The sequence below is a fragment of the Microbacterium shimangi genome (assembly GCF_043556445.1).
GTDB lineage: Bacteria > Actinomycetota > Actinomycetes > Actinomycetales > Microbacteriaceae > Microbacterium.
Genome location: NZ_JBIGII010000002.1, coordinates 1 through 113,883 on the forward strand (window position 1 = coordinate 1; position 113,883 = coordinate 113,883).

A 113,883-nucleotide genomic window follows, 5' to 3' on the forward strand; every position below is an offset into this window, starting at 1 on the left:
CCGAAACTTTTTGGTGCAAAAACCCCCCCCCCCCCCCCCCCCCCCCCCCCCCCCCACACACCCCGCGTACGCCCTACGCCGCCGAGGTCCTGCCCCATGAACTCCCTCCTGACGAAAGCGACCACCGCTGTGGTGGCCGCGCTTTTCTCCCTTTCGCCGCTCGCAGTTTCGTCGGTGGCGTCGGCCCAGACGACGCCGACGCCTCCCACCCCTGCACCCGCAGACTCGCCGACCGCCACATCTTCGGTGACCTGGTCGGTGCGGCCGGGCACCGCCTGCGGCCCCGATGGCCGCTCCTGGGTCGAGTGGGAGGGCGATCCGGGCTCCGATCGCGTCGAGTACCTCGTGGTCGACAATCATGGCGACGAGCCGGTCGACTTCCGACTTTCGGCGGCCGACGGCTACTTCACCGAGACGGGGCGGTTCAACATGCTCCCCTCCGATCGACCCTCCACCGACGCCGGCACCTGGATCGCCCTCCCCGAGACGGTGTCGGTCGCTGCGAAGTCCTCGGAGATCGTGCCCTTTCAGATCACGGTGCCCGCGGACGCGACCCCGGGCGATCACCCCGCGGGCGTGGCCGCCAGCATCCACACTCCCGGGACGGACACCGTCGGTGTGGAGTCCCGAGTCGGCTTCCGCGTGATGACGCGGGTGACCGGCGAGCTGCGCACCGAGGCGTCGGCGTCTGTCACAGGAACTTTCACCGGGTCGGTCAATCCGTTCGAGCCCGGATTCATCGACATCGCCTACTCGATCACGAACACCGGCAACACGCGGCTGCGAGCCGCTCCGCTCGCCGTCGTCTCGGGCCCGTTCGGCCTCGCCGCGAGCGAACGGGCGGGCGAGGAGATCGCCGACATCGCGCCAGGCGAAACGCGTGCCGGCACTCTTCGCGTCGCCTCGGTATGGCCGCTCGCCTGGTACGACGTCCGCGTCGAAGCGACCCCGGTCGCGGTCAGCGACGACGTCGCGGTCGCGGAGGCCGTGCCGGTGGCGGCCTCGGCGACCCTGATCGCCCTCCCGTGGTCGCAGCTGGCCTTTCTCGCCATCGCCGCCCTGTTGGTGGCCTGGTACCTGCGTCAGCGCCGCCGAGACCGCCGCAAGACCGCCGAACTGATCGCCGCGGCCCGCGCAGAAGGGCGCCTCACCGCACCCGCCGAGCCTCCGCACGCGGCGGACGCCGCAGCGCCGGACGCCGCGCTCGCGGCCGCCTCCTCGCGCCGAGCAGCTCGCTCCGCGGCCCGGGTCATCGCCGCACTCCTGATCGGCGGGGCGCTCTTCGCGGGCGGCGTCACCGCCTCGACCGACGCGTCCGCCGCCTCCCCCACCGAGGATCCCGGGGTCGAAGTGAACGTCGAGATCTCGCCGCTACCGGTACCCGAGCCCTCGACCACTCCCTCCGCGACGCCGACAGCAACTCCCCCCACCGTTCCCCTCCCCGCCACCGGAGCGGGCATCGACCCGGCGCTTCCCGTCGTGGCGGGCGCGCTCCTGGCCGTCGGCGTGCTCGCCGTCGTCCACCGTCGCCGGAATGCCCCGCTCGCGGGAGACTGACTGCCCCCCGCGCGGGGGCACACACCGTGCGTTACCGTCGAACGTGTCCTCCCCTCTTGCGCTTCGCCTCGCACGTACCCCATCCACGGCCGATCCCGGGCTCATCGGGCTTCTCGGCTTCGCCATCGCGACCCTCACCGCCCAGCTCGCGCACCTCGGTGTGCAGAACGAGAGTTCGGTGTTCTGGGTCGGCGCGATCTTCGGCGGGGTCGTGCAGATCATCGCGGGCATGCTGTCGTTCGCGATCGGCGACGACTTCCACTTCCTGGTGTACAACGCATTCGGCTGGTACTGGCTCTGCATGCCCGGCTTCCTCCTCGGCGGAGAACTGGGCTTCTTCGAAGTCGCCGGCCCCGCACGGGGCGTGTTCACTCTCATGTTCGCCGTACTCGCGGTGCTGTTCGCGTTTCCCGGTGCGACCCACAACTCCGTACTGCCGATCACGCTGCTCTGCGTCTCCGGTGGCCTGTTGCTTCAGTCCGTCACGGCGTTCGGTGGCGCCGAGGCGCTCGGCGCCGCCGGGTCGATCCTGTTGATCGCCGCATCCGGCCTTGCGACCTACATGCTGGCCGAGAAGTTCATCCGCCGCACGATGGGCCGCACGACCGTTCCGCTGGGCCGCCCGTGGTTGCGCGGCTCGACCGACCCCGAGTCCTGACCCGCGCGGCGCGGGCCGCGCCGAAGGTCGGAGATAACGCGGAGGTAGGACGTTTCCGGCGGATCCGTCCTACGTCCGCGCCATGTCCTACGCCCGCGACGCCGGCGGTGGGCCGGAGCTCAGGAACGCAGGCGGGCGACCGCTTCGGAGGCCGGGACGACCTCGCGGTCACCGGTACGGCGATCCCATAGCTCGACCTCGCCGTCGGCTGCACCGCGGCCGACGATGACGATGCGCGGCACTCCCACGAGCTCGGCGTCGCCGAACTTGACGCCCGGCGAGACCTTCGGGCGGTCGTCGTAGAGAACGTCGAAGCCGGCGGACTCGAGATCATCCGAGAGCGACGCAGCCAGCTCGAAAGCGGCAGCATCCCGTCCGGTCGCCACGACGTGCACGTCGAACGGCGCGACCGATGCGGGCCAGATGAGGCCCTTCTCGTCGTTGTTGAGCTCGGCGATGATCGCGAGAATGCGGGTGACGCCGATGCCGTACGAGCCCATCGTGACCGTCACGAGCTTGCCGTTCTCGTCGAGCACCTTGAGCCCCAGCGCCTCGGCGTACTTGCGACCGAGTTGGAACACGTGCCCGATCTCCATGCCGCGCGCGAGGGTCACCGGTCCCGAGCCGTCGGGGGCGGCGTCGCCTTCGCGGACGGTCGCGACCTCGATGAAGCCGTCGGAGGTGAAGTCACGCCCGGCCACGAGCGAGTGCACGTGCTTCTGGTCGATGTTCGCCCCGGTGATCCAGGCCGTGCCGTCGACGACGCGCGGATCGAGGAAGTACCGAATGCTGGTCGCCGACTCCTCGCCGAGGATCGGGCCGGTCTCGGACCAGGGTCCGATGTAGCCCTTGACCAGGAGTGGATTGCGCTCGAAGTCGTCGGTCGTGGCGGGTTCGACCGCGGCGGGGGCGAAAGCCACCTCGACGCGCTTGTCGTCGACGTCGCGGTCGCCCGGGAGCCCGACGACGACGACCTCGCGGGTGCCGTCGAGATGGGTGAGGGCGAGCACCACGTTCTTCAGCGTGTGCGCGGCGGTGTAGTCGCCCTCGAGCACGGCGTTCGCGTGGTCGACGAGCGTCTGGATCGTCGGGGTGTTCGGCGAATCGAAGATGACCGGCTCGGGGAGCCCGTCGAAGGGGATCGGCTCGGGCACGACGGTCGTGAACGCCTCGACGTTGGCGGCGTACCCTCCCTCCGAACGCACGAAGGTGTCTTCACCGATCGGGGTCGGGTGCAGGAACTCCTCCGACTTCGAGCCGCCCATCGCGCCCGCGTCGGCGGCGACGATGACGTACTCGAGTCCGAGCCGCTCGAAGATGCGCTCGTACGCGTCACGCTGCGCCTGGTACGACGCATCCAGTCCCGCGTCGGTCGCATCGAACGAGTAGGCGTCCTTCATCGTGAACTCGCGGCCGCGCAGCAGCCCCGCACGGGGGCGCGCCTCGTCGCGGTACTTGTCCTGGATCTGGTAGATCGACAGCGGCAGGTCTTTGTACGAGTTGTAGAGATCTTTCACGAGCAGCGTGAAGACCTCTTCGTGCGTCGGTGCGAGCAGGTAGTCGGCACCCTTGCGGTCTTTCAGGCGGAACATGCCGTCGCCGTACTCTTCCCACCGGCCAGACGTCTCGTACGGCTCGCGCGGCAACAGGGCCGGAAAGTGCACCTCGTACGCACCGGCGTTCGCCATCTCGTCGCGGATGACCGCCTCGATCTTCGCCTTGACCCGAAGGCCGAGCGGCAGCCAGGCGAAGATGCCCGGGGCTTGACGACGGATGTACCCGGCGCGCACCAGCAACCGGTGGCTGGGGACCTCGGCGTCAGCCGGGTCTTCGCGGAGCGTGCGGAGGAAGTAATGCGACAGACGTGTGACCACGAGTCGAGTTTACGGGCGGCGGATGCTGCGGCCGGCACAGCGATGCGGTTCCTCCCTCATCCGCGCACCGTCGCGACAATCGCACTCGCCACTTCCTGCACGATGGCTGCCCGCTCACCTTCGGGCGCATCGATCGGAAGCGAGTACCGGACCCAGTTGCCGTCCGCCAGCACGTCGACCGTGCAGGAGAAGTAGTCGCTCGACTCGCAAGACACGAGCGCTCGATCCTCGCTCGATGCGCCCGGGAGATCGAGCGGTGCTCCGACGGCGGCCCGCCGATAGGCCCACTCCCCGCCGGGCAACCATGTGACGACTCCGAATGACGGCCCATTCATCGGATCAGACCCGCTTTCGCTGTAGTAACACGGGGCCGCGCCCCACGCGTCGGAGATCATCCACGCGCGGATACCCCAGCCGCCCTCAGGGTTGGTGGTCTCCGCTGCGACAGCGCGGAAGGCGGAAGCGACTGCGGTGGATGGAAGAACGGCTTCACAGTCGCCGACGACAGGAGTGCTGCCCGTCGGGGGCAACCACGTTGGCTCAAGAATCTCTTCGCCGAGGAGCCGTTCGCGCACCGCCGCGACGGCAGTCTCACCCGAGTTGGAGCGCGCCTCGAGGTCGTCGACGGCCCCAGCCGGCTGCCCATCCACCTCAAGATAGGCGCCGCCCACCAGTTCGCACGGGAAAGCCGCGTCGCAGATATCACTTGATCCGAGAGTCGCTTCTCGATCCTCCAGTGCCCCCGCGGCATCCGGAACAATGATGACCGTCGCCCACCCGGTACCTGCCGCAGGCGACGCACCGTACTCGCAGTAGAGCGCGCCCGCCTGTGCGAATGCGTACTCGGCGGGGCCCGAAAGCCAGCTGGCCTGCCCGACAAGGTCTGGCATCTCCGATGCGACAGGCGGCACCGCCCCCTCAAAGAAAACGGAGACATCTTGGGCGATGTCGTTGCACCCGAATGAGAAGCGCGACGTCGGATCAGCCGCGATGCGCTCCGCTGCCGGAGTCGTCGGGGCCAGCGTCGGGGTGCGACTGGGCGTGGGTGCTGGCGTAGAGGTGGGCGTGGGTGCTGGCGTAGAGGTGGGCGCCGCCGTCGGCGTCGCGATCGGCTCGGCCCGCTCCCCCATCCGGAGGAAGTTCGCCGCCCCGACCGCACCGGCCGAGAGCCCCGCGACCAGCACGACGGCGACCGTGGTGGTGATGATCGCGCGACGGTGGGCCCCGACGGGCTTGATGCGCTTCGTACCGGCGACCAGGCGCGAGCGAAGGTCGTCGTGCTCGGCAGCGCTGAGCTGTTCGTCGTTCATGCCCATGACGCCTCCAATGACGTGATCTCGTCGCGCAGCTTCGCCTTCGCACGGGCGAGGCGGGACTTCACGGTCCCGACGGGGATGCCGAGGGCCTCGGCGGCGTCGCGCTCGGGGTATCCCTCCAGCACGGTGAGAACGAGCACGCTCTGCTCCTTCGCCGGCAGCCGCCGTAGCGCCGCCAGAATGCCGCTCTCGTCATGGGCCCCCGGGTGCTGATCCTCCCGAATCGGTGCTCGTTCGAGCAGCGCCGCATAGCGGCGCCCCGAACGCTCGAGGTTGCGTGCGCTGTGCGCCACGGTGTTGAGCAGCCACGGCAACGGCGAACCGTCGACGAGGCGCACCGACTCGCGCCGGCGCCACAGCTCGAAGAAGGCGATGGTCACCGCATCCTTCGCATCTTCCCTCGACGAGAGCAGGCGCTGGGCGTGGCGGAAGAGCCGCGCCTCGTGCCGGTCGAAAAGGGCGGCGAGGGCGGCATCGTCTCCGTCGCGGACTCGCGTCCACAACGCGGCGTCGTCTGTATCCACACCTAGTAGTGTCCGCGAACCACCGAAAGGTTCACGACGATCGACACCCCATGGTCACAGGTCGGTAACGGCGGCTTCTCCGCCGGCGGGCATCCGCCATTCCGCCTGGATGCCCCGTGGACGCGTCGACTGCGGACGGCGTTCGGCTGAGATCGAGGGGATTCCGAAGACTGAGGATGCCCCACGCTCGAAGCGCCCTCGTACTCCGAGGTCTCCTCAGAATCCGAGGGGCTGATGCTGCGTCAGCGCCGGCCGACGTGCAGCACCGCGCGGACGACGAGCCCCGCGGCGAGCGCCCAGAACGCCGCGCTGACGCCGGCGATGGCGATCCCCGAGGCCGCGACGAGGAACGTGACGACCGCGGGCAGCCGCTCCCCCGGGTCATCGATCGCCTGCTGGATCGCCGATCCGAATGCCCCGAAGAGCGCGAGACCCGCGACCGCCGCGATGACCCCGACCGGGGCGAGCAGCACCAGCGCCGCGAACGCCGCCGACAGCGCACCGAGCACGAGGTAGGACCCGCCCGCCGAGACACCCGCCACCCAGCGGCGCTTCGGATCGGGGTGGGAGTCGGGGCCTGCGGCGATCGCAGCGCTGATCGCACCGAGGTTCACGGCGTGACCGCCGGCCGTGGCCGCGAGCGCCGTACCGAGGCCGGTGACCAGCATCGCCGGACGCCACGGGATGTCGTACCCGAAGCTGCGCATCACCGCGACGCCCGGAACGTTCTGCGACGCCATCGTCACGACGAACAGCGGCAATCCGATGCCGATCACCGCGCCGACAGTGAGGGTCGGGGCGGTGAACTCCAGGCGGGGGAACAACGCCGCAGCATCCGTCCCCGCCCCCGTCCGGGCGAGCTCCACCGCGATCACCGCGATTGCAGCGAGGAACGCGAACGGCACCGCCCAGCGGGGCAGCAGTCGCGAGAAGACGAGCCACACGAGGATCACCGGCGCGACCCTCCAGGGATTCGCGACGAGGCCGCTGAACGGGGCGAGGCAGAGCGGCAGCAGCACCCCGGCGAGCATCGCCTGGGCGATGGAGGGAGGAATGCGCGCGATCAGCGCTCCGATCGGAGGAAACAGCGCGGTGAGCAGGATCAGCACCGCAGCCACCAAGAATCCGCCGACGGCGGCAGGCCACCCTCCCTCGACGGCCCCCGTCGCTGCGAGCAGTGCCACGCCCGGCGTCGACCACGCGATCGTGATGGGCATACGAAAACGCCACGCCATCACGATGCAGCCGATACCCGCAGCCAGGGTGATCGCCAGCAGACCGCTCGCCGCTTGCGCGGGGGTTGCGCCGACGGCCCGGAGCCCGGTGAGCACCACCGCGAACGTACTGGTGAACCCCACCAGCGCGGTGACGATCCCGGCGATGATCGGCCGAGAAAGCGACGCAGACGGCGACGGTGCGTGAGACGGTGGCGCAGCAGACATGAGACCGAACGCTACTGCACCCGATCCTTCCGCCGACAACCCGTGATTCGACCGATCGAATCGGCGAAAGGGGTCAGGCCGTGATGACCTGGGCCGTACCGAGAGCGGCGTCGGGGCCCATCTCCGCAGCGATGCGATTCGCTTCTTCAATGAGGGTCGCGACGATCTCGGACTCGGGCACCGTCTTGACGACCTGGCCCTTGACGAAGATCTGGCCCTTGCCGTTGCCCGAGGCGACGCCGAGGTCGGCCTCACGAGCCTCGCCGGGTCCGTTGACGACGCAACCCATGACGGCCACGCGCAGCGGGACGGTCATGTCTTTCAGACCCTCGGTGACGTCGTCGGCGAGCGTGTAGACGTCGACCTGAGCGCGACCGCACGACGGGCACGAGACGATCTCGAGCTTGCGCTCGCGCAGGTTGAGCGACTGCAGGATCTGGTGCCCGACCTTGACCTCTTCGGCGGGCGGGGCCGAGAGCGAGACCCGGATGGTGTCGCCGATGCCCTCCGAGAGGAGGATGCCGAACGCGGTCGCCGACTTGATCGTGCCCTGGAACGCCGGGCCCGCCTCGGTGACGCCGAGGTGGAGGGGCCAGTCGCCCATCTGCGCCAGCAGGCGGTAGGCCTGCACCATGATCACGGGGTCGTTGTGCTTCACCGAGATCTTGAAGTCGTGGAAGTCGTGCTCTTCGAAGAGGCTGGCCTCCCAGCGCGCGCTCTCGGCGAGCGCCTCGGGGGTGGCCTTGCCGTACTTCTCGAGGAGGCGCGGGTCGAGCGATCCGGCGTTGACACCGATGCGAAGGGATACGCCCGCTGCCTTGGCCGCCGCCGCGATCGAGCCGACCTGGTCGTCGAACTTGCGGATGTTGCCCGGGTTCACGCGCACCGCGGCGCAGCCGGCGTCGATCGCTTGGAAGACGTACTTCGGCTGGAAGTGGATGTCGGCGATGACCGGGATCTGGCTCTTCTTGGCGATGATGTGCAACACGTCGGCGTCGTCCTGGGAAGGCACGGCGACGCGCACGATCTCGCAGCCGGATGCCGTCAACTCGGCGATCTGCTGAAGCGTCGCGTTGATGTTCGTCGTCGGCGTCGTGCACATCGACTGCACACTGACGGGGGCGTCTCCTCCGACGAGGACCTTGCCGACCTTGATCTGGCGACTCTTACGCCGGGGCGCAAGAACCTGGGTGACACGAGGCATCCCTAAATTGACTGCAGGCACTCCCCCAGCCTACGCCGGGCGACCCGCCCAGAGGCCGAAAGGCGCGTGTGATACGTTCGGCGCATGTCCGCGAACCGTTCCTGGTGGCTCACCCTCTAAGCGGTGGGCGTTCGCACGTGACAGACCGCCCTCGAGGCGGTCTTTTTCGTTAGGCAGCCGCGTGGGGCGACCGCCCTCCGACGAAAGACCGATCATGACCGGCTCCGCTCCCCTCTCCCGCCTGCGACAACTCGCCGCGGGCACCGAATCGTTCGCGCTGATCGCGCGCGACGGCGACACCGTCGAGATCCTCACCGGCGACGTCGTCGACGTCGCCCTCCTCGCCGACATCCCCCTCACCGATCCGGCGGGTGTGGACCGGGAAGTGCTCGCTCTCGTGCCCTACCGTCAGGTCGTCGAGCGCGGATTCGTCTGCCGCGACGATGAGGCAGCGCTGCGCTGCCTCGTCGTCGACGAGCACCTCGCCGTGTCGCGCACCGACGCCCTCACCACGCTGCCTTCGGCGCCCGTGCCGTTCGAAGACGCCGGCTTCGACATTCCCGACGAGGAGTACGCCGAGATCGTCCGGCGGGTCATCGCCGACGAGATCGGCCGGGGCGAAGGCGCGAACTTCGTCATCCGCCGCGACTTCACCGCCCGGGTCGCCGCCGATGAGCGCACCGCCGCGCTGACATGGTTCCGCGCACTCCTCGAACACGAACGCGGCGCCTACTGGACCTTCGCGGTGATCACCCCGGGCCTCATCGCCGTCGGCGCGAGCCCCGAGGCGCATGTCATCGCCCGTGGGGGCGTGGTCACGATGAACCCGATCTCGGGCACGTTCCGCCACCCCGCGGGAGGAGCGACCGCCGAGACGCTCAGCGAGTTCCTCTCGTCGACGAAAGAGACCGAAGAGCTCTTCATGGTGGTCGACGAAGAACTCAAGATGATGAGCGCCGTCTGCTCCGACGGGGGCCGGATCACCGGGCCGCATCTGAAAGAGATGTCACGCCTCACCCACACCGAGTACGTCCTGCGCGGTCGCAGCCGGCTCGACCCGCGCGACATCCTCCGCGAGACCATGTTCGCTCCCACCGTCACCGGCTCCCCCATGCAGAATGCGTGCGCCGTCATCGCCCGCCACGAGCGCGGACCACGCGGGTACTACTCGGGGGTCGCAGCGCTCTTCACCCCCGCCGAGGCGACGGGCTCGCAGACCGGCGACGGTGCCAGCCACGATCTCGACGCGCCGATCCTGATCCGCACCGCCTACCTCGCCGACGGCATGCTGCGCGTCCCGGTGGGCGCGACGCTCGTGCGCCACTCCGATCCCGACGGCGAGGTGGGCGAGACCCACGGCAAGGCCGCAGGCGTTCTGGGAGCCATCGGGGCGATCGCCCGCGACGTGCCCGTGGCGCCGCATCCGACCGCCGATCCAGACGCCCCCACCGTCGAGCGGCCGTCTCTCGCCGACGACCCGGCAATCGCCGAGCTGCTCGCCTCGCGCAATTCGCGACTTGCGCCGTTCTGGATGAACCCGCAGGAGACAGAGAGCACCGGCCCGTTCGTCGGCCGTCGCGCGCTCGTCGTCGACGCAGAAGATCGCTTCACCACGATGCTCGCCCACCAGTTGCGCCACCTCGGGCTGGAGGTCTCGATCGTGCCGTGGGGCGAGGTCACCGACCCCCAGCTCGACGAGGCCGAGCTCGTCGTTTCGGGCCCCGGCCCCGGCGACCCGCGCGACACGGCGAGCGCCCGCATCCGCCGCATGCGCGAGGTCGTCGGCCGGCGGCGCGCCTCGGAGCAGCCGCTCCTCGCGGTGTGCCTCAGCCACCAGATCCTCGCCGATTCACTCGGCTTCGACCTGGCTCCGCTCGGTCGTCCGCACCAGGGCTTGCAGAAAACCGTCGACCTGTTCGGCGAAGCGGCCTCGATCGGCTTCTACAACACGTTCACCGCGAAGCTCGCGGAGACCGCACCGCCCGAAGACCTGGTGGAGATCGCGGCCGACGCCTCGACCGGCGACGTCTACGCGCTCCGCGGGCAGGGTTTCGCCTCGGTGCAGGGGCACCTCGAGTCGATCCTCTCGCGCGACGGCATGCGCACGCTCGAGCGACTGGTCGGCCACGCACTCTCCTGACCCGACCCGTTGCCCCGCAGCATCCGCCTCACCTTGCGCCGGCATGTCCCGATTTCCGCAACCCCGAGGCCCGATCGTTGCGGAATTCGGGACACGCCCTCGCCCATGTCCCACTTTCCGCAACGAAAGCAGTCGATCGTTGCGGAATTCGGGACACGCGCGTCCCGCCGAGCGCGTCAGCGGCGGGAGCGACCTCAGAGGATCGAGACGGGGTTGAACAGGTCGGCGAGGATGAGAATGCCGCCCATGCCGATCAGCAGCACGACCACGACGAACGTGACGGGCACGAGCTTCGTGGCGTCGACGGGCCTGCTGACGCGGTTGCGCGCCCTCGCCCACAGCCGCTTGATCCCGTCCCAGAGCGCAACGACGACGTGGCCGCCGTCGAGCGGCAGCAGCGGGATCAGATTGAAGACGAACAGCGCGATGTTCAGCGACGCGAGGAGGCCGATGATGCCGGCGGCCCGGTTCTGGATGGGTGCGTCGACGGCCGCGATGTCGCCGGCGAGGCGACCGGCCCCGACGACGCTGAGCGGACCGTTCGGGTCGCGCTCCTGCCCCGTGAACAGATCGACAGCGGTGTCGTAGACACGCACCGGAAGCTGCGTCATGATGCCGGCCACCGCGCCGACGTTCTCGAAGGTCATCTGCGGGCCGACCCAGATGGGCTGCGGAACGAGGGCCGTCTGCGAGGACACACCGGCGAAACCCACCTGCTCGGTCTCGACCACGCCGTCGTCGCCGACCACCGCGCGTCCGAGGTCGTCGGTGACCGCGCGGGTCGTCAAGGCCGGGGTGAGGGTGAGGGTCTGCTCGACCCCGTCCCGCGAGACCACGATCGACAACGGGCGTCCGGGGGACGCCTGGATGATGGCGGAGGCGTCGGGGAACGTCGCGACCGCGGTGCCGTCGACCGAGACGAGCACGTCACCCGGCAAGACCCCCGCTTTGGCAGCCGGCGCAGCCGGATCGTCGGGGGTGCAGTCCGTGCGACCGGCATCGGCGGGGATCACGCATTCGCTGACCGAGGCGATGGTGGTCGTCGCGGTCTGCACGCCGATCCCGCTGGCGAGGATCGCGAAGAGCACGACCGCCAGCAGAAGATTCATGACGGGCCCGCCGAGCATGATGACGACGCGCTTCCAGACGGGCAGCTTGTAGAAGACCCGGTCTTCGACCCCGACCAGGGTCTCGTCGTTCGCGGCCCGGGCGTCCTGCACCATCGTCACGAAGAGCGCCCGCATCCGGCCGGGGCGGCGCCCGCCTTCGGCCTCCCCGGGGGAGGGCGGGTACATGCCCGCCATCGAGATGTAACCGCCGAGCGGAATGGCCTTGAACCCGTACTCGGTCTCGCCGATCTTCTTCGACCACAGTGTCGGGCCGAAACCGATCATGTACTGACCGACGCGGAGCCCGAAGAGCTTCGCGGGAACGAGGTGTCCGATCTCGTGCAGCGCGATCGACAGGGCGAGGCCCACGACGAGCAGCACGACACCGACGACAAAGGCAAGGGCGGTCACAGCGATCACCGTACCCCCGGCACCCTTTGAATGGGCCGAGCGTGGACCCGCTCGGAGCCGCCATCACGATCCCCGGCGCATCGCGCGCTACCCTGGCCCGATGAGCAATCGGGCGGCGCGCGCATCACGCGGCGCCGTCTTCGCCGCCGTCGCCACGATCACCGCGGCCGCAGCCCACACCCTCGGCGGTGGGGCGCCCCCGTCTCTCCTCTACTGCGCGATCCTCTTCGCACTGGCCACGCCGCTCGCGGTCGCCCTCGCCTCCCCGCGTCCCGAACCGTGGCGCGCGGCCCTCGCGGTCGGCGCGAGCCAGCTCCTCTTCCACAGCGCCTTCGCGCTCATGGGCGACATCGGCGCGACGGCGGGCTCGATGATGTCGGTGACGCCGGGTCACGTGCACGACACGACGATGACGATGTCGGCGGATGCTGCGGCCCCCGTTTACGCCGATATGACCCTCTTGCACGTGCTCGCCGCACTCGTCACGATCGCGCTGGTCTGCCGTGGCGAGTCGGCGCTCGCGGCCATCGGCGCGTGGATGGTCCGGGCCGCCGCCGTGCCGGCCGGCAGCCCCCTTGGTCCCGGCGTTCCGCGGGGTGCCGGCTTCATCCCCGAGCCGCCCCCCGTCTCGTTCGTCTTCCCCCCCGGCCTCGGGCGCCGCGGCCCGCCCGCTTCTCTCCCCTCCCCCTCCGCCGCCTGAGTGCGGCGCTTCTCCGCTGCCCTCTGAGCAGCATCCGTTCCTTCGGCGACCGCCGCCTTCTTCGCACGTCCGTGCGCGCGGCATCGCCCGCATCCGAGAGAGAAACCATGTCTTCACCCATCCGCACCACCCGTACCCGCACCCGACTCACCGCAGGCCTCCTCCTCGGTGGCGCCCTCGTCGTCGCTCTGCCCCTCGCAGCATCCGCACACGTGCACGTCACCCCCGAGAACGCATCAGCCGAGGCCTCGACGACCCTCACCTTCTCGTTCAGCCACGGCTGCGACGACTCGCCGACCACGGGCATGATCATCGACATCCCCGAGGGCGTCACGAACGTCGTCCCCGTCGCGGACGCCGGCTGGAGCATCGCGCGCGACGTCGCCGAGAACGGCACCGTCACGCGGGTCACGTTCACCGCCGATGAGCCGATCGAGAACGGCATCAAAGGCGAGGTCAGCATCGACGCGCGGTTCAGCGAGCAGCTCGCCGAGAGCGACGTGCCGATGCCCGTGACGCAGTTGTGCGTAGCGGGCTCCACCGCCTGGACCGAGGTGGCCGTCGACGGCGGCGCCGAGCCGGAATCACCGGCGCCCGTCATCGCGGTCGGCGCTGTCGCCGCGGAGGACGAGCACGGCGGCGGGCACGATTCCGCCGCCGCCGACCACGACGAGACAGCGATCGCGGATGCTGCACCCGCCGCCGCGACGTCGACCGACCAGACCGCCCTGTGGCTGGGTGGAGGCGGGCTCGCCCTCGGCGCCATCGCGCTGATCGTCGCGGTTCTCGCCCTCGTGCGTCGCCGCCGGGCATAGCATTCCCGTCGCGGCTGCCCCGAGCGAGCGCGCCCGGGGCGGCCGCGACACCCCGCTTCCGGGGCTGTCTGCGCCCGGATGCCAGAATGGAGGCAACATGCCGACCGCTGCCTCGAACCTCCCACCCGTCCTCCGGCCCGAGCATCCGCTCGTCCGGAGTCTCGCCGAACTGGCCAGCCGGTTCGCCACGCGCGTCGACGGTGACACCTCCGCGACCACCCTCTCGGGCATCACGCTCGCGACCGCCGACCTCAGGCCGGGTGAAGCGTTCGTGGCGATCCGTGGCGGGAACAGCCACGGCGCGTCCTTCGCTGCCGAGGCCGCCGAGAAAGGCGCCGTCGCCGTCATCACCGACGACGAGGGCGCGCGCCTCGCCGCCGACACCGGGTTGCCGATCGTGGTGGTCGATGACCCCCGGGCGATGCTCGGCGATCTGTCGGCCTGGGTCTACGGCACCGGACCCGGCGACGCCCTCCCCGTTCTGTTCGGCACGACGGGAACGAACGGCAAGACGAGCGTCTCGCACCTGCTCGAGGGCATCCTCGCCCAGCTCGGAGTGGTCACCGGACTCTCCTCCACGGCGGAGCGGCACATCGCCGGGCAGGTCATCGTCTCGCGCCTGACGACACCCGAAGCATCCGAGTTCCACGCCCTTCTCGCCCTGATGCGCGAACGCGGCGTCGAAGCCGTCGCCGTCGAAGTCAGCGCGCAGGCGCTCAGCCGCCACCGAGTCGACGGCATCGTCTTCGACGTCGCCGCCTTCACCAACCTCTCGCACGACCACCTCGACGACTACGCCGACATGCGCGAGTACTTCGAGGCCAAGCTGCCGCTGTTCCACGCCGATCGGTCGCGCCGAGCAGTGGTGTCACTGGATTCGGCCGCGGGCGCGGAGGTCGCCGCGCGCGCCGAGGTTCCGGTCGTGACGGTGGCGACCCCCGACATCGCCGAAGACGCAGACGCGGCAGCCCGCGCCGACTGGGTCGTCGAGATCGTCGACGAACGCCAGGACGGCACCGAGTTCCGTCTGAACGGCAGCGACGGGCGCTCCCTGACCACGGTCGTTCCCGTCATCGGCCGGCACATGGCGGCCAACGCGGGCCTCGCCATCGTGATGATGCTCGAGGCGGGGTACGCGTGGGACGCCCTCATCGCTGCCCTCGACGGCAAGCGCATCGAGGCCTCCCTGCCCGGGCGCACGCAGCGCGTCTCGGGTGACCGCGGACCCGCCGTCTACATCGACTTCGGCCATTCGCCCGACGCCTTCGAGAAGACCCTCGCCGCCGTGCGTCGAGTCACACCGGGCCGTGTGCTGATGCTCTTCGGAGCCGATGGCGACCGTGACGCGACCAAGCGCGACGACATGGGGCGCACCGCGGTCGACGGCAGCGACATCCTCGTCGTGACCGATCACCACCCGCGCCGCGAGGATCCCGACAGCATCCGCACCACCCTCGTCGCCGCAGCCCGTCGGGCCCGGCCCGCCGCCGAGATCCTCGAGTTCTCCCCGCCCGAGCGCGCCATCTTCGAAGCTGTCGCCCTCGTCGGCGAGGGCGACGCGATCCTCTGGGCGGGCCCGGGGCATCAGGACTACCGCGACATCCGAGGCATCCGCACCCCGTACTCGGCGCGCGAGCTCGCCCGTCGCGCGCTCCGCGCCGCGGGCTGGCCGGTGCCGGAACCGACCTGGCCGGTGCCGTACCCCGCAGACACCACCCCGAGTTCAGACCCCGAGCGTCCCTTCGACTCCCCCTGAGCCACGCGCGTCCTGGGAGATCGTGACCTGAGCCTGTCGCGCCCTGGGCGGTCGCGCCCTGAGCCTGCATGTCCCGAATTCCGCAACAGATGGCGCCCATCGTTGCGGAAAGTGGGACATCAACCGAAGAATGTCCCCATTTCCGCAACGAATCAGTCCGATCGTGGCGGAATTCGGGACACGGAGGACGGCGTCAGGATGCTGCAGCGATCGCCCGATCGGCGGCCTCGCGCGCGCCGCGCTCCGCCTCGGCGAGCGACTCCCGCGTGAGGTGCTCCGGCGGCTCGTGCGCCTCGACCACGCGCTCGATGATCTCGACGATGCCGAGAAACGACAGACGCCCGTCGTGGAAAGCGTGGACGGCCTGCTCGTTCGCGGCGTTGAAGACGGCGGGGTAGGTGCGTCCCGCGCGCCCGACCCGCTTCGCGAGCGCGACGGCGGGGAAGGCCTCCTCGTCGAGAGGCTCGAAGGTCCACGCGGTGGCGGTGGTCCAGTCCAACGGGCGACCGACACCGCTGATGCGCTGCGGCCAATCGAGGCCGAGCGAGATCGGCAAGCGCATGTCGGGCGGTGAGGCCTGCGCGATCGTCGAACCATCGACGAACTCGACCATGGAGTGGACGACCGACTGCGGATGCACGACGACGTCGATCCTGTCGTAGGGCACGTCGAAGAGCAGGTGCGCCTCGATGACCTCGAGGCCCTTGTTGACGAGGGTCGCCGAGTTCGTCGTGACCATGCGGCCCATGTCCCACGTCGGGTGGGCGAGCGCCTCGACCGGCGACACCCCCGAGAGCGACGCGCGCGAGCGACCGCGGAACGGCCCGCCCGACGCGGTCAGAACCAGCCGTCGCACCTCGGCCGGGGTGCCCGACCGCAGGGCCTGGGCGATCGCGGAATGCTCCGAATCCACGGGCACGATCTGGCCGGGTGCGGCGATCGCCGTGACAAGATCGCCGCCCACGATGAGCGACTCCTTGTTCGCGAGCGCGAGCGTTCGTCCGGTCTCCAGGGCCGCGAGCGTGGGTCCGAGGCCCACCGAACCCGTGATGCCGTTCAGCACCACATCGGCTTCTACGTCACGGACCAGCTGCTCGGCCTCGACCGCCCCGAGCGCGGTGTGCTCCACCCCGAACTCGGTGGCCTGCGCCTCGACGCCGGCGCGGTCGCTCCCGGCGGCGAGCCCCACCACCTCGAAGCGGTCGGGGTTCGCTCTGATGACGTCCAGTGCCTGAGTGCCGATCGAGCCGGTCGATCCGAGAACGAGAACGCGCCGCATCCGCTCAGCCTAACGACACGCCGGATTCGCCTCAGGCCGCTGCGGCATGCTGCACGCCGAGGATGTCGACGACGAACACCAGAGTCTCGTTCTGGAGTTCGCTGGTCGCGTCAGCGCCGTAGCCGAAGGCCGGGGGAATGACCACGACCACCTGTGAGCCGACCTGCTGCCCTTCGAGCGCCTGACGGAAACCGTCGACGACGCCGTCGGTGCCGAACTGAGTGGGCGCACCGCGGTCCCAGCTGGAGTCGAAGACAGAGCCGTCCGAATATTTCACTCCGGTGTATTGCACGATGACCTGATCGCCGGGGGCGACAGTGTCACCGTCGCCCTGAATGAGGTTCTCGAGCTTCACCTCGGTCGGTGCTTCGCCCTCGGGGATGGTGATCGTCGGAGCGCCGTCGTCGCTCAGTTCTACCGTCGGCATGCCGTCGACGGGGGCAACCTCGGCGCCCGAGGCGCGGACCGGCAACTTCGCCAGAGCGTCGGCGACGAGAACGAAAGCCGCCGATCCCTCTCCGAGCGCGCCGTCGGGAAACACCGACACGGTTCGGGTGCCGACCCTGGCGCACTCGAGCGCGGCGCCGAAGATCTGTTGGGGATTCACGAGAGTGTCCATGCCGTCGGGGTCGCTCGAGAGAGTTTCGAGCTGCACCTCGCCGGTCGCGACATCGATCAGGGTGAAGTTGGCCTCGAGTACCTCGTTCTGCCCGATCGCATCGCCATCGCCTTCGATGACCGTCGAGCGCTCGAGGCCGGCGGGGGCGAAGCCGTCGGGGATCGTGACCGAGGGCTCCGCGGCGAAGTCGCCGGCGACCTCGATGCTGTCGGATTCTGCACCTGACTTCAGCTGCGACTCGCACCCGCTGACCGGGGCCTCACTGGTGGTTTCGGTCGCATCCGGGGTGCTCGCGGAGCACCCGGCGATCAGCAGGACCGCTGCGGCGGCGACGGACAGGGAAGCGAGCGGGCGGAAGCGCACGGGAGACCTCTCGAAAGACGAAGGGGAACACGCCCATCCTTCCCCATCGCGCCTTTGCCTGGGCTGTGAGGCCGCTCCGCGGGGACGGCAAGGGGGGCATGCCGGGTCGAGCATGAATTCGGAGGTAGCCTCGACGGGTGACCCCCGACGACGATGTCTCCCCGCGCGCCGAGGACGAAACGTCGCCGCCCGTCACCCGCATGGGCGCCACGTATGCACTCGGAAGACTCGTCGTCGCTCCGCTCGCGCGCATGATCTACCGGCCTCGGATCGAGGGCCGTTCGAACGTCCCCCGTACGGGCCCGGTGATCTTCGCGAGCAACCACCTGTCGTTCATCGACTCGATCGCGATACCGGTCGCCGCCCCCCGCCCGGTGCACTTCCTCGCCAAGTCGAGCTACTTCGAGAAGTGGGCCTCCCGCGAGTTCTTCACCGCCATCGGCGCGATCGCCGTCAAGCGCGGCGCCGGCCAGGCGGCGCTGGACGCGCTCGACCTGCAGCGCCAGCTCCTCGATGACGGCCGCGCCGTCGCCCTCTACCCCGAGGGCACCCGTTCACTGGACGGGCGTCTCTACAAGGGGCGCACCGGGGTTGCCTTCCTCGCTCTTCAGACCGGCGCCCCCGTCGTACCGGTCGGCCTGGTCGGCACCGACGTCGTCATGCCCGTCGGGGCGAGGTTCCCCTCGATGAGCGAGCGCATCACCGTGCGATTCGGCGAACCGCTCGACCTCTCCCGGCACGGTGCCGCGACGTCCGGCCGGGCCCGACGCCTCGCCACCGACGAGATCATGACCGCCATCCATGCCCTCTCCGGGCAGGAGCTCGCCGGTGTCTACAACGAAGTGCCGGCGCAGACTCCCATCGAGCGGATCAAGCGGGCACTGCCCTTCGAACGTCTCTGAGCGCTCGAGCGTCGACGCACCCTTGACAGGCCGAGCGGCGCGCGGGAGATTCTCCACAGGCCCGCGCGCAGACGCGCGGTGCGAATGGAGGAGTCAGCGTGAAGAAATTCATCAATGACCCGGCCGACGTTCTGGCCGAGGCTCTGCGCGGGATCCAGGCGGCTCACCCCGAGCTGCGGGTCGACACCGAGAACCGAGTGATCCTGCGCGGCGAGCCCACCCGAGCGGGCAAGGTCGCCCTGGTATCGGGCGGTGGGTCGGGGCACGAACCGATGCACGGCGGGTTCGTCGGTGTCGGGATGCTGGATGCGGCCTGCGCCGGCGAGGTCTTCACGTCTCCGACCCCCGACCAGATGCTCGCGGCGACGAAGGAGGTGGACTCGGGTGCCGGCGTGCTGCACATCGTGAAGAACTACACCGGCGATGTCTTGAACTTCGAGATGGCCGCAGAACTCGCGGCGGCGGAGGGGATTCGGGTCGAATCCGTCGTCGTCGCCGACGACGTGGCGGTCCAGGACTCCCTTTACACGGCAGGACGCCGCGGCGTCGGCACCACCGTGGTGCTGGAGAAGATCGTCGGTGCCGCCGCTGAGGAGGGCGCCGACCTCGACGCGATCCTCGCGCTCGCCGAGAGAATCAGCGGCAACGGGCGCTCGATGGGGGTCGCATTGACGAGCTGCACGGTGCCCGCGGCCGGAAAACCCACGTTCGACCTCCCCGAGGACGAGATGGAGGTGGGCATCGGCATTCACGGCGAACCCGGCCGTCGCCGCGTGCCGCTGGCCCCCGCCCGCGACATCGCGCGGCTGTTGGTCGAGCCGATCGTGGCCGATTTCGACGCGACGGGCCCGGCGATCGTGCTGCTGTCGGGCCTCGGCGGCACCCCGCTCATCGAGCAGTACCTCCTGTACGGAGAGATCGCCCCGCTCCTCGAAGAGGCGGGCGTGGATGTTCGTCGCTCGCTCGTCGGCGACTACATCACCAGCCTCGACATGGCGGGGATCGCCTTGACCGTCGTGAAGGCCGACGATGAGATGCTGCGGCTGTGGGACGCACCCGTCGTGACTCCCGGCCTGCGGTGGGGTGCGTGAGATGACCGGAGCCACCTCAGCCGATCTCGTCGATTGGCTCGTACGCTTCCGCGCACTCGTGAAGGAGCATCAGGGTGAGCTCACCGAGTTGGATTCGGTCATTGGCGATGCCGACCACGGCTCCAACCTCATCCGCGGAATGGATGCGGTCGTCGCCCGGGTCGGAAACGACACCTTGGTGACCCCGGCCGACCTGTTCAAGAACGTCGGAATGACCCTCGTCTCCACGGTGGGCGGAGCGAGCGGTCCACTGTACGGAACCTTCTTCCTGCGGTTCGGCGCGTCGGCCGGTGGCGCCGACACCCTCGACGCGAACGCGCTCGGTGCGGCGCTCCGCGCCGGTCTCGACGGTGTCGTCGCTCGGGGCAAGGCGGCGCCCGGCGACAAGACGATGGTGGATGCCCTCACTCCTGCCGCCGATGCGTGGGACGCCGCCGCCGCTGACGGCGCCTCGCCCTCCGACGCCGCAACGGCGGCGTTCGAGGCAGCCGAACGAGGACGCGACGCGACGATCCCTCTCGTGGCCCGAAAGGGGCGGGCGAGCTACCTCGGGGAACGCAGCGCCGGACACCTCGACCCGGGGGCGACGTCGGTCACCCTGCTCGTCGAGGCCCTGCGCGACGCCCTGGCGGCACCGTGATCGGCATCGTCGCCGTCTCGCACAGCGCTCCTCTCGCCCGCTCCGCCGTCGATCTGGCCCTGCAGATGGGCGGAGACGTGCCCCCGAGGATCGAGATCGCGGCCGGTATCGCAGACGGCGGATTCGGCACCGACGCCGTCACGATCGCGGCGGCCATCGACCGCGCGGCCGGTGACGACGGCGTCCTGGTGCTGATGGACCTCGGGTCGGCGATCCTCAGCGCCGACATGGCGCTCGACTTCACCACAGCGGACACCCGGGTGGTCCTCAGCGCGGCGCCGTTCGTCGAAGGCCTGATCGCCGCGGTCGTGCTCGCGGCCGCGGGCGCCGATCTCGACACCGTCGCGGTCGAAGCGCGCAATGCCCTCTCGCCGAAGCTCGAGCAACTCGACCCGCCCGGCACCGACGGCCCGGTCACCCCACCGGCGCGCACCGAGACGACAGCATCCGCGAGGTCCTTCGAAGCGGTGATCGAGAACCCTTCTGGGCTCCACGCACGGCCTGCCGCCCTTTTCGTGAAGGCCGCCAGCCGCCACGACGCCGATGTGACCCTGGCCGACCTCGACAGTGGGGCGGCCCCGGTCTCGGGGCGCAGCCTCATCGCGCTCATGGCTCTCGGAGTACACCCCGGAGCACGGGTGCGCGTCAGTGCGACCGGCCCCGAAGCAGAGGCGGCCATCGACGAGCTCCGTGCCCTGGTGGAAGACGGCTTCGGCGAGAAGTGACTCCGGTCAGCGCCCGGAGACCTGAAGCAGACGACGTGCGAGGGTCTCTTCGACGACCAGCTCGGTGATGATCCCGGCTGCGAGCGCCCCTCGGAGGGCGTCGAGCTTCGACAGGCTCGACACGACGCAGAACCGGGTGGGAATGCGACGCACGCTCTCCAGGTCGGGGCCGCTCGACCGGGCGTTCAGGTCGATGTCGTCACTCGACCCGTCGAGCCGGTAGAACACGGTCGCGCAGTCGCCGACCACTCCCGCCCGCTCGATGGCACGCAGATCGACATCGTCGAAGTAGTCGCCCGAGTAGACGTGCGACGGCACCTCGGCATGCGGCGAACCGAGTCCGAAGACGAACACGCTCACGCGTTCCTGAATGTCGCGCACGGCGCGCACCGACCTCTCGCGCCACATCGCCTCCTTCGTCAGGGGGTCATCGAACAGCGCAGGCACGGGGAACTGATGCACCGACGCCGACAAAGCCGCACCGAACCGGTCGAGGATCTCCGCGGCGTAGGGAATGCCCGAGGTCCGGACGTTCGCCGCCCCGTTCATCTGCACGATGTGACTGTCGTGCGTGGCCTTGGCCTGCAGGTGGCGGCCGACGACCGAGAGGGTGGCGCCCCACGCGATGCCGATGGTCATCGACGAATCGAGGCGGTTGGCGAGAATTCGTGCAGCCGACAGGGCCGTTCTTTCCAGGCGATCTGATTCGCTGATGCGCTCCGGAGTCGGCACCACATGCGCCGTGATGCCGAAACGCTCGGTGAGACGCCGCTCGACGAAGCTCCGCGCGTCCTGCGGGGAGTGAACGGCGATCGTGACGAGGCCCACATCCCGCGCGTGGGCGAGCATCCGCGATACCGACGACCGCGAAACACGCATCTCGTGGGCGATCGCGTCCATCGTGAGGTCTTGCAGATAGTAGAGCTGGGCGGCGCGGAGGGCGTCCTGCTCGCGGCTGGCCGCAGCATCCGTCGACATGGTTTCCTCTCGCGGCTCGACCCTGCGCCGGCCACGCGTCCATTCTGCACATTCGTGCACGACGGTTGCAAGGACGTTCATTGAAGAGCATGCTGTCGTTCGTACCCCACGAAAGGCCCCGCAGTGACTACGTCGACGCCGACCACCCCCGTCCGTCAGGATGTCCAGACCCTCCGCGATCGCGGAGAGGTGGACGTGCTCATCATCGGCGGGGGTATCAACGGCCTCGCCACTCTTCGTGATCTCGCCCTCCAGGGGGTGAGCGTCGCCCTCGTCGAGCGCGGCGACTTCGTCTCGGGTGCATCGTCGGCGTCGAGCCACATGGTGCACGGCGGCATCCGCTACCTCGAGAACGGCGAGTTCCGCCTCGTCAAAGAAGCCGTGACCGAGCGCAACGACCTCCTCAAGACCGCGCCGCACTACGTGCGCCCCCTCCAGACCACGATCCCGATCTACAAGACGTTCTCGGGCATCGTGAAGGCGCCGTTCCGACTGTTGATCACGCACGGACGCGGCAAGCCGAACGAGCGCGGCGCCGCGCTCATCAAGATCGGCCTCATCATCTACGACACCTTCTCGCGCGGGGGCGGGACGGTTCCCCGGCACAAGTTCGTCGGGCGCAAGAAGTCGCTGGCGGAGTTCCCCGAGATGAACCCCGGCCTGAAGTACACCGCGACGTACTACGACGCGTCGATGCACGACCCCGAGCGCCTGGCCCTCGATGTGCTCCACGACGGCATCGTCGCGGGCGACGGCCGTGCGACCGCCGTGAACTACGTCTCGGCGATCGGCTCGAGCAAGGGCGCGGTCCGCGTGCGTGACGAGCTGTCGGGCACCGAGTTCGACGTGCGTGCCAGGGTCGTCGTGAACGCGAGCGGTCCGTGGACCGACCTCACCAACACCGCGATCGGCACCCCTTCGACGTTCATGGGCGGGACGAAGGGTTCGCACATCGTTCTCGAGAACGCCGAGCTTCTCGAGGCCACCAAGGGACGCGAGATCTTCTTCGAGCACTCCGATGGTCGCATCGTTCTGATCTACCCACTGAAGGGACGCGTTCTCGTCGGCACCACCGACATCGACGCCGACCCCGCGAAGCCCGTCGTGACGACAGACGAGGAGATCGATTACTTCTTCGAACTCGTCAACCACGTGTTCCCCAAGATCGACGTCAACCGTTCGCAGATCGTCTACACGTTCTCGGGGATCCGGCCGCTTCCCCGCCACGACGACACGGCGCCCGGCTTCGTCTCGCGCGACTACCGCATCGTCAAGGACTCGCACGACGGCATGCCCGTGCTGAGCCTTGTCGGCGGCAAGTGGACGACGTTCCGTGCGCTCGCCGAGCACCTCAGCACGAAGACCCTCGAGGTCCTCGGCCGCACGCACCGCGTCGGCACGGCCGGACTCCCCATCGGCGGTGGCGCGGGCTTCCCGCGCAGTGCCGCGGCGCGTAAGCGCTGGGCCCAGTCCCACGCCGCCGGTCACTCCCCGGAGATCGTCGAGCGGATGCTGGTGCGCTACGGAACACGCGCCACCGAGGTGTTGGCCGCCCTCCCCGTCGACGCCGAGCCGCTGGAGCACGCTCCGGGCTACTTCCGCGAGGAGCTCGCCTACGTCGCCGCCACCGAGCAGGTCGTCCACCTGATGGACGTGCTGCTTCGCCGCACGGACATCGCGTTCGTCGGTGGCATGAGTACGCAGACACTCCGTGAGGTCGCCGAGGCCGTCGCCACCCCGCTCGGGTGGGACGCCGACCGTCAGGACGAAGAGATTTCCACCGCCACGGAGATCCTCCGCACGGCGCACCGGGTCGACTTCGAGGAGGTCGACACCGCTCGCGCATGATGCAGAAGCCGGGCGCGCAATCCGTGCGCCCGGCTCACCGGGACTCTAGGTTGCAGTTACGGTCGCCGCAGCCGTGCAACGAACGCGAAATGCGGCCTTCTCACTGAAAGGTCAATGACGACATGGAAGATGTAAACCTCGGGTTGTACTTTCTCTCCGAGACCGTCGGTACCGCGATGCTCATCCTGCTCGGATGCGGAGTCGTCGCGAACGTCGCTCTCACGAAGACGAAGGGCAACGCCGGCGGCACCCTCATGGTCAACTGGGGCTGGGGCCTCGCGGTCTTCGCCGGTGTGATCGTCTCGGCGTACTCCGGAGCCCAGCTGAACCCGGCCGTCTCGCTCGGTCTGCTGATCGCGGGAACGATCAATGGCGCCATGTTCGGCGTCGCCATCGCCGCACAGCTGCTCGGTGCGATCCTCGGTGCGGTGCTGACGTGGCTCGCCTACAAGCAGCACTTCGACGATGAGCCCGACCCCGCCAACAAGCTCGGTGTCTTCTCGACGGGTCCCGCCATCCGCTCCTACGGGTGGAACCTGGTCACCGAGATCATCGCGACCTTCGTGCTCGTCTTCGTCATCTTCGGATTCGCCGACTACGGCGTGGCAGACGTCGGCGTTCCGCAGGGCATCGGCGGGCTCTCGGCCGTGCCCGTGGCGCTTCTCGTTGTCGGCATCGGCGCGTCGCTGGGCGGCCCCACCGGTTACGCCATCAACCCGGCCCGTGATCTCGGCCCCCGCATCGCGCACGCGATCCTCCCCATCAAGGGCAAGGGCACCAGCGACTGGTCCTACGCCTGGGTTCCGGTCGTCGGCCCCCTCATCGGCGGTGCGCTCGCAGCCCTCGCCGCGCCCCTCATGCTCGGCCTCGCCGCGTGACCCACGGATGCTGTCGCATCGCGCCTGACGCGGCAGCATCCCCCCGCTCCACCTCTCACACCCGTCCTTCTAAAAGACAAGGAAGTCCACGTAATGGCTGATTACGTTCTCGCCATCGACCAGGGCACGACCTCGAGCCGCGCCATGATCTTCGACAAGAAGGGAAGCGTCGTCTCGGTCGGTCAGAAAGAGCACGAGCAGATCTTCCCGAAGGCAGGCTGGGTCGAGCACGACCCGGCCGAGATCTGGCGCAATGTGCAGGAGGTCATCGGTCTCGCACTCGCGAAGGCCGACATCACCCGCCACGACCTCGCCGCCATCGGCATCACCAACCAGCGCGAGACCGCGGTGGTGTGGGACAAGAACACCGGCAAGCCCGTCTACAACGCGATCGTGTGGCAGGACACCCGCACCCAGTCGATCGTCGACCGCCTCTCGGAAGACGGCGGCGTCGAACGGTTCAAAGAGATCGTCGGCCTGCCCCTCGCGACCTACTTCTCGGGCACGAAGATCGTCTGGATCCTCGAGAACGTCGAGGGGGCCCGAGAGAAGGCCGAAGCCGGTGACCTCATCTTCGGCACGACCGACACCTGGGTGCTGTGGAACCTCACGGGCGGCATCGACGGCGGCGTTCACGCGACCGATGTCACGAACGCCAGCCGCACCCTGTTCATGGACCTCGAGACCCTTTCGTGGCGCGACGACATCCTCGAGGTGTTCGGCGTACCGCGCTCGATGATGCCCGAGATCCGCTCGTCCTCCGAGGTCTACGGCACCGCCGAGTCGTCGTCGCTGCTGCGCGAGACCCCGGTCGCCGGCATCCTCGGCGACCAGCAGGCGGCCACGTTCGGCCAGGCCGCGTATGACCCGGGCGAGAGCAAGAACACCTACGGCACGGGTAACTTCCTCATCTTCCAGACGGGCGAAGAGATCGTCCGGTCGAAGAACGGCCTGCTCACCACGCTCGGGTACAAGCTCGGCGACGGCCCGGCGCACTACGCGCTCGAAGGTTCGATCGCCGTGACCGGTTCGCTCATCCAGTGGCTGCGCGACCAGCTCGGCATCATCTCGAGCGCTCCCGAGGTCGAAGCCCTCGCCCGCACGGTCGACGACAACGGCGGCGTGTACTTCGTGCCGGCGTTCTCGGGGCTGTTCGCCCCGTACTGGCGTCCCGACGCCCGCGGGGCGATCGTGGGCATGACCCGGTTCGTGAACAAGGGCCACATCGCCCGCGCCGCTCTGGAGGCCACGGCCTTCCAGACGCGTGAGGTTCTCGAGGCGGTCAACGCCGACTCGGGTGTCGATCTCACCGAACTCAAGGTCGACGGCGGCATGACCGCCAACGACGAGCTCATGCAGTTCCAGGCCGACATCCTCGGCGTGCCGGTCGTCCGGCCCGTCGTCGCCGAGACCACCGCGCTCGGCGCCGCGTACGCCGCGGGTCTCGCGGTCGGATTCTGGAACAACCTCGATGACCTGCGCGCCAACTGGCAGGAAGACAAGCGCTGGGAGCCGAACCTCGACGAGGAAGAGCGCGCCCGCCAGATCCGCCTGTGGAAGAAGGCCGTCACCAAGTCGATGGACTGGGTAGACGCCGACGTGATCTGACCTCCTCCCTCCGAGGACCGCGAGACTTCATCCGACGGACCAGACTGCGGGCTCACCCCGCTGTCTCGTCCGGACGATGAAGTCTCGCGGTCGTTGGAGGGTCAGTCGTCAGGCGGTGGCGACGAGGATCGTGGGTTCGTGGCGCACGGGGAAGTTCACCGAGTTCGCGATGAAGCACCATTCCCGGGCCTGCGCGTGTGCTGCAGCCGCAGCATCCGCCATAGACGCGTCGGCGACGGTGACGCGTGGGCGCAGCACCGCCTCGGTGAACGCCCCACCGCCTTTGCCGTCCTCCAGGAGGGTTGCACTGGCGTCGTCCTCGTAGGCAGTGACGACCACGCCGACCTTCACGCAGGCGTACAGGTACGACAGCAGGTGGCATTCGCTCAGCGATGCAAGCAGAAGGTCTTCGGGGTTCCACTTGTCGGGGTCGCCGCGGAACGGGGTGTCGGCCGTCGCCGCCAGATCGGGCTTGCCGTCGATCGAGATCGTGACGCTCCGGTCGTAGTCGCGGTATCCGCTGGTGCCCGTGCCGCGGTCGCCGGTCCACTGCGCGCGGAGCCGGTAGGAGTGCTCGCCGTTCATGGGGCCATTCTGACACCGCCCGACCCTCGGTAGACTGGCGGGATGCCATCGAGCCCCACCGACGCCGTCGAACTCGCCGTCGTCGAACGCGGCGGCTTCATCGAATCGCGACACCTGGGGCGGGCGATCGTCCTCGCGCCCGACGGCGCAGTCATCGACGCGCTGGGCGACACGACGGCGCCGTTCCTCCCCCGCTCGAGCATGAAACCGCTGCAAGCACTGGCCTGCCTCTCGGCGGGCGCGCCGCTGGCGGGCGAGAGCCTCGCCCTCGCCATGGCGAGTCACGCCGGCACCGAACGGCACGTCGCCGCGGTCCGCGAGATCCTGAACGCCGCCGGCCTCGGCGAGAACGACCTCGGCTGCCCGTCGGCGTACCCCGGCGACACCGCCTCGCGCGACCACCTCGTGCGCGAGCACCTCGAGCCGTCGCGCATCTGCATGACGTGCTCGGGCAAGCACGCGGCCATGCTGCTGGCGTGCACGACGAACGGCTGGGATCCGGCAACCTATCTCGACCCCGCGCATCCGCTGCAGTCGCACATCCGCGAGGTCATCGAACGCCTCACCGGCGAGCGCATCACCACGACGGTCGTCGACGGGTGCGGAGCGCCCGTCCACGCGATGACGCTCGCCGGCCTCGCGCGGGCGGTGCACCGCATCGGAACGTCGTCGGAACGCTCACCCTTCGCCCTCCACCGCAGCGCGGCCACGCTCGTCCGCGCCGTGCGCGAGCACCCGTGGACGATCGACGGGCCCGGCCGCCCCGACACCGTCGTGGTCGAGCGTCTCGGCGTCTTCGCCAAGAGCGGCGCTGAGGGCGTCATGGTGATGGTCGCCCCCGACGGCACGACCGTAGCCCTGAAGGTGCTCGACGGCAGCGGACGCGCGGGCACGGCCGTCGCCCTGCGTCTGCTGGAGCGAGCGGGTGCCCTCCCGGCGAACGACGTCGCGCTGACCCTCCGCGCGTTGCCCCTGGCGGTCTCGGGCGGCAGCCGTACCGTCGGATCGATCCGCGCCGCCTTCTGACGGGCCTCACGCCGTCGCGACGGGCTTCTCCTCGATGCCCCAGGGCGAACCGTAGCCTTCCGGCGTCGGGGCGGCGAGAAGCTCCAGGAAGGGCTTCGCGTCGAAGGCCTCGGGGCCGAGCACCCCGGCACCCGTCCACTCACCGCGCGCCAACAGTTCGAGCGCGATCACGGGGTTGATGGCGGTCTGCCATACGACCGCTTGAGAGCCGTACTCCGCCATCGTCTGCTCGTTGTCGGCCACGTGGTAGAGGTAGGTCGAGCGCGGCGCCCCGTCTTTACCCGTCCCCCGCACCCACAGCCCCGCGCAGGTCTTCCCCGTCATCCGGTCACCCAGCATGGCGGGGTCGGGCAGACAGGCGGCCACGACGTCGCGCGGCGAGACCTCCGCACCTTTCACCCGCACGGGGTCGGTCTTGTCGAGACCGAGCTTGTGCAGCACCTTCAACACCTCGATGAACTCGTCGCCGAGACCGTATTTGAAAGTGACGCGCTTCGCTTTGGTCCATCGCGGCATGAGGAGCACTTCTTCGTGCTCGACGTTGACGCACTCGACCGGGCCGATGCCGTCGGGGAAGTCGAAGATCTCGGGCTCGCTGAACGGCGCCGTCGTGTACCACCCGCGGCCCTCCTCGTACACGACCGGGGGGTTGAGGCACTCCTCGATCGTGGTCCAGATCGAGAACGAGGGCGCGAAGTCGTAGCCGGCCACGACGAGATTCGCGCCGTCACGCACACCGAGCTCATCGATCTCGTCGAACAGTTCGTCTTCGGCGTACCGCGCGAAGACGTCGGACAACCCGGGCTCGACGCCGATGCCCACGAGGGCGAGGCGGCCCGCGGCTTCCCATTCGGCGGCGCGGGCGAACTGCTCGTCGCCGAGCATGACACCGGTCAGCTCGTGAGGGTGATCCGGATGCGGCGACGACAGGCTCATCGCCATGTCGAGGTACGTGGCGCCCGCCTCGAAGCATCCGGTGAAGATGGGCATCACGAAGCGCGGATCGACGGCGTTGAGCACGTGCGTGACGCGGTGCGCACGGATGAGCGCCGCGACGGACTCGGGATTCGAGGCGTCGACCTGCGCGGCGACCAGACGACCGTCAGCCAGGTGCTCGACCAACGACGTCGGACGAGCCGGGTCGTAGTCGGCGATCACGAGGGTGTCGAAGAAGTCTCGGCGCACCGCGATACGGGCGGCAGCCGAGCCCACACCGCCCGCTCCGATGATGAGGATGCGCATGGGTTGTGCGCTCATCACAGACCTCCGTCGACGGAACGCGGGTAGGCGATCGGCTCGTCCGGCACGAGCACCGGCGTGTCGCGGTTGAGGCTTTCGCCGCGGAAGAACGGTTTCGAGCGCGGGAATGCGAACCACAGGAACATCAGCAGCACCCCGAACGCGAGCGATCCGATGCCGAGGACGAACGTGCCCCCGATTCCGAAGAGAACGGTGAAGCCGTAGTCGACGTCGTACATGTCGATCGCGGACTGCACGAACGCATAGGTCAGCATGAGGCCGCCGAGGAGCGGGAACAGGCCGCGGAAGACGAAGTCGCGCGCCGAGGTGAAGAGATCGCGCCGGAAGTACCACACACAGGCGAAGCAGGTGATGGCGTAGTAGAAGGCGATGGCGAGCCCGAGGGAGAGGATCGAGTCCTGCAGGATGTTGTCGCTGATCAGACTCATTCCGACGTAGTAGAGGCTGGCGACGACCCCCATCACGAGCGTCGAGAACGACGGCGTCTTATAGCGCGGATGCACCGTCTGGAAACGCTGCGGCAGGGCTTTGTAGGCCGCCATCGCCAGGGTGCCGCGGGCGGTGGGAAGGATCGTGGTCTGCGTCGAGGAGACGGCGGAGATGAGCACGGCGACCACGAGCACCCAGCCGAAGGGGCCGAACAGGTCGTCCTTCATCCCGAGGAACACGTCTTCGGCATTGGCCTCGTTCCCGAGCCCCACGCCCGTGTCACCGAGCCCGGCGTACATGATCGCGGCGACGGCGACGCTGACGTAGGTGAACAGCAGAATGACGGTTGTGAGCAGGGCCGCGCGCCCGGGAGTGCGCTTCGGGTCCTTCGTCTCTTCGTTGAGGGCGAGGCAGGTGTCCCACCCCCAGTAGATGAACAGGGCGAGCAGCACGGCCTCGGTGAAGCCCGACCAATCGGTGAACCCGAGCGGGTTGAACCACGCCCAGTCGAAGGGAGTCGGATCGGGGGCGGAGCCGTCGAAGAACTTCCAGAGGGCGGCGACGACGAACAGCGCGAGGACGACGTACTGCACACCGAGCAAGACGTTCTGAATGCGCTCGCCGATCTCGACGCCACGCCAGCTCACCCAGGTCATCGCCGCGATGAAGGCGACGCCCGTCGCGGTGACGAGCGGCACGTTCTCCGACAGCGAGCCGTCACCGATGAGCGACCACAGATAGATGCCCGCGATCTGCGCCAGGTTGGCGAGCACGATCATGCCGGCCACCGCGACACCCCAACCGCCCATCCACCCGACCCACGGGCCGAATGCCTTCGTCCCCCACGTGAAGGTCGTTCCGCAGTCGGGGGCGGCTCGATTCAGCTCGCGGTACGCGTATGCGCTGAAGAGCATGGGGATGAACGCGATGATGAACGCGATCGGCGCCTGCGCGCCGACGGCGAGCACGATGAAACCCAGCGTCGCGACGAGCGAGAAGACCGGGGCGGTCGAGGCGAGGCCGATGACCACCGATCCCCACAATCCCAGCGTGCCGGTGGCCAGTCCCTTGCCTGCGATCGGTCGCCCGTCGGTCGTCGTCATGGAGTGACCGTAGGGGTCCGGGCACCGCGCGGTCAAGGGTTTGTCATCCTCCCCGCACTCCCGCGATCGCCACCCGCCTCGCCCGGCGGCCCGCGCGGCATTCCCAGGCGCGACCTCGACCCGCCTCGGCGAACGGGGGCAGGTCACGGTCACCGGTCAGGAGCCGGTAGTCCCCCGCGCACGAGACGTCGACGATCAACGTGTGCATGTTTCGGACCCGCGCGAGGAGACGGGGGTGCCCCATCCACTGCTCCGGGTCGCCGATGATCACGACACGCCCCTCGGGCTCTGGCTCCGACACGTCGCCCGGGCCGTCGACCTCACGGATGCGCACTCCGGTGCGTTCCCAGCGCTCGACCACGCCCGGCGGACAATGGCGCACCACGTAACCGCTGACTCCCGCGTGCGGCTCCCAGAGCGGGGCGGATGCTGCGCCCGCCTCTCCCGCCCACGGGTCGCTCGTCGTCGCCACCTGCACCGAGCGGCGGTCGATCGTTCCGCGTCCGGGAGGCAGGTCCGGAATGAAGTCGGCCCCGTCACCGCCGACGGCGAGATGGTCGGAGCGGGAAGCCGTCCCCAGCACGAGACGCCGCGGGAACAGGTCGGCGAGTCGGCCCGCCGGGCCGGTGAGGCGCTGCGCCGAGGAGAAGACGCGAAGCCCGAGGTCACCCGCTCCGCGGATCCACCTCTCGAGCTCCTCCGCGGCGATGCGGCCGTATTCCCCGGGCAGCCGCCCGGCCAGTGCGTCGAGATCGTCGACGATCACCGCCGTGCCCGGCACGGGTGGCACCCCCGCCGCAAGGGCATCCCACGCCGATTCCGGATCCGGCCCGATCCAGAGCCGCGACGCCTCGGGAACCTGCGCCGCGAGCATGCGGAGGGTCGTCGTCTTCCCCGACCTCGCCCCACCGACGACCAAGAGGGCGCGATCCTCGACGACGTACGGCCCCTGGCGCTGGCGGTCGGGCTCATCGACCAGCCCGAGGGCGACGACACCGGGCTCGGCAACCCGCAGGTCGGTGAGAGCGATCGAGGAGGGCAGCACCGGGAGCCACGGCCGCCGGGCGCGTTCACCGCCGATGCCCGCGACCGCAGCGATATCGGCGTGGTCGCTCAGGGCCATGCGAACGCGCGAGGTGCGCGCGTCGCCGGCTCGCCGAACGATCGCAAGCCCTCGGCCACCTGCCCCGCCGGGCAGGGTCGCGGCCTCGTCCGTGCCGACGACCGTGCGACTGTCGTGGGCTTCGGAGACCCGCAGGCTCAGTCGTAGCGGACAGTTCGCCAAGAGACCGTCGCGCAGCACACCCGACGCACGCTGCGTGCCGATCACGAGGTGCATACCGAGCGCTCGTCCCCGCGCGGCGATGTCGGTGAACAGTGCCTCGAGCTCGGGGTGGGTCTCTCGGAGCACCGCGAACTCGTCGACGACGATCACCAGGCGCGGCAGATCGACTTCGGCGATGTCGCGGGCCCCCGACCGCGCGAGCTCGGCCTCCCGGTGGCGAAGCTCGGCGCGCAGGCTCTCGATCGCCCGGCGCGCCGCCGCACTGTCGAGGTCGGTGATCACCCCCGTGACATGCGGCAGGTGGGCAAGCGCATCGAAGGCCGTCCCTCCTTTGAAGTCGGCGAGGAGGAGGGAAACCGCCGAGGTCTCGTAAGCGGTGCACAGTGCGACGACCCACGTCACGAGAAGCTCGCTCTTGCCGGCGCCCGTCATACCCGTCACGACCGCGTGCGGGCCGTCGGCCACGATGTCGAGTTCGGCGATGCGCGTACCAGTGACACCCACGGGCACCGAAAGCCCCTTCGGCGCACCCTCGCGTCGAGCCAGCCCGAGCGAGGCGAGCGTGACCGGCGGGGTGTCGGGAACCGTGGGCTCGAGACTTCTCGCGCGACTCGTCAGCTCGCGGGCGATGACGTCGGCCTGGAGAGCAGACAGCGCCTCGACGACCACCCGGTGCACTTCCCCCCTCGCCTCGACGCGCGCCGACTCGGCGTCGACCAGGAAGAGGACGGTGTCGCAGCGGGGCGGGAGGGCCTCACCCGGCGCGGCTGACACCAGCACGAGATCGGCGTCCGAGAAGGCATCGCCGGCTCGTCCCACCCCCACGACGAACGGCGCGGTGGTCGTCGCGTGCGGCAGTGAGCGCACCCACGGTGCCTCTGGGCCCGTCACAGTCAGTTCACCCGGCGCACGGGCCAGTGCGAGCTGCAGCGCCAACGCCCGCACGACGCTTTCCGCGGCAAGAGCCGGGCCCACGACCACGATGCCGGTGCTGGCGGGAAGAACGACGGGGGCGTTGGCGACCGAGCGCGCACGGCGCGTGAGTGTCGCGTCGTCGTCGCCACCACCCGACAGCCGTACGCCGCTCGGGACGCTCCCCGCACCGATCACGATCGTCGCCATCCGGTCGGGCACCGACCGCCAGATCTGTTCGGGGTGAGCCAGGTATCCGGCGACGTCGGGGTGACGCGAACGCAACGCAGACCGCTCCGCCGCGTGTCGATCCTCGACCTCGACCCCCACACGGGCTCGGGCGATCGCCGCCTCTTCATTGGCCTCTCGCCGCGCACGACGTGCGGTGCGCGCGCCGTCGACGACGCCGGCGACCGCGATCACGGGGCCGAGGAGCGCGAACCACAGAGCGAAGACCGACCCGGTGAACGCCCAGAACCCCAGGGCCCCCACCACAGGCACCGCAGATGCCAGCCACGGTACGGACGGGCGCGGCGGCTTCGGGGGCGCAGGCGCGAGAACCAGCGGTGACGGATCTGCGACAGGTCGAGCGGCGAGCGCGGGGACGAAGCCGGAACTCATCGGACCAGTCCACCGCGGCGCTCTCCCTCCGAGTGCCGCTCCGGGATGCCTGTGGACAACGCGCGGCGGAGGACGCCTGGGGAGGAGCGGTCAGGCGGAGGGACGAGAGACGTCGAGCACGATGATCGTGACGTTGTCACGACCGCCGTTCTCGAGCGCGGCATCGAGCATCGCCTGCACGGCGTCGGCCGGGTCGGGGTTCTCGACGAGAAAGTGTCGGATGCCGTAGTCGGTGAGCTCTTTCGTGAGCCCATCCGAACAGATCACGAAGCGGTCGCCGTCGACGACGTCGAGTCGCACGTAATCGGGCTTGACGGTCTCGCTCGGCCCGACGGCCCGGGTGATGACGTTGCCGTACGGGTGGTTCTCCGCCTCTTCGGGGCTCAGCCGTCCGGAGGCCATGAGTTCCTGCACGACCGAATGATCCGTGGTGACCTGCGTGATCTCATCGTCTCGCAGCAGGTAGACCCGTGAATCGCCGATGTTCAGGGTGACCCAGTGCGGCGGCTCTTCCGTCGCATCCAGGAAGACTCCCGTGAGCGTCGTACCGGTGCCGTCATCCGTCGTCTCGGGGTGCGAGATGATGTCTTTGACCGCGCGCCCCAGGGCCTTCTCGATGGCTTTCGGCGACACTCCCCCGCTTTCGACCATCCCGCGCAGTCGATCGACGGTACTGGCGCTGGCGATCTCGCCACCGATGTGACCGCCCATGCCGTCGGCGACGACGTAGAGGGGGAAGCTCGCGAGCACCGCGTCTTGGTTGGCCTCCCGGCGCCGCCCGGTGTCGGTGACCTCGGCCCAGGAGAGTTCGATCGCGCCGCCGGGGAGCGGCACGCTTCGAGTACGGGTCGTCACCTCGGGCACGCCACATCCTTCGGTCGGTCGACTGCGGGGCCGAACCTGACGTTCGGCGCTCGTTCAGTGTAGTCGACCGGGTCCGTGCGCCCACGGACTCACGGTCAGGTGAAGGGCGTGTTCGCGACTCGGTGGCCTCAGCCTGCTGCGGGATCAGCCACCAACGGGAAGACCGCGTCGATCGCCGCAAGGTCGTCGACGGTCGGCTGCCATGCCGTCGCCGCGGCGGCGTTCGCACGGATCTGCTCGGCGCTGGTGGCGCCCGCGATGACGCTCGACACCGAGGCTCGAGCAAGGAACCAGCCGAAGGTCGCCTGCAACATCGTGATCGCGCGCTCCTCGCAGAACGAACGATAGGCGTCGAGGGCGTCCCAGGGTGCGTCCCGCCACAGGTGCGGCCGTGACGTCATGATGCGGCTCGTCTCCGGGCCCCCTTCTCGTGTGAACTTGCCGGTGAGAAGCCCGTTGTGGAGCGGAAAGAACGGGAAGAAGCCGAGTCCGAAGTGTTCGACGGCCGGCAGCACGTCGCGTTCGGCCGCACGCACGAGCAGGCTGTGCTGGTTCTGGGCCGAGACGAAGCCGACTCCCCGCGCGGCGCTCAGCTCGGCCTCGGCGATCTGCCACCCCGTGAAGTTCGAGTGACCGACGTAGCGCACCTTCCCCTCGCGGACGAGGTCGGTCAGCACATCGAGCGTCTCGCCGATCGGCGTCGCCGGGTCGGGGGTGTGCAGCTGATAGAGGTCGATCCAGTCGGTCCGTAGTCGGCGGAGGGATGCTTCGACGCTGCGGCGGACGGCGATACGCGATGCCTTCGCGCCACCCACGACGGCCGGTGCGAAATCGCTGTGCCCGAACTTCGTCGCGAGGACGACCTCGTCACGGCGCCCCTCGAGGGCTTCGCCCATCAGGGTCTCGGAGACGCCGAACTCCTTGCCGTAGATGTCGGCAGTGTCGAGGAAAGTGACGCCGGCGTCTATTGCCGCGTCGAGCACTTCGCGCGTGCCCTCGAGGGTCTCGGTGCGTGTGCCCTTGCGGCCGAAATTGTTGCAGCCGAGACCGACCGATGACACGAACAAACCGGACGCACCGACGCGGCGCTGAGGAAGTGAGGAGGACATGCGTCCAACGGTATCCCCGCAGCGCTCAGGGGCGCGGAGGCTGAGGATCGGTCGGCGGCGCGGACGGAGCAGGCGGGGCAGCCGGCGGCGGCGGGTACGCGCCGGGAGCGGAGGAGCCGGGCTGCACAGACCCCGGCTGCACGAAGCCCTGCGGCGCGTAGCCCTGCGGCGCGTAGCCGCCGTGAACCCACTGCGCCGGAACGCCCTGCCACGCGGTCTTGTCGGCGAGGAAGTTGCCCGCCCAGGCAGCGGGGCGAATCCGCGTGTTCCACCGGCTTCGGTCGTAGGCCATGATGCCGAGCCAGACGGGACTCACGAAGAGGAAGAGGATGATCCACGCTCCATCCTTCTGCAACTTCGTGTGCACACGGTAGGCGGCCAGCGCGAAGTAGACCGTGAACGACAGGTTCGCGACCCACGCGATCATGGGTCCGACGAACGGAATCAGGTAGAGCACGAGTGACGCACCGAGAAGCACCAGCACCCACCAGGGGCTCAGGTCACCGAGCTTGACGAAAACCATCTCGCGGTACACCGGTACCCAGGCGCGCCACTTGCCCTCGACCCCCGCCTTCTCGAACAGTTTCATGTAGAAGAGCGAGTACACGACGTAGAAGACGGCGAAGAACACGAGCAGGCCGACACCGACGGCGACCAGCACGCCGGCGACCGCGACGGGGATGCCCTCGTTGGAGGGGTAGTCGTTGTACGAACCCATGGTGGTCCTCTCGGGGAAGGGGTGGAGCATTGCGGCGGGAGAGCTCAGGCGGCCTGTTGCGGGAGAACCGGGGTCCGGTCGATGCCCACGGAAGAAAGAACCCCTCGCGAGAGGCGAGGGGTTCTTTCCATCGACGTCAGGGGCGCGGGGGCTCCGTGGGGCCACCGGGAGCCGGCGGCGGAGGCGGGGTCGATCCACCCGGTGCTGCCGGCGGCGGCGGGTATGCACCGGGAGCCTGCGTGCCGGGAGCGGCGTAGCCACCCTGGCCGTAGCCGCCCTGCCCGTAGCCACCCTGGACGTTGCCGCCGTTCGAAGCCTGCGGGGGGACACCCTGCCACTGCGTCTTGTCGGCGATGAAGCTGTTCGCCCACGGCGACGGCGGCACGTTCTGGTTCCAGCGCGAAGAGCCGAAAGCCAGGATGCCGAGCCAGATCAGCGTTCCGACACCCGGGATCAGCCAGAGAAGGAGCAGGTACCACTCCTTGCCGAGCTTGAGCCCGACACGCCAGGAGTACATGACCACGACGGCGACCGCGACGAGGTTGAAGACGAAGCCGATCGCGGGGATCTGGCCGAGGACGGCGGAGACGGCGAACGCGCCCAGCACGACCCACGGCGAGACGTCGCCGAGCTTGCCGAGCACCATGCTGTTGTAGACCGGAACCCACGCGCGCCATTTGCCCTCGACCCCGGCCTTTTCGAAGACCTTCATGAGGAAGAACGCGTAGACCACGTAGAAAATGAGGCCGAGGATGAGGAAGACGGGAATCAGCAGCAGGAGGAACGCGAAGTAAGCGTTCGATCCCGAAGTGTCGGAGTACATGGCGTACATGGGTATCCCTCGCGAAGGATCTCTGACGTGTCTCCACGCCGCGCGGCGAGTGCCCCGCGGACACATGCTAGCGAACCTGAGTGTTCGCTGTCAGGAACCCGGACGACGCGGCGCGGCGCGTCACACGATCAGCTCGGTCTCACCGACCGCCCCGGCACGCAGACGCCAGCCTGCCGACGCCGCCCATCTGATCAAGCCCTCCGGCCGAGAGATACGGGGCCGCTCTGCCGCGAGTGCCCTCGCCAGCGCGCCCTTGGAGTGCTTGTTGAAATGGTTGAGCGCCCGCGCCGCTCCCCCGTCGATCTCGGTCACGACCCGCAGATAGGTGGTCCGCACGGACGCCGGCACCGGCCCGAGAGCGGCGTACGCCTCGGAGCGCAGGTCGAGCACGAAGCGCTCCGTCGTCGCCGACAGCGCCGACTCGACAGCATCCGCCCACACTCTCCGCAACGGAGCGAGGCCGGGCAACGCCGTGCCGGCCGACAGACGGTAGGCGGGGATGCGGTCGAGCGCGCTGATCGGGCCGAACAGCGCCGACTGGATGAGAACGTGTCCGCCCAGCCACCGCCGGGCGGATGCGTCGAGGCTCTGTGCGTCCAGAGCGTCATAGAGCACGCCGGTGTACCGATCGGCGGCGGGCATCGTGGCAGCGCTCAGGATGGCGGCGTTGGCGGCGATCTCGCTGCGCTGACGGGCGCTGAGTTTGAGCACGCGTGCGGCGGCCTCCTCGTCGCGCGAAAGATCTACCAGCGCGGATGCGACGGCCTCCCGCTGTGGGCGAAGCTCGGCGAAGGCCAACGCGTCGAGGTCGAGCGCTCGCCCTCTGCCCCCCGGGCGCTTGGTCTCGGACGGTGGGAGGAGAATCAGCATCCTGCCCCTTCTCTACCTCGGAACGACGACGGCCGGCCCCGAAGGACCGGCCGTCAGCGATGCGTACGGGTCAGGCGATCAGAGCCGCGTTCCCGGCGACGATGGTGAGCTCGTCGTTCTCCATCGACAGGAAGCCGTCTCGAGCGCTGGCGAGAACCTTGGTTCCGTCGGTGCGCGTGATACGCACCTCTCCCTCGGCGAGGATCGCGAGGATCGGCTCGTGCCCGGTCATGAAACCGATCTCGCCCTCGACCGTCTTGGCGACGACGAGCGTCGCCTCACCGGTCCAGAGCTCGGCCTCGGCAGAGACCAGGCTCACCTTGAGCGGCATGTCAGCCGTTCTCTTTCTGGATCTGCGCCCACTTGGCCTCGACGTCGCCGATACCGCCGACGTTGAAGAAGGCCTGCTCGGCCACGTGGTCGAAGTCGCCCTTCACGATGGCGTCGAACGACTCGATGGTTTCCTTGATCGGAACCGTCGAACCCTCGACACCGGTGAACTTCTTCGCCATGTAGGTGTTCTGCGAGAGGAACTGCTGGATACGACGCGCACGGGAGACGACAATCTTGTCTTCTTCCGAAAGCTCGTCGACACCGAGGATCGCGATGATCTCTTGCAGTTCCTTGTTTTTCTGAAGGATCTGCTTGACGTTCGTCGCGACGCGGTAGTGGTCTTCACCGATGTAGCGCGGGTCGAGGATCCGGCTGGTCGACGTCAGCGGGTCGACGGCCGGGTACAGACCCTTCGACGCGATCTCTCGCGAGAGCTCGGTCGTGGCGTCGAGGTGGGCGAACGTGGTCGCCGGAGCCGGGTCGGTGTAGTCGTCAGCGGGAACATAGATCGCCTGCAGCGAGGTGATCGAGTGACCGCGCGTGGAGGTGATGCGCTCCTGGAGCACACCCATCTCGTCGGCGAGGTTCGGCTGGTAGCCCACGGCGGAGGGCATGCGGCCGAGCAACGTCGACACTTCGGAACCGGCCTGCGTGAAGCGGAAGATGTTGTCGATGAACAACAGCACGTCCTGCTTCTGCACGTCGCGGAAGTACTCGGCCATGGTCAGGGCCGACAGCGCGACGCGGAGGCGCGTTCCCGGCGGTTCGTCCATCTGGCCGAACACGAGCGCGGTCTTCTCGAAGACGCCCGCCTCTTCCATCTCGTGGATGAGGTCGTTGCCCTCACGGGTGCGCTCGCCGACACCGGCGAACACCGACACACCACCGTGGTCCTGGGCGACGCGCTGGATCATCTCCTGGATCAGCACCGTCTTGCCGACGCCGGCGCCGCCGAAGAGGCCGATCTTTCCGCCGAGGACGTACGGCGTGAGGAGGTCGATGACCTTGATGCCGGTCTCGAACATCTGGGTCTTCGACTCGAGCTGGTCGAAGTTCGGCGCCTTGCGGTGGATACCCCAGCGCTCGGTGATCTCGACCGTCTCGCCGGGCTCACCGTTGAGGATGTCGCCGGTCACGTTGAAGACCTTGCCCTTGGTCACGTCGCCGACCGGCACCGTGATGGGGCCGCCCGTGTCGCGGACTTCCTGACCGCGAACGAGGCCGTCGGTCGGCTTGAGGGCGATGGCGCGGACGAGGTCGTCGCCGAGGTGCTGAGCGACCTCGAGCGTGATCTCGTTCGCTTCGCCGTCGATCGTGATCGTGGTCTTCAGCGCGTTGTAGATGTCGGGGAGGGCATCGTGGGGGAACTCGATGTCGACGACCGGGCCGGTGACGCGTGCGACGCGCCCGACGACCGTGGTCTCGGCCTTCTCGGCAGTGAGGCTCATGGCTTCTTCTCTCCTCGTTAGGTCTATTTGCCAGACGCGAGGGCGTCGGCGCCGCCGACGATCTCGGCGATCTGCTGCGTGATCTCCGCCTGACGCGCGTTGTTGCGCAGGCGGGTGTAGTCGGTGATGAGCTTGTCGGCGTTGTCGCTGGCCGACTTCATGGCCTTCTGGGTCGCTGCGTGCTTCGCCGCAGACGACTGCAGAAGCGCGTTGAAGACGCGGCTCTGGATGTACACCGGCAGAAGCGCGTCGAGCACCGTCTCGGGATCGGGCTCGAACTCGTAGAGCGGGTAGAGGTCGCGGTTCGAGGCGTGGTCGTCGCCTTCGACCACCTCGAGCGGCAGGAGGCGGATCGACTCGGGCGCCTGCGTCATCATGCTGACGAAACGGTTGGAGACGAGGTGGATCTCGTCGACTCCCCCGTTGTCGCCACCGCGCTGGTACGCGTCGATGAGCGTGGCCGAGATCTCTTCCGCGGTGCGGAACTGCGGAGCATCGGTGTCGCCGGTCCACTCCGCTTCGGCCGCCATGCGGCGGAACTGGAAGTAGCCCACCGCTTTGCGACCCACGAGGTAGTACGCGACGTCTTTGCCCTGAGAGCGCAGGAGCGTCGCGAGCTCGAGTCCTTCGCGAAGGATCTGCGAGTTGAATGCGCCCGCCAGGCCCCGATCGGACGCGAAGATCACGACCGCCGAACGACGGATGTTCGCGCGCTCGGTGGTCAGCGGGTGGTCGATCGCGGAGTGCGTCGCCACCGCCGACACCGCGCGGGTCACAGCCTGCGCGAACGGCGAAGCCGCACGCACACGCGCCATCGCTTTCTGAATGCGCGAAGCCGCGATGAGCTCCATCGCCTTGGTGATCTTCTTGGTCGTCTGGGCAGAAGTGATCTTCTGCTTGTAGACCCTGAGTTGTGCGCCCATGATTGCGTCTCCGTGCCGCTTAGCGGCGACCCCGGACGATCTTCTCCTGGTTGACGTCTTCTTCCTCGGCCGCCTCGGTGGACTCGCTGCCCGGTGAGGCGATCGACTGGCCGTCGCCCGACTGGAACTCGAGGAGGAACTCGTCGGTCTTCTTGCCGAGCTCGTCGAGGATCTCGTCACTCAGTGCGTTCTTCTCACGAAGCGTTTCGAGGATCGTCGTGTTGCGACGCAGGTAGTCGAGCAACTCGCGCTCGAAGCGCAGGACGTCGGACACCTCGATCGAGTCGAGCTTTCCGTTGGTGCCGGCCCAGATCGAGACGACCTGCTCCTCGACCGGGTAGGGCGAGTACTGCGGCTGCTTGAGCAGCTCGGTCAGGCGCGCACCACGAGAGAGCTGACGACGCGACGCGGGGTCGAGGTCGCTCGCGAACATCGCGAACGCCTGCAGCGAGCGGTACTGGGCGAGCTCGAGCTTGAGCGTTCCGGAGACCTTCTTGATCGACTTCACCTGAGCGTCGCCGCCGACACGCGACACCGAGATGCCGACGTCGACCGCGGGACGCTGGTTGGCGTTGAAGAGGTCGGACTGGAGGAAGATCTGACCGTCGGTGATCGAGATGACGTTCGTCGGGATGTACGCCGAGACGTCGTTCGCCTTCGTCTCGATGATCGGCAGACCCGTCATCGATCCGGCACCGAGCTCGTCGGAGAGCTTGGCACAACGCTCCAGCAGACGGGAGTGCAGGTAGAAGACGTCGCCGGGGTACGCCTCGCGCCCCGGCGGACGACGGAGGAGCAGCGACACGGCGCGGTAGGCCTCAGCCTGCTTCGACAGGTCGTCGAAGATGATCAGCACGTGCTTGCCGCCGTACATCCAGTGCTGGCCGATGGCCGAACCGGTGTAGGGGGCGAGGTACTTGAAGCCGGCCGGGTCGGACGCGGGGGCGGCGACGATCGTGGTGTATTCCATCGCGCCGGCGTCTTCGAGCGCACCCTTGACGGAGGCGATCGTGGAGCCCTTCTGGCCGATGGCGACGTAGATGCAGCGAACCTGCTTCGAGACGTCGCCCGACTCCCAGTTGGCCTTCTGGTTGATGATCGTGTCGATCGCGATCGCGGTCTTGCCGGTCTGGCGGTCGCCGATGATGAGCTGACGCTGGCCGCGCCCGACGGGGATCATGGCGTCGATCGCCTTGATACCGGTCTGCATGGGCTCGTGGACCGACTTGCGCTGCATCACGCCGGGCGCCTGGAGCTCGAGCGCGCGGCGACCCTCCGGGACGATCTCGCCGAGGCCGTCGATCGGGTTGCCGAGCGGGTCGACGACGCGCCCGAGGAAGTTGTCGCCGACGGGTGCGGAAAGCACCTCGCCGGTGCGGGTGACGGGCTGGCCGGCTTCGACGCCGGAGAACTCGCCGAGGACGACGACGCCGATCTCGTGCTCGTCGAGGTTCTGGGCGAGGCCCAGGGTGCCGTCTTGGAACGTGACGAGCTCGTTGGCCATCACGCCGGGGAGACCCTCGACGTGGGCGATGCCGTCGGCCGCGTCGACGACGGTGCCGACCTCGGTCGCCGCCGCCCCGGTGGGCTCGTATGCGGCGACGAAGTCTTTCAGCGCGTCACGGATGACGTCGGGGCTGATGGACAGTTCTGCCATGGTCTTCCTTCGTTTGTGGGGCCGCAGCCCCCAGATCCCCGCCCGTTCGGACGGTACGTCTTCTAACCTGCGAGCCGCTGCCGCAGATCGGCGAGTCGGGTGGAGATGCTTGCGTCGATGACATCGTCGGCGATCTGCACGCGCAGTCCGCCCAACACGGTGGGGTCGATACGGGTGTTCAGTGCGACCTCGGTGCCGTAGCGCGCGGCCAGAGCGGCGCGAAGCCGCTCCACCTGCGCATCGCTCAGCGGCGTGGCCGAGACGACCGTGGCGACCGCGCGACCGCGCTGTTCTGCGACGAGCCGCATGGCCCACTGCAGAAGCGTGCGAACGCGGCGATCGCGTGACTGCTGCACCAATGACGACGCGATGAGCGTCGAGGATGCGGCGGCACGCCCGTCGAGCAGCCGTGTGACGAGCTCGCCCTTGGCCGACTCGTCACCCATGCGGCTTCCGAGCGCGAGCTCGAGATCACCGTTCTCGGCGACGGCGCGCGAGAACCGGAAGAGGTCTCCCTCGACATCGGCCTCGGGCTGGGCGATCGCGGCGGCGCGCACCGCGGTCTCTTCGATCGCCTCGATGAGGTCGGCCGGTCGCGACCACCGCTGCTGCACGACCGCGCTGAGCAACCCGACGGACACCGGCGAGAGGACTGCACCGAACACATCGGTGACGACCTTCGCGCGCGCACCGGGCGCGGCAGCGGAGTCGGCGAGAGCGCTGCCCAGCTGCGACGAGCCACCGATGGCGCGGGCCGCGGCGAACAGGTCGCCGGCGACACCGAGGTCGACGCCCGTGGCGGCGTCGAGCGCCGCCGTGGTCGACGCCCGCGCGAGAGTGGTGGCACTACCCATCAGGACACCGGGCCCTGTGCGGAACCGGCGGACTGCTGCAGCTCGGACTTCTCGAGGTCGGCCAGGAAGCGGTCGACCACCGACTGAGCCTTCTGGTCGTCGGTCAGCGATTCGCCGATGACGTTGCCGGCCAGGTCGATCGCGAGGGTTCCGACCTCGCTGCGCAGCGAGACGAGAGCGGTCTGACGCTCGGCCTCGATCTGCGTCTGCGCGGCCGCGGTGACGCGTGCGGCCTCGGATGTGGCGTTGTCGCGCGCCTCGGAGACGATCTTCTTACCGTCCTCGCGGGCGGCCTCGCGGATCTCACCGGCTTCTTTGCGCGCCGCAGCGAGCTGAGCGGTGTACTCCTCGAGAGCCGCTTCAGCCTGACGCTGTGCTTCGTCGGCCTTGGCGATGTTGCCCTCGATGGCTGCGCCTCGGGCGTCGAGCACCTTCGTCATGCGCGGGAGCGCATAGAAGACCACGACGAGGATGATGATGGCGAAGCAGACGGCCGACCAGATGATGTCGTAGATCGCCGGAAAAAGCGGGTTGCCGCTTTCCCCGCCCTCTTCGGCAGCGAATGTGACAAGAGCGTTCAGCATCCTGCCTCCTTATTCGGTAAGAGTCGCGTCGAGGATCAAAGCGCGTTGAAGATGAAGGGCGTTGCGATGCCGATGAGGGCAAGGATCTCGATGAGACCGATACCGATGAACATCGTGACCTGCAGGCGGCCGGCGAGTTCGGGCTGGCGAGCGGTCGACTCGATCGTCTTACCGATCATGATGCCGAGGCCGATGGCCGGACCGATGGCCGCGAGGCCGTAACCCACGGTCGCGATGTTTCCCTCGAGCTCCGCGAGAACCGTCGTTGCGTCCACTGGTGTTTTCCTTTCGTTGGGCGAACAGCCGATCGGCTGTTCGTCAGTGCTCTTCCGCGACCGCGAGCTGGATGTACACCGCGGTGAGGATCGTGAAGATATAGGCCTGGAGGGCAGCGACGAAGATCTCGAAGATCGTGAACGCGAAGCCCATGGCGAGCGTTCCCGCCGCGAGCGGCGTGAACCAGTTGAAGCTGAACAGGAAGAATTGAGTCGCGGCGAAGAACAGCACGAGCATCAGGTGCCCGACCATCATGTTCGCCAGGAGTCGGAGGAAGAGCGAGAACGGCCGGGCGATGAACACCGAGATCAGCTCGATCAGAGCGATCAGCGGCACGATCAAGACCGGTACGCCGCTGGGGATCAGCGAACTCTTCAAGAACCGCCCGACTCCGTGCTTCTTGATGCCGGCGTAGATGAAGACGACGTACGCGATCAGTGCCACGACGAGCGGTGCGCCCGCTACCGAGGTACCAGCGATGTTCAAGAACGGGATGACGCCCGTGAGGTTCAGCGCGAGAATGCCGAAGAAGAGGGCGGTGAGGATCGGCAGAAAGCGCCGACCGTCTTTCTCGCCGAGCACCTGGTAGGCGATCTGCTCGCGGATGAATCCGAATCCGAGCTCGACGACGCTCTGGAAACGGCCGGGCACCACTCGCAGCTTGCGAGTGCCGAGCACCAGGATGAGCACGAGCACCGCCGTGGCGAGCAACTGCACCAGGGTGATTCGGGTGATGGCGAACGGCGTGCCTTCGAGCAGCAGCGCCGGCGGGAAGAAATCGCCGATAGAAGGCGGGTGGAACTCGTTGTCAGCCGCCATGGCGATCATCGTCGCTTGAGTCAACGGATTGGCTCCAGCTTCTCGTGCCAGCCTGAACCAGCTCGGTAAGAGTGAGAAGAATCATTCACGGGGCCTCAGCGTCGCCGCTGCACACCAGCCGTGTGGGTTTTATCAGCCTATCAAAGGTCGGGCCCTCGCCCGACACGTCCGGCCAAACAGGCGGGTCAATCTTCCGGGTTGGTCTGGGGAAGGGCGATGTCCGAGACTCCGGGCAGACGCATGCGCGACAGCACCACGAAGTCGACCACGAGCGAGGCGATCGCCGCCGCCACGAGTGAGAAGTAGAAGACCGGCGACACGATCCATTCCACCCTCGAGAGCACCAGGAGCGCGACGATCACGAGGACGAACTTGAGCACCCAGCCGCCCATCACGACGCCGAAGAAGATCGGAATATAGTTCGGCGTGCCGAACCAACGGTTGCCCACGAGGATGCTGACGGCCGTGAGAGCCGGGAAGACCACACCCACGAGCGCCCCGATCACTCCGCTCCACAGTCCGTCGGCGCCGCCCACCGCGAACCCGACGATGGCGGCGAGCACGATGACAGCACCACCGATGATCCCTCCCCATCGGAGGGCGGTGCGGAGCACGGGGGTGCTGGAGACGGGATTGGGGCTCATGCGGGCTCCTCGAGGGGGCGGCGGCGCGGTCTGCGCCGTGAAGGGATCAAGGTGATGACGAGGCAGGCGGCGACACCCACGGCGCCGAAGACGACGCCGGCGAGGTAGTCACCCGGCCAGCTCATCTGGGTGCCGACGTACATCAGGAGCACGGCGATGCTGACCACCGCGGTCCACGCGTAGAAGATCAGGACGGCCTCGCGGTCGCTGTGCCCCATGTCGAGCATGCGGTGGTGCAGATGCTTGCGATCCGGCGAGAACGGCGACTTTCCGGCCCGCAGCCGCCGAATGACGGCGAGCCCGAAGTCGAGCAGGGGCAGCAGCACGACCACGATGGGCAGCAGGATCGGGATGAACGCACCGAGAAGCTGCGACCGGCCGAGCTGCTCGGGGTCGAGGACGGCGGGATCGAGCTGGCCCGTGATCGCGATGGCGGAGCTCGCCATGAGGAGCCCCAGCATGAGGGCACCGGAGTCACCCATGAAGAGCTTCGCCGGGCCCCAGTTGAGCGGGAGGAACCCGAGGCACGCCCCCACCAGCACGGCCGCGATGAACGACGCCAGGTTGAAGTACGTGGTGTTGCCGGTGTCGCGGACGAGCATGTAGGTGTAGGCGAAGAACACGCCGTTGGCGATGAGGCAGACCCCCGCCACGAGGCCGTCGAGGCCGTCGATGAAGTTCACCGCGTTCATGACGATCACGATCGCGAAGATGCTGAGGCCGAAGCTGACCCAGCTCGACCCGATCGAGAGTCCGCCGATGGGGAGCGAGAGGATCTGCAGCTGGCCGTACCAGGCGATGATTCCCGCCGCCAAGAACTGCGCGCCGAGCTTGATCATCCAGTCGAGATCCCACAGGTCGTCGGCGGCGCCGACGAGCACGATCAGGAGAGTCGCCAGCAGCAGCGCGAGCACCGGCCAGGGATTGACCCAGAACACCGAGAAGAACGGATGCTGGCTCGACACCGCGAAGGCGGCCACCACCCCCAGGAACATGGCGATACCGCCGAGCCTCGGGGTCGGGTTCTTGTGGACGTCGCGTTCGCGGATCGCCGGGTAGAGCTTGTACTTCAGGCCGATCCGCCACACCGCGATCGAGAGGACGAACGTCACGACCGCGGTGAACAGTGCGACGAGCAGGTACTGCGTCACGCCGAGCCGCCGGGCGCGGCATCCGCCTGATCGTCTTCGGCGACAGCATCCGCCTCGTCTGTAGCGGAATCGGCTGCCTCATCGCCCGGGAGAGGCGGATCGGGCTCGAGCAGATCGCCGAGCACCTCGCGCAGCTGCTCGCGCGAGACGGCGCCCTCGCGGAGCACCCGTACGAGCGGCTCGGTGCCACCCACCAGGCTCGTCGCATCGATGATGGTCGACGCGATCCCGGTCTCGGATGCCCCTCCGTCGAGGTAGACCTCGACGGAGGTGTTGAGCATGTCGCGGGCCTGGTCGATGCTGACGGCAGCGGGCTGACCGGTCAGGTTCGCACTCGACACGGCGAGGGGCCCGCACTCCTCGAGAAGCTCGAGGGTGAGGGTGTGGGCGGGCATCCGCACGGCCACCGTGCCGCGGGTGTCTCCGAGATCCCACGAGAGGGAGGGTTGCGACGGCAGCACGATCGTCAATCCGCCGGGCCAGAACTCCGCAACGAGACGTTCGACGGGCTCGGGGATCTCGGCGACGAGCGCCCGGAGGGTCTTCACCCCGGCGACGAGGACGGGCGGTGGCTGTTCGCGACCGCGGCCCTTCGCTTCGAGCAGCCGCGCGACAGCGGCGGCGTCGAAGGCATTCGCCGCGATGCCGTACACCGTGTCGGTGGGCAGGACGATGAGCTCGCCTCGGCCGATGGCCTGCCGAGCGTGACGCATGCCGGAGAGCAACTGCGCCTCGTCACGGGTGTCATAAACGGGTGACATGTCTCCCACAGTCTACGGGTCGAACCTTTGCAGACCGTGAGCGCGCGCTAGGCCGGACGCAGTGCGGTCGTCGCGCGGTCGCGCATCGTCAGATCGGGGTGGGTCGCGGCGGCCTGCCACCCGTCGGCGGTCAAGATGTCGCGGATCGCCTCGCCCTGCCACTCGCCGTGCTCGATCACAATGAAGCCGCCGGGGTGCGCGAGCCGGAGTCCGACACGACTGAGCGTGCGGATGACGTCGAGTCCATCGGCCCCGCCGTAGAGGGCGGCCGGAGGATCGTAGAGTCGCACCTCGGGGTCGCGCGGGATCGCCGCATCCGGAACATACGGGGGGTTGGAGACGACCACCGAAACCGTGCCGTCGAGGTCGGTGAACGCGCGCTCCAGGTCGATGAACGCCAGGCGCAGGTTCTCGGCGCCGATGCGGGCGGCGTTCTCTTTCGTCCACACGAACGCCTCGACGGAGTTCTCGGCAGCGAAGACCCGCGCGTGCGGCACCTCGGTCGCGAGCGACAGGGCGATCGCCCCGCTGCCCGTGCCCAGGTCGACGGCGATCGGAGAAGCGGATGCTGCGGCGCGGAGCGCGTCGATCGCCAACTGGGCGACCATCTCGGTCTCGGGACGCGGCACGAACACTCCCGGTCCCACGGCGAGCTCGAGGTGGCGGAAAGGTGCGAAACCGGTGAGGTGCTGCAACGGAACGCGGGCGCACCGCCGTTCGACCAGGTCTTCGAACTCGGCAACGGCCGCCGCCGGAACGCGGTCGCCACGGATCGATGCCCCCTGCACCGCACCGCGGCTCGTGCCCAGAACGTGGGCGGCGAGCAGCTCGGCATCGACGGCGGGGTCGAGCACCCCCGCGCGGCCGAGGCGGGCGACCGCCGATCGGACGAGGTCGGCGAGGGGCACGTCGGCGGGCGACGTGAGCGGGGGGACGAGCTCGGGCATGGCGGCACAAGCCTAAGCGCGCGGCAGGCAGGGCGGCGCCGTCATATTGACCCCGCGCGCAGCCTGCTCGCCTAGGCTGGCCGCATCCGCGTATCGACGGCGAAAGGCGAGCCATGCCCGGCATCCACCCCGACATCACCACCGCGTTCGGTGAAACTCCGCTGGTGCGGCTCAACCGCGTCGCCGAGGGCGTCGACGCGAACATCCTCGCGAAACTCGAGTTCTACAACCCCGCCGGGAGCGTCAAAGACCGCCTCGGCATCGCGATCGTCGACGCGGCCGAAGCATCCGGCGAGCTTCAGCCCGGCGGGACGATCGTCGAATCGACCAGCGGCAACACCGGCATCGCTCTCGCGATGGTGGGCGCGGCACGCGGGTACAAGGTGATCCTGACGATGCCCGCCTCGATGTCGAAGGAGCGCCGGGTACTTCTGAAGGCTTTCGGCGCCGAGGTCATCCTCACCGACCCGACGAAGGGCATGACGTACGCGGTCGACGAGGCCAAGCGCATCGTCGCGGAGACGCCCGGCGCGGTATGGGCACGGCAGTTCGAGAACGAGGCCAACCCCGAGGTGCACCGCAAGACCACGGCCGAAGAGATCCTCCGTGACACCGAGGGCAAGGTCGACTACTTCGTCGCCGGCATCGGCACGGGCGGCACCATCACCGGAGTCGGACAGGTGCTCAAAGAGCGCGTCCCCGGCGTGAAGATCGTCGCCGTCGAGCCGTCGGACTCCCCCATCCTGACGAAGGGCCACCCCGGCCCGCACAAGATCCAGGGCATCGGCCCGAACTTCGTGCCCGCGATCCTCGACCGCGACATCATCGACGAGGTGATCGACGTCGAGTTCGACGATGCGATCCGTCTCGCCCGCGACACCGCGACCAAAGACGGCATCCTCGTCGGGATGTCGAGCGGCGCGGCCATCTGGGCGGCGCTCGAGATCGCGAAGCGCCCCGAGGCAGCGGGCAAGAACATCGTCGTGATCATTCCGTCCTTCGGCGAGCGGTACCTCTCCACGGCGCTGTACGAGAACCTCCGCGAGGACTGAGGGTGGCGTTCTGGCGACGCATCCGCGAAGACATCGAGGCCGCGAAGCTGCGTGACCCGGCCGCGCGCGGGCCACTCGAGATCGCGCTCCTTTACCCCGGGCTGCACGCGATCTGGGCGCACCGCGTCTGGCATCGGCTGTGGGTGCGGGGGTTCCGCTTTCCGGCGAGGTTCGGATCGCAGGTCACGCGCTGGCTCACCGGCATCGAGATCCACCCCGGGGCGGTCATCGGCCGGAGGTTCTTCATCGATCACGGCATGGGCGTCGTCGTCGGCGAGACCGCGGAGGTGGGCGACGACGTGCTGCTCTACCACGGTGTCACGCTCGGCGGTCGCCAGCGTGAGGGCGGCAAGCGGCACCCGACCCTCGGAGACGGTGTCGCCGTCGGCGCCGGGGCGAAGATCCTCGGTCCCATCACCATCGGCGCCCGCACCGCCGTCGGAGCCAACGCCGTCGTGACCCGCGACGCGGCCGAAGACAGCGTGCTCGTGGGCGTGCCCGCGCGAGCGCGTGCGCGCCGCGCCGGCGAAGACACCCGCGCGCTCCTGACCGCGCCCGAGTACTCGATCTAGCCCGGCGGAGGTTCGCCCGCACCGCATCACGTCGGCGCACGTACGCTCGGGGGGTGACCGAGTTGCACGAGCTGACGGCCGTCGAGCTGGCGGGGGCGCTGCGCCGAGGTGAGATCGCCCCGGCCGCCGCCGCCGCCCATTTCCTCGCACGCGTCGAGAACCACGACGCGCTCGGCGCGTTCGCCGAAGTCACCCCCGACGCGGCTTTCGAGCGGGCGGATGCTGTCGCCCTCTCCCCCGACCGCGGATTCCTGTACGGAGTGCCACTCGCCGACAAGGACCTCGTCGCCCGTGCGGGCGTGCCCACACGGTATGGCTCGGTCGCTCGGCGGGAGAACGTGCCGACAGCATCCGACCCTCTCGCGATCGCCCTCGACGGCGCCGGCGCCGTGAATCTCGGCAAGACCTCGACGAGCGAGTTCGGTCTCACCGGGTACACCGAGCCGCGCACCGGGCACCCCGCACGCGACCCGTGGAACCCGGTGAACGGCGCCGGCGGCTCGAGCGGCGGTGCGGCCGTGGCGGTCGCCGCCGGGCTGTTGCCGTTCGCGGTGGCCTCGGACGGGGGCGGGTCGATCCGTATTCCCGCCGCAACCGTCGGGGTCGTGGGCCTCAAGCCCTCGCGCGGGCGCGTGCCGATCGGGTCGGGCTTCGACTCCCCCGACGGCCTGGCCGTGACGGGTCCGATCGCACGCTCCGTCGCAGACGCGGCCTTCCTGCTCGACGCGCTCGTCGGGCTGGCGCCCTTCCGGTACGCGACGGGCGCGCGCGGCGCGGGCCCTTTTCTCGCTGCGGCGACAACCGCGCCGCAGCGCTCGCGCATCGGTGTGACGACGGTCTCGCCCTGGGACGACAGCGAGAACATCCGGGTCGGCGCCGATGCCGTCGCCGCGGTCGACGCGGCCGTCGAGGCGCTCTCGGAGCTTCACGACATCGACGATGCGCGGTGGCGGCCGACCGGATACGCAGAGCTCTTCCGCGTTCTCTGGCGGGCGAGCGCGGCGCGGATCCCGCTGACCGACGCCGAGCTCGACATCGTCGAGCCACTCACCGCCTGGCTCGTGCGCCAGGGGCGCGGGCTCGCAGCACCCGATCTTCTCGGGGCCCTCACCGCTGCGCGCGTGTTCGAACGTCAGACGATCGGCGCGTTCGAACCCTTCGACGCCGTGCTCATGCCCGCCCTCGCGCTGCCCCCGCAACGCGTCGGATGGTACGACGGGCTCGATCCCGAGCGCACGTTCGCCCGCCAGGTGGAGTACGCGCCCTTCAGCAGCTTCGTCAACGTCGCCGGGCTGCCCGCCCTCACGGTGCCGTTCACGCGCGACGCGAGCGGCCACCCCGTCTCGGTGCAGCTCGTCGGGCGCCCCGGTGGCGAGGCAATGATCCTGGCGCTCGGCGCCCAACTCGAGGCCGCCCGAGGCCCGCTGCCGCACCCGCCGAATTGGTGACCGCGGGCAGCGCGCCGACGCGCTCTGCCCGCGCCGCATTCGCACTAACTCAGGCTGGAAGGCCGCCCTCCGTCGCCGGAACCGCAGAAACTCGCGGCTCGGGCGAGGTCAGCGCGCATCCAGCCTGAGTTCGTGCAGGGTCGGCCGGAGTGAAGACCCGGGAGAGGGCGCGGGGCGGATCAGTCGTCGCCGGCGAGGGCCGCCAGCTGCGCTTCTTCGTCGGTCGCGATCGCCGATTCGATGATCGGGGCGAGCGCGCCGTCCATCACACGGTCGAGGTCGTACGACTTGTATCCGGTGCGGTGGTCGGCGATGCGGTTCTCGGGAAAGTTGTAGGTGCGGATGCGTTCGGAGCGGTCCATGCCGCGGATCTGAGACTTGCGGGCATCGGAGGCTGCGGCGTCGCGCTCCTCCTGCTGCTTCGCGAGGAGCCGGGCGCGGAGGACGCGCATGCCGGCCTCGCGGTTCTGCAGCTGCGATTTCTCGTTCTGCATCGACACGACGATCCCTGTCGGCACGTGCGTGATGCGCACGGCCGAGTCTGTCGTGTTCACCGACTGCCCACCCGGACCCGAAGACCGGAAGACATCGATCTTGAGGTCGCTGGGGTTGATCGCAACCTCGTCGGGCTCGTCGACCTCGGGGAAGACGAGCACGCCGGTCGTCGACGTGTGGATGCGGCCCTGCGACTCGGTAGCCGGCACCCGCTGCACGCGGTGCACGCCGCCCTCGTACTTGAGACTCGCCCAGACGCCCTGCGCGGGGTCGTTCGATGATCCCTTGATGGCGACCTGCACGTCTTTGTAGCCGCCCAGATCGGATTCGTTACGTTCGAGGAGTTCGGTCTTCCAGCCACGGGATGCTGCGTATTGCAGGTACATCCGCAGCAGGTCGGCCGCGAACAGCGCGCTCTCGGCGCCGCCCTCGCCCTGCTTGATCTCCATGATCACGTCGCGCGCGTCGTCGGGATCGCGCGGGATCAACAGGCGCCGCAACCGTTCCTGGGTTGCGACGACCTGCTCGTCGAGAGCCGGCACCTCTTCGGCGAACGCCTCGTCTTCTTTCGCGAGCTCGCGGGCGGCGACGAGATCGTCGGTCGCCTGCGTCCACGCCTCGTAGGCGTGGACGATGCGGTTCAGCTCGGCATACCGACGATTGACGCGCTTGGCGCGTCGCGCATCAGCGTGGACGGCGGGGTCGTTCAGTTCGAGCTCGACCGCTTTGTGCTCTTCGAGCAGCCCGCGGACGGACTCGAACATTCCCGAGTCAGACACGACTCAGCGAATGCTGTTGTCGTGCCCGCTGCCACCGTGCGTGGGGGCCGGCATCGACTTCTGCATCTGCACGAGGAACTCGACGTTGGACTGCGTCTCTTTCAGCTTGCCGAGCACGACCTCGAGGGCCTGCTGCGTGTCGAGGCCCGCGAGGGCGCGACGCAGCTTCCACGTGATCTTGACCTCGTCGGCCGAGAGCAGCATCTCTTCGCGGCGGGTGCTCGACGCGTTGACGTCGACGGCCGGGAAGATGCGCTTGTCGGCGAGCTGGCGGCTGAGGCGCAGTTCGCTGTTGCCAGTGCCCTTGAACTCCTCGAAGATCACGTCGTCCATCTTCGAACCGGTCTCGACGAGTGCCGTCGCGAGGATCGTGAGCGATCCACCGTTCTCGATGTTGCGCGCGGCGCCGAAGAAGCGCTTGGGCGGGTACAGGGCCGACGCGTCGACGCCACCGGTGAGCACGCGACCGGAGGTCGGCGCCGTGATGTTGTAGGCGCGGCCCAGACGGGTGATCGAGTCGAGGAGCACGACGACATCGCGACCGAGCTCGACGAGTCGCTTCGCGCGCTCGATGGCGAGCTCGGCGACGGTCGTGTGGTCTTCTGCGGGGCGGTCGAACGTCGAGGCGATGACCTCGCCCTTGACCGTCCGCTGCATGTCGGTGACCTCTTCGGGGCGCTCGTCGACGAGGACGACCATGAGGTGCACCTCGGGGTTGTTCTGCGCGATCGCGTTGGCGATCTGCTGGAGCACGATCGTCTTGCCGGCCTTCGGCGGCGCGACGATGAGGCCGCGCTGGCCCTTGCCGATCGGGGCGACGAGGTCGATGATCCGCTGGGTCAGCTTCTCGGGAGCCGTCTCGAGCCGCAGGCGATCCTGCGGGTAGAGCGGGGTGAGGTCGCCGAACTCGACGCGGGTCGCGGCGTCTTCGACCGACAGGCCGTTGATCGCGTCGACCTTGACCAGAGCGTTGTACTTCTGGCGGCCCGACTGCTCGCCCTCGCGGGGCTGCTTGATCGCACCGACGACGGCGTCGCCCTTGCGGAGGTTGTACTTCTTGACCTGGCCGAGCGAGACGTAGACGTCGCTCGTACCGGGGAGGTAACCGGTCGTGCGGACGAAGGCGTAGTTGTCGAGCACGTCGAGGATGCCCGCGATCGGGATGAGGACGTCGTCCTCGCCGATCTCGGTGTCGAACTCGTCGCCGCCCGTGGGCTGGCCGCGGCGCTTGTTGCGCTGACGGTTGCGTCCGTTGGCCTGGTCGTTGTCGGACTCGACGGCGGCCTGCGGCTCGGGCTTCTCGGGCGCGTTCTGCGCGTTGGCGTTCTGCGCGTTGCCGTTCTGCGCGTTGCCGTTGCGACCGTTGCCGTTGTTCTGGCCGTTGCCGTTCGCGTTCTGGCCGTTGCCCTTGTTCTGGGCGTTGGCGTTGTTGTTCTGCGCGTTGCCGCCGTTGCCGTTGCCACCGTTGTCGGCGTCGCTGTTCTGGGCGTTGCCGCCGCTGCGGCTGCGGTTACGGCTGCGTCCGCGACCGCGTCCGCGCGGCGCGGAGTCTTCGGCGCCGTCGTTGGTCGAGTCGGTGGATCCTTCCGACGCCGAAGCGTCGGCGGGGGCTTCTTCGGTGGTCGCCTCGGAGGAGGCGGATGCTTCGGGGGCCGTCGGCGCGTCGACCTCGGCGGCCTGCTCGGCAGCGGGTGCGTCGGCAACGGGTGCGTCGGCAACGGGTGCGTCGGCAACGGGCTCGGCGGGCGCGGGCGTCTCGACGGCGACATCAGCGACGGGCGTCTCAGCGGACGGGGTCGGCTCGGCGGCCGCGGGCGTCTCGGCGACGACATCGGCGGCGGGCGCAGCCTCGGCCGGCGCGGCGTCGACGGGGGCGGCCTCGGGAGCCGGCACCTCTGCCGGGGCCTCGACGGCGGCTTCGGGCTTCGGGTCGGCGCTCTTCGCTCGGCGAGGGGCGCGCTTGCGCGGCACCTTCACGGGCGGGGCCTCGACGGGCGCTTCGGCAGGAGCCTCGGCGGCGGGTGATTCCGCGACCGGTGCTTCAGCGGCAGCCAGTTGGTCGGCGACGGCCTGCGCGTCGGCGTCGGGCACCGGCGGCGCCCCGACGACCGGGGTCTCGGGCGACTCCGCGGCTGCTGCCGTGGTGTCGGGGGTGGTGTCGGCGGCGGCGTTCGAGTCTTCGGACGGCGCGTCGGCAGTATGGATCTCGGAGATGGACTCCACGAGTGCTCCCTTGTAAACGAATGGTCAGACCGCAGTCGACACCGATACGACAGGCATCGCCACTCACCGCTGTTCGTCAGGCGCTGAGGCGCTTTTCGTGTTGCGGGTGCGTGCGGTAGTTCGCAGAATTGCGACCGGGGCCAGATTCACGTGGGTTACGTGGTACCCCCGGCATTGCCCCTCACTGTACCACCCTTGACGTCGACGGCGAGCATGAGGGCGTTCCACGGGGTGTCGACGAGCGAGGTCGCGAGATCCGCCGCTTCGAGGCGTCGTCCGGGGCCGTCGGCGAGCACGAGCACGCTGGGTCCGGCTCCCGAAACGACCGCCGCGAACCCCGCGGCGCGGAGCGCCCTCACGAGCTTGTCGGTCTCGGGCATGGCCTGCGCACGGTAGTTCTGGTGCAGCTTGTCTTCGGTCGCGGCGAGCAGCAGCTCGGGGCTCTGCGTCATGGCGGCGATCAGGAGCGCGGCACGCGAAAGGTTGAAGACCGCGTCTTCGTACGACACCTGCTGCGGCTGCAGACTGCGCGCGACACTCGTCGACATCGTGAACTCGGGAACGAGCACGAGCGGCGAGACGCCGCGGTGCACGATCAGTTGTTTGTGCTGCGGCGACCCCGCATCCATCCACGCGATCGTCAGCCCGCCGAAAAGGGCGGGCGCCACGTTGTCGGGATGCCCCTCCAGCTCGGTGGCGAGGCGGAGCAACTGCTCATCGCTGAGATCGACGTCGCCGGCGAGCAGCCCTTTGGCCGCGAGGAGACCGGAGACCACCGCCGCTCCGGAGGACCCCATACCCCGCCCGTGCGGGATCACGTTGACGGCTTCGAGCCGCACCCCCGGGAGGGTGCGCCCCACGGCTGCGAACGCGTGCGCCATCGATCGCACGACGAGATGCGACGCGTCGAGGGGGACGGATGCCGCGCCCTCCCCCGACACCACGATCTCGATGGCATCGGAGTCGAGCTCGGTCACGACGAGTTCGTCGTACACGCTCAGGGCGAGCCCCAGGGTGTCGAAGCCGGGTCCGAGGTTCGCGCTCGTCGCGGGCACCCGGACGGTGACCGATCGCCCCTTGGCCCCACGCGCGGACCCTTCGACGAGCTCAGGGACCGCCAGCCGGTCGTCAGGGACCGCCAGCGGGTTGCGAGGGGCAGCAAGCCGGTCGCCGGGGACCGGTTCCGCCCCCGGAGAGGCGGGGTGGGTCACGCCGAGGCCTCGGCGACGAGCCCGAGCACCGAGGCGACCTCGGAGGTGGCAGCATCCACCACGGTCGGCTCGACCTGAGAACCGTCTGCGGCGCGGAGAGCCCACTGGGGGTCTTTCAGCCCGTGCCCGGTGACGGTCAGCACCACGCGCGAACCCGCCGGGATGACCCCGGCCTCGGCGCGCTCGAGGAGGCCCGCGACGCTGATGGCGGAGGCGGGCTCGACGAAGATGCCGACCTCGCCCGAGAGGATCTTCTGCGCGGCGAGGATGCGCTCGTCGTCGATGGCGCCGAAGTAGCCGTCGGTCGCTTCGCGCGCCTGGAGGGCGAGATCCCATGACGCCGGGTTGCCGATGCGGATCGCGCTGGCGATGGTGTCGGGGTTCTTGACGACCGCGCCGAGGACGAGGGGGGCCGAGCCTGCGGCCTGGAACCCGAACATACGGGGAACCCGGTTCGCGACGCCCCGATCGGCCTCTTCGCGGTACCCCCGGGAGTAGGCGGTGTAGTTTCCGGCGTTGCCGACCGGGATGAAGTGGAAGTCGGGCGCGTCGCCCAACACCTCGACGACCTCGTAGGCCGCGGTCTTCTGACCCTCGATGCGGTCGGGGTTCACCGAGTTCACCAGGTGCACCGGGTAGTGCTCGGCGAGCTCGCGCGCGATCTCGAGGCAGTCGTCGAAATTGCCGCGCACCTGGATGAGTCGACCGTTGTGAGCGACCGCCTGGCTGAGCTTGCCCATGGCGATCTTGCCCTCGGGAACGAGCACCGCGGCGGTGATGCCGGCGTGCGCGGCGTAGGCCGCGGCCGAGGCCGACGTGTTGCCGGTGGAGGCGCAGATGACGGCCTTCGCACCGTGCTCGACCGCGCGCGAGAGCGCGACCGTCATGCCGCGGTCTTTGAACGAACCGGTCGGGTTCATGCCCTCGAACTTGACCCACACGTCGGCGCCGGTGCGGCGAGACAGGGCGGGAGCGGGGATGAGCGGTGTGCCGCCCTCGCCCAGGGTCACGACGGTCGAGGCATCGGTGACACCCAGTCGGTCGGCGTATTCGCGCATCACTCCGCGCCAGAGGTGTGCCATGTCAGTCTCCTTCTACCCGCAGTACCGATACGACCCGGTCGACGACGCCGGTGGCGGCGAGTCGATCGACGGTCTCGCTGAGGTCTTCCTCGCGTGCTTTGTGTGTGCCGATGACCAGACGGGCCTTCGGGTGATCTTCGGGGTCAGAGTCTGCCCCCGAGGTGGTGAGAGGGTCGGCGACGCCCGTGCCGACGGGGATCACGGTCTGCTCGACGGTCGCGATCGAGACGTGGCCCTCGTTCAGGATGCCGGCGATCGTGGCCAGGACGCCGGGCTGGTCGTCGACCTCGAGCGTGATCTGGTAGCGCGTGATGACGCGGCCGATCGGTGCGACCGGCAGGTTCGCGCGGGTGGATTCGGCGACCCCGACGCCGCCGGCGACGTGGCGGCGGGCGGCCGAGACGACGTCGCCGAGCACGGCGGATGCTGTCTGCACTCCCCCGGCTCCGGCGCCGTAGAACATGAGGTTTCCGGCGGCCTCTGCCTGCACGAACACCGCGTTGTTGGCGCCGTGGACGCTCGCGAGCGGGTGCGAACGGTCGATGAGCGCGGGGTACACGCGCACCGAGATCGACTCGCTGGTGTCGCCGTGCCCGGGCAGCCGCTCGCAGACGGCGAGGAGCTTGATGACGTACCCCGCGTGGCGAGCCGCGTCGATCATCGAGCTGTCGATGTTCGTGATGCCCTCACGGTGCACGGCCTCGAGCGGCACGGCGGTATGGAACGCCAGGCTGGCCAGGATCGCGGCCTTCTGCGCCGCGTCGTAGCCCTCGACGTCTGCCGTGGGGTCGGCTTCGGCGTATCCGAGTGCCTGCGCCTGCGCCAGAACGTCGTCGAAGTCGGCGCCCTCGGCATCCATCCGATCCAGGATGTAGTTCGTCGTGCCGTTGACGATGCCCATGATGCGCTGCACGCGGTCGCCGGCGAGCGAGTCGCGGAGCGGGCGGATGATCGGGATCGCGCCTGCGGCGGCGGCCTCGTAATAGACCTGCGCACCGACCTGATCGGCGGCGTCGAAGATCTCGGGGCCGTGCGTCGCGAGGAGCGCCTTGTTCGCCGTGACGACATCGGCGCCCGAGTTGATCGCCTGCAGTACGTAGGCGCGCGCCGGGTCGATGCCGCCGAGGAGTTCGATGACGATGTCGGCTCCGACGATGAGCTGTTCGGCGTCGGTCGTGAACAGCTCGCGGGGCAGGTCGACATCGCGCTTCGCATCGACGTCGCGGACGGCGATGCCGGCGAGCTCGAGCGTCGCACCGGCGCGGTCGGCGAGCTCGTCGCCGTGACGCAGCAGCAGCGAGGCCACCTGCGACCCGACGGACCCGGCGCCCAGCAGGGCGACTCTCAGTCGGCGGTAGTCGGTCATGCGATCCCTTCGATCGATGCATCTTCTGCGACGAGAACTCCGACGTCGCGGGAGAGCAGGTCGGCGACGCTCTCGCGCCGCACGATGACCCTGGCCGCTCCGTCGCGCACGGCGACGACCGCGGGCCGCGGGGTGTAGTTGTAGTTGTTCGAGAGTGAGAAGCAGTAGGCGCCCGTCGCGGGCACCGCGAGCAGGTCACCGGCTGCGACGTCGCCCGGCAGGTACTCGGCATCGACGACGATGTCGCCCGACTCGCAATGATGCCCGACGACCCGGCTCAGTGCGGGTGCCGCGTCACTCGTGCGTGAGGCGAGTCGCGCGCTGTACTGCGCGCCGTAGAGGGCGGGGCGGGCGTTGTCGCTCATGCCGCCGTCGACGCTCACGTACACGCGCTCGAGATCGTCGCCGATGCGCACGGGCTTGACGGTGCCGACCTCGTAGAGCGTGACGCCGGCCTGACCGACGATGGCGCGGCCGGGCTCGAACGCGATGTCGGGAATCGGGATGCTGCGCGCCGCGCACTCTGCCGCCACCGCGTCGACGATGCCCGCGGCGATCTCTTCGAGGGGGCGCGGATCGTCGTTCGAGGTGTAGGCGATGCCGAATCCGCCGCCGACGTTCAGGAGGGGGATCTCTCCCCCGGCCAGCAGTTCGGCGTGCAGCTCGACCAACCGGGCGGCGGAGGCGCGGAATCCGGAAGCGTCGAAGATCTGGGAGCCGATGTGGGCGTGGAGCCCGATGAAGCGGAGTCCGGCGACCTCGCGGATGCGGGCGACGGCGGACGCAGCATCCGTCATCGAGAAACCGAACTTCTGGTCTTCGTGGGCCGTCGCGAGGAAGGCATGGGTCTCGGCGTGCACTCCCGTGCGCACGCGCACGAGCACGTTCTGCACGGCGCCCCTACGCTCGGTGATCGCCGCCAGACGCTCGATCTCGATCGGGCTGTCGACGATGATCGAACCGACACCCACCTCGACGGCGCGGTCGAGTTCTGCGGCCGACTTGTTGTTGCCGTGGAAGCCGATGCGTGCGGGATCGGCGCCCCCCGCGAGGGCGACCTCGAGTTCACCGCGGGTGCAGACGTCGACCGAGAGGTCTTCGCTCGTGACCCACCGGACGATCTCTGTGCTGAGGAACGCCTTGCCCGCGTAGTAGGTGCGGGCTTTCACACCGTGCGCGGCGGCAGCGGAGCCGAACGCGTCACGGGCGCGGCGGGCGTGGGCGCGTACCTCGTCTTCGTCGACGACGTAGAGGGGAGAACCGAAGGTCGCGACGAGTTCGGCGGCCGACACTCCCCCGAGTTCGAGCGTCCCGCCGTCGTCACGGCGGGCGGACGCCGGCCAGATGCGCGAAGAGAGTGCGTTCGCGTCGTGCGGGATGGACAACCACTCGGGAGCGAGCGGCGCGGCAGGCGAGGCGGACACGGAGGGACCAATCGACGGATGCGGCGGCGTCGGTCGCGCGACACGAATGCCGTGGGGTCGCCCCACGCCGCGGGTGCTTGAAGTCTAGGGCACGGGTGCGTGCCGCCCGGGCCGACGCGTCAGGCGCAGGTGCCGCGCTGCTGCAGCGCGGACTCGTCGAGCGACGTCGCCGAGATCTCGAACCGACCGACGAGCTCTTGCCCTTCCACCCGCATCGAGGTGAAGCGCATGACAGAGGGAAGGTCTTCGGCAATGCACAGCGCCTGCGGCTGCAGCTCTGCGCTGACCTCGTCGCCGTACTGGGCACGGATGGCCTCGGCGGTCATCTCGGTCTCGCCGACCCGCACCGAAGAGAGCGCGAGTGTCATCGCCCCCTTGGCGAACCCCGGTGTCATCGCAACCCCCACCGACGCACCCTCACCGAGGGCCGGAAGATCGACCGACAGCGTCACGTCGGCACCATCGAAGCCGAACGAGGAGCCCGCCGCCCCGGCACCCACGCTCATATAGGTGAGCTGGGCGGCGTTGAAACGCACCTCGCCGCGCCCCTCGGCGACCGGCGACTCGTCGGCGAGCGGAAAATCGAGCACCGTGACCGACACGTCGCCGGCGGAGCCCGCGATGTTCACATTCTCGGAAGAGATCGTGACCTCACTCAGCACCCCCACCGCCAGCTGGGGCAGGAGGAGCCCCGAGATGTCGACCTCGACGTGCTGGGTCGCGGGAAGCTCGGCCTCGGAGATGACGGCCTCTGCGATCGTGGATTGTGCGACCGAGCGCGCGATCCAGTCGGCGATCCCGAACAGGATCACGACGAAGGCGAGGATGACGGCGACGATCGCCACGACCCGCCCGGTGCGACGGGGTTCTCCCGCCGTGTGCTCGGCGTCTGGAACAGGAGCGACAGGGGTGAGCACCTCGGTGCGTTCGGATTCCAGGACCATTCACGCAGTGTGGCGGCATCGCCCGGGCGGGCAACCGTCCGGTCGGCGAACGGAAACGAATCGGGAGGTGAACAGATCAGCAGGTGCCGTCTTGCCGGAGGGTCGAGTCGACGATCACGGCGCCGTCGATGTCGAAGTCGGCGACGACCTCCGACCCCTCGACGGCGACCGAGGTGAGCGAGAGGGCGGCCGGCAGGTATTGCGCGATGCAGATGTCCCACGTGCGGAGCACCGTGTCGGCGATGACCCCGAACTGCGAGCGGAGGCCGTCGGCTCCGACCTGTGCACCGCCGACCGTGAAGCTCTCCGGTGTCAGGGTCAGGTCGCCCTCCGACGCCGCGGGGCGGAGCGCCACTCCGACGGGGATGCTGATGCCGAAAGCGCCCAACTCCGTCGAGAGGGCGACGTCGGGGGCGGCGATGCCGGCAGCATCCGCCGGAAAACCGTCGACGGTCGACAGCAGAGCCCGCAGCTGCGTCTCGTCGAGGCTCACGGTCGCTGATCCGGGGCCCGCCGCGGCATCCGCCCGGATCGGCATGTCGGTGATGTTGACGCGGACGTCGCCCGAGAGCTGGCCGAACGAGACGTCGTCGGACGCGACGGTGACGTCGTCGAGGGTGCCCGAGATGAGCTGCGGAATGACGATGCCGGTCACTTCGACGTCGACCGCCTGATCAGCGGGCAGGCCGAGCTGAGACACGATCAGCGTGCGGATGCCACCGGTCACCGCCCCGCGCGCGAGCCACTCGGCGCCGAACGCGGCAGACCCGACCAGCACCAGCACGATGACCAGCGTGACGATCCAGGGCCACAGGCGCCTCCGACGCCGCGGTTGCCCCACCGGTTCGAAGGGCAGCGTGTAGGCGTCGGTCATGCGGTCACATCCGTTCCGGAGCGCTCACACCGAGCAGGTCGAGGCCGTTGCGGAGCACCTGTCCGGTGGCGTCGTTCAGCCACAAGCGGGTGCGATGCACCGACCCGATGGGCTCGTCGCCGAGAGGGATTACCCGGCAGTTGTCGTACCAGCGGTGGTAGAGCCCGGCGAGCTCTTCGAGGTAGCGGGCGACGCGGTGGGGTTCGCGCACCTCCGCCGCGAACGCGACCACGCGGGGGAACTCCTGCAGCGCGCCGAGGAGGGCCGATTCGGTCTCGTGCGCCAGCAGCTCGGGGGCGAACTCCGAGCGGTCGACTCCGGATGCTGCGGCGTTGCGCGCGACGTTGTGCGTGCGCGCGTGGGCGTACTGCACGTAGAAGACAGGGTTGTCGTTCGTGCGCTTCTGGAGGATCTCAGGGTCGAGGGTCAACGGCGAGTCGGCCGGGTAACGCCCGAGGGAATAGCGGAGTGCGTCGGTGCCGAGCCATTCCTGCAGATCGTCGAGCTCGATGATGTTGCCCGCGCGCTTGCTGAGCTTCGCGCCGTTGATCGACACGAGCTGCCCGATGAGCACCTCGACGTTCTTCTCGGGGTCTTCGCCGGCCGCACCCGCCAGCGCCTTCAGACGGTGGACGTAACCGTGGTGGTCGGCGCCCAGCAGGTAGATCTTGTGCGCGAAGCCGCGGTCACCTTTGTTGAGGTAGTACGCAGCATCCGCCGCGAAGTAGGTGTATTCGCCATTCGAGCGGCGGATCACCCGGTCTTTGTCGTCGCCGAAGTCGGTGGTGCGCACCCAGACGGCGCCCTCCTCGTCGAAGACGTGGCCCTGCTCGCGCAGGCGGTCGACGGCCTCGTCGACGAGGCTCGGCTGGTCGTCGTGGCGGGCGTGCAGCACGCGCTCCGAGAACCAGACGTCGAAGTGCACGTTGAAGCGTTCGAGCGAGGCCTGGATCTCTCCGAGCTGCAGCGCATAAGCCAGCTCGGTGGTGAAGGCGACTTGTTCCTCGCGCGAGGCGTGGAGCACACCGCCCTTGACCCCGTCGAAGTCCGCGTCTCGGACGCGGGCGCCGAGGTCGTTGACGTACTCGCCCGGATACCCGTCTTCGGGAATGGGCTCGCCGAGCGCGGCCGCGAGCACCGAGCGACCGAAGCGCTCCATCTGCGCACCCGCGTCGTTGATGTAGAACTCGCGCACGAGCGTCGCGCCGCTGGCGAGGAGGAGGCGCGCGATCGAGTCGCCGAGCGCCGCCCACCGCGTGTGGCCGATGTGGAGCGGCCCGGTGGGGTTGGCGCTGACGAACTCGAGGTTGATCGAGTTGCCGCGCTGACTCTCGTTCGAGCCGAAGGCGGCGCCGGCCTCGACGATGGTCTTCGCGAGGGCGCCGGCGGCGGCCGCGTCGAGTCGAATGTTGATGAAGCCCGGCCCGGCGACCTCGACACTCGCGACGCCGTCGACGGCCTCGAGCCCGGCGGCGATCTCGGCCGCGAGTTCGCGGGGATTCGCGCCGATCTTCTTCGCCAGCTTCAGTGCGGCGTTGGAGGCCCAGTCGCCGTGGTCGCGGTTCTTCGGGCGCTCGAGCGGCAGGTCGGCGGCGGTGAGCCCCTCGGTCGATCCTTCGCGCCGCGCCTCGGCGAGAGGCGTCACGACGGCGAGCAGGGCGGCGGAGAGAAGGTCGGGATCCATAGCCTGTCCATTCTACGGTTGCGGTGTGTCCGGGCCCGGCCGGGGCGCTTGCCTGCTTGCTCGCTTTCCTCGGTCACTCGGCCACTCGCTCCGTCGCTCGGTCACTCGGTCACTCGGTCACTCGGTCACTCGGTCACTCTGTCACCCGGCCACTCGCTCCGTCGCTCGGTCGCTTTTCAAGCGTCCACCGTTGGCTCGTTCGCCAGCGTCGTCGCGCGAGCGCCACCCCCGGACGCTTCGACAAGGTCAGCGACTGGAACTCCGGGCTCGGGGTGCCGCCACACCACCCGCGTCAAGCGGCGAGGTCGAACCGGGCCTTGCCGCCGAGCCGCGGGGTTCGCGCCGGGTCGACCGACGCGGGCGGGGTGAACCACACCCGGGCATTCACCCCCTTTCCGTCGATCCGGATCTCCCATCCGTCGTCATGCACCCGATGATGACAAGACGTGCAGAGCAGCAGCGCGTTGTCGAGATCGGTCGGGCCGTGATGTCGCGACCACCACAGAATGTGGTGCACTTCGGTCATCGAGGGTGGCAGACCGCATCCGGAACACCCGCCGTCGCGCTCCGCGGCCGCCAGCTTCTGCGCCGGGGTGAACAGGCGTCTCGCCCTCCCCCAGTCGAGGATCTCGCTGGCCCCACCCAGCACGCACGGGATGACCTGCGCGTCCGCCGCCATTCGCCGCACCGTCGCGGCAGACACCGGCTGGTGGATTCCGTCGATCGTCGCCGAGCCGACCCCTTGTTCGATGGTGTCGAGGTTCACGCGCACGACGATCGTCGTGGTCACACCCGTCGGGATCTCTCCGCATCCCAAGGCGTGCCGGGCAACCTGCGCGAGGGCATCGGCCTGCATCTGCTTCACCGAGCGCGCATCTTCGACCACCGCACCGCCCGGGACGGCATTGTTGTCATCGCGTCGACGCAGCATCCCGGCGACGAGACCCTCGACGGCAGCCTTCACCGGCGCCGCCGTCTCAGGATCGAGCCGACCGTTGATCACGATCGCCCCCGAGCGCTCTTCGCGGAACGTCAGAGCCCGCTCCGCGTGGAGTTCGGCCTCACGGGCTTCCACGCCGTCGGGGTCGAGATCGGCCTCGGCACGCTGGATCAGCTTCTGCAATTGCTCGAGAGTGAGGCCGGCAGCCGCCTCGGCCAGCCGTCGCTCCATCTGAAGCAGGGCACCGGGGTGGGCGCGCAAGGCAACTCGATCGAGCATCGTGATGATCGCCGATGAGGCCGGGGTTCCGATCAGCCCCGCCGACACGGCCTTCGCCACGTGCGGATGTCTCGCCGGCTTCGCCTGACCCGTCAATGTCATGCGCGGCGCCGTCGCCTCGCCGACCGCCATGATTCTCGCGGCCTCGCCCACGCTGGTTCCCGTCGTCGCCGAGATCAACGTCGCCGGGTTTCGGAAACCCTGCTTCCTCGCGAGCGAATCCTTCCCGAGCTCCGGCCGCGACTGGCGGTTGATCTCGGCCGCTACAGGGAGATAGGCAGCATCCATTCGTCGCCGCAGGGTGCCGAACGCGGCGTTCACCGCGATCAACTCGGCAGAGCTGAGCGACTCGGGAGAACGACCGCCGAGTGCCCGGCGCACGGCGTCGAGCGCCTCTACCACAGCATCCAGCGATTCGTTCATAGTTTCGATAGTACGGAGGGGCTCCGACATTGCGAGTCCTGGCGGGGAGGGTGGGGAGAGCTCGCGAAAAGCCCCGGCTGGGGAGGAACCGCCGCGCGCCTCACGGACCGACTCCGTACCACCCCGCCGCGCACCTCACGGACCGGCTCCGCGCCGAACCGCCCGGGCCGGCTCGCGCCGCGCGAACGATCAGGCCAATTGCACCAGGGCCGTGTGATCGTCGGCGGCTGCGGGCGCAGCATCCGTCATCCACGCGTCGACCCGCAGGTGATCCAGCGTGAGGTTCGCGCCGTGATAGCTCAAGAAGGCGCAATCGGCGGCGTCACGGCCGGTCGCGATGCGCACGAGCGAGCGACGGTCGGAGAGGCGCGTGGCGTCGATGACGTACCAGGCCCCCTCGAAGTAGGCCTCCGCGACGGCGTGGAAATCCATGGGCTCGAGGCCCGGCGCGTAGCAGGCGGCATAGCGCGCGGGCATGTCCATCGCGCGCAGCAGCGCGATGACGACGTGCGCGTAGTCGCGGCAGACGCCCTGCCCCGTCATAAGCGTGGTGACAGCGCTGTCGGTGCCGAGGCTCAGGCCCGGCGTGTAGGCGACACTCGCCGCGACGAACTGCGAGACGGCGTCGATGAGCTCGAGGCCGACCAGCCCGCGAAACTGGCGCCGCGCTTGCGCGAACACCTCGTCGGACTGGCAGTAGCGGCTGGGGCGCAGGTAGGTGATGGTCTCGAGGTCGCTCGTGCGCGTCGTCGCTGCCGGGCCGGTGACGGTGGCGTCGTAGCGGACGATCAGCGGCCCGGCATCACCGGTGAAGCGGTGCAGGCGACTGCCCGTCTGGTCGACGATCTCGGTCGGCGTGTAGACCCGATCGCCCTGCGTGAAGGTGAGCCGCTCGCTCGTGACCGGCACGTTCGCGGCGGCGGTGATCTGGAAGATGAGGTCGGCGGATGCTGCGAGCTCGAGGTCGAGTTCGGCGGTCACGAGGCGCTGCACCGGGCAATCCTCGCACGCGGTTCGGGCGCGCTCGGCACGCGCCCGGAGGTCGGGATCAGTCGAGCACTTGGGTGGCGAAATCCTCGGTGTAGCCGAGCAGCAGAACGCGGTGGGTACGCAGGATGCTGCGGAGCTCGGCCCAGTACCGAGACGTCGGTGCGCCGTACAGCTCGACGAGGTCGGCGACCAGGGCGTCGACGTCCGACTCGGCCGGTGGCGCGGGCCGATCGAAACCGAGGAACGAGGCGCCGATGCCGAAGTGGCGGTACCCGTGGCGGGCCAGCCGACGCACGATCGCGTGGTTCTGGAAGGTGTTCCAGTCGGAGGTGAAGTAACCGTTGGGCATTCCGGCGATCACGAGGTCGTCTCGCGCCACGGGCACCCGCTGCACGATCACGGTGTCGTCGAGCACCTCGTCGAGATCGCGGTTGAGGTGCACGAGCGCTTCGACCTCTCGCGGGTCGAGCCCGCGGACGGCGCTGAGACTCGCCCACTCCGCCGCGAACTCCGGCCGGTCGAGCTGGGTGGAGATGAACTGCACGGTCGCCTCTTCGCGCTCGGCCACGGCCGTCGGGTCATCCCAGTCGATGTCGTCGAGCGGAGGGCTCAGGCGTTCGTCCTCCCCCGCGTGGCCGCTGGTGTAGGTGCACTGCGCCACGTCGTCGAGGGTGACGAGCACCCTCGCCGGTGCGAGCTCGGCGCGCAGATCGACGAGCAGCGCGAGCACCTCGTCGAGGCTCTCGACGTCTTCGACGAGCGCGATCGTGCTCGAATCGGGGCGCGGCCAGACGACGGCATCGGTGGGCTGGAATCGGGTCACTCGCATGCCTTCACTCTTGCAGGACCCTGTCAAGGCCGCTGAATCATCGCGCCGATCGGAGTTGACTCGCAGACATGGCTCAAGACGAAGTGCACACCCGTTCGAACCGTGGTCAGTGGGAGAACTACGTCGAGGGGCGCCCCGAGCTTTCGGCGAGCTTCTCGAGCAGAGAAGAGGCGATCGACCAGGGTCGGGCCCAGGCCGACGAACTCGGTACCCACCACACCGTTGACGACGCCGAGCCGACCGGCGCGATCACCGACGAACCCGACACGACCGAAGATGGCGAACCTGTCGAAGACTCGGATCCCGTGATCTGACGGATGCTGCAGCCCGGCCCCGCGACGAGTAGGCCGAGCGGCCGGTGGTATCGTCGTTCAGACCGCCTCCGTAGCTCAGGGGATAGAGCGTTGGTTTCCGGTACCAAAGGTCGCTGGTTCGATTCCAGTCGGGGGCACCACGGGTTGCACGCGGAACGGGTTTCGATTCGTACGCCGAACCGCTGCAACAAGAACGCCGCCTGATTGCAGGCGGCGTTTCTGTTTCGCGGTGCAGCCGATGGGCCCGGACCTGTGCGCAGAGGAGCGCGAGAACACGAACGGCTCGAAGATCGGCGCCGCAGCGGGTTGCTGGCCTGATGGCGCCGACCTTCGAGCCGGTGATGGAACTGTCGTGTCAGCACACGCCACCATCGGCGTCGCACCCAACCCTCCAGCGTGACGTGTCAGCTGCGCCCACGGGCGGATCGCCCTCAGGGGGACGGCCGGACGAGAGCGTTGAGGTCCGTGATGAACCGCGCGAAGCGTTGGTCCTCGACTGTGCCGAGGGGCTCATCGAACCACGCCTCCCAGATGTCGTTGATGTCAGCGGCGTTGATCTCTCCGCGATTGATCAGATGGCCGGCCATGGGCATGGCTTCGGGACCGTATTCATCGGCGGGGGCTCCGTCTTCAGAGCCAGGCTGGAGTGCGTAGGGATCTAGCTCGTTCAGGAGGCGCAGTACCGCGGAGGTAAGGGGTGCCCACGAATCGTCGTCTACTCCCACCCTGCCATCCTGGCGGAAGCGAGAATCGCCTGCATCACGATCCGCCTCAGGGCGCCTTGTGTCTCCAGGACGAGACGCAGGAGATCTAGTGCGCCTCAGCAGCGGGCTGCGGGCTGGCGCTGCGGCGGCTCCTCAGCAGACGCAGAAGGACGTTCCCGACGAGGAGCATGAGAGCTATCGGGACCGCACCTGCCGTGGTCAGGGACAGTAAGGCGAGTGTCACCAGCGGAGCGGACCACGTTGCCCAGATGCCCGAGAGTTGGAAGACGAGATCCATCGCGTGGCCGAACATGAGAACCGCCAGTCCTGACCACGCGGCGCTCAGCAGTGCGGGAAGGGCGACGAGCCATCGCCGTCGGGGGCCGCCGTTGAACGCGATACGGCCGGCAACGGCCGCCAGCATCAGCCAGACTCCAACGCCAGCTGCGCCGAGCACCCACCCGAACGCACCTTCGGCCGGGTCCTGGTCCGAAGCACCCAGCGCGATCATGAAGACACCGAGCATCAGGGCCGACGCCGCGACTGCAGTGAGACACCCCGCACCTGTCCACCTGACCGGACCGGCTAAGCGTCGTCCGGTAATCTCTGCCGGCGTCATTCGGCAAACTTACTGGAGCACCCGGGCGGCCAGATCCGGGGCGACATCGCGGCACAGTTCCCGGCTGAGGTCGGTGGTGGTGACGGCGCCAACTCTGCCCGATCCGAGCCGCCGATCAAACCACCCAGCGCGGCGGGTTCGCCATCATGGATAGGGCTGCGAAACCTTCAGGCGCAGTACTCCGCAGGGACAGGTTCACTCGCCGGCAGCACGGTGATCATGTACACGACACCCGACCGGAACTGGAAGACCATCGAGCCGTCACCGTCGGTGACGCGAAGGGCTGAATCCGCATACAGCACGTCTTCCGGTTCGGCTTCGGGGTGGGCGGCGAGCACCTCGCCCTCGCTCGACCCCAACCCGACACCCGCGTCGGTCTGGGGGGAGAGTTCTGCGGTGCCGTTGCCCTGAACGGCGACACTGACAATCACATCGGTGGCGGTCACATAGTCCGCGGTCTCGGCAATCAGATAGGTCATCAACGTGTCCGGATCACCGACGGAGGCGAACCAGGGGCACCGGTCCTCCGCGCCTTCTTCCGGCTCTGGCACGCCGAGCATCTCGCTGGCCTCGGTGTACGACCCGCCCAGCGAATATGAACCGATGCCGTCCGTCGTGATCAGAAGCGCACCGGGAGTCTGAGATGGTGACGTGGTCGGAGAGGGTGAGTTCGAGGGTGACTCCGACACGGTCGGCGTCGAGGCCGCCGAGGGCGAAGCGTCGTCCTCGGCGGGCGCTACGCAGCCCGACAGCGTCACGAGAGCGGTTAGCGAGAGAGCCAGAATCAGGGAACTGCGCGCGTGAATACCCGACATTGCGAACCTCTCGGGCCGTACGGACGGATGGCAGGACGATTGTGGCACACGGCCCTGTCCGCGGCGGGCGAACAGATTGCTGAGAGTCGATTCGGCGGATGGTCTGGCGTCCCGGTGAGGAATCGTTCGACGACGTGTAGATCCGCGTGATCGATCCGCGAGCCGGGTGCCGACTCCCGGCTACGGAGCGGCGGCTTGGTCTGGCCGGAGCCCCTCACACCGTCCGGTCATGCGTCGAAGCGCGCGCCCTCCGGGTTGCTGTCGAGGATGAAGAAGACGAGGAGGATGATTCCGCCCACGAAGGGGACGAACCCGAGGAACCAGAACGCGCCGGAACGGTTCGTATCGTGGAGTCGACGCCACGAAAGGGCGAGCATGGGCACGATCGTCGCCAGCGACCACAGAACGAGTAGTGCCGCTCCGACGCCGATGAGCGGGCCGGGCTGGGAACTCTCCGTCACGGGATCGTAGGTCGCGCCTGCCACGGCGCCGATTGCCATGAAGGCGTAGAGAAAGAGGATGACGCAGACATTCGCGAGGTACCACCACCAGAATTCGCTGCGGCTGGCGCGTCCCGAGAACGTCGCGTATTTCTTCCAGAACCGACCGAACGCCTGCCCGAACGAGGCCCCGTACAGCGGGAAGGCGAGCGGCGGTGAATTGCGGGATGCACCAGGCTGCGGAGCGGGAGCATAGGTCACGGATTTCCTCCAGATGAGACGTCACGACCGGCCAGAAGGGTTTCTTCGCCCGATCCTGCCGTATGCGCGGCGGCCTGCGTCACCCCCGAGTTCCGAATTTCACCCACCGAGGCTGCGGCTCTGTCATTCTGGGCGCATGCACCCGAGCCGCCCGCTACTGCTCTCGCTCTTCGCGCTCGCCTTTCTCGCGCTGATTCCTGTCGTGTTCTGGGCCGGCGCCGGCTACGCCGTCGAAGAGCAGGTGTGGGATGCCGCGACCTCGACCTACTCCTATGTGGAACGCCCCCTCGCCGAAGTCGTCATGGTCGCGACCCTCGCGTTATGCGCGGCGTTCGCCGCCGCGGCCGGCCTCTTCAGCGTCCGTGCCGTCGCGGCACGCGAGGGCCGGTCGCACGCGCTGCCGACGCACGCCTGAGGTGGGGCGGATGAAAGAAGAGGGCCGAGCCGAAGCCCGACCCTCATCTCTCACTCAGTCGCCCTTCACGTTCACCAGCTGCCGCAGCACGTGTCGCACCGACACGAGGTCGCCAGCATCCGCCATCACCTGATCGATCGGCTTGTATGCGGCGGGGATCTCGTCCAGGAAAGCATCCGTGTCCCGGTACTCGATGCCCACCATCGCTTCGCGCAGCTGCTCGTGCGTGAAGGTCTTTCGGGCGGCTGACCGCGAGTACTCCCGCCCGGCGCCGTGGGGCGACGAATTCAGCGACAGCACGTTGCCGAGCCCCTCGACCACGTACGACGCGGTTCCCATCGACCCCGGAATCAACCCGGGCCGCCCCGCATCCGCCATGATCGCGCCCTTCCGAGACACCCAGACACGTTTGCCGAAGTGCGTCTCGGACTCGGTGAAGTTGTGGTGGCAGTTGATCCGCTCCTGCTCCTCCACCTCGACCCCGAGGAAGCGGCCGAGCTGGTTCGAGACGCGGTCCATCATCTCTTCACGGTTCAGCAGGGCGAAGTGCTGCGCCCACCTCAGCTCTCGGATGTACGCCGTGAACTCCGGCGTTCCTTCGACGAGGTAGGCGAGGTCGGGGTGCGGCAACTCGATCCACCACCGCGTCGCCAATTTCTGCGCGACCTTGATGTGGTGCTGGGCGATCTTGTTGCCGACGCCCCGCGATCCGGAGTGCAGGAACATCCAGACCGCATCCGTCTCGTCGACGGACACCTCGATGAAGTGGTTGCCGCTGCCGAGCGACCCGAGCTGGTTGCGCCAGTGCCCGGCGTACTTCGCGGGGTCGAAGCCGGCGGTCTCGGCGAGCGCTTCGAGCTCGGCGATTCGCGGTTCAGCGGTCGCGGCGATCTTGCGGTTGTCGCGGCCCGCTGACAGCGGGATCGACCGCTCGATCTGCTCGCGCAACGGGGCCAGGTCGCGCCCGTCCAGATCGGCAAGGGTGAACTGCGTCTTGACGGCGATCATGCCGCATCCGATGTCCACGCCGACCGCCGCGGGCATGATGGCCCCGAGCGTCGGGATGACCGACCCCACGGTCGCGCCGAGCCCGAGGTGGGCGTCGGGCATGAGCGCGAGGTGCGGGTAGATGAACGGCATGCCCGACGAGGTGCGGGCCTGGTCGACGGTCTTGTCGTCGATCAGGCTCGCCCACGAGAGCAGGCGGTTCGAGAGCCTCTGCATGGTTTCTTTCCTTCGTTGGTGCGCACGTGAGCGCGCGGTTCAGCGGCGGGATCACGGGCCCGGAGAAACGTTCTCGACGCTGCTGCGAAAGAAAGAACGCCCCGAACCTGTGCGGTGCGGGGCGTGGGAGAAGCGGATGCTGCTACACGACCGGCGCCGGAGGGTACGACTCGTAACGGAGCTGGAACTGCGGTTCCAGACCCGATGCGTTGCGACGGAGCCCTTGGGGGTTCATGTCGTCGTCCTCTCGGCCTGCCTTGCGCCGTGCCGGTGGCACAGCTTCGCCACCCTAGCGACACGCCCGGGCGACACGCAACCGCGGAGTCATCCCGCAGGGGGATGGCCGGGCTACTTTCGGCGGATGTGCGCCCGATAACGCCTCCGTAGGTTCGCAGACATGGCCCTCACCGCACCGATCGCACTCGTCACGAAGCACTCCCGCGACATGCCCACCTGGGCAGCCGCGGTCCTCGCCGTGGCGGGCAACATCCTGATCGTCGCCATCATCGCGACGGCGGCGGCGCTGGTCCTAGGGGCGGCGGCGCTCGTGTTCGGAACCGCGCTGCTCGCGACGATCTGACGCGCGCGTCAGCCCTCGAGCGCGGCGCGGAGCTTCGCGTTCGCGGCGTCCCACTCCTCGGGGTCGTCCTCCCACAGCTCGGCGAGTTCGCCCTCGGGGTCTGTGGCCTCCGCGAGCGCGCGCACGGCGAGTTCCACGACGTCGCCGCCGGGGGCACCGGCCCGCATGGCGAAAGCCGCGACGTCTGCGGTGTACGCATCCACCTGCGTCGGCCGACCCAGCCCGTGGGCGACCACCTCCGCCGCCGCGATGGCGGTGGTCGCGTCATCGCTGTCGACCGGACCATCGGTGTCGACGACGGCGGCGAGCGCGTCACGGACGGCGTCCCACGTCGTCTGCTCTTTCAGGTCCCACGCCCAGTCGCCCGCACTGTCGTTTCCGAACGGTTCGCCACTCCATGCACCCATGGCGAACAGGCTAGCGAACGCCGGCGACGAGAAGCATCCGCGTGGTCTCCCGAACTCCGAGGAGATTTCGGATGCTGAGGACCAGAATCGGGCTCGTCGTCCTCAGCATCCGGGATCCCCTCGATGATCGGGGCGGCGGCGTCAGCCTTCGCCGTTCGCCTCGACCTCGACGGTCTCGACCTCGCAGTTCTCGTCGAGCTGCGCGAGGATCCGCGACTCGGGGAACTGGCGGGGCGCCTCGAAGCGGAGCAGCACGGCATCGGCGAACACGACGATGGACTTCGCCTCGAGGTCGTCGCGTAGATCGATCTGCTCGGCGATCGCGGGATCGGCCACCGCGTCTTCGATCTCGGTGACGACCGCTTCGATCACGGCCTTCCACTGCAGCTCGGTCATCGACAGCGTGCGGGTGATCCCCTCGATCAGAGCGTCGAGATCGGGGGCGTCCTGGTCTTCATCCTCGTCTTCGTCGTCGAGCTCGGGATCGACGTTGACCATCACGTCGGAGCCGGCGGCGTCGAGACTGGCGCGCCCGTAGACGATGCCGTGCTCTGCCACGGGGTCATCGAGCAGCCCGCCGTCGGAGATGCGGTCGAAGAGTGCGTCAAGCGAGGGAGTAGCCATGCCCCCAGTCTTGCTCACCCGGGCGCCTCCCGCCCGTTCCCGCATCGACCCGCAGTTTCGGAGGAGGTTTCAGCTACGGAGGGGGTTTGACGCAGCATCCATCCTCCGAACGTGAGTTCTCCTCCGCAATGGCAGGGAGATGCCGCGGACCCCGCGTCCAGACGGCACGCATTCGTCACAGCACCGAAACGCGCGAACCCTAACCTGAGGGCGCCGGCCCGGAGCGGCCGGCCATCAGACGTTCAGAGGGAAGACGGTCAATGACAACCCGCACAACATCTCGAGCTCTTCACCGGCGACGGCTCGTCGCTTTCACCCTGCCGGTTCTCCTCGCCGCGGGTATCGCCGCAGCATCCGCCCCCGCCGCCTCGGCAGCCGACCCCATCGATGGTGCGCGAACGTCGGGTGACGCGATGTTCCCGAACGTCGGCAACGGGGGCTACGACGCGCTCGACTACGACGTCGCTCTCGCCTGGACACCCGACGCCACCCAGACGGCGTCGACCATCGCCGGCTCGATCGTCGCGACCTCGACGATGACGGCCACCGCCGCCCAGCCGCTGAAGAGCTTCTCGCTCGATTTCGAGGGCCTCGAGATCGATGCGGTCACCGTCAACGGTGTGGATGCTGCGTGGACACGCGACGTCGACCCCTCGAACATCAAATACAAGCTCATCGTGACCCCGGCGACCCCGGTCAGCGGCGAGTTCACGACGAAGGTGACCTACCACGGGGCACCCAGCACCCACGTCGACGCAGACACCTCATTGGAGGGATGGAACCGCACGAACGACGGTGCCACCATGCTCGGGCAGCCGGTCGGAAGCATGACGGCGTACCCGCACAACAACACCCCCGCCGACAAGGCGACCTACACGTTCTCGATCGACATCCCCACGACGCTGAACAACGCCGCGGGCACCGCGCCGAGCCCCGGCGCAGCCGTCAGCAACGGTGAGCTCGCGTCGAAGACGCCCTCCGCCGACGGCGCCCGCACCACGTGGGTGTGGGATCAGAAGAAGCCCATGGCCTCTGAGCTCGCGATCATCTCGATCGGTCGTTTCGACGTGATCGAGGAGCAGTTCGCGCTCAGCGGCGGCCGCACGATCCCCTCGTGGTCGTTCATCGACTCGAGCGCCACGGCCGAGAACAAGACGATCTTCGCGACACAGGCCGCCCGCCTGGGTGAGATCACCCGCGATCTCGAGACGCTGTACGGCCCTTACCCGGGCAACAGCACCGGCATCGTCGTCGACTCGGTCCCGCGCATCGGCTACGCCCTCGAGACGCAAGACCGATCGTTCTTCCCGAGCGCGCGCGGATTGGAGTCGACCACGCTCTACCACGAGCTCATCCACCAGTGGTACGGCAACAGCGTCGCGCCGACCACGTGGACCGACATCTGGATCGCCGAGGGCATGGCGTCGTGGGGCGAGTACTACTACGACAGCACCGAAGGCTTCGGCGATGAGACCGAATCGTCCGAGAGCGTGCAGTTCGGGGCGTGGAACGAGAATCCGGCCGACGACGAGAGCTGGTCGATCGCCCCGGGCGCGCAGACCGACTCCGCGACGCTGTACGAATTCCAGACCTACGACCGGTCGGCGCAGTTCTGGCAGGCACTGCGGATCGCGATCGGCGAGGACGCGTTCTTCGCCATGATCGAGGAATGGCAACTGCGCTTCGCGGGCACGAGCAAGACGGGCGCCGACGTCTTGGCCCTCGCTGAGGAGCTCTCGGGGCGTAACCTCACCGCGTTCTACCAGGACTGGATTCTCGAGGCCGGCAAGCCCGCATGGCCCGAGAAGTTGGACCTCGGCCTCACGTCCCTCCCCGCGACCGGCGAACTCGAGCGGGGCGACACGGTGACGTACTCCCTGACCGCGACGAACACGGGACTCATCCCGCTCGAAGCGTCCGTGGTCACCGTCGACGTCGGCAACCTGCTCACGAAGGCGACGATCGACACGGCAGCGCTTCCGGCCGGCGTGACCCTCGACGGCACCACGCTCACCTGGGCCGTCCCGCTGACACCCGTGGGCAGTGAACCCGCCACGGCGACCTTCACCGCGGTGGTCACGGATGCCGCATCGGGCGGCGAGATCACGACCACCGCCGCGGTAGCCACCCTGGGCGGTACCTGCCTCGACTGCGAGTCGGTGCTCGCCGTGCAGGAGTACGCACTGGAATCCGTGCGCCCGGTCATCACCGGAACGCCGGAGGTCGGAGCGACACTCACTGCCGTGACCGACGGCTGGCCCGCCGATACCGCCTTCACCTACCAGTGGGAGCTCGACGGCGAGGCGGTCGAGGGTGCAACGGCGAACACGTTCACCGTTCCGACCGACACCGTCGGATCGATGGTCACCGTGACCGTGACCGGCTCGAAGTCGGGCTACGTGCCGTCGTCGGCAACGAGCGCACCGGTGGGACCCATCACCCTGGCCGCGGTCGTCACACCGACACCGACACCCACCCCGACGTCGTCGCCTCTGCCGCCGACCGGACCCGACACGCTCCCGGCGACGGGTGGCTCGGCGCCATGGGAGACCGCCTGGTGGGCGCTCGGCCTGATCGCGATCGGTGCGCTCGGAGCAACCGTCGCGGCGCGGCGTCGCGCGAAGGTGTCGTAGCAGCATCCGTTCATGACGAAACCGCCCCGGCTCGACTCTCTCAGGGAGTCGGTCCGGGGCGGTTTCGTTCGCCGACTGTTCTCAGCCGATCGCCTCTTCGTCGACCTGCGGGCCGCCGATGACGCCGATGCCGACCGCCTCGTGGCTGGGCTCGGCCTGGTCGTCGCCACCCTTGGGCTCGTCGCCCGGCGCCTTCTCGGTGCTGGGCTCTTCGAGCTCTTCGGTGTCGGGCATCTCGTCGTCTGCGTGGTTCTGCGTGTCGCTCGTCATCGCGGTTCCCTTCGTCTCACGTCCGTTCACCCTCGCACTCCCGACGCGCACACCGCAGTGGCTTGACGACCGGATGCTTTCGGACATCGCCACGCGCAGCGTGCACCCTTTTCGGTGTCGCCGCCGCCGAGTATCGTGCGGCCATGACGACCGATCCGCGGGTGCTCGACTGGTTGCTCGAATCCGACCCGGCGCTGCGCTGGCAGGTCGAGCGCGATCTGGTCCACGCGCCTCCCGCCGTGTGGCAAGCCACGCGCGATCGTGTCGCCGTCGAGGGGTTCGGTGCCGAACTGCTGTCGAAGCAAGACGCCGATGGGCAGTGGCAGGGTGGCGCATATTTTCCGGCCGGGTACTTCGGCAGCGCGGAGTCGAAGTCGCCCGGGCAGCCCTGGACGGCGACGACCTGGTCGCTGAAAGACCTGCGGGAATGGGGGCTGGATGCTGCGTATTTGGCCGACACGGCCGACAAGCTCGCCACGAACAGTCGGTGGGAGTACGACGACCTGCCCTACTGGGGAGGGGAGGTCGGCGTCTGCATCAACTCCTTCACCCTCGCGAACGGTGCCTGGCTCGGCGCCGACGTTTCGGGTTTGGCGACGTGGTTCGCGGAGCACCGTCTGGCGGACGGCGGATGGAACTGCGAAGCCGACGAAGGCGACTCGACGCGGTCGTCGTTCCACTCGACTCTGAACGCCCTGCGCGGACTCCTCGCCTACGAGAAGATCACCGGCGACACGGCAGCGCGCGATGTCCGCCACGGCGGCGAGGAATACCTGCTCGAGCGTAGGCTGATGTTCCGCGCGTCGACCGGCGAGATGGTCGGCCCGTTCGTGACGCACCTCGTCTACCCCCACCGGTACCGTTACAGCGCCCTCACGGCACTCGACCATTTCCGTGAGGCCGCGCTTCATGACGGCGTCGAGCCCGATGCGCGCCTGACCGACGCGATCGAGGTGGTGCGCGCCGCGCGGCTGTCTGACGGAACCTGGCCGCAGGGCACACCGCTCGCGGGGCGCACCTGGTTCGACGTCGACGCCCCCGAGGGAGAGCCGTCTCGCTGGCTGACGCTCATCGCCATGCGCGTGCTCGAATGGTGGGAGAGTGGGGCGCCGCAGCGGCGCCTGTGACAAGATTTCTGGAATGCCCGACTCCCCCGCACCCGATACCGAGTACATCGTCGCCACCGACGGAGCGTGCAAAGGCAACCCCGGCCCCGCGGGGTGGGCGTGGGTCGGCGAAGACGGCGAGTGGGCAGCAGGCTCCGTGCTGCAGGGGACGAACAACATCGGCGAGCTGCTGGCACTGTTGCGCGCACTGCAGCATCACGCCGACCTGCCGCTCCTGCGGGTGCAGGCCGATTCGAAGTACGCAATCGATACGTACGAGTCGTGGATGGACGGCCATCGCCGCCGCGGCTGGAAGACCTCGACGGGTGCGCCGACGAAGAACCGCGAGATCCTCGAGTTGCTGATCGAAGCGCGCGACGCGCGCAAAGCCGCCGGTCTTCCGCCGGCGACACTCGAGCACGTGCGCGGCCACGCCGGGCACGTGCTGAACTCGTGGGCCGACAACCGGGCGGTGCGCGCGTCGCTGCGCGCGGCCGAAGGCGTCGCGCACGAGTGGTCATCGCGCGCCGGTCAGGAACGGCTCGACGTCGCCGTCATGCCACCCCGGTCGGCCGAAGACAAGCCGAAGCGACGCTAGACCCCGTCGACTCCGCGGTCGTGGATCGCGGCGTCGAAGGTCTTGCCGTTGAGTTCGAGGTACAGCTGTCGCTCGGTGACCGACACCGTCATCGTGTTGCGCCGGCTCAGCGCGGGGACGACCGAGTCGATGAAACCGGGGTCGAAGCTCACCAGCCGCAGCTCATCGGAACGATGGATCTTCTTCCCCGCCCAGGGCGCGGCGACCTTCGCGGGATCGCGGTGGGTGTAGACGGCCACGCGTTCGGCGAGTTTGCTGCCGTGGTGCAGGCGCGCAGCATCCGGCGCCCCGACCTCGATCCACGCGATCAACGCGCCGGTCAGGTCGCGCACGACGACGGCGGGCTCGTCGGCCTGCGACAGCCCGTCGCTGAAGGCGATGCCCTCCTCGAACTCGAGGCAGTACGCGAGCACGCGAGTGACCATGTACGCATCGGTCTCGGAAGGATGACGCGCGACGCGAAGGCTGAGTTCGTCATAGACACCGCGATCGACGTCGGCCAGTTGCACGTCGAAAGTGTGGATCGTCGCCCCGGTAGCCATAGCGCTCGAGCCTACGGGGTGCGGATGCGGGGTGCCGCCGCTCGGCGGCCGTCGCAGGGGCGAGGTAGCGTCGCACCATGACGAACGGTGAGAATGCGCCCCTCTCGGGCGATCACACACTGGCCCTGCCCGAGTTCGACAGCCCGCCGGCGGCGCCCCTTCCCCTCGCACAGGAGTGGCTGTCCGACGCCCGTGACCGCGGCGTGCGCGAGCCGCTGTCGATGACCCTCGCCACCGCATCCGCCGACGGCGCCGTCTCGGCGCGCACGGTCGACGTGAAACGGATCGACGACAGAGGGCTCGTTTTCGGCTCGTCCTCCCTGAGCCCCAAGGGTCGGCAGCTCGCACAGAACCCCCGCGCCGCGCTGCAGGTCTACTGGCGCGAGTCGATGCAGCAGCTGCGCTTCGAGGGACGGATCGAGACGCTGACGGAGGCGGAGTCTGACGCCTTGTTCGCCGACCGGTCGCCCGCCTCGCGGGCTGCGACGGCGTCGGCCCGCCAATCCGTTCCCTTCGACGACTCGTCGACGCTCGAGGGCTTGATCGAGGCCGCCGGCGCGATGTTGAACCGCTTCGGCGACGACGTTCCCCGACCCTCCGAATGGCTCGCATTCCGACTGGTTCCCGAGACCGTTGAGTTCTGGCACGGCAGCCGCGATCGCATGCACCGCCGACTGCGCTACTCGACCGACGGGAGCGGCTGGCGCACGGAGCGCCTGCAGCCCTGACGCCGAGGGTTTCTCGGGGCGCCGGTCGACGGACCGTTCGGCCGGACGTTCGCCTTTGTCGACCCGCCGGGTATCACACCACCCTCCACGACCGCGCCTGAGCCGCGCTCGCGAGCGACGCACCCACTGCGGATGTGGCAGAGTTCCCCTGCATACCCCGCCGATCCTCGAGGAGCAACATGCCCATCGCCGCCGATGACTCCCGCCTGGTATCCGCCCACACCGCCGCCGCCACCCGTTACGACGACGCGCCCTTCGCCCGCGCGGGCGCGAGCGGCGTGCGTCTGCCCCGGGTGTCGTTGGGACTCTGGCAGAACTTCGGGGGCGACCGCACGATCGAGAGCCAGCGCGAGATCCTGCTGCACGCGTTCGACCGCGGCCTCGTGCACATCGACCTCGCGAACAACTACGGCCCGCCCTACGGTGCGGCCGAGTCGACGTTCGGCGCCGTGCTCGACAGCGACCTGGGCCGCTACCGCGACGAGCTGTTCGTCACGAGCAAGGCGGGGTACGACATGTGGCCCGGCCCGTTCGGCGACGGCGGTTCGCGCAAGTACCTCTTGCGCTCGCTCGAGCAGAGCCTCGTGCGCATGCGCACCGACTACGTCGATGTCTTCTACTCGCACCGACCCGACCCCGAAACCCCGCTGGAAGAGACCGTTCACGCACTCGCCGACATCGTGCGCAGCGGAAAAGCGCTTTACGTCGGCATCTCGAACTACCCGGCGCCGCTGGCACGCCGCGCCTACGAGCTGCTCGCCGCCGAGGGTGTGCGGCTGCTCCTGCACCAGCCGCGGTACTCGCTGTTCGACCGCACACCCGAGGCCGAGCTCTTCCCTTTGCTGCGCGAGCTTCAGGTCGGCAGCGCGGTCTTCTCGCCGCTCGCCCAGGGGCTGCTGACGGCGAAGTACATCGACGGCGCCGTGCCCGCCGACTCCCGGGCCGCGAGCAGTCGGTTCCTCACCGGGTCGGCGCTCACCGACGATTACCTCCGCCGCATCCGCGGAATCGACGTCGTCGCCAGAGAAGCGGGGCTCTCCATTCCGCAGCTCGCCGTGGCGTGGGTCCTGCGCGACCCGGTCGTGACGACCGCGATCATCGGCGCCTCGCGGCCCGGGCAGGTCGACGACGCCGTCACCGCGAGCAAGGCGCAGTTGTCGCCCGAGACGGTCGCGGCCCTCGAGGAGTTCGCGGCCCCCGTCGGCGGCACGGCTGCCTGACGCGCACACGACTCGCGAATTTCAGCCAGACTGGCAATCATGGTCGCGACGCAAGACACGTTCTTATCTCTGGTGTATTCGAGCAACGCATCGACCACGTTCGACGACGCCGACCTCGAAGCGTTGCTGATGAGTTCGCGCACCAACAATAGAGCTGCGGCACTCACCGGCCTGCTTCTTCATCGCGATGGGCGCTTCCTCCAGGTTCTCGAAGGCCCCGAAAGCTCGGTGCGCGAGCGCATGTCGGTGATCGCAGACGATCGCCGCCACACCGACATCAGGATGCTGGTGGAGGAGCACATCGACGAGCGTCGGTTCCCCTACTGGGCGATGGAGCACCGACCGATGACCTCGGCTCTGCAGAACTCCATCCCGGGATACAACGACGTCTTCGCCGACCTCGACCGCGACACCCCCGCCAGCGGTCACAACCAGGGCGCGCTCGAGGCACTGTTGCATTGGTACCGCGCGCGAGCCCTTCAGGCCTGGTGAGCAACGCCCGCCTCCACCGCCGCGACCCACCCTGAGGAATTCGTCACCCCCGCGTGCGTTGACCCGGGGGTGACCCCCGCGACAGAACAGCCTCGATCCTCCGCTCAGACCGGCGCCCGCCGCTCGACCGATAGCGGCGCGCGCAGCGCACTCGTCGTCGGCGCGACCGGTATCGGGGGCTCCGCCCTCGTCGACCTGCTGACCGATCGCGGCTGGGCGGTGACGGCGCTATCTCGGCGGCCGATCTCGGGGCGTCCCGGAGTGCGGCCGCTTTCGGCCGACCTGCGCTCGGCCGACGACCTCGCACGGGTGCTGGCAGATGAGCGACCCACCCACGTGTTCTTCACCGCGTGGTCGAGACAGGAGACCGAGGAGCAGAACATCGCCGTGAACGGCGGCATGGTCCGCGACCTCCTCGCCGCGCTCTCTGCCGCTCCGGTGCAGCACGTCGCCCTCGTCACCGGTCTGAAGCACTACCTCGGTCCGTTCGAGGCGTACGGGCAGGGCGACATGCCCGACACCCCGTTCCACGAGGAGGAGGCCCGCCTCGACGCGCCCAACTTCTACTACGCCCAGGAGGACGAACTCTTCGCCGCCGCCGAGCGCGCCGGGTTCACCTGGTCGGTGCACCGATCGCACACGGTGATCGGTCACGCCGTCGGCAACGCGATGAACATCGGTCTCACCCTCGCGGCGTACGCATCGATCTGCCGCGAACTCGGGCTTCCTTTCGTCTTCCCCGGCTCGCTCACGCAGTGGAACAGCCTGACGGACATGACGGATGCCACGGTCTTGGCCGAGCAGATGGTCTGGGCATCGACATCTGAAGCGGGCCGGGACCAGGCGTTCAACGTCGTCAACGGCGACGTCTTCCGTTGGCGGTGGATGTGGGCGCGGATCGCCGAGTACTTCGGTGTGCAGCCCGTCGGACCGGAGGCGGAACCGCAGCCGCTCGAGCGTCGGATGGCCGGGATGGACGAGGTCTGGCAGCGCATCGTTCGGGCGAACGGCCTGGTGGAGCCCGATCTGTCTCGCGTCGCGTCGTGGTGGCACACCGATGCCGACCTCGGACGCGAGATGGAGGTCGTGACCGATATCAGCAAATCGCGACTGGCCGGATTCGCGGTGCACCACCGCACCGTCGACTCCTTCACCGCCCTCTTCGACCGCTACCGCGAAGACAAGCTCATTCCCCTCGCCTGACCCAATCCGAATCCTCGCCGGTTACGGATATTCCGTTGCAGGCGGGGGGCCTCGTTCTAGGCGCGCCCATTCACCCGGAATCAAGGACGGCAAGAGCGATGGCGAAACTTTTCTACGGGGGCGGATCGACACCGATCGAGCTGCCCGACCGACTTCTCGCGCACGTGAAGATCGTGATCGCGGCGAAGCTCCGCCGCGGTGAGAGCTTCACCCTGACCTGGCGGCACCCGGACGACGCGCCCGGCGGACGCACCACGGTGTGGGTGCAGCCCGCGATCCCGCTGCGCTTCGTCTTCAGCGGTGTCGAGCCCGAGCTCCTCGACCCCGATCTGCTGCGCTCGTTGGCGAATCAGGCGGCGACGTCGGGCGGCTTGATGTTCGACCTGAACGATGTCGACGACACGGTCGCGCCGGCGCGAGCGGTCTCCATGGCGTAGCGCGATCGCGCACAGCGGTCGCGCTCAGCGCGCGTCGAGAACGGCCACGATCGGGCGGTGGTCGCTTCCGGAGTCGTCGAAAGACGTAACCACCCGAAACCCGCGCGCGATCCACGCTGGTCCGACGAGCACGTGGTCGATCGGGGCCGCGAGCCACGGAGGCGCCCCCGTCGGCCAGGTACCGGCGGCAGCGCTGTGGGCCTCTGAGGCCGCATCGCGGCAGAGACCTACCAGTCCGTCGCGATCGCCGAGCCCCCAGAGATGATCGATTGTGGCGTTCAGGTCGCCGGCCACGATCACGTCCGGGTCGCCGCACTGCGCCGCGATCCACTGCAGACCACGCCGCCAGTCGCCGAGGTCTCCGGGGAGAGGGGGCATCGGATGCGCGGCAACGATCGTCGGCCCGCTCTCGTCCGTCGGTTTCCAGACAGCGCTCGGCAGCCCAGGAGTCGACCCCGCCGCTCTGTCCACGCGGTACTCGCCGAGGTGTTCGGCGATCAGCACCGACGTCGGGATACGCGACCGACCCGACTCGCCGTACGCGGTGTCCACCCACATCCGTCGCCCGTCTCGTGCGACCAGTCGAGCGACTTCGGCCGCCGCCCGTTCGTCAGTCTCGGGAAGACTCACGATGTCTGCATCGGTTTCGGCGATGAGCCGCGCGATGCTTTCGGGGGTCGCGCCACCCCCGAGCGTGTTCCAGGCCACAACGGTCAGGTCACCCCGGGGCTCTGGTCCCCCGCCGCCGCGCGACAGCAGGATCGCGCCGTGGCCGATGGATGCTGCTGCGAGAGCGATCGCCAGTGCGGCGGCGACCGCTGACCGTCGACGCGCGAGAGCGATGCCAGCGAAGGCGGCGGCACTGGCGCCCAGGATCAAAGCCAGCGGCGCACGGAAGGCCACAACCTGCGACACGATGGGCACCATCTGCGCCCCGAACGCCTGCGGCCACACCACGAGCACGGCGAGAGGAATGCAGACGACCAGCGTGACCAGGAACGGGAGAGGACGGAAAGCGCGGTTCGGCATCTGCAACAGTCAACCGCGCCGCGCGCATCTCCGCGTCATCCTTCAGACGGATGCTTCCCACGCGGGCTCGAAGAGGATGCCCGATGCGACACCAGGTCACCGTTCGGCGCTCGGCCTCCGCCGCAGCATCCGCTCGCTCCCGTCAGCCCACCACATCGGGCAGCACGATCCAGACGCTCGCGCCGCCGGTGGGTGAGGCATCGATGCCGATGCGTCCGCCGTGCGCCTCGACGATGCGGCGACAGGTCGACAGCCCGATGCCGAGGCCGGGAACGTCTTCTGCGCCTCCCCGCTCCATGAGGTCGAACACACGTTCGCGCTGCTCGGCCGGAACGCCGGGGCCGTTGTCGTCGACGGTGATGCGCCAGCCCCCGGTGAGCGCGCGTGCCCGCACCTCGACGTGCGGGACGATCCCCGCGGCACGACTGAACTTCACGGCGTTGGCGACCAGGTTCTGCACAAGAGCCCGCAGCAGGGTCGCGTCGCCGACGACGTCGACCGCGGCGTCGACGGTCACGGTCGCACCGCTCTCTTCGACCGCGGAGTGGAGGTCTTCGAGGACGCCGTGCACGACATCGACGAGATCGACCTCGTCACGGCGAGGCTGCAATCCCCCGAGCCGCGCGTACTCGAGCAGGTCGGCGATCATCTTGTCCATTCGCGCCGCCGCCGACTCCGCCCGCGCGAGAGCGCGCGCAGCCCGCGGTGCGTTCGCCAGCTCGGGGCTGTCGGCCGCCAGCTCGATGAAACCCGCGATGGCGGTGAGGGGGTTTCGCAGGTCGTGGCTGACTTGACTCGCGAAGCTTTCGAGTTGTTCGTTCGACTGCCCGAGTTCGCGCGTGATCCGGCGGAGTTCGAGGACGTCTACCACCTGGTGGGCGAGCAGCGCGAGCGCGCGGCTGTCTTCGGGGGTCAGCTCACCGGTCTCTTCGTCGAAGACGCAGAGGGTTCCGATCGGGATGCCCTCGGGGGTGATCAGGGGACTCGAGGCGTAGAACCGCACGCTGGCGATCTCGCCCGTCACGAAAGGGTTGTCGGCGAAGCGCGGGTCTTCGCGGGCGTCGGACACGACGAGGTGACCCGGCTCGCGGAAGACCACGGCGCACATCGAGTCTTCCCGGCTGCAGACCGAGGCTTGGAAACCGACGGCCGCGATCTGGTGCTGCCGGCGATCGTCGATGATGTTGATGACCGCGGTCGACACCCCGCAGACGCGGGCAGCGAGCTGCACGAGACCCTCGAGGTCAGGTTCGGGCGGTGCCCCGACGACGCGGTACTCCGCGATCGCCTCGCGGCGCGTCACATCATGCACAGTGCTCATGCACACTCCCCCGGGCTGAGATCCATCGGTCTCAGGATATGGCTGCCGGGCGATGCCGTGGCTGTTCGCGGATCGTGAGGTAGAGCCGGTGAGCGGTGATGAGGAGAGCGAGCCACAGGGCGCCGAGAATCCACCCGACCAAGACGTCGGTGAACCAGTGGTGGCCGAGGTACACCCGGCTCATTCCGACGAGCGCGTCGAACGCCACCGCTCCCCCGACGATGGCGATCCGAGCGCCGCGAGAGGTGCGACGCAAGACCAGGAGATACGCGATCGCCCCCACCACGGCGACCGCGTTCAGGGTGTGACCGCTTGGAAAGGACGGCGAGTACTCGAACGGCGGAACCGCGTCGATCAGCGGCGGCCGCTCCCGCTGGATGAGCTCTTTTCCGGCGATCGTCATGAGCAGCGAGCCGGTGCCTGCAGCGGCGATGATGACCACCGGTGTCCACGAGCGGCGGGTGAGACCGAGGGCGACCATGCCCAGCGCAGCGATGACGGGCATACCGATCGTGCCGGCGACGTCGGTGAAGGCGGTGACGGCGACATCGAGCCCCGGGCTTCGCAGGCCGAGCATGAACAGGAGAAGCGGCTCGTCGATACCGGCCACGCCGTCTTCGTCGGCGACCGCGTCGTAGACCTCCACGGCGGCCACGCTGAGGAGGAAGACGAGAGCAAGGCCCACAAGCAGGGTGATGACGAGAGCGGTGTAGGGCCCCATCCGTGCCCCGACCCACCGGGCGAAGGCGGCGATCGCGTCGCCCACCCGCGTACGCCAACGAGTGAGGTCGCGCCCGCCGACGTAGCGGTCTTCTCGGAGCTCCTCGTCGACCCCCGGTGCCGCGTTGTCCGCGGCGCGCTCACCGGGTCGGTCATCGCTGGTCATCTCCCTACCCTGGACCACGCGGGGCAGAGCGGCCATGCCGTCGCGCGCCGTGTCCGGGTGTGCCATGTCGGCCGATTCGCGTATGGATCCCGTCAGGACGAACCCCGCGCGCCGCGGCGTGAGCGAGACTGAGCGAATGCCGATCATCGATAACGCCGTCTATGTCGGCGGCCAGCGCATCGAGAACCCCGAGAGCCTCGACCAGACGTTCGAGTACATGCGCGAGAAGAGCGGTATGGCGTGGATCGGTCTCGTCCGCCCGACGCCGGAGGAGCTCGATAAGGTGGCCGCGGAGTTCTCGCTCCACCCGCTGGCCATCGAAGACGCGCTTGCCGGGCACCAGCGCGCGAAGCTCGAACGCTACGGCGACATCCTCTTCGCGGTCCTCCGGCCGGCGCGCTACATCGACGCGACCGAGACGGTGGAGTTCGGCGAGCTGCACGTGTTCGTCGGCCCCGACTTCGTCGTCACCATCCGTCACGCCGAGAACCCCGACCTCGCGAGGGTGCGGCGGCGACTCGAGGAGCAGCCCGAACTCCTGGCGCTCGGCACGCAGGCCGTGCTGTACGCGATTCTCGACGAGGTCGTCGATCAATACGCCCCCGTCGTCGAAGGGGTGCAGAACGACATCGACGAGATCGAGGACTCGCTCTTCGGCGATGGCGCCGCCGCCCTCTCGCGGCGGATCTACGATCTGTCCCGCGAGGTGATCGCGTTCCAGCGAGCCGCCGAACCACTCGCCGCGATGCTGGAGTCGCTGCAACGCGGGGCGGAGAAGTACCGGGTCGACCTCGAGCTGCAGCGTTCACTGCGCGACGTGCTGGATCACGTGACGGTCGTGTGCCAGAAGCTCTCGGCGTTCCGCGCGATCCTCGAGAACGCCCTCACGGTGAACGCGACCCTCGTCACGCACCGTCAGACCGAGACCGCGCTCGAGCAGAACGAACAGGTCAAGAAGATCTCGGGGTGGGCTGCGATCCTCTTCGCACCGACCCTGGTGGGCACCATCTACGGCATGAACTTCGAGACAATGCCCGAACTCAGCTGGGAATTCGGCTACCCCCTGGCCGTCGGTCTCATGGTCGCCACGTCGGTGACGCTCTACGCCGTCTTCCGCTCGAAGCGCTGGCTCTGAGCCCCCCCTGCTACGGGTGGTTGACCGTCCACAGAGTCCACACGGCGACCGCCTGCAGCACGATGCATCCGATCAAAATGCCGGTCCGTCGGCGACGCGTGGATGACAGGCGCTCGTCACCGAGAAGCGGCGACAGGGGAACCATCAGACGGAACGTGCTCTGCTGCGGCAGGAACACGGCGAACAGGTACAGCCCGTAGCTGAGCGCGAACGACACGACGACGATGCCGAGCCGGCGCACGGGTCGGGACCACAGCAGCATCGCGAACCCGATCATGAGCGCGATGACGAGGATGATGCCGATGATGCCGAGGTGCGTGCCGGCCTGCCGGAACCAGGGCGTCATCGGGATGAACTCGTCGTTGCCGACCGACTGCAGCCACCACCCGGTTTCGGTGCGGATGTAGGCGTTGCGTGTACCCGTGACCGCCTGCGCGATGACGGGCCACAGCAGACCGGCGGTCGCGGAGAGCAGACCCGCCACGAGGATGCCGATCACCTGGATGCGCGGGAACGGGTCGACGCGTCGCCGGAAGAAGCGGACGAGGAAGAGGATGCCGAGCGCCAACGCGATCGCGAGAGCCCCGGGGCGCGTGAACGCCGCGATCACACCGATCGGTGCGATCAGCAGGTAACGCCGCTGGTGGGCGAGCAGGAGCGCGGTGAAGATGAGCAGCATGAGCAACGACTCGGCGTAGCCGAGGACGAACACGAACGACAGCGGCGCGAACGAGAAGAACACCGTCGCCCACCAGGCCGCCTTCGGCGTCGTCGTGCGGCGCATGAGCAGGTAGAGCACCCACGTCGCGCCGAGGGTGGCGAGGATGCTGATGCCGACGCCGGCGAACTGCCACGACCCTCCGACGAGCGGAGCGAACACGCGCTCGAGGCTCGGGAACACGGGAAGGAACGCCCAGTTGTTGGGCATGATGTCGCCCTGCACGTTCATGGGCAGCGAGATCGGGTAGCCCTCGGTCGAGATCTGTCCGTACCGGTCGGCATCCCACTCGGTGATGAAGTCGAGGAACGTGCCGATCCGCTGACCGTCCGGTCCGTGCGTCCATCCCAGCGAGCGGGCGATCTCGTACGCGGCCCAGAGGAAGGCGAGACTCGTCGACCGTGCCACGGCCCACAGGAGCACGATCTTGCGGAACGCGCCGCGCTCGATCTTCGCCACGGCTCCACGCGGAGCGCGGAACAGATCTGCGGCGGCGAGTCGCAGCATCCGGTGCACCCTCGAGCGACGCACCCGCGGCTGTTCCGATCCCTTGGAGGGGACGACGGCGACGGTCGGTTCGCTGGTGTTCACTTCACCGGGGGGTGCGCTCACGCGGGGGGCCTTTCGCAAGGGAGACTGCGGCGGTCCGTGCGCGCTAGGGCATCCGCGAAGAGGAGCCCCGCGACATTACGGCTTCCGAAGTGTACCCCGCGGCCCCTGAGAGGTTCCAGTATTCACGCGATCAGACCAGGAAAACGGGCAACGATCCGGGATTGTGCGCGTGTACGAGAACGAGGAAGACGACCGCATCGAAGAGCAGATGCACGGTCACGACGTAGGCCAGCGAACGGGTTCGCAGGAACACGATTCCCTGCAGCAGGGCGAACGGAACGGTCAACGCCGGTCCCCAGGCCTGGTAGCCGAGCTCCCAGAGGAAGGCGACGAACACGACGGCCTGCAACACGTTGGCCTGCCACGTCACCGCGTGCCGGCGCAGCAGCACGAAGACCGTGCAGATGAAGAAGAGTTCGTCCCAGATGCCGACCGCGCCGACGCCCATGAACAACCGTGCGATGAGCTCGGGCGTGTTGACGACGGGCCAGTTCATGTAGACGCCCGAGGTGATGAAGTAGAACGGCAGGATCAGCCACCCGAGCGCCAGGACGGCGACGAGCCAGATCCATTGCACGCGCGTCCACCGGCCGCCGCCGCGCCAGGGGAAGCGGATCGCGTAGTCGCGATAGACGAACCGCGAGATGACGTAGGGCACGACGACGGCGCCGCCGAGGGCGAGCGTGAACCGCAGGAACGCGAGGTTGTCGAGCTCGGCGCGCAGATCGATCGCGCTGACGATGAGCTGACCGACGGCGATGAGCGACAGGTCGCGGAACAGGCTCGGCGGCGGTTTCTCGTCGCTCCCTCGCCGAGCAGGCCGGATCGCGACGCCATGATGGCGGTCGACGAACCACGCACCGACGAGGGCAGCGGCCAGAAGCACCCAGCCCAGCCACGGCAGGCGCATGACGAAGAACGCGGGGGCGGCGAGACACACCAGCAGGGCGGGCCCGAGCGACCACGTCCACGTCGCGCGGGGCGCCTCGACGGCGATGGGCGTCTTCATGCGTCTGCCCCCGTCGTCCGGCGGTACGCAAGATCGCGGATGCTGCGCCCCACCCGCGCACCCTTCTGCTCGAAGGCGGTGAGCACGCGACCGTCGAACCGCTCGGCCCAGTCCCCCTCGAAGGCCCGGTCGAATCCGGGGGCGTCGTCGAGGACCGTGCGCATCTGGCGCGCGTAATGCTCCCAGTCGGTGGCGAGGCGCAGCATCCCGCCGTCCTTGACCGCACGAGCGGCGATGGCGGCGAACTCCTCATCGATGAGGCGGCGTTTGTTGTGCTTGGACTTGTGCCACGGGTCGGGGAAGAAGACCCAGAGCTCGTCGACGGATGCTGCCGGCAGCAGATGCTCGAGCACCTCGGGCGCATTCGCCTCGACGAGGCGGAGGTTCTGCGCACCGGCCTCGGCAGCGTCGCGCATCGTCCGGGCAAGACCCGCTCGGAACACCTCGACCGCGAGGAAGTCGACGTCGGGGCGCGAAGAGCTGGCGTGGATGATCTGGTGACCCTGGCCTGACCCGATCTCCACGATCAGCGGGGCCTCACGGCCCCACACCACGGCGGGATCGATGGCCGACCCGGCGCGAACGCTCCACACCGCGTTGCCACGCGGCACCTCGAGCAGGTAGACGTCCGAGTAGGCCGCCCACGCGCGCTCCTGGCCGTCCGACATTCGGCCGCTGCGGACCACGAACGACACCGGCCGCTCGCGGAATACGGGCTCGGGTGGGGAATCGGGCATCCCCCCAGGCTACGCGAGGGCCGCCCGCGTCCCCACAGCGGGCATGTCCCGAATTTCGCAAGGAATGGGCCTCATCGTTGCGAAATTCGGGACATGGGTCGCCGGTCAGGGGCCGACGGTGACGAAGTCGATCAGCTCTTCGACGCGGCCGAGGAGGGCGGGCTCGAGGTTGCGGAAGGTGGTGACGCGCCCGAGGATGCGCTGCCACGCGCGGGCGATGTCGGCCTGGTCTTCGGCGGGCCAGCCGAAGGCACGGCAGATGCCGGTCTTCCACTCGATGCTGCGCGGAATCTCGGGCCAGCGCTCGATGCCCATGGTCTGCGGGGTCACGCACTGCCACACGTCCACGAAAGGGTGTCCGACGATCCGCACGTGCGCGCCGTGCGGGCCCCGTGCGACTGCCTCGGCGATGCGCGACTCCTTCGAGCCCTTGACGAGATGGTCGACGAGCACGCCGTAGCGCCGCTCGGCCGACGGCGGTTCGGCGTCGAGCAGATCGGAGAGCAGGTCGACCCCCTGCAGATACTCGACCACGACGCCCTCCGCTCGCAGGTCGACCCCCCACACCTTCTCGACGAGCTCGGCGTCGTGACGCCCCTCCACGAGGATTCGGCTGGCGCGCGCCACGCGGGCGCGCTCGGACGCGGGAGCGAACGATCCCGAGGCCGTCCGCCGGGTTCCGGTGGTGGCCGCCTTCGGAACGACGAGCACGACCGGCTCACCGTCGACGAGAAACCCAGGGCCGAGGGGGAACAGACGGGCGCGCCCATGCCGGTCTTCGAGCTCGACCGTGCCGGAGGCCACACCGACCACGGCTCCCACGTACCCGTCGGCGGCGACCTCGACGACGAGGTCGCGCGACGCCGCAACCTCCGGGACGACCTTGCGCCCGGCCTTCCGCCACCCCGCCGCCAGCACGTCTGCGCCATAGCGATCGTCCACGGTGCTCCTCTCGACCGGGTGAGCCTAGACCGACGCCTCCGCGGGCAGAGGCGGCCACGCCGGGCGGCAGCATCCGCTATCGAGCATGCGCCCCGGTGCATAGACTCGGTGCGTGGCCGTCCGCACGAATTTCCGAGGGGGACGACTGCGCGCGCGCTGGGCCTCTGCCGCAGCCCTCTCCGTCGCCCTCGTCGCGGGCGGGCCCGCGCTCACCGCCGCCGCCACCGAGCCGGTCGTTCTCGACGCCGGCCACGTGTTCGACGACGCCGACGTGCTGACCCCCACCGAAGAGTTCGCCGCCGAGGCTCGCATCGAGCAGCTCCGCACCAACACGGGCCTCGACCTCTGGGTCGTGTACGTCGACGAGTTCACCGATCCGTCCGACGCCGAGAACTGGGCCAACGACACCGCGCGCAACAACGGGCTGAACCCCCAGCAGTATCTGCTCGCGGTCGCCGTGGACACGCGTCAGCTGTACCTGTCTGCCGACTCCGCCGGACCCCTCACTCCCGAGCAGGCCACCGCCATCGAGAACGAGCGGATCATTCCCGCACTCTCGAACGATGATTGGGCCGGCGCTGTCGATGCGACCGCCGCCGGTCTCGAGAACGCGGACGACGGTGGAACCGGGGGGCTCGACCCCGATGGACCCAGCGGTCTGACGGTGGCCCTCTGGGTGGTCGTCGGCGTCGTCGGCGTCGCCGTCATCGCGGTCTTCGTGGTGCGCTCGCGCAGGAAGCGCGACACCGGCCAGACCGCAGCGCCGGCCGGCCCGCCACCGGTGCCGACCGAGGAGCTCGCCCGGCAGGCAGCATCCGCCCTCGTCGAGACCGACGACGCGATCCGGGCGAGCGAGCAGGAGCTCGGGTTCGCCACCGCGCAATTCGGCGACGCGGCCACCACCGAGTTCGCCGCGGCTCTGCAGTCGGCGCGTGACAAGCTCGCGCAGGCCTTCACCCTCCAGCAGCAGCTCGACGACGACGTTCCCGACGACGAGGAGCAGGTGCGTGCCTGGAACACGCAGATCGCCCAGCTGTGCGCCGAGGCGAACCACGACCTCGACGAGAAGGCCGAGGCTTTCGACGAGCTGCGCAAGCTCGAGGCCGAAGCGCCCGCGGCTCTCGCCCGTGTCAGAGTTGCCCGCACCGCCGCCGCTTCGGCGATCGACGCGTCCGCCGAGAAGCTGACGACGCTCCGGCGGTCGTATGCCCCCGAGGCGCTCGCGACCGTCGACGACAACGTCGAGCAAGCGCGAGCGCGCATCGCGTTCGCCGACGCACAGCTCGCTGCCGCGGAGTCCGCCCTCGACGACCGAGACACCGGCGAGGCAGCGGTCGGCATCCGCGCCGCCGAAGAAGCGGTCGGGCAGGCGGTCGTGCTCGAAGATGCGATCGACACCCTCGCGACCGACCTCGTCGCGGGCGAACAGCAGGCCGTCGCGATCGTCGAGGGCATCGAGCAAGACGTGCGGACCGCGATGACGCTCCCCGACCCCGACGGGCGTGTGGCCGCGGTCATCGACGTCACCCGCGGCGATCTCGACACCGCCCGCGCCGATCTCGCCGGCTCTCAGCGCCGCCCGTTGCACACGATCAAAGCCCTGCAGGCGACGGATCAACGCGTCGACGAAGTCGTGCAGTCGGTTCGGGATGCCGCGGTCCGCTCGCAGCGCGTCACACAACAGCTCGGCTTCGAGATGTCACGTGCTCAGGGGCAGGTGTCGGCGGCGGAGAGCTTCATCACCGCTCGTCGCGGCGCCGTCGGCTCGGAGGCGCGCACGCGGCTCGCCGAGGCGGGCGCCGCGCTGACGCGCGCGCAGCAGACGCAGACATCCGAGCCCGACCAGGCGCTCGTCGAAGCTCAGCGAGCCAACACCCTCGCCGGCCAGGCACTCGAGTCGGCCCGCGACGACGTCGGCGGGTTCTCGTCGGGCGGCAGCATCTATGCGGACGACGACGGCGACTCGAGCTTCATGGGTGCCCTCCTCGGCGGGATCATCGGCGACTCGCTCTTCAGCGGGGGCGGCGGCCGATCGTCCGGGGGCTTCGGCGGCGGGTTCGGCGGCTTCAGCGGAGGATCGAGCCGCGGCAGCGGTCGCAGCAGCTTCGGCGGCGGAAGCCGCCGCTCGAGCAGCTTCGGGGGCGGCGGCACCCGGTCGCGCCGAGGAGGGGGCCGCTTTTGATCGGGCTCCCCCGCGCTCGCTCCCCGTTCGTCACAGGCAACTCGTAGCATCCCTCGACACACTCGAATCAGGCTTCAACAGGAAGGAACCCCGATGGCCAAGCAGTCCATCTTCGGTCGCATCTCCACCCTCGTCCGCGCGAACGTCAACTCGCTGATCGATCAGGCGGAAGACCCGCAGAAAATGCTCGACCAGCTCGTGCGCGACTTCACGAACTCCATCCACGACGCCGAGTCGGCCATCGCCGAGACGATCGGCAACCTGCGCCTGCTCGAGCGCGACTACCAGGAAGACGTGCAGGCCGCGGCGGAGTGGGGCAACAAGGCCCTCGCCGCCAGCAAGCGCGCCGACCAGCTGCGCCCGACCAACGCGATCGAAGCCGACAAGTTCGACAACCTCGCCAAGATCGCCCTGCAGCGTCAGATCTCGTCCGAGAACGAGGCCAAGTCGGCGGCCCCGACCATTGCCTCGCAGACCGAGGTCGTCGACAAGCTCAAGGACGGCCTGAACGGCATGAAGGGCAAGCTCGAGCAGCTGCGCGCCAAGCGCAGCGAACTCGTCGCACGTTCGAAGGTCGCCGAGGCTCAGAACCGCGTGCACGACGCCGTCAAGTCGGTCGACGTGCTCGACCCGACGAGCGAGCTCGGCCGCTTCGAAGACAAGATCCGTCGCGAAGAGGCCCTCGCTGCGGGCAAGCAGGAGCTCGCCGCATCCAGCATCGATGCGCAGTTCAACCAGCTCGAAGACGTCGGTGAGCTCACCGAAGTCGAAGCCCGCCTGTCGATGCTCAAGTCGGGAGGCGCGCCGCAGCAGGCCGCCATCCAGGCTCCGAGCCCCGACGCGGTCTGAACTCCTCGAAGGGGGCGTCGCTTCGGCGGCGCCCCCTTCGTCGTTCCCGCCCGCCGGGCACGCACCAGCGGAGGCTCGCGCTCAAGCGTTCCCCTTGCCTGCGGGGCACGCACCAGCGGAGGAAGATTCGCGTTCGGAGGTGCGGATGCGGGTTTCCCGCCCTCCTAAGCGGAATTCTCCGCCGAACGTGTCGGGCAAGGTCGGCGCGGGCGAACGGGGTCAGGCGAAGGGGCCGTAGACCTCGAGGGTGTTGGCGGCGACCTGGGCGCAGAGTTCGTCGAGGTCGGCATCGAGCTCGTCGGCGAGGAAGCGCATCGTCACCGGAACGAGGTAGGGCGCATTGGGGCGGCCCCGGTAGGGCACGGGCGTGAGGAACGGGGCGTCGGTTTCGACGAGGATCCGCTCACGCGGCGTGACCGCGAGCGCGTCGCGCAGGTTCTGGGCGTTCTTGAACGTGACATTGCCGGCGAAGGAGAGGTAGTAGCCCCGGTCGGCGGCGATCCGGGCCATGTCGGCGTCGCCCGAGAAGCAGTGGAAGACCGTGCGGTCGGGCGCCCCGACCCGCGCGAGGGTCTCGAGCACCGCGTCGTGCGCATCGCGGTCGTGGATCTGCATCGCGATGCCGTGCTTCTTCGCGAGCGCGATGTGCGCCTCGAACGACCGATGCTGCGCGGCGAAACCGCCCTCGTCGGTGCGGAAGAAGTCGAGCCCCGTCTCACCGATCGCCCGGACCCGCGGTTGGCCGGCGAGTTCGTCGATGGCGGCGATGGCCGCATCCAATTCCCCCGCTTCTTCGTACGCGGGAGCTTCGTTCGGGTGGATGGCGACGGCGGCCAGCACACGAGGGTGGGATGCTGCGGCCCAGGCCGACCAGCGCGACGAGTCGATGTCTCCGCCGGCTTGGACGACGCCCCAGACACCGACCGCGACCGCGCGCTCGAGCTGCTCGTCGAGCGACAGCCCGGTGTCGCCGTCGGCGATCTCGAGGTGGGTGTGATTGTCGTAGACGCCGACGGCCAGCGGCTCAGGCGCCGGCGGGTAGCTCACGTCACGCCGGCCGTCGACCGAGCGCTCGCGCACGTAGGCGCTGGGGTCGGCCTGGTCGAGTGTGCCGCGCGGCCGCTCGACCGGTTCCGAGCTCACGATGCCGCCCCTCCGCGCCGAGCACCGCAGCTCGCGCTGCCGTTTCGTTCTCGCGCGCCTCTTGGATGGGCAGCGCGAGCACAATCGGGCAGCGCGACACACAGAAAGGCAGCGCGAGCGGCCGGGAAAGGCTCGTCCGGCACCTCAGGACGCCTGTTCCACGCGCGGGAACAACGGCGCCAGGCCGTTGACCGACGAACCCGCACGCAGCACACCCCATCCGCCGGCCTCACGGAGCGGCTGGTCGAGCAGCCGGCCCACCGTCTCGGCGGCGCCGAGAGCGACCCACAGCTTCTCGGTCGATTCGGGCATCACGGGCGAGAGCAGCACGGCGAGGGCGCGCAGGCCTTCGGCCGCCGTGTAGAGCACGGTTCCGAGACGCTCGCGCTGAGCGGGGTCCTTCGCGAGAGCCCACGGCTCGTTGAGGGTGATGTAGCCGTTCAGCTCCGTGACGATCGTCCAGATGGCCTCGATGGCCTCGTCGATGCGGAACCGCTCCATCGCCGCGTCGGCGGTGGTCGCCGCATCCGCCACCGTCTTCTGGATCGCCAGATCGGCCTCGGTGTACGGGCCCGCGGGCGGAACGACACCGGAGTAATACCGCTCGATCATCGCGACCGTCCGCGAGGCGAGGTTGCCGAAGCCGTTCGCGAGTTCGGCGTGATAGCGCGCCGAGAGGTCTTCCCACGAGAACGAGCCGTCTTGACCGAACGCGATCGCCGAGAGGAAGTAGAACCGGTAGGCGTCGGAGCCGAAGACGTCGGTGATCTCGGTCGGCGCGATGCCGGTGAGCTTCGACTTCGACATCTTCTCGCCGCCGACGAGCAGCCAGCCGTGCGCGAACACTCCGCGGGGAACCTCGACGCCCGCGGCCATGAGCATCGCCGGCCAGATCACCGCGTGGAACCGCAGAATGTCTTTGCCGACCACGTGGAAGGCCGGCCAGCGGCGTTCGAACTGCTCGGGGTCGCTGCCGTATCCGACGGCGGTCGCGTAGTTCAGCAGCGCATCGACCCAGACGTAGATGACGTGCGACGAATCCCACGGCACGCCGATGCCCCAGTCGAACGTCGACCGCGAGATCGAGAGATCTTTCAGCCCGTTCTTCACGAACGAGACGACCTCGTTGCGCGCGGACTCGGGACGCACGAAATCGGGAACCGTGCGGTACAGGTCGAGCAGGCGGTCCTGGAACTCGCTGAGCTTGAAGAAGTAGTTCTTCTCCTGCAGGAGTTCGAGCGGCTTCGAGTGGATCGCGCAGACCTTGAGGCCTTCGAAAGCACCGGTGCCGTCGACGATCTCGGCCTCGGTCTTGAACTCCTCGCAGCCGACGCAGTACAGGGCTTCGAACTCGCCCGCGTAGATGTATCCGCGGTCGTAGAGTGCCTGGACGAACTGGGCGACTCTCTCTTCGTGGCGGGGCTGGCTGGTGCGGATGAAGTCGTCGTTGGCGACGTCGAGAGTCTCGAGCAGGGGGAACCACGCCTCGCTCACGAGCTTGTCGACCCATTCCTGCGGGGTCGAGCCGTTCGCCGCGGCGGCGCGCATCATCTTCTGGCCGTGCTCGTCGGTGCCCGTGAGCATCCACGTGTCATCGCCCGACTGGCGGTGCCAGCGGGCGAGGGTGTCGACGGCCACGGTGGTGTACCCGTGGCCGATGTGGGGCACGTCGCTGGGATAGAAAATCGGCGTCGTGACATAGAAAGAACGGCCGGTGCTCACCCCGAGATTCTACCGGGGGCTGATGCTGCGCCCGGCCCACCGTGCGGGGGGGGGCGGATGCTGCGCCCGAGCGTTCTCAGGACGGGAAGGCCGGATGCTCGGGAGCCGGCGGCTTCGGCGACGTCCGGGCGGCGAGCGCCGCCTGGTAGAGCTCGCGCGACGGGTGGCCGGTAAGCGCGGCGACCTCTGTCGAGGCATCCTTCAACCGCATCCCGTCGGAGACCAGCTGCTGCACCTGGACCACCGCATCGGGGAGGTCGACGTCGCGCGGCGTCGCGCCGGCGATGACCACGACGATCTCGCCGCGGGCTCCGGTTTCGGCCCATTCGGCGAGGTCGGACAGAGGACCGCGGATGACCTCTTCGTGCAGCTTGGTCAGCTCGCGACAGATCGCCGCGCGGCGGTCGGCGCCGAACGTGGCCGCCATGTCGTGCAGGGTCGCGGCGAGACGTGACGGGGCCTCGAAGAAGACCAGGGTGCGCGCTTCGTTCGCGAGCGCCGTGAAAGCGGATCTGCGCTCCCCCGACTTTCGGGGTGGAAAGCCCTCGAACGCGAAACGGTCGGTCGGCAGACCCGAAACGGCGAGCGCTGTGAGCACCGCACTCGGACCGGGGATCACCGTGACGACGACCCCGCCGGCGGCCGCGGCCGCCACGAGCCCGTATCCGGGGTCGCTCACCGTCGGCATGCCGGCATCGCTCAGCACGAGCACGTCTTCGGTGCGGGCGCGCTCGACGAGTTCGCCCGCCCGCTCCTTCTCGTTGTGGTCGTGGAGGGCGACGAGTCGCGGGCGGTTCTGGATGCCGAGGGCGCTCAACAACCGGATCGTGGTGCGGGTGTCTTCGGCGGCGATCACCGTGGCGGCCTCGAGCGCCTCGATCAGCCGCCGCGAGGCGTCGCCGAGGTTGCCGATGGGCGTCGCGGCGAGGATGATCACCGTTCCACCCTAGGCTTCGCGGTCCCCGGCTCCCGTGCGAGATCGAGCCCCGGGCGACGGAAAGTAGGCTGTTCGCGTGTCGATCGCCGAGCCGCCGCTTCCGCCGCAGCGCCCGGCCCCGCTCGACCGTTGGCGCGAGCGCCTCACGCTCGATCCGCGACGCGGTCGGCTGTATGCGTGGCTCGTTCCGACCGTGATCACCTTCGTCGCGGGACTCCTCCGGTTCTGGAACCTCGGGCACCCCCGCGCGATCGTGTTCGACGAGACCTACTACGTAAAGGACTCGTGGAGCCAGTGGATGCTGGGCTACCCCGCAAAGTGGCCGTACGATGGCGACGCGCTTTTCCTCGGCGGCGATACGAACGCCTTCGAGACCGCCGGCAGCTTCGTCGTGCACCCCCCGCTCGGACGCTTCTTCATCGGCGCGGGAATCGCCCTCTTCGGCCCCGACAGTTCGGTCGGCTGGCGGTTCGCGGTCGCGGTGTTCGGGACGGCAACCGTGCTGCTGGTCTACCTCGTGGCGCGAACCCTCACCGGCTCAATCGTCTTCGCGGGCGTCGCCTCGGGTCTCATCGCCATCGATGGCCTCTCGATCGTGCTCAGCAGGATCGCGCTGCTCGATGGCATCCTCACGTTCTTCGTCCTCCTCGGCTTCTGGTTCCTGCTTCTCGATCGACGGCGTCACCTTCACCGCCTCGCCGCGTTCGCGGCCACCCACCCCGAGCGCCGCGCGTGGGGCCCCGTCTTCTGGAACCGCCCCTGGTTGCTGGCCGCCGGTGCGGCGATCGGCGCCGCGAGCGCCGTGAAGTGGTCGGGCCTGTCCGTGCTCGCCACCTTCGGCATCTGGGTGGTCGCGACCGACGCGCTCGCGCGGCGACGCGCGGGCATCGGCATCTGGCCGGCGGACGCGGCGTTGCGTCAGGGTCCGGTTGCGTTCGTCCTCTTCGTCCCCGTCGCCGCGCTCGTCTACCTCGCTTCGTGGACGGGCTGGCTCGTGACCTACGGCAGCTATGACCGGCCTACCGTCGACGCGGCGCCCGCAGAGGGCCTCTGGTCGTGGGTACCGCTCGCTCTACAGAACCTCTGGAAGTACCATACGGACATCTACGGCTTCCACGTAGGACTCGTCACCCCCCACAGCTACGAGAGTCCCGCCTGGCAGTGGCCGCTGCTGCTCCGACCTACCTCGATGTACTGGAACCAGAGCGATGCGGGGGTCGAGGCGGTCTCCAGTATCCCGAACCCGCTGATCTGGTGGGCGGGTGTAGCCGCGGTCATCTTCCTTCTCGTGCGGTTCGCGATGACCTTCGAGTGGCGCTACGCCACAGTATTGACGGGCGTCGCCGCCCTCTACGTGCCGTGGCTGCTCTACCCCGATCGCACGATCTTCCAGTTCTACACCGTCGCCCTCGTTCCCTTCGTCGCGCTGGCGTTGACGTTCGCACTGAGAGAAGCGGTCGGAGGGGCGGACGCTGTGCCCACCCGCCGGGCATCGGGTCAGTATGCGGTGATCGCCTTCCTCGTCGCCGTCGCCCTCGTCTCAGCGTTCTGGTACCCGGTCTGGACGGGAATCACCGTGCCCTATGACTTCTGGCGACTGCACAACTGGCTGCCCACCTGGATCTGAGCGTGGACGACCGCACCTAGGCGTCGCTGAACGATGCGCGTCCAATCCAGCGGGTCCGCCGAGCCTGTCGAAGGACCCGCGGGGCCCGCAGCGCGGGGGACCGCGCCACTTCTCGCCGAATGACCGCACGAGTCCTGCCGCCGGTTGCAGAAATGCGCCACATCCCCGCTCTAGGTGGTCTATAGACCTGAATCTTGTTGATTCGGTCGACGGGGGTCTTGCCTCCGATGCCGGGGTGGTGTACCTCTAGGTTGTAGTGGTCGAGCCAGGTCGCAACCCGGCGGCGGGAACCTGACCCGCTTTCCCGGACACCTGAGTTGGGGCGATGATCGTCTCGGAAGGAGTCCGTGAGATGCCCGCTGCCCACCCGCCGGAGTTCTGGCGTCGAGCCCTTGATCTGGTCGCGCAGCGCAATCCGGTCGCGCAGACCGCTCGTGATCTCGGGATCAGCGAGTCGTGTCTTCGGACTTGATGAACCGGGATGCGGTCGACAGTGGCCGCAAGCCCGGTGTCACGACCGACGAGCACAAAGAACTCGTTGAGCTGCGCCGCCGCAACCGGGTGCTGGAGATGGAGATCGAGATCCTCAAGCGCGCGTCGGCCTACTTCGCCAGGGAGAACGTGCTCCCAAAATAGTGTTCCGGCTGGTCCAAGAGCTCGCCGCGAGCGGGGTCCCCGTCGCGGCGGCCTGCCCGTTCCTGAACTTCTCGAAATCTGGCTACTCCGAGTGGGCGAGGCGACCGCCCTCGGCGCGCGCGATTGCGGACGCGGAGTTGACGACGACGATCCGTCGCATTCACGCCGACTCCCGTGAGACCTCTGGCGCTCCTCGCGTGCTGGCAGAACTGGGGCTCGGACTCGGGGTTCACGTGGGCCGCAAACGGGTGGCGCGGCTCATGCGTATCGACGGGCTGGTCGGGGTCTCACATCGCCGGAAACGGCGCGGATGGAAGCCGGATACCGCCACACACGAGGATCTCGTGAAGCGGCAGTTCCGCGCGGATGCGCCTAACCGGCTCTGGTTCTGCGACATCACGCAGCACCGCGCGAAGGACGTATGGGTCTACTGCGCCGCCGTGATCGACGCCCTCAGCCGCCGGATCGTGGGCTGGTCGATCTCGGATCGGATCACCGCCGAGATCGTCGTCGACGCGCTCGAGATGGCCCGCTGGCGCCGCCGACCCGAACCCGGAACCGTGGTCCGCGCCGACCGCGGAGCGCAATACACCAGCCGGCTCTTCGGGCACCGGCTGCGTCAGGCAGGACTTCTCGGATCGATGGGCAGGGTCGCGTCCAGCGTTGACAACGCGCTCATCGAGAGCTTGTGGTCAGTCATGCAACGCGAGCTTCTCGACCGCACGGTCTGGGACACCCGGGCGCAGCTCGCGTCGGCGATGTTCGAGTGGATCGAAGGGTTCTAGAACCCCCGCCGCCGCCACTCAGCCCACGACTATCTCAGCCCCGCCGACTGCGAAACCCTTCACACCACGGCCGAAATCGCGGCATGATCAACACACAAGAACCGTCCGGGAAACCGGGTCAAGCTCCCCTGTCGCCTATGTCGTGAACCCAGACAGACGAATCGGGAACCAATCCGCGAGCCATCAGAGACACCGCACTGTCCAGACCCGACCAGCCGGGGTGAGATACTGGCCGAATCCGACGTTGCCGTACACCGTCATCTGCATGCGCTCGTTGGGGCAGAAGTAATTCCATACCATAGCGACGCCGGACAGGCACGTACCCCGCTTCAGCTGACCCACACCCGCGTTGGGGTCCGAATTCTGATAGCCGAGCGTGCCTGTCGTGCTGTTCGACAGATGACACACCGTCGAAGTGGATCGGGCAGCCTGAGCTGTGGAGGCTGGAACAACCGAGAAGCCGATTGCCAGCGCGAATGCGAGAAGGACCGCAGCGAATCGGGCCTTGATGGTGCTGTTCTTCATGATGGTGCTGTTCTTCATGATGCTCCCTTGTTGTGTTTGGCTTGGACCTGGGATCTCATGCGCTCCCAGGAAGTCGCGCTTCTTCTGAGCCTCACGCTCTCGCTCAGCCTTCAGCCGATCATTCCGCTCCTGAGCACGAACCTGTTGACGAGCATCTTCAAGTCGGCGCTGCCTAGGTCAGCGGGAACCGACTGATACCGAGTGATCATCAGTGCCCGCTCTGATGGTTGCTCGGATGGTCCGACTGAGCCGGCCCCACCCCCGAACCTTATCGCCCGGAAGGCGTCATTGCATTGTTCAGTCGGCGTCAGCCATGGGACGCGGCCGAGGCTTGGGGAGTGTGAGGGCTAGCCACTCGCTCGCAGTCGACGTAGGGGGCTGGCCCGTCGCTTAGACGTGGTGGGGTGTCTCCGGGATGCTCGCCCGCTTCGATGGAGTAGTCGTCGATGCCGGTGTGGACGTAGGCGTAACCCAGGCCTCGCTTCCGGTTCGGGCGTCCGCTGCGGCCATGCTGACGCCACCCGCCGCCGTCAGGGATCCGGCCGAGCTTTTTCACATCGACGTGGATCAGCGAGCCGGGATGGTCGTGTTTCGTAGCGTCTCGCCGTCCGGCGGGTGGCGCGGATCACGGCCCCGGTCACCGGGTCCAACTCTCGCAGCAGCGGCACGCGGTGGCGACGCAGCACCAGCCTCACGGTCGAGGCCTGCAGCCCAAGCTTGCCGACGATGAACACCGGGCGGCGACGGATGAAATGACGCAGGATCCGCACCCGCGTTTCCACACACGCCGCGGTCTGAGGAGGATGCGAGTGAGCGACGCTGGAACGGTCGACCAGCCCTGCCGGGCCGTGCTCACGGAACCGTCGCCACCACCGCCACGCCGTCGTCCACGAGACCCCCATCTCCGACGCGACGTGCGCGACCGCACGCCCCGACTCGATGCGTTCAACCATGATGACCCTGCCGGCCGGCGTCAACCGGGCGTTACCGTGAGATATAGAGACCTCCCTGCGTTTGAGCTGAAGAACTAGACGCCTCCAACTCGATCCCCGAGGTCTCTCCTACGTCAACACCGATCCGGGTCAATACATCTAGGCGAGGGCGACCAGCGCAGCCAGGTCGGTCACGGGGAGACGGCAGACGAAGGCGCGGCAGTCGTACGCCGTCGGGCGACCCGCCTGGGTGGTCTTGGCCTCGAAGAGCGAGAACCCGGCAGTGGCGAAGGCCCCGGCCTGCTCCGCCGTGACGAACGCGACGACGTCGGCGCGGATGCTGCGGGCCGCCGCCGCCGCGAGGGCACTGCCGGGAGCGCCGACCACCACTACCTGACGGGGCGGTGACGCCAGGGACGCCGCGGCCTCGAGAATCGCGCCGTGTCCGAGGGGCTGCTCGAGGGCGGTCTCAGCGACCCGCGCGATCGTCGATGCCGCCGCGTCGCGGTACTTCTCCCCCGCGCCGAGGTGCCACAGCCCCAGGGCGCCCGCCGCGAACGCTGCCGTCGGCGAAGGCGACGCGCCGTCGGTATCAGACCCGCCGACCGCCATTCCCTGCGCGACGAGCACGGGATCGCCTCCGCCGGGCACCCGCACGCCGGCGTCGCTCAGACACGCATCAACGAGTCCGCGAGCGGTCACGGCGTATCCCGCCTCGCCGGTTGCGGCCGAGAGAAGGACGAGTCCGCGTACAAGACCGCCGTAGTCCTCGAGGGTGGCCGCCGCACGCGAGACGATCTCGTCGAGCGAGGCGCGCCGCAGCATCCCGTCGTCCCCGATGTTCGTCTCGAGCACGGCGTCGGCGGCCCAGCGTGCCGCCTCGATCAGCCGGTCGTCGCCGAGGCGCACCCCCGCTCGCGCGAGAGCGCCGATAGCGAGACCGTTCCACGCCGTGACGATCTTGCCGTCGAGAGAAGGCGGGGCAAGCTTCGCTCGACCATCGGCGTCGCGGGCGTAATAGCCGCCCTCGTCGCGCTCGCCGTCGATGATCGACTCGGAGTCCTGAGCGGCCGCGAACCCGCCCGAGGGCTGCTGCAACACGTCGATCAGAAACCGCGCGGCGTCGGCGGCGACGTCGGGGCGACCCGCGTCGAGGGCGACCTCGACCAGGCCCGCGTTGTCCGTCAGCATCCGTTCGTAGTGCGGAACGCTCCAGTCGCGCCGGGTCGCGTAACGGAAGAAACCTCCGTCGACGGGGTCGTGCAGCTCGGACGACGCCATCGCATCGACCGCGCGCCGGGCGACCGCCGCCGCGGACGCATCGGCCAATGCCGGCGACTGCAAGAACCGCAGCGCGGGGACCGTCGGGAACTTCGGGGTTTCGAGGCCCGAGCCCGCGGCGAACCCGCCGTAGTCGGGGTCTTCGCGGGCCGTGAGGCCGCGCGCCGCCTCGGCGAGCTGATCGAGGTCCGGGGTTCCCGAGGACGACGACGACGCACGGGCGGCCTCGGCGAGCGCGTCACGGAGAGCGGCCCCCGTGCGCTCGACCTCTTCGCGGCGGTCGGTCCAGGCTTCTCGGACAGCGCCGAGCACTTCGCGAAAGGCCGGAAGCGGGGGACGCGGCTCACCCGGCCAGTAGGTCCCGGCGTAGAACACGCGCCCCTCGGGGGTCGTGAACACCGTCAACGGCCACCCCAGGTGCGGAGTGAAGGCAGACGCCGCGTCGAGGTAGGCGGCGTCGACGTCGGGGTGCTCCTCGCGGTCGACCTTCACCGCCACGAACCCGTCGTTGATGAGTGCCGCGGTGGCGTCGTCCTGGAACGACTCGCGCGCCATCACGTGGCACCAGTGGCAGGTGGAGTACCCGATCGACACCAAGACCGGCACACCTCGGCGCGCCGCCTCGGCAAAGGCCTCGGGCCCCCACGGGAACCACTCGACGGGGTTGTCCGCGTGGGCGCGCAAGTAGGGGCTCGAGGACTCGCCCAGACGGCTGTTCAGCGGGGTTCTCCGGCCCTAGTTGACTTCGTCGGGGTGCGCGCCGACGCTGCCCGAGCCGTCGCGGGGGTCGAGCGCATCGATGGCGACGAGCTCGGGGCCGCTGAGCTCGAAGTCGAACACGTCGATGTTCTCTTCGAGGCGCGCGCGTCGCACCGACTTCGGGAAGACGATGAACCCCTTCTGCAGGTGCCAGCGCAGCACGACCTGCGCGGGGGTCTTGCCGTGCGACGCCGCGGCGTCGGCGACCGCCGGCGTGCCGAAGAGGTCGTACTTCCCCTGGCCGAGCGGGCCCCACGACTCGATGCGAACATCGTGGTCGTCTGCCCACGCGGTGATCTCGCGCTGCTGGTGTGCGGGGTGCAACTCGATCTGGTTCACCGCGGGGGTGACTCCGGTGGCTTCGACGATGCGCTCGAGGTGCGGCACGAGGAAGTTCGAGACGCCGATCGAGCGGGTCTGCCCGTTCTGCCGGATGTCGACGAGGTGCTCCCAGGCGTTCAGGAAGGTGTCGTTCTGGGGGGCCGGCCAGTGGATCAAGTACAGGTCGACGGCGTCGAGGCCGAGCTTGTCGAGGCTCTCGGTGATGGCCTCGAAAGGCTGGTCACCGCTCTGTCGGTCGTTCCAGAGCTTGGTCGTGATGAAGAGGTCATCGCGGGCGATGCCGCTCTTCGCGATCGCCGCGCCCACGCCCTCCTCGTTGCCGTAGATGGCGGCGGTGTCGATGTGGCGGTAGCCGACCTCGAGCGCCTCGGTCACGGCGCGCTCGGTGTCGTCTGCGGGCACTTTGAAAACGCCGTAACCGAGCTGGGGGATGCGGTGGCCGTCGTTCAGGGTCACGAGGGGAATCGTCATGCGTTCAGCCTAGGGAGCAACGCCGACCCGGGCTCCGGGGTTGACGACCCCCACCCCGCACCGATCGACGCACGCCCGCGCGCGGGCACGGGGACCTACGATAGAAGGCTGTGTCCTCGCCCGAACCCGTGATCTCGTACCCGCCCGAGCTGCCCGTCAGCGCCGCGCGGGACGAGATCGCGCGCGCGATCTCCGATTCGCAAGTCGTCATCGTCGCGGGCGCCACCGGATCGGGCAAGACGACCCAGTTGCCGAAGATCTGTCTCGAGCTCGGTCGCACCCGTATCGCGCACACCCAGCCCCGCCGCATCGCCGCCCGGACGATCGCGGAGCGCATCGCCGAAGAGCTGCAGGTGCCGCTCGGCACCACCGTCGGCTACAAGGTGCGCTTCACCGACAAGGTCACCGAAGACACCCGCGTCGCGCTCCTCACCGACGGGATCCTCCTCAACGAGATCCACCGCGACCGGCTGTTGCGCAAATACGACACGATCATCATCGACGAGGCCCACGAGCGCTCACTCAACGTCGATTTCCTGCTGGGGTACCTCCGGCGCATCCTTCCCGAACGCCCCGATCTCAAGGTCATCGTGACTTCGGCGACCATCGACCCCGAGAGCTTCGCGAAGCACTTCGCGGATGCTGCCGGCAACCCCGCACCGATCGTCGAGGTCTCGGGGCGCACCTACCCCGTGGAGGTGCGCTATCGCCCGCTCGTCCCCGACGCCGACGGCGCGGGCGACGGCACGACTCCTGCAGATGGCCAGCGCACGGCCCCCGCAGGTGCCAGGCCGGGCCCGTCGAACGCGGATCGCAGGAGTTCTGCTGTCGAGGAAGAGCCCGACGAAGTCGGCGGCATCATCGCGGCCCTCCGCGAACTCGACCGCGAGGCGCCGGGCGACGTTCTGGTGTTCCTGCCGGGCGAGGCCGAGATCCGGGACGCCACCGACGCCGTCCGGGGTGCGTACTCCTCCGACTCCTCCCCCACCGAAGTGCTCCCCCTCTACGGGCGGCTCTCCGCCGCCGAGCAGCATCGCGTCTTCGAACGGTCGAAGGTCGCCGGCGTACGTCGCCGAGTGATCCTGTCGACGAACGTGGCCGAGACGAGCCTGACCGTCCCCGGCATCCGGTACATCATCGACACCGGAACGGCGCGCATCTCGCGCTACAGCGCGCGTTCGAAGGTGCAACGGCTGCCGATCGAGGCGGTCTCACAGGCCTCGGCGCAGCAGCGCTCGGGGCGCGCGGGCCGCACCTCCGACGGCATCGCGATCCGCCTGTACTCCGAAGACGACTTCGACCGGCGTCCCGAGTTCACCGAACCCGAGATCCTGCGCACCTCGCTCGCCTCGGTGATCCTGCAGATGCTGTCCCTCGGCTTCGGCGACATCTCGTCGTTCCCCTTCCTCACCCCGCCCGACTCGCGAGGGGTCAAGGCCGCCTTCGACCTGCTGCTCGAGCTGGGCGCCGTTCGCCCCGCACGCTCGCGCGACGAACTGCCCCGGCTGAGCGACATCGGGCGCGACCTCTCGCGACTGCCGATCGACCCGAGATTCGCGCGGATGCTGATCGAAGCCCGCCGCACCGGCGTCGAGCACGACGTGCTCGCGATCGTCGCCGGCCTCTCGATCCAAGACGTGCGCGAGCGCCCCGAAGAGCGTCGTGAAGAAGCCGACCGGCTCCACGCTCGGTTCACCGACCCGACGAGCGACTTCCTCTCGCTGCTCAACCTGTGGAACTACCTGCAGGAGCAGCAGTCCGAGCTCGGGTCGAGCGCCTTCCGCCGCCTCTGCCGCGCGGAACACCTCAACTACGTACGCGTACGCGAATGGTCCGACGTCAACCGGCAGCTGCGGTCGTTGCTCGGGCCGGCCGATCCGGGCTCCGGCGGAAGATCGCGCCGACCCCGTCGCGGCTCGGGAGCGGACCCTTCGACAAGCCCAGGGACCGCGACGGGCTCGGGGAGCTCGGGCACCGCGGGGGGCTCGGGCACCGCGGGCCGCAACTCGAAGGATGCCGGGGGCGGGGCACCCGCCGGGCACGAGGCGGGCGATGCGATCCACCAAGCGATCCTCGCGGGGCTCCTCTCGCACATCGGTCTGCTCGACGTGCGCACGGCCAAACAGCCTCAAGACCGCAAGCCCGCGCGTGCCGCGGGGCCCCAGCGCGCGGAGTATCTCGGAGCCCGCGGCGCGCGGTTCGCCATCTTCCCCGGCTCCGGCCTTCGCAAGGCGCGCCCGACCGCGCTCATGGCGGCCGAGCTCGTCGAGACCTCCCGCCTGTACGGACGCACCGTCGCGGCGATCGATCCGGCATGGGCCGAGGCGCTCGCCGGCGATCTCGCCAAGCGCTCGCTGAGCGAGCCGCACTGGTCGAAAGCTGCGGGTGCAGCATCCGCCTACGAGAAGGTCACCCTCTTCGGTGTAGAGATCGTGCCGCGGCGTCGGGTGCAGCTCGCCCGCTTCGATCGTCCGCTCGCGCGGGAGATGTTCATCCGGCACGCGTTGGTCGAGGGCGAGTGGGACGCCTCGACGCTCGACAAGAGGCTCACGGCGTTCCTGCGCCGCAACACCGAGCAACGTCGCCTGCTCGAGAAGATCGAGGAGCGCGAGCGGCGCCGCGACATCCTCGTCGGCGACGAAGCGATCTTCGCCTTCTACGACGCCCGGCTGCCGGTCGATGTCTTCGACGTACGCTCGTTCGAGACGTGGTGGACCGAGACGTCGACGCGCACCCCGCGACTGCTCGACGTGACCGAGGCCGATCTCACCGGCGAGGGCGGACGCGGCGACGACCGCGGGTTCCCGTCGCGGTGGCGTCAGGGCGACCAGGTGCTCGGACTCGCGTACCGGTTCGAGCCGGGCGCCGACGATGACGGCGTCACCGTCGTCGTGCCGCTGGCGCTCCTCGCGTCGCTCCGACCCGACGGCTTCGACTGGCAGGTGCCGGGACTCCGCGACGAGCTGGTGACCGCTCTGCTCCGCGCGCTCCCGAAGACGATCCGTCGAAACGTCGTGCCCGCCGCCGACTGGGCCGAGCGCTTCGCCGCCGACCTCGCCGGGCGCGGGCCCGAGGCGCACGACGGTCTTCCGTCCACGACGCTCCTCGATGCCGTGGCCGCGCTCGTGCAGCGCGTCGCGAACCAGCCCGTGACCGCGGCCGATTTCGAGCTCGACCGGGTCGCCACGCACCTGCGCATGTCGTTCCGCGCTGTCGATGCCCGCGGCCGCACGGTCGGCACCGACCGCGATCTCGCGGCGCTGCAGGCACGATTGTCCGACCGGGCGCGCACGAGCGTCGCGGCCACGATCGCCGCACGTCAGACCCCGGCCGGGGCGTCGCAGGTCGCGTCGGCGACGATCGACGGGCGCGCTGCGGGGTTCCCCGAGCGCACCGGCCTCACCGCCTGGACTTTCGACGACCTGCCCGACGTCGTCGACACCCGGGTCGCGGGCGGAATCGTGCGCGGGTACCCCGCCGTCATCGACGACGGAGCCACCGTGTCGGTGCGTCTCGAGGCCACGGCCGAGTCGGCGGCTCGCCACACCAGGGCGGGTGTGCGGCGGATGCTGCTGCTCGCCGTTGCGTCGCCGGCGACCTACGTACTCGACCACCTGACGGCGAACGAGAAGCTGACCCTCGCCGCCTCGCCCTACCCGAACGCCAAGGCGCTGATCGAAGACGCCCGTCTGGCCGTCGTCGACGCGCTGCTCGACCGCGCGGCGCCGGGCCGTGCGGTCCGCACGCGCCGCGAGTTCGAGAGCCTCCGCGACGCCTTCTCTTCGACGGTCGTCGACGAGACCTTCGCCGCCGTCTCGCTCGCCGCTCGGGTGCTGGCGGGGTCGCGCGAGGTCGACCGGGCGATGAAGGGTCAGAACTCCCTCACCCTGCTCGGCGCACTCGGCGACGTGCGAGGGCAGCTGTCGGGGCTCGTCTTCCCCGGATTCGTCTCGCGCACGGGTCTCGGCCGCCTCGCGCACGTTCCGCGCTACCTGGCCGGCGCACTCGAACGCGTGAACGGGCTCGCCGACAACCCCGGACGCGACCGCCAGCGCATGACCGAATACGAACGCGCCGCCGCGCAGTACGACGAGGCGGGCGGCAGCATCCCCCTCACGGCCGATGCGCCGCCGAACCTCACCCACGCGCGCTGGCTGCTCGAGGAGCTGCGGGTCAGTCTGTTCGCGCAACGCCTCGGCACCGCCGAACCCGTCTCTGCGCAGCGCATCACCAAGGCACTGAAGGGCTGACTCGCGAGGTCACGGGCGGTTCGCACGCTCCGCCGCTCCCCTCCCCTCGGCGGAGGAAATACGGCCGGCGGAGGGCCGATAGGCCGAGAACGCGCCTCCGCCCGCCGTATCCCCTCCGCTCAGCGGAGGACTAAGCCCGAACCCGCGCCCGAACCCGCTCCCCCGCCCGACGCGGGAGGATGAACGCATGACGGACGACCCGACGCACGACGACTGGAATGCCCGGGCTGCCGCCGCCGAACGTGCGGTGATCGAGCGCTACGTCGGCGGGATTCCCGGGGTCTCGTGGGCTCGCTCGGCATGGCCCGCCGTTCCCCTGTTCGGGCGTGCGGAAGGCCGGGCACGCTGGCACTACTGGTGGAGTGCGCACCTCGTCGAGGCGGCCGTCGATGCGGCCCGACACCGCCCCACCGGCGCCCGCCGACGTCGAGCGCGGGCGTTCGCGCGCGGCATCCGGGTGCGCAACGGCGGGACCCTCTCGCGAACGTTCTACGACGATCTTGCCTGGCTCGGCCTCGCGTACGAGCGCGGGGCCGAGGTCGTCGGGCAACGCCGCGCCACCGAACGCATCGCCGCACGCCTCGAGGCGGCGATCGACCCCGACGTCGGCGCCGTGCCGTGGCAGGTCGGCAGCCGCTTCTTCAACGCGCCGGCGAACGGGCCGGCCGCGATCCTGTTCGCCCGCACGGGTCGCCGAGAAGCCGGCCGGCGCCTGAGCGACTGGATGGACGCCGAACTGCGCGACCCGGTGAACGGGCTCATCGTCGACGGCGTCGACCTCGACGAAACCCACCCGCGACGCGCGACCGAGCTCTATACCTACTGCCAGGGCGTCGCGCTGGGCGCCGCGGTCGACCTCGCCCGCAGCGCCGACGGCGCGCGGTTCGCCGCACGCGCCGCGACACTCATCGCCGCCATCACGGCCTGGACGGGGCCGGCGCTCGTCCTCCCCGGCGCTGGCGGCGGCGATCGAGGGCTCTTCGCGGCGATCGCGTGCCGCTACCTCGCCGAGGCCGCGCGGGTCTTCGACGAGCGAGCGGATGCTGCCGGGCCGGATGCCGGGGATGCGGATCGTGCCGCAGCATCCGCCCGCTCTCTCGTCCTCGCGAACGCGGAGGCCGTGTGGAACGGCCGGGCGACCGTCGACGGCCTGCCCCTCTTCGCCGCCGACTGGCGCGCCCGCGCCGACCCCGCACCCGCGGCACCCGAGCGCGACCTGTCGGTGCAGCTCGGCGGCTGGCTCGCGCTCGAGTCCGCCGTCGCCGTGACGGCCCGCCCCCGCGCCTGACCGGACGCACGAAAGCCCCGCCCGAACCCGGGCGGGGCTTTCGTCGACGCGCTGCTAGTTGCCCGAGCGGCGCTTGTTGTAGACGTCGAAGGCGACGGCGAGAAGGAGCACGAGGCCCTTCACGGCCTGCTGCCACTCGATGCCGATACCCATGATCGACATGCCGTTGTTGAGCACACCGATGATCAGACCACCGATGATGGCGCCGCCGATGGTTCCGACACCGCCCTGCACCGCCGCTCCACCGATGAAGGCCGCCGAGATGGCCTCGAGCTCGAAGCCGTCTCCGGCGCGGGGGCCGGCGAGGTTCAGCCGCGCGCTGAAGATGAGGCCCGCGAGGGCCGCGAGGACGCCCATGTTCACGAACAGCCAGAAGTCGACCCGGCGGGTCTTGATACCCGACAGCTCGGCGGCGTGACGGTTGCCACCGATCGCGTAGATGTGGCGGCCGAAGACCGTGCGACCCATGACGATGCCGTAGATCATCACGAGAGCGGCGAGGACGATCAGGGTGACCGGGATGCCGCGGTAGCCGGCGAGCGAGTACACGAAGAACCCGATGGCGGCTGCGATCAGCGCGAGCTTCACGATCCACCAGACGAGCGGCTCGACCTCCTGGCCGTACTTGCGGCGACCCGAGCGGGTGCGAGCCTGCTGCACGACGAGCGCGACGATCGCGACGGCACCGATGGCGAGTGTGAAGAGGTCTGGTTCGCTTTCGCCGAACAGTCCGCCGAGGAATCCGTTACCGAGCGCGCGGTATTCGTCGGGGAACGATCCGATGTTGGCGTTACCGAGCACCACGAGCGTGAGGCCTCGGAAGATCAGCATGCCCGCCAGGGTCACGATGAAGGCGGGGATGCCGACGAACGCCACCCAGAACCCCTGCCAGGCGCCCACCAGAGCACCGATCAGCAGCGAGAGCAGGATCGCGAGCCACCACGGCATACCCATCCGGACGGCGAACACACCCGAGAGCGCCGCGACGAAGGCCGCGACCGATCCGACCGACAGGTCGATGTGGCCGGCGATGATGACCATCACCATGCCGATGGCGAGAACGAGGATGTACCCGTTCTGCACCACGAGGTTCGAGATGTTCTGCGGGCGGAGGAGGATCCCGTTGGTGAGGATCGTGAACAGTACGACCACCGCGATGAGTGCGAGGAAGATACCGTTCTTTCCCAGGTCGGCCAGCACATGGCTGACCCAGCGAGTGGCTTTGTTGTCCGGCGGATTGATGGTCGCGCCGACGGCCTCGGTGGAATTGGTCATGTCGTACTCCTGTACCCGCGTCAGCGGGGATTCTCCATGGTCATGAGCTTCAGAACGGATTCGGGTGAGGCTTCGGCGATCGGGAGTTCGCCGGTGATGCGGCCCTCGGACAGCGCGTACACGCGGTCCGAGATGCCCAGCAGTTCGGGCAGTTCGGAAGAGATCACGATGATCCCCTTTCCGGATGCTGCGAGCCGGTTGATGATCGTGTAGATCTCGTACTTCGCACCCACGTCGATGCCGCGTGTCGGCTCATCGAGGATGAGCACGTCGGGATCGGAGTAGATCCACTTCGACAGCACGACCTTCTGCTGGTTGCCGCCCGACAATTTGCCGGTCTTGACCAGCACGTTCGGTGCCTTGATGTTCATGTCGCGGCGGTACTCGTTCGCGACTTGGAACTCCTTGTTGTCATCGACGAGGCCCGCAGACTCGAGCTTCTTCAGCGACGCCATCGAGACGTTCCGCTTGATGTCTTCGATGAGGTTCAGGCCGTAGGTCTTGCGGTCTTCGGTGGCGTAGGCCAGACCGTTGTCGATCGCCTCGGCGACCGTGCGCATCTTGACTTCCTTGCCGCGCATGAAGACCTTGCCGGTGATGCGGGTGCCGTAGCTCCGCCCGAACAGGCTCATGGCGAACTCGGTGCGCCCCGCACCCATCAGACCCGCGATGCCCACGATCTCGCCCGCGCGCACGTTGATCGAAACGTTGTCGACCATGACGCGGCTGGGATCCTGCGGGTGGTGCGCCGTCCAGTCTTCGACGCGGAGCAACTCCTCGCCGATCTGCGGCTCGTGGTCGGGGTAGCGGTGCTCGAGATCGCGACCGACCATGTCTTTGATGATGCGGTCTTCGGTGACGTCGGTCTTGGCGATCGTCTCGATCGTCTTGCCGTCGCGGATGACCGTGACGGTGTCGGCGACGCGCTTGATCTCGTTGAGCTTGTGACTGATGATGATCGACGTCACACCCTCCTCCTTGAGCTGGAGGATGAGGTCGAGAAGGTGGGCCGAGTCCTCGTCGTTCAGGGCGGCCGTCGGCTCGTCGAGGATGAGGAGCTTGACCTCTTTCGACAACGCCTTGGCGATCTCGACGAGCTGCTGCTTGCCGACGCCGATCTGGCGGATCTTCGTCGTCGGGTTGTCACGCAGGCCCACGCGCTTGAGGAGCGCGGCTGCCTCGAAATTGGTCTTGTTCCAGTCGATGAGCCCGCCCTTGGCGCGCTCGTTGTTCAGGAAGATGTTCTCGGCGATCGACAGGTACGGGCTCAGCGCCAGCTCCTGGTGGATGATGACGATGCCTTTCGCCTCGCTGTCGCGGAGGTTCTTGAACGCGACCTCTTCGCCCTCGAAGACGATGTCGCCGTCGTAGGTGCCGTACGGATACACCCCCGACAGCACCTTCATGAGCGTGGATTTCCCCGCGCCGTTCTCGCCGCAGATCGCATGGACTTCGCCGCGTACGACGTCCAGCGTCACGTTGGACAACGCCTTCACGCCCGGGAACGTCTTCGTGATCCCGCGCATCTCCAGAATGTTGTCGGTCATCCTGTCTCCTTCTTGCCATGACCCGGCCGGGCAGCTTGCGCTGCCCGGCCGGGTGCAGTTGCGGACCTTAGCCCTGGACTTCTTCTTCGGTCCAGTAGCCGCTGTCGACCAGGACCTCGTTGATGTTGTCCTTGACGACGATCACCGGGTCGAGGAGGAACGACGGCACGACCTTCACGCCGTTGTCGTAGTCGGTGGTGTTGTTGGTCTCGGGCTCTTCGTCGTTGAGCAGGGCAACGGCCATGTCC

At 68.8% G+C, this 113,883-nt stretch carries 105 protein-coding genes and 1 tRNA gene (1 of these 106 only partly in view); 38 read left to right on the forward strand and 68 right to left on the reverse strand.

Annotation, left to right across the window (positions count from 1 at the left end):
- Nucleotides 1-96 precede the first annotated feature (96 nt).
- On the forward strand, nt 97-1,557 hold the full coding sequence (locus tag ACFXQA_RS00515) for an LPXTG cell wall anchor domain-containing protein (protein WP_394517831.1): 1,461 nt from the start codon (nt 97-99) through the stop codon (nt 1,555-1,557).
- 43 nt (nt 1,558-1,600) lie between these two features.
- Nucleotides 1,601-2,215: an acetate uptake transporter family protein gene (locus ACFXQA_RS00520; RefSeq protein ID WP_394517832.1), complete on the forward strand. Its 615-nt coding sequence runs from the start codon at nt 1,601-1,603 to the stop codon at nt 2,213-2,215.
- Between the two features lie 119 nt (nt 2,216-2,334).
- Here the strand turns inward: ACFXQA_RS00520 and ACFXQA_RS00525 are convergent, their stop codons facing one another.
- From ACFXQA_RS00525 to ispG, 5 genes are all read right to left on the reverse strand, one after another.
- Entirely contained in the window at nt 2,335-4,089 is a 1,755-nt protein-coding gene (locus ACFXQA_RS00525; RefSeq protein WP_394517833.1) for a proline--tRNA ligase, read from the reverse strand.
- A gap of 56 nt (nt 4,090-4,145) precedes the next feature.
- Nucleotides 4,146-5,399 carry a hypothetical protein gene (locus ACFXQA_RS00530; protein WP_394517834.1) on the reverse strand — a complete coding sequence of 418 codons (1,254 nt, stop codon included), beginning with the start codon at nt 5,397-5,399 and terminating at the stop codon, nt 4,146-4,148.
- Nucleotides 5,396-5,929, reverse strand: a complete 534-nt coding sequence (locus ACFXQA_RS00535; RefSeq protein WP_394517835.1) for an RNA polymerase sigma factor — start codon at nt 5,927-5,929, stop codon at nt 5,396-5,398. The genes ACFXQA_RS00530 and ACFXQA_RS00535 overlap by 4 nt, the downstream gene beginning before the upstream one ends.
- Before the next feature lie 242 nt (nt 5,930-6,171).
- Nucleotides 6,172-7,371 (reverse strand): benzoate/H(+) symporter BenE family transporter, encoded by a 1,200-nt coding sequence (locus tag ACFXQA_RS00540; RefSeq protein ID WP_394517836.1) that lies wholly within the window; start codon nt 7,369-7,371, stop codon nt 6,172-6,174.
- Between the two features lie 73 nt (nt 7,372-7,444).
- Nucleotides 7,445-8,596: a flavodoxin-dependent (E)-4-hydroxy-3-methylbut-2-enyl-diphosphate synthase gene (gene ispG / locus ACFXQA_RS00545; RefSeq protein WP_394517837.1), complete on the reverse strand. Its 1,152-nt coding sequence runs from the start codon at nt 8,594-8,596 to the stop codon at nt 7,445-7,447.
- A gap of 193 nt (nt 8,597-8,789) precedes the next feature.
- Between ispG and ACFXQA_RS00550 the strand changes: the two genes are divergently transcribed.
- Nucleotides 8,790-10,715, forward strand: a complete 1,926-nt coding sequence (locus ACFXQA_RS00550; RefSeq protein WP_394517838.1) for a chorismate-binding protein — start codon at nt 8,790-8,792, stop codon at nt 10,713-10,715.
- A gap of 194 nt (nt 10,716-10,909) precedes the next feature.
- Here the strand turns inward: ACFXQA_RS00550 and ACFXQA_RS00555 are convergent, their stop codons facing one another.
- Complete coding sequence (locus tag ACFXQA_RS00555) at nt 10,910-12,235, reverse strand: M50 family metallopeptidase (protein ID WP_394517839.1); 1,326 nt, start codon at nt 12,233-12,235, stop codon at nt 10,910-10,912.
- Between the two features lie 100 nt (nt 12,236-12,335).
- On the opposite strand from ACFXQA_RS00555, the gene ACFXQA_RS00560 reads away from it, so the two are divergent.
- The 3 genes from ACFXQA_RS00560 to ACFXQA_RS00570 all read left to right on the forward strand — a co-directional run bounded on the left by ACFXQA_RS00560 (nt 12,336) and on the right by ACFXQA_RS00570 (nt 15,506).
- Nucleotides 12,336-12,935, forward strand: coding sequence for a hypothetical protein (locus ACFXQA_RS00560; protein ID WP_394517840.1), 600 nt, complete (start codon nt 12,336-12,338; stop codon nt 12,933-12,935).
- A 107-nt stretch (nt 12,936-13,042) separates the two neighbouring features.
- On the forward strand, nt 13,043-13,750 hold the full coding sequence (locus tag ACFXQA_RS00565; protein WP_394517841.1) for a YcnI family copper-binding membrane protein: 708 nt from the start codon (nt 13,043-13,045) through the stop codon (nt 13,748-13,750).
- Between the two features lie 97 nt (nt 13,751-13,847).
- Complete coding sequence (locus ACFXQA_RS00570) at nt 13,848-15,506, forward strand: Mur ligase family protein (protein WP_394517842.1); 1,659 nt, start codon at nt 13,848-13,850, stop codon at nt 15,504-15,506.
- 193 nt (nt 15,507-15,699) lie between these two features.
- On the opposite strand, the gene dxr is transcribed toward ACFXQA_RS00570, so the two are convergent.
- The gene (dxr, locus tag ACFXQA_RS00575; RefSeq protein WP_394517843.1) at nt 15,700-16,785 is read right to left on the reverse strand and encodes a 1-deoxy-D-xylulose-5-phosphate reductoisomerase; all 1,086 of its coding nucleotides are present in this window, start codon (nt 16,783-16,785) and stop codon (nt 15,700-15,702) included.
- A 31-nt stretch (nt 16,786-16,816) separates the two neighbouring features.
- Nucleotides 16,817-17,767, reverse strand: a complete 951-nt coding sequence (locus tag ACFXQA_RS00580; protein WP_394517844.1) for an FKBP-type peptidyl-prolyl cis-trans isomerase — start codon at nt 17,765-17,767, stop codon at nt 16,817-16,819.
- Nucleotides 17,768-17,967: 200 nt separating this feature from the next.
- Between ACFXQA_RS00580 and ACFXQA_RS00585 the strand changes: the two genes are divergently transcribed.
- The 4 genes from ACFXQA_RS00585 to dhaM all read left to right on the forward strand — a co-directional run bounded on the left by ACFXQA_RS00585 (nt 17,968) and on the right by dhaM (nt 21,125).
- Nucleotides 17,968-18,669, forward strand: a complete 702-nt coding sequence (locus ACFXQA_RS00585) for a lysophospholipid acyltransferase family protein (protein WP_394518059.1) — start codon at nt 17,968-17,970, stop codon at nt 18,667-18,669.
- Between the two features lie 98 nt (nt 18,670-18,767).
- Nucleotides 18,768-19,760 carry a dihydroxyacetone kinase subunit DhaK gene (dhaK, locus tag ACFXQA_RS00590; RefSeq protein ID WP_394517845.1) on the forward strand — a complete coding sequence of 331 codons (993 nt, stop codon included), beginning with the start codon at nt 18,768-18,770 and terminating at the stop codon, nt 19,758-19,760.
- Nucleotide 19,761: 1 nt separating this feature from the next.
- Nucleotides 19,762-20,400, forward strand: coding sequence for a dihydroxyacetone kinase subunit DhaL (gene dhaL / locus ACFXQA_RS00595; protein ID WP_394517846.1), 639 nt, complete (start codon nt 19,762-19,764; stop codon nt 20,398-20,400).
- Complete coding sequence (gene dhaM, locus ACFXQA_RS00600; RefSeq protein ID WP_394517847.1) at nt 20,397-21,125, forward strand: dihydroxyacetone kinase phosphoryl donor subunit DhaM; 729 nt, start codon at nt 20,397-20,399, stop codon at nt 21,123-21,125. The genes dhaL and dhaM overlap by 4 nt, the downstream gene beginning before the upstream one ends.
- Nucleotides 21,126-21,131: 6 nt before the next feature.
- Here dhaM and ACFXQA_RS00605 read toward each other — a convergent pair whose 3' ends face one another.
- Nucleotides 21,132-22,103 carry a sugar-binding transcriptional regulator gene (locus tag ACFXQA_RS00605; protein ID WP_394517848.1) on the reverse strand — a complete coding sequence of 324 codons (972 nt, stop codon included), beginning with the start codon at nt 22,101-22,103 and terminating at the stop codon, nt 21,132-21,134.
- Nucleotides 22,104-22,226: 123 nt separating this feature from the next.
- Here ACFXQA_RS00605 and ACFXQA_RS00610 point away from each other — a divergent pair, with 123 nt between their 5' ends.
- The 3 genes from ACFXQA_RS00610 (at nt 22,227) to glpK (ending at nt 26,437) form a co-directional block, all read left to right on the forward strand.
- The gene (locus ACFXQA_RS00610) at nt 22,227-23,951 is read left to right on the forward strand and encodes a glycerol-3-phosphate dehydrogenase/oxidase (protein WP_394517849.1); all 1,725 of its coding nucleotides are present in this window, start codon (nt 22,227-22,229) and stop codon (nt 23,949-23,951) included.
- A 122-nt stretch (nt 23,952-24,073) separates the two neighbouring features.
- On the forward strand, nt 24,074-24,829 hold the full coding sequence (locus tag ACFXQA_RS00615; RefSeq protein ID WP_394517850.1) for an MIP/aquaporin family protein: 756 nt from the start codon (nt 24,074-24,076) through the stop codon (nt 24,827-24,829).
- Between the two features lie 93 nt (nt 24,830-24,922).
- Nucleotides 24,923-26,437 carry a glycerol kinase GlpK gene (gene glpK, locus ACFXQA_RS00620; protein ID WP_394517851.1) on the forward strand — a complete coding sequence of 505 codons (1,515 nt, stop codon included), beginning with the start codon at nt 24,923-24,925 and terminating at the stop codon, nt 26,435-26,437.
- 108 nt (nt 26,438-26,545) lie between these two features.
- Here the strand turns inward: glpK and ACFXQA_RS00625 are convergent, their stop codons facing one another.
- Nucleotides 26,546-27,022 carry an OsmC family protein gene (locus tag ACFXQA_RS00625; RefSeq protein WP_394517852.1) on the reverse strand — a complete coding sequence of 159 codons (477 nt, stop codon included), beginning with the start codon at nt 27,020-27,022 and terminating at the stop codon, nt 26,546-26,548.
- Nucleotides 27,023-27,064: 42 nt separating this feature from the next.
- Between ACFXQA_RS00625 and ACFXQA_RS00630 the strand changes: the two genes are divergently transcribed.
- Nucleotides 27,065-28,048, forward strand: a complete 984-nt coding sequence (locus ACFXQA_RS00630; protein ID WP_394517853.1) for an asparaginase — start codon at nt 27,065-27,067, stop codon at nt 28,046-28,048.
- A gap of 6 nt (nt 28,049-28,054) precedes the next feature.
- Here the strand turns inward: ACFXQA_RS00630 and ACFXQA_RS00635 are convergent, their stop codons facing one another.
- The 20 genes from ACFXQA_RS00635 to prmC form a co-directional block, all read right to left on the reverse strand.
- A complete protein-coding gene (locus ACFXQA_RS00635) occupies nt 28,055-29,290 on the reverse strand; it encodes a saccharopine dehydrogenase family protein (RefSeq protein ID WP_394518060.1) in 1,236 nt (411 codons plus the stop codon).
- Between the two features lie 14 nt (nt 29,291-29,304).
- The gene (locus ACFXQA_RS00640) at nt 29,305-30,840 is read right to left on the reverse strand and encodes an APC family permease (RefSeq protein ID WP_394517854.1); all 1,536 of its coding nucleotides are present in this window, start codon (nt 30,838-30,840) and stop codon (nt 29,305-29,307) included.
- A 43-nt stretch (nt 30,841-30,883) separates the two neighbouring features.
- Entirely contained in the window at nt 30,884-33,538 is a 2,655-nt protein-coding gene (locus ACFXQA_RS00645; protein WP_394517855.1) for an FtsK/SpoIIIE domain-containing protein, read from the reverse strand.
- A gap of 210 nt (nt 33,539-33,748) precedes the next feature.
- The gene (locus ACFXQA_RS00650) at nt 33,749-34,522 is read right to left on the reverse strand and encodes a PP2C family protein-serine/threonine phosphatase (RefSeq protein ID WP_394517856.1); all 774 of its coding nucleotides are present in this window, start codon (nt 34,520-34,522) and stop codon (nt 33,749-33,751) included.
- 128 nt (nt 34,523-34,650) lie between these two features.
- Nucleotides 34,651-35,631, reverse strand: a complete 981-nt coding sequence (locus tag ACFXQA_RS00655; protein ID WP_394517857.1) for an aldo/keto reductase — start codon at nt 35,629-35,631, stop codon at nt 34,651-34,653.
- Between the two features lie 25 nt (nt 35,632-35,656).
- Nucleotides 35,657-36,349, reverse strand: a complete 693-nt coding sequence (locus ACFXQA_RS00660; protein WP_394517858.1) for a DUF5684 domain-containing protein — start codon at nt 36,347-36,349, stop codon at nt 35,657-35,659.
- A 136-nt stretch (nt 36,350-36,485) separates the two neighbouring features.
- Nucleotides 36,486-37,172, reverse strand: a complete 687-nt coding sequence (locus tag ACFXQA_RS00665; protein WP_394517859.1) for a large exoprotein — start codon at nt 37,170-37,172, stop codon at nt 36,486-36,488.
- Between the two features lie 129 nt (nt 37,173-37,301).
- The gene (locus tag ACFXQA_RS00670) at nt 37,302-38,051 is read right to left on the reverse strand and encodes a YaaA family protein (RefSeq protein ID WP_394517860.1); all 750 of its coding nucleotides are present in this window, start codon (nt 38,049-38,051) and stop codon (nt 37,302-37,304) included.
- A gap of 70 nt (nt 38,052-38,121) precedes the next feature.
- The gene (locus tag ACFXQA_RS00675) at nt 38,122-38,382 is read right to left on the reverse strand and encodes a F0F1 ATP synthase subunit epsilon (RefSeq protein WP_394517861.1); all 261 of its coding nucleotides are present in this window, start codon (nt 38,380-38,382) and stop codon (nt 38,122-38,124) included.
- A 1-nt stretch (nt 38,383) separates the two neighbouring features.
- A complete protein-coding gene (atpD, locus tag ACFXQA_RS00680; RefSeq protein WP_394517862.1) occupies nt 38,384-39,832 on the reverse strand; it encodes a F0F1 ATP synthase subunit beta in 1,449 nt (482 codons plus the stop codon).
- A 23-nt stretch (nt 39,833-39,855) separates the two neighbouring features.
- On the reverse strand, nt 39,856-40,755 hold the full coding sequence (locus ACFXQA_RS00685) for a F0F1 ATP synthase subunit gamma (RefSeq protein ID WP_394517863.1): 900 nt from the start codon (nt 40,753-40,755) through the stop codon (nt 39,856-39,858).
- Nucleotides 40,756-40,774: 19 nt separating this feature from the next.
- Nucleotides 40,775-42,412, reverse strand: coding sequence for a F0F1 ATP synthase subunit alpha (atpA, locus tag ACFXQA_RS00690; RefSeq protein ID WP_394517864.1), 1,638 nt, complete (start codon nt 42,410-42,412; stop codon nt 40,775-40,777).
- Nucleotides 42,413-42,474: 62 nt separating this feature from the next.
- Nucleotides 42,475-43,266 carry a F0F1 ATP synthase subunit delta gene (locus ACFXQA_RS00695; protein WP_394517865.1) on the reverse strand — a complete coding sequence of 264 codons (792 nt, stop codon included), beginning with the start codon at nt 43,264-43,266 and terminating at the stop codon, nt 42,475-42,477.
- A complete protein-coding gene (locus ACFXQA_RS00700; RefSeq protein ID WP_394517866.1) occupies nt 43,266-43,850 on the reverse strand; it encodes a F0F1 ATP synthase subunit B in 585 nt (194 codons plus the stop codon). The genes ACFXQA_RS00695 and ACFXQA_RS00700 overlap by 1 nt, the downstream gene beginning before the upstream one ends.
- Before the next feature lie 35 nt (nt 43,851-43,885).
- Nucleotides 43,886-44,125 carry a F0F1 ATP synthase subunit C gene (atpE, locus tag ACFXQA_RS00705; protein ID WP_394517867.1) on the reverse strand — a complete coding sequence of 80 codons (240 nt, stop codon included), beginning with the start codon at nt 44,123-44,125 and terminating at the stop codon, nt 43,886-43,888.
- Between the two features lie 43 nt (nt 44,126-44,168).
- Nucleotides 44,169-44,945, reverse strand: coding sequence for a F0F1 ATP synthase subunit A (gene atpB / locus ACFXQA_RS00710; protein ID WP_394517868.1), 777 nt, complete (start codon nt 44,943-44,945; stop codon nt 44,169-44,171).
- Between the two features lie 185 nt (nt 44,946-45,130).
- A complete protein-coding gene (locus tag ACFXQA_RS00715; RefSeq protein WP_394517869.1) occupies nt 45,131-45,589 on the reverse strand; it encodes a Cg1360 family ATP-synthase-associated protein in 459 nt (152 codons plus the stop codon).
- Nucleotides 45,586-46,740, reverse strand: coding sequence for an MraY family glycosyltransferase (locus tag ACFXQA_RS00720; protein ID WP_394517870.1), 1,155 nt, complete (start codon nt 46,738-46,740; stop codon nt 45,586-45,588). The genes ACFXQA_RS00715 and ACFXQA_RS00720 overlap by 4 nt, the downstream gene beginning before the upstream one ends.
- Nucleotides 46,737-47,501 carry an L-threonylcarbamoyladenylate synthase gene (locus ACFXQA_RS00725; protein ID WP_394517871.1) on the reverse strand — a complete coding sequence of 255 codons (765 nt, stop codon included), beginning with the start codon at nt 47,499-47,501 and terminating at the stop codon, nt 46,737-46,739. The genes ACFXQA_RS00720 and ACFXQA_RS00725 overlap by 4 nt, the downstream gene beginning before the upstream one ends.
- A 47-nt stretch (nt 47,502-47,548) precedes the next feature.
- Nucleotides 47,549-48,448: a peptide chain release factor N(5)-glutamine methyltransferase gene (prmC, locus tag ACFXQA_RS00730; RefSeq protein WP_394517872.1), complete on the reverse strand. Its 900-nt coding sequence runs from the start codon at nt 48,446-48,448 to the stop codon at nt 47,549-47,551.
- Between the two features lie 113 nt (nt 48,449-48,561).
- On the opposite strand from prmC, the gene cysK reads away from it, so the two are divergent.
- From cysK to ACFXQA_RS00745, 3 genes are read left to right on the forward strand one after another with little or no spacing between them, the layout of a single operon-like run.
- Nucleotides 48,562-49,500 (forward strand): cysteine synthase A, encoded by a 939-nt coding sequence (gene cysK, locus ACFXQA_RS00735; RefSeq protein ID WP_394517873.1) that lies wholly within the window; start codon nt 48,562-48,564, stop codon nt 49,498-49,500.
- Nucleotides 49,501-49,502: 2 nt separating this feature from the next.
- Nucleotides 49,503-50,072, forward strand: coding sequence for a serine O-acetyltransferase EpsC (gene epsC, locus ACFXQA_RS00740; protein ID WP_394517874.1), 570 nt, complete (start codon nt 49,503-49,505; stop codon nt 50,070-50,072).
- Between the two features lie 53 nt (nt 50,073-50,125).
- Nucleotides 50,126-51,520, forward strand: coding sequence for an amidase (locus ACFXQA_RS00745; protein ID WP_394517875.1), 1,395 nt, complete (start codon nt 50,126-50,128; stop codon nt 51,518-51,520).
- Between the two features lie 179 nt (nt 51,521-51,699).
- Here the strand turns inward: ACFXQA_RS00745 and prfA are convergent, their stop codons facing one another.
- The 12 genes from prfA to ACFXQA_RS00805 all read right to left on the reverse strand — a co-directional run bounded on the left by prfA (nt 51,700) and on the right by ACFXQA_RS00805 (nt 67,063).
- Nucleotides 51,700-52,779, reverse strand: coding sequence for a peptide chain release factor 1 (gene prfA / locus ACFXQA_RS00750; protein ID WP_394518061.1), 1,080 nt, complete (start codon nt 52,777-52,779; stop codon nt 51,700-51,702).
- 18 nt (nt 52,780-52,797) lie between these two features.
- Complete coding sequence (gene rho / locus ACFXQA_RS00755) at nt 52,798-55,017, reverse strand: transcription termination factor Rho (RefSeq protein WP_394517876.1); 2,220 nt, start codon at nt 55,015-55,017, stop codon at nt 52,798-52,800.
- A gap of 155 nt (nt 55,018-55,172) precedes the next feature.
- Nucleotides 55,173-56,138, reverse strand: coding sequence for a homoserine kinase (gene thrB, locus ACFXQA_RS00760; protein WP_394518062.1), 966 nt, complete (start codon nt 56,136-56,138; stop codon nt 55,173-55,175).
- Between the two features lie 86 nt (nt 56,139-56,224).
- Nucleotides 56,225-57,310 (reverse strand): threonine synthase, encoded by a 1,086-nt coding sequence (gene thrC / locus ACFXQA_RS00765; RefSeq protein WP_394517877.1) that lies wholly within the window; start codon nt 57,308-57,310, stop codon nt 56,225-56,227.
- 1 nt (nt 57,311) lies between these two features.
- On the reverse strand, nt 57,312-58,676 hold the full coding sequence (locus tag ACFXQA_RS00770; RefSeq protein ID WP_394517878.1) for a homoserine dehydrogenase: 1,365 nt from the start codon (nt 58,674-58,676) through the stop codon (nt 57,312-57,314).
- Nucleotides 58,673-60,100, reverse strand: coding sequence for a diaminopimelate decarboxylase (lysA, locus tag ACFXQA_RS00775; RefSeq protein ID WP_394517879.1), 1,428 nt, complete (start codon nt 60,098-60,100; stop codon nt 58,673-58,675). Before lysA ends, ACFXQA_RS00770 begins: the two co-directional genes overlap by 4 nt.
- A gap of 119 nt (nt 60,101-60,219) precedes the next feature.
- Nucleotides 60,220-61,044, reverse strand: coding sequence for an LmeA family phospholipid-binding protein (locus ACFXQA_RS00780; protein WP_394517880.1), 825 nt, complete (start codon nt 61,042-61,044; stop codon nt 60,220-60,222).
- 76 nt (nt 61,045-61,120) lie between these two features.
- A complete protein-coding gene (locus ACFXQA_RS00785; protein WP_394517881.1) occupies nt 61,121-61,918 on the reverse strand; it encodes an LmeA family phospholipid-binding protein in 798 nt (265 codons plus the stop codon).
- Nucleotides 61,919-61,922: 4 nt separating this feature from the next.
- Nucleotides 61,923-63,602 carry an arginine--tRNA ligase gene (locus ACFXQA_RS00790; protein WP_394517882.1) on the reverse strand — a complete coding sequence of 560 codons (1,680 nt, stop codon included), beginning with the start codon at nt 63,600-63,602 and terminating at the stop codon, nt 61,923-61,925.
- Nucleotides 63,603-63,894: 292 nt separating this feature from the next.
- A complete protein-coding gene (locus tag ACFXQA_RS00795; protein ID WP_394517883.1) occupies nt 63,895-65,244 on the reverse strand; it encodes an HNH endonuclease in 1,350 nt (449 codons plus the stop codon).
- Nucleotides 65,245-65,433: 189 nt separating this feature from the next.
- Nucleotides 65,434-66,237, reverse strand: a complete 804-nt coding sequence (locus tag ACFXQA_RS00800) for a transglutaminase-like domain-containing protein (protein WP_394517884.1) — start codon at nt 66,235-66,237, stop codon at nt 65,434-65,436.
- 55 nt (nt 66,238-66,292) lie between these two features.
- Nucleotides 66,293-67,063: a hypothetical protein gene (locus tag ACFXQA_RS00805; protein ID WP_394517885.1), complete on the reverse strand. Its 771-nt coding sequence runs from the start codon at nt 67,061-67,063 to the stop codon at nt 66,293-66,295.
- Between the two features lie 68 nt (nt 67,064-67,131).
- On the opposite strand from ACFXQA_RS00805, the gene ACFXQA_RS00810 reads away from it, so the two are divergent.
- Nucleotides 67,132-67,377, forward strand: coding sequence for a DUF2188 domain-containing protein (locus ACFXQA_RS00810; RefSeq protein ID WP_394517886.1), 246 nt, complete (start codon nt 67,132-67,134; stop codon nt 67,375-67,377).
- Between the two features lie 64 nt (nt 67,378-67,441).
- A tRNA-Arg gene (locus tag ACFXQA_RS00815) sits at nt 67,442-67,517 on the forward strand.
- A 291-nt stretch (nt 67,518-67,808) separates the two neighbouring features.
- On the opposite strand, the gene ACFXQA_RS00820 is transcribed toward ACFXQA_RS00815, so the two are convergent.
- The 4 genes from ACFXQA_RS00820 to ACFXQA_RS00835 all read right to left on the reverse strand — a co-directional run bounded on the left by ACFXQA_RS00820 (nt 67,809) and on the right by ACFXQA_RS00835 (nt 70,216).
- Entirely contained in the window at nt 67,809-67,970 is a 162-nt protein-coding gene (locus ACFXQA_RS00820) for a hypothetical protein (protein ID WP_394517887.1), read from the reverse strand.
- Between the two features lie 217 nt (nt 67,971-68,187).
- Nucleotides 68,188-68,607, reverse strand: a complete 420-nt coding sequence (locus tag ACFXQA_RS00825; protein WP_394517888.1) for a hypothetical protein — start codon at nt 68,605-68,607, stop codon at nt 68,188-68,190.
- Between the two features lie 260 nt (nt 68,608-68,867).
- Complete coding sequence (locus tag ACFXQA_RS00830; protein ID WP_394517889.1) at nt 68,868-69,515, reverse strand: hypothetical protein; 648 nt, start codon at nt 69,513-69,515, stop codon at nt 68,868-68,870.
- A gap of 227 nt (nt 69,516-69,742) precedes the next feature.
- Nucleotides 69,743-70,216 carry a DUF805 domain-containing protein gene (locus ACFXQA_RS00835; RefSeq protein WP_394517890.1) on the reverse strand — a complete coding sequence of 158 codons (474 nt, stop codon included), beginning with the start codon at nt 70,214-70,216 and terminating at the stop codon, nt 69,743-69,745.
- Between the two features lie 136 nt (nt 70,217-70,352).
- On the opposite strand from ACFXQA_RS00835, the gene ACFXQA_RS00840 reads away from it, so the two are divergent.
- Nucleotides 70,353-70,631 carry a hypothetical protein gene (locus ACFXQA_RS00840; RefSeq protein ID WP_394517891.1) on the forward strand — a complete coding sequence of 93 codons (279 nt, stop codon included), beginning with the start codon at nt 70,353-70,355 and terminating at the stop codon, nt 70,629-70,631.
- Nucleotides 70,632-70,685: 54 nt separating this feature from the next.
- On the opposite strand, the gene ACFXQA_RS00845 is transcribed toward ACFXQA_RS00840, so the two are convergent.
- On the reverse strand, nt 70,686-71,855 hold the full coding sequence (locus ACFXQA_RS00845; protein WP_394517892.1) for an RtcB family protein: 1,170 nt from the start codon (nt 71,853-71,855) through the stop codon (nt 70,686-70,688).
- A gap of 397 nt (nt 71,856-72,252) precedes the next feature.
- Here ACFXQA_RS00845 and ACFXQA_RS00850 point away from each other — a divergent pair, with 397 nt between their 5' ends.
- Nucleotides 72,253-72,435, forward strand: coding sequence for a hypothetical protein (locus ACFXQA_RS00850; protein WP_394517893.1), 183 nt, complete (start codon nt 72,253-72,255; stop codon nt 72,433-72,435).
- A gap of 8 nt (nt 72,436-72,443) precedes the next feature.
- Here the strand turns inward: ACFXQA_RS00850 and ACFXQA_RS00855 are convergent, their stop codons facing one another.
- Complete coding sequence (locus ACFXQA_RS00855; RefSeq protein WP_394517894.1) at nt 72,444-72,842, reverse strand: DUF4259 domain-containing protein; 399 nt, start codon at nt 72,840-72,842, stop codon at nt 72,444-72,446.
- Between the two features lie 141 nt (nt 72,843-72,983).
- Complete coding sequence (locus tag ACFXQA_RS00860) at nt 72,984-73,466, reverse strand: cytochrome C5 (protein ID WP_394517895.1); 483 nt, start codon at nt 73,464-73,466, stop codon at nt 72,984-72,986.
- A 260-nt stretch (nt 73,467-73,726) separates the two neighbouring features.
- Between ACFXQA_RS00860 and ACFXQA_RS00865 the strand changes: the two genes are divergently transcribed.
- Nucleotides 73,727-76,099, forward strand: a complete 2,373-nt coding sequence (locus ACFXQA_RS00865) for a M1 family aminopeptidase (RefSeq protein ID WP_394517896.1) — start codon at nt 73,727-73,729, stop codon at nt 76,097-76,099.
- Between the two features lie 81 nt (nt 76,100-76,180).
- Here the strand turns inward: ACFXQA_RS00865 and ACFXQA_RS00870 are convergent, their stop codons facing one another.
- On the reverse strand, nt 76,181-76,369 hold the full coding sequence (locus ACFXQA_RS00870) for a hypothetical protein (RefSeq protein WP_394517897.1): 189 nt from the start codon (nt 76,367-76,369) through the stop codon (nt 76,181-76,183).
- Nucleotides 76,370-76,512: 143 nt separating this feature from the next.
- Here ACFXQA_RS00870 and ACFXQA_RS00875 point away from each other — a divergent pair, with 143 nt between their 5' ends.
- Both ACFXQA_RS00875 and ACFXQA_RS00880 read left to right on the forward strand, forming a co-directional pair.
- Nucleotides 76,513-77,496 (forward strand): squalene cyclase, encoded by a 984-nt coding sequence (locus ACFXQA_RS00875; protein WP_394517898.1) that lies wholly within the window; start codon nt 76,513-76,515, stop codon nt 77,494-77,496.
- Nucleotides 77,497-77,509: 13 nt separating this feature from the next.
- Nucleotides 77,510-78,073, forward strand: a complete 564-nt coding sequence (locus ACFXQA_RS00880; RefSeq protein WP_394517899.1) for a ribonuclease H family protein — start codon at nt 77,510-77,512, stop codon at nt 78,071-78,073.
- On the opposite strand, the gene ACFXQA_RS00885 is transcribed toward ACFXQA_RS00880, so the two are convergent.
- Nucleotides 78,070-78,615 carry a YaeQ family protein gene (locus tag ACFXQA_RS00885; RefSeq protein WP_394517900.1) on the reverse strand — a complete coding sequence of 182 codons (546 nt, stop codon included), beginning with the start codon at nt 78,613-78,615 and terminating at the stop codon, nt 78,070-78,072. The genes ACFXQA_RS00880 and ACFXQA_RS00885 overlap by 4 nt on opposite strands.
- A 77-nt stretch (nt 78,616-78,692) precedes the next feature.
- Between ACFXQA_RS00885 and ACFXQA_RS00890 the strand changes: the two genes are divergently transcribed.
- The 5 genes from ACFXQA_RS00890 to ACFXQA_RS00910 all read left to right on the forward strand — a co-directional run bounded on the left by ACFXQA_RS00890 (nt 78,693) and on the right by ACFXQA_RS00910 (nt 82,695).
- On the forward strand, nt 78,693-79,343 hold the full coding sequence (locus ACFXQA_RS00890) for a pyridoxal 5'-phosphate synthase (RefSeq protein WP_394517901.1): 651 nt from the start codon (nt 78,693-78,695) through the stop codon (nt 79,341-79,343).
- Nucleotides 79,344-79,522: 179 nt separating this feature from the next.
- Complete coding sequence (locus tag ACFXQA_RS00895) at nt 79,523-80,563, forward strand: aldo/keto reductase (RefSeq protein WP_394517902.1); 1,041 nt, start codon at nt 79,523-79,525, stop codon at nt 80,561-80,563.
- 39 nt (nt 80,564-80,602) lie between these two features.
- A complete protein-coding gene (locus ACFXQA_RS00900) occupies nt 80,603-81,055 on the forward strand; it encodes a BLUF domain-containing protein (RefSeq protein ID WP_394517903.1) in 453 nt (150 codons plus the stop codon).
- A 69-nt stretch (nt 81,056-81,124) separates the two neighbouring features.
- Nucleotides 81,125-82,258 (forward strand): SDR family oxidoreductase, encoded by a 1,134-nt coding sequence (locus ACFXQA_RS00905; RefSeq protein ID WP_394517904.1) that lies wholly within the window; start codon nt 81,125-81,127, stop codon nt 82,256-82,258.
- Nucleotides 82,259-82,356: 98 nt separating this feature from the next.
- Nucleotides 82,357-82,695 (forward strand): DUF7882 family protein, encoded by a 339-nt coding sequence (locus tag ACFXQA_RS00910; protein ID WP_394517905.1) that lies wholly within the window; start codon nt 82,357-82,359, stop codon nt 82,693-82,695.
- 24 nt (nt 82,696-82,719) lie between these two features.
- On the opposite strand, the gene ACFXQA_RS00915 is transcribed toward ACFXQA_RS00910, so the two are convergent.
- The 3 genes from ACFXQA_RS00915 to ACFXQA_RS00925 all read right to left on the reverse strand — a co-directional run bounded on the left by ACFXQA_RS00915 (nt 82,720) and on the right by ACFXQA_RS00925 (nt 85,931).
- Nucleotides 82,720-83,724, reverse strand: a complete 1,005-nt coding sequence (locus ACFXQA_RS00915; protein ID WP_394517906.1) for an endonuclease/exonuclease/phosphatase family protein — start codon at nt 83,722-83,724, stop codon at nt 82,720-82,722.
- A 142-nt stretch (nt 83,725-83,866) separates the two neighbouring features.
- Complete coding sequence (locus ACFXQA_RS00920; RefSeq protein ID WP_394517907.1) at nt 83,867-85,045, reverse strand: sensor histidine kinase; 1,179 nt, start codon at nt 85,043-85,045, stop codon at nt 83,867-83,869.
- A 31-nt stretch (nt 85,046-85,076) separates the two neighbouring features.
- Nucleotides 85,077-85,931: a phosphatase PAP2 family protein gene (locus ACFXQA_RS00925; RefSeq protein WP_394517908.1), complete on the reverse strand. Its 855-nt coding sequence runs from the start codon at nt 85,929-85,931 to the stop codon at nt 85,077-85,079.
- Nucleotides 85,932-86,067: 136 nt separating this feature from the next.
- Between ACFXQA_RS00925 and ACFXQA_RS00930 the strand changes: the two genes are divergently transcribed.
- Nucleotides 86,068-87,066, forward strand: coding sequence for a magnesium and cobalt transport protein CorA (locus tag ACFXQA_RS00930; RefSeq protein ID WP_394517909.1), 999 nt, complete (start codon nt 86,068-86,070; stop codon nt 87,064-87,066).
- A gap of 10 nt (nt 87,067-87,076) precedes the next feature.
- Here ACFXQA_RS00930 and ACFXQA_RS00935 read toward each other — a convergent pair whose 3' ends face one another.
- The 4 genes from ACFXQA_RS00935 to ACFXQA_RS00950 form a co-directional block, all read right to left on the reverse strand.
- The gene (locus ACFXQA_RS00935; protein ID WP_394517910.1) at nt 87,077-88,396 is read right to left on the reverse strand and encodes a threonine/serine exporter family protein; all 1,320 of its coding nucleotides are present in this window, start codon (nt 88,394-88,396) and stop codon (nt 87,077-87,079) included.
- Between the two features lie 130 nt (nt 88,397-88,526).
- Complete coding sequence (locus tag ACFXQA_RS00940) at nt 88,527-89,405, reverse strand: CPBP family intramembrane glutamic endopeptidase (RefSeq protein ID WP_394517911.1); 879 nt, start codon at nt 89,403-89,405, stop codon at nt 88,527-88,529.
- Entirely contained in the window at nt 89,402-90,142 is a 741-nt protein-coding gene (gene trmB / locus ACFXQA_RS00945) for a tRNA (guanosine(46)-N7)-methyltransferase TrmB (RefSeq protein ID WP_394517912.1), read from the reverse strand. The genes ACFXQA_RS00940 and trmB overlap by 4 nt, the downstream gene beginning before the upstream one ends.
- A 105-nt stretch (nt 90,143-90,247) precedes the next feature.
- Nucleotides 90,248-91,084 (reverse strand): DUF3097 domain-containing protein, encoded by an 837-nt coding sequence (locus ACFXQA_RS00950; protein WP_394517913.1) that lies wholly within the window; start codon nt 91,082-91,084, stop codon nt 90,248-90,250.
- 112 nt (nt 91,085-91,196) lie between these two features.
- Between ACFXQA_RS00950 and ACFXQA_RS00955 the strand changes: the two genes are divergently transcribed.
- The gene (locus ACFXQA_RS00955) at nt 91,197-93,266 is read left to right on the forward strand and encodes a TPM domain-containing protein (protein ID WP_394517914.1); all 2,070 of its coding nucleotides are present in this window, start codon (nt 91,197-91,199) and stop codon (nt 93,264-93,266) included.
- Nucleotides 93,267-93,359: 93 nt separating this feature from the next.
- Nucleotides 93,360-94,115: a PspA/IM30 family protein gene (locus ACFXQA_RS00960; RefSeq protein ID WP_394517915.1), complete on the forward strand. Its 756-nt coding sequence runs from the start codon at nt 93,360-93,362 to the stop codon at nt 94,113-94,115.
- A 219-nt stretch (nt 94,116-94,334) separates the two neighbouring features.
- Here ACFXQA_RS00960 and ACFXQA_RS00965 read toward each other — a convergent pair whose 3' ends face one another.
- The 3 genes from ACFXQA_RS00965 to rsmI all read right to left on the reverse strand — a co-directional run bounded on the left by ACFXQA_RS00965 (nt 94,335) and on the right by rsmI (nt 97,917).
- Entirely contained in the window at nt 94,335-95,258 is a 924-nt protein-coding gene (locus ACFXQA_RS00965; RefSeq protein WP_394517916.1) for a TatD family hydrolase, read from the reverse strand.
- A gap of 144 nt (nt 95,259-95,402) precedes the next feature.
- Nucleotides 95,403-96,980 (reverse strand): methionine--tRNA ligase, encoded by a 1,578-nt coding sequence (gene metG / locus ACFXQA_RS00970; protein ID WP_394517917.1) that lies wholly within the window; start codon nt 96,978-96,980, stop codon nt 95,403-95,405.
- A 76-nt stretch (nt 96,981-97,056) separates the two neighbouring features.
- Nucleotides 97,057-97,917: a 16S rRNA (cytidine(1402)-2'-O)-methyltransferase gene (gene rsmI, locus ACFXQA_RS00975; protein WP_394517918.1), complete on the reverse strand. Its 861-nt coding sequence runs from the start codon at nt 97,915-97,917 to the stop codon at nt 97,057-97,059.
- 76 nt (nt 97,918-97,993) lie between these two features.
- Between rsmI and ACFXQA_RS00980 the strand changes: the two genes are divergently transcribed.
- The 3 genes from ACFXQA_RS00980 to ACFXQA_RS00990 all read left to right on the forward strand — a co-directional run bounded on the left by ACFXQA_RS00980 (nt 97,994) and on the right by ACFXQA_RS00990 (nt 100,965).
- Nucleotides 97,994-99,544, forward strand: a complete 1,551-nt coding sequence (locus ACFXQA_RS00980) for a dolichyl-phosphate-mannose--protein mannosyltransferase (RefSeq protein ID WP_394517919.1) — start codon at nt 97,994-97,996, stop codon at nt 99,542-99,544.
- A gap of 456 nt (nt 99,545-100,000) precedes the next feature.
- The gene (locus tag ACFXQA_RS00985; protein ID WP_394517920.1) at nt 100,001-100,180 is read left to right on the forward strand and encodes a transposase; all 180 of its coding nucleotides are present in this window, start codon (nt 100,001-100,003) and stop codon (nt 100,178-100,180) included.
- A complete protein-coding gene (locus tag ACFXQA_RS00990; RefSeq protein WP_394517921.1) occupies nt 100,180-100,965 on the forward strand; it encodes an IS3 family transposase in 786 nt (261 codons plus the stop codon). Before ACFXQA_RS00985 ends, ACFXQA_RS00990 begins: the two co-directional genes overlap by 1 nt.
- 183 nt (nt 100,966-101,148) lie before the next feature.
- On the opposite strand, the gene ACFXQA_RS00995 is transcribed toward ACFXQA_RS00990, so the two are convergent.
- Nucleotides 101,149-101,508 (reverse strand): hypothetical protein, encoded by a 360-nt coding sequence (locus tag ACFXQA_RS00995; RefSeq protein ID WP_394517922.1) that lies wholly within the window; start codon nt 101,506-101,508, stop codon nt 101,149-101,151.
- A 39-nt stretch (nt 101,509-101,547) separates the two neighbouring features.
- Between ACFXQA_RS00995 and ACFXQA_RS01000 the strand changes: the two genes are divergently transcribed.
- Nucleotides 101,548-101,685, forward strand: coding sequence for a hypothetical protein (locus ACFXQA_RS01000; RefSeq protein WP_394517923.1), 138 nt, complete (start codon nt 101,548-101,550; stop codon nt 101,683-101,685).
- A gap of 335 nt (nt 101,686-102,020) precedes the next feature.
- Here the strand turns inward: ACFXQA_RS01000 and ACFXQA_RS01005 are convergent, their stop codons facing one another.
- The 3 genes from ACFXQA_RS01005 to ACFXQA_RS01015 form a co-directional block, all read right to left on the reverse strand.
- Entirely contained in the window at nt 102,021-102,443 is a 423-nt protein-coding gene (locus tag ACFXQA_RS01005) for a helix-turn-helix domain-containing protein (RefSeq protein ID WP_394517924.1), read from the reverse strand.
- Between the two features lie 138 nt (nt 102,444-102,581).
- Nucleotides 102,582-104,387 (reverse strand): thioredoxin domain-containing protein, encoded by a 1,806-nt coding sequence (locus ACFXQA_RS01010; protein WP_394517925.1) that lies wholly within the window; start codon nt 104,385-104,387, stop codon nt 102,582-102,584.
- Nucleotides 104,388-104,438: 51 nt separating this feature from the next.
- Nucleotides 104,439-105,275, reverse strand: coding sequence for an aldo/keto reductase (locus ACFXQA_RS01015; RefSeq protein ID WP_394517926.1), 837 nt, complete (start codon nt 105,273-105,275; stop codon nt 104,439-104,441).
- 110 nt (nt 105,276-105,385) lie between these two features.
- Between ACFXQA_RS01015 and hrpA the strand changes: the two genes are divergently transcribed.
- Nucleotides 105,386-109,525, forward strand: a complete 4,140-nt coding sequence (hrpA, locus tag ACFXQA_RS01020; protein WP_394517927.1) for an ATP-dependent RNA helicase HrpA — start codon at nt 105,386-105,388, stop codon at nt 109,523-109,525.
- Between the two features lie 187 nt (nt 109,526-109,712).
- Nucleotides 109,713-110,813 (forward strand): glycoside hydrolase family 76 protein, encoded by a 1,101-nt coding sequence (locus ACFXQA_RS01025; protein ID WP_394517928.1) that lies wholly within the window; start codon nt 109,713-109,715, stop codon nt 110,811-110,813.
- A 54-nt stretch (nt 110,814-110,867) separates the two neighbouring features.
- Here the strand turns inward: ACFXQA_RS01025 and mmsB are convergent, their stop codons facing one another.
- The 3 genes from mmsB to chvE all read right to left on the reverse strand — a co-directional run.
- On the reverse strand, nt 110,868-112,088 hold the full coding sequence (gene mmsB, locus ACFXQA_RS01030) for a multiple monosaccharide ABC transporter permease (RefSeq protein ID WP_394517929.1): 1,221 nt from the start codon (nt 112,086-112,088) through the stop codon (nt 110,868-110,870).
- A gap of 20 nt (nt 112,089-112,108) precedes the next feature.
- Nucleotides 112,109-113,635: a multiple monosaccharide ABC transporter ATP-binding protein gene (gene mmsA, locus ACFXQA_RS01035; protein WP_394517930.1), complete on the reverse strand. Its 1,527-nt coding sequence runs from the start codon at nt 113,633-113,635 to the stop codon at nt 112,109-112,111.
- Between the two features lie 67 nt (nt 113,636-113,702).
- On the reverse strand, nt 113,703-113,883 hold the 3' portion of the coding sequence (chvE, locus tag ACFXQA_RS01040) for a multiple monosaccharide ABC transporter substrate-binding protein (RefSeq protein WP_394517931.1). 944 nt of this gene lie beyond the right edge of the window; 181 of the gene's 1,125 nt are visible here — the last part of the coding sequence; the start codon falls outside the window, past its right edge — the gene reads right to left on this strand; its stop codon occupies nt 113,703-113,705.

What these genes read in the sequence shown, in the direction of transcription:
- ACFXQA_RS00515 (WP_394517831.1), top strand. Translation starts at nt 97, where the DNA reads ATGAACTCCCTCCTGACGAAAGCGACCACCGCTGTGGTGGCCGCGCTT.
- ACFXQA_RS00530 (WP_394517834.1), bottom strand. Translation starts at nt 5,399, where the DNA reads ATGAACGACGAACAGCTCAGCGCTGCCGAGCACGACGACCTTCGCTCG.
- ACFXQA_RS00540 (WP_394517836.1), bottom strand. Translation starts at nt 7,371, where the DNA reads ATGTCTGCTGCGCCACCGTCTCACGCACCGTCGCCGTCTGCGTCGCTT.
- ACFXQA_RS00550 (WP_394517838.1), top strand. Translation starts at nt 8,790, where the DNA reads ATGACCGGCTCCGCTCCCCTCTCCCGCCTGCGACAACTCGCCGCGGGC.
- ACFXQA_RS00560 (WP_394517840.1), top strand. Translation starts at nt 12,336, where the DNA reads ATGAGCAATCGGGCGGCGCGCGCATCACGCGGCGCCGTCTTCGCCGCC.
- ACFXQA_RS00565 (WP_394517841.1), top strand. Translation starts at nt 13,043, where the DNA reads ATGTCTTCACCCATCCGCACCACCCGTACCCGCACCCGACTCACCGCA.
- ACFXQA_RS00570 (WP_394517842.1), top strand. Translation starts at nt 13,848, where the DNA reads ATGCCGACCGCTGCCTCGAACCTCCCACCCGTCCTCCGGCCCGAGCAT.
- dxr (WP_394517843.1), bottom strand. Translation starts at nt 16,785, where the DNA reads ATGCGGCGCGTTCTCGTTCTCGGATCGACCGGCTCGATCGGCACTCAG.
- ACFXQA_RS00585 (WP_394518059.1), top strand. Translation starts at nt 17,968, where the DNA reads ATGGGCGCCACGTATGCACTCGGAAGACTCGTCGTCGCTCCGCTCGCG.
- dhaL (WP_394517846.1), top strand. Translation starts at nt 19,762, where the DNA reads ATGACCGGAGCCACCTCAGCCGATCTCGTCGATTGGCTCGTACGCTTC.
- ACFXQA_RS00605 (WP_394517848.1), bottom strand. Translation starts at nt 22,103, where the DNA reads ATGTCGACGGATGCTGCGGCCAGCCGCGAGCAGGACGCCCTCCGCGCC.
- ACFXQA_RS00615 (WP_394517850.1), top strand. Translation starts at nt 24,074, where the DNA reads ATGGAAGATGTAAACCTCGGGTTGTACTTTCTCTCCGAGACCGTCGGT.
- glpK (WP_394517851.1), top strand. Translation starts at nt 24,923, where the DNA reads ATGGCTGATTACGTTCTCGCCATCGACCAGGGCACGACCTCGAGCCGC.
- ACFXQA_RS00625 (WP_394517852.1), bottom strand. Translation starts at nt 27,022, where the DNA reads ATGAACGGCGAGCACTCCTACCGGCTCCGCGCGCAGTGGACCGGCGAC.
- ACFXQA_RS00630 (WP_394517853.1), top strand. Translation starts at nt 27,065, where the DNA reads ATGCCATCGAGCCCCACCGACGCCGTCGAACTCGCCGTCGTCGAACGC.
- ACFXQA_RS00635 (WP_394518060.1), bottom strand. Translation starts at nt 29,290, where the DNA reads ATGCGCATCCTCATCATCGGAGCGGGCGGTGTGGGCTCGGCTGCCGCC.
- ACFXQA_RS00640 (WP_394517854.1), bottom strand. Translation starts at nt 30,840, where the DNA reads ATGACGACGACCGACGGGCGACCGATCGCAGGCAAGGGACTGGCCACC.
- ACFXQA_RS00655 (WP_394517857.1), bottom strand. Translation starts at nt 35,631, where the DNA reads ATGTCCTCCTCACTTCCTCAGCGCCGCGTCGGTGCGTCCGGTTTGTTC.
- ACFXQA_RS00660 (WP_394517858.1), bottom strand. Translation starts at nt 36,349, where the DNA reads ATGGGTTCGTACAACGACTACCCCTCCAACGAGGGCATCCCCGTCGCG.
- ACFXQA_RS00665 (WP_394517859.1), bottom strand. Translation starts at nt 37,172, where the DNA reads ATGTACTCCGACACTTCGGGATCGAACGCTTACTTCGCGTTCCTCCTG.
- ACFXQA_RS00670 (WP_394517860.1), bottom strand. Translation starts at nt 38,051, where the DNA reads ATGCTGATTCTCCTCCCACCGTCCGAGACCAAGCGCCCGGGGGGCAGA.
- ACFXQA_RS00675 (WP_394517861.1), bottom strand. Translation starts at nt 38,382, where the DNA reads ATGCCGCTCAAGGTGAGCCTGGTCTCTGCCGAGGCCGAGCTCTGGACC.
- atpD (WP_394517862.1), bottom strand. Translation starts at nt 39,832, where the DNA reads ATGAGCCTCACTGCCGAGAAGGCCGAGACCACGGTCGTCGGGCGCGTC.
- ACFXQA_RS00685 (WP_394517863.1), bottom strand. Translation starts at nt 40,755, where the DNA reads ATGGGCGCACAACTCAGGGTCTACAAGCAGAAGATCACTTCTGCCCAG.
- atpA (WP_394517864.1), bottom strand. Translation starts at nt 42,412, where the DNA reads ATGGCAGAACTGTCCATCAGCCCCGACGTCATCCGTGACGCGCTGAAA.
- ACFXQA_RS00695 (WP_394517865.1), bottom strand. Translation starts at nt 43,266, where the DNA reads ATGGGTAGTGCCACCACTCTCGCGCGGGCGTCGACCACGGCGGCGCTC.
- ACFXQA_RS00700 (WP_394517866.1), bottom strand. Translation starts at nt 43,850, where the DNA reads ATGCTGAACGCTCTTGTCACATTCGCTGCCGAAGAGGGCGGGGAAAGC.
- atpB (WP_394517868.1), bottom strand. Translation starts at nt 44,945, where the DNA reads ATGGCGGCTGACAACGAGTTCCACCCGCCTTCTATCGGCGATTTCTTC.
- ACFXQA_RS00715 (WP_394517869.1), bottom strand. Translation starts at nt 45,589, where the DNA reads ATGAGCCCCAATCCCGTCTCCAGCACCCCCGTGCTCCGCACCGCCCTC.
- ACFXQA_RS00725 (WP_394517871.1), bottom strand. Translation starts at nt 47,501, where the DNA reads ATGTCACCCGTTTATGACACCCGTGACGAGGCGCAGTTGCTCTCCGGC.
- prmC (WP_394517872.1), bottom strand. Translation starts at nt 48,448, where the DNA reads ATGCCCGAGCTCGTCCCCCCGCTCACGTCGCCCGCCGACGTGCCCCTC.
- cysK (WP_394517873.1), top strand. Translation starts at nt 48,562, where the DNA reads ATGCCCGGCATCCACCCCGACATCACCACCGCGTTCGGTGAAACTCCG.
- prfA (WP_394518061.1), bottom strand. Translation starts at nt 52,779, where the DNA reads ATGTTCGAGTCCGTCCGCGGGCTGCTCGAAGAGCACAAAGCGGTCGAG.
- thrC (WP_394517877.1), bottom strand. Translation starts at nt 57,310, where the DNA reads ATGGCACACCTCTGGCGCGGAGTGATGCGCGAATACGCCGACCGACTG.
- ACFXQA_RS00770 (WP_394517878.1), bottom strand. Translation starts at nt 58,676, where the DNA reads ATGACCGACTACCGCCGACTGAGAGTCGCCCTGCTGGGCGCCGGGTCC.
- ACFXQA_RS00780 (WP_394517880.1), bottom strand. Translation starts at nt 61,044, where the DNA reads ATGGTCCTGGAATCCGAACGCACCGAGGTGCTCACCCCTGTCGCTCCT.
- ACFXQA_RS00785 (WP_394517881.1), bottom strand. Translation starts at nt 61,918, where the DNA reads ATGACCGACGCCTACACGCTGCCCTTCGAACCGGTGGGGCAACCGCGG.
- ACFXQA_RS00790 (WP_394517882.1), bottom strand. Translation starts at nt 63,602, where the DNA reads ATGGATCCCGACCTTCTCTCCGCCGCCCTGCTCGCCGTCGTGACGCCT.
- ACFXQA_RS00795 (WP_394517883.1), bottom strand. Translation starts at nt 65,244, where the DNA reads ATGAACGAATCGCTGGATGCTGTGGTAGAGGCGCTCGACGCCGTGCGC.
- ACFXQA_RS00805 (WP_394517885.1), bottom strand. Translation starts at nt 67,063, where the DNA reads ATGCGAGTGACCCGATTCCAGCCCACCGATGCCGTCGTCTGGCCGCGC.
- ACFXQA_RS00810 (WP_394517886.1), top strand. Translation starts at nt 67,132, where the DNA reads ATGGCTCAAGACGAAGTGCACACCCGTTCGAACCGTGGTCAGTGGGAG.
- ACFXQA_RS00820 (WP_394517887.1), bottom strand. Translation starts at nt 67,970, where the DNA reads ATGCCCATGGCCGGCCATCTGATCAATCGCGGAGAGATCAACGCCGCT.
- ACFXQA_RS00825 (WP_394517888.1), bottom strand. Translation starts at nt 68,607, where the DNA reads ATGCTCGGTGTCTTCATGATCGCGCTGGGTGCTTCGGACCAGGACCCG.
- ACFXQA_RS00830 (WP_394517889.1), bottom strand. Translation starts at nt 69,515, where the DNA reads ATGTCGGGTATTCACGCGCGCAGTTCCCTGATTCTGGCTCTCTCGCTA.
- ACFXQA_RS00840 (WP_394517891.1), top strand. Translation starts at nt 70,353, where the DNA reads ATGCACCCGAGCCGCCCGCTACTGCTCTCGCTCTTCGCGCTCGCCTTT.
- ACFXQA_RS00845 (WP_394517892.1), bottom strand. Translation starts at nt 71,855, where the DNA reads ATGCAGAGGCTCTCGAACCGCCTGCTCTCGTGGGCGAGCCTGATCGAC.
- ACFXQA_RS00850 (WP_394517893.1), top strand. Translation starts at nt 72,253, where the DNA reads ATGGCCCTCACCGCACCGATCGCACTCGTCACGAAGCACTCCCGCGAC.
- ACFXQA_RS00855 (WP_394517894.1), bottom strand. Translation starts at nt 72,842, where the DNA reads ATGGGTGCATGGAGTGGCGAACCGTTCGGAAACGACAGTGCGGGCGAC.
- ACFXQA_RS00860 (WP_394517895.1), bottom strand. Translation starts at nt 73,466, where the DNA reads ATGGCTACTCCCTCGCTTGACGCACTCTTCGACCGCATCTCCGACGGC.
- ACFXQA_RS00865 (WP_394517896.1), top strand. Translation starts at nt 73,727, where the DNA reads ATGACAACCCGCACAACATCTCGAGCTCTTCACCGGCGACGGCTCGTC.
- ACFXQA_RS00870 (WP_394517897.1), bottom strand. Translation starts at nt 76,369, where the DNA reads ATGACGAGCGACACGCAGAACCACGCAGACGACGAGATGCCCGACACC.
- ACFXQA_RS00875 (WP_394517898.1), top strand. Translation starts at nt 76,513, where the DNA reads ATGACGACCGATCCGCGGGTGCTCGACTGGTTGCTCGAATCCGACCCG.
- ACFXQA_RS00880 (WP_394517899.1), top strand. Translation starts at nt 77,510, where the DNA reads ATGCCCGACTCCCCCGCACCCGATACCGAGTACATCGTCGCCACCGAC.
- ACFXQA_RS00885 (WP_394517900.1), bottom strand. Translation starts at nt 78,615, where the DNA reads ATGGCTACCGGGGCGACGATCCACACTTTCGACGTGCAACTGGCCGAC.
- ACFXQA_RS00890 (WP_394517901.1), top strand. Translation starts at nt 78,693, where the DNA reads ATGACGAACGGTGAGAATGCGCCCCTCTCGGGCGATCACACACTGGCC.
- ACFXQA_RS00895 (WP_394517902.1), top strand. Translation starts at nt 79,523, where the DNA reads ATGCCCATCGCCGCCGATGACTCCCGCCTGGTATCCGCCCACACCGCC.
- ACFXQA_RS00900 (WP_394517903.1), top strand. Translation starts at nt 80,603, where the DNA reads ATGGTCGCGACGCAAGACACGTTCTTATCTCTGGTGTATTCGAGCAAC.
- ACFXQA_RS00910 (WP_394517905.1), top strand. Translation starts at nt 82,357, where the DNA reads ATGGCGAAACTTTTCTACGGGGGCGGATCGACACCGATCGAGCTGCCC.
- ACFXQA_RS00915 (WP_394517906.1), bottom strand. Translation starts at nt 83,724, where the DNA reads ATGCCGAACCGCGCTTTCCGTCCTCTCCCGTTCCTGGTCACGCTGGTC.
- ACFXQA_RS00920 (WP_394517907.1), bottom strand. Translation starts at nt 85,045, where the DNA reads ATGAGCACTGTGCATGATGTGACGCGCCGCGAGGCGATCGCGGAGTAC.
- ACFXQA_RS00925 (WP_394517908.1), bottom strand. Translation starts at nt 85,931, where the DNA reads ATGACCAGCGATGACCGACCCGGTGAGCGCGCCGCGGACAACGCGGCA.
- ACFXQA_RS00930 (WP_394517909.1), top strand. Translation starts at nt 86,068, where the DNA reads ATGCCGATCATCGATAACGCCGTCTATGTCGGCGGCCAGCGCATCGAG.
- ACFXQA_RS00940 (WP_394517911.1), bottom strand. Translation starts at nt 89,405, where the DNA reads ATGAAGACGCCCATCGCCGTCGAGGCGCCCCGCGCGACGTGGACGTGG.
- trmB (WP_394517912.1), bottom strand. Translation starts at nt 90,142, where the DNA reads ATGCCCGATTCCCCACCCGAGCCCGTATTCCGCGAGCGGCCGGTGTCG.
- ACFXQA_RS00960 (WP_394517915.1), top strand. Translation starts at nt 93,360, where the DNA reads ATGGCCAAGCAGTCCATCTTCGGTCGCATCTCCACCCTCGTCCGCGCG.
- ACFXQA_RS00995 (WP_394517922.1), bottom strand. Translation starts at nt 101,508, where the DNA reads ATGAAGAACAGCACCATCATGAAGAACAGCACCATCAAGGCCCGATTC.
- ACFXQA_RS01000 (WP_394517923.1), top strand. Translation starts at nt 101,548, where the DNA reads ATGCGCTCCCAGGAAGTCGCGCTTCTTCTGAGCCTCACGCTCTCGCTC.
- ACFXQA_RS01005 (WP_394517924.1), bottom strand. Translation starts at nt 102,443, where the DNA reads ATGGTTGAACGCATCGAGTCGGGGCGTGCGGTCGCGCACGTCGCGTCG.
- ACFXQA_RS01015 (WP_394517926.1), bottom strand. Translation starts at nt 105,275, where the DNA reads ATGACGATTCCCCTCGTGACCCTGAACGACGGCCACCGCATCCCCCAG.
- ACFXQA_RS01025 (WP_394517928.1), top strand. Translation starts at nt 109,713, where the DNA reads ATGACGGACGACCCGACGCACGACGACTGGAATGCCCGGGCTGCCGCC.
- mmsB (WP_394517929.1), bottom strand. Translation starts at nt 112,088, where the DNA reads ATGACCAATTCCACCGAGGCCGTCGGCGCGACCATCAATCCGCCGGAC.
- mmsA (WP_394517930.1), bottom strand. Translation starts at nt 113,635, where the DNA reads ATGACCGACAACATTCTGGAGATGCGCGGGATCACGAAGACGTTCCCG.